Source organism: Cellulomonas composti (assembly GCF_007990245.1).
In the GTDB taxonomy this organism is placed as follows: domain Bacteria; phylum Actinomycetota; class Actinomycetes; order Actinomycetales; family Cellulomonadaceae; genus Cellulomonas; species Cellulomonas composti.
In genome coordinates this window covers 230110-343804 of sequence record NZ_BJWG01000001.1, presented here as the reverse complement: position 1 = coordinate 343804, position 113695 = coordinate 230110, and the positions used below count along the sequence as shown (strand labels likewise).

Below are 113695 nucleotides of genomic sequence, written 5' to 3'. Positions count from 1 at the left end.
GTGACGATCCCGTCCGGGTCGTCGTGCGTCTGTGGACGGGCGGGGTCAGCCCCGGGCGTCCGACGCCGCGCGCTGCACCTGCTCGAGCCACGACCGCCGCGCGTCGAGTGCGGCCTGCGCGTCGGCGACCTTGCGCTTGTCACCGGCCGCCTTCGCCTTGGCGAGGTCGGCCTCGAGCGCCACGATCGCCTGCTCGAGCTGCGCAGCGGCGCCCTCGGCACGCGCCCGCGTCTCCGGGTTCGACCGCGACCACTGCGACTGCTCCGCGTCACGAATCGCGGTCTCCACCACGCGCAGGCGGGCCTCGACGCGCTGGATGTCGCCCCGCGGCACCTTGCCCGCCGACTCCCAACGGTCCTGGATGCCACGGATCGCCTGCTTGGCAGCCGCGAGGTCGCGGATCGGGACCAGCGCCTCCGCCTCGACCAGCAGCGCTTCCTTGACCTGCAGGTTCGCGGAGAACTCGGCGTCGGTCGCCGCGTTCTGCGCGTCCCGGGCGGCAAAGAACGCGTCCTGGGCGGCACGGAACCGAGCCCACAGGGCGTCGTCGTCCGAGCGGCTCGCGCGGCCGGCCGACTTCCACTGCGTCATGAGGTCGCGGAAGGTACCGGCCGTCGCGCCCCAGTCGGTGCTGGACTGCAGGCGCTCCGCCTCGGCGACGAGCTTCTCCTTGACCACCTTGGCGTCCGCGTTGCGTGCCTCGAGCTCGGCGAAGAAGTGCCGTCGCTCACGGTCGAACGTCGTGCGAGCGTGGCTGAACCGCTTCCACAGCGACTCCTCGGTGGGGCGGTCCAGGCGCGGTCCGCTGCGCTGGGCCTCCTTCCACTCGTCGAGGAGGACCCGCAGCTGCTCGCCGGCGGGACGCCACTGGATACGGGACGGGTCCGTGCCGGCGATCCGCTCGGCCTGCTCGACGATCGCCGTGCGGGACTCGACCGCAGCCTGACGAGCAGCCTGACGGGCCGCCTCGGCCTGGGCGCGTCGCTCGGCGGCGACCTCGTGCAGCGCCTCGAGCCGGGCCCGCAGGCCGTCGAGGTCGCCGACGGCGGCCGGCTCCGCGAGCTCCTCGGTGAGGCGTGCGAGCGTCTGGTCGATCTCCTTGACGGCGAGGTCGGTCGCGCCGAGCCGGGCCTCGAAGACCGTGACCTTGGCCTGCAGGTCCAGGAACCGCCGCACGTAGAGCGCGAGCGCCTCCTCCGCGGTCGCACCCGGGTACTGTCCGACGACGCGGTCGCCCGCGGCCTCGCGCACATGCACGGTGCCGTCCTCGTCGACCGAACCGAACGTCGCGGCGAGCGCGGCCTCGGCGGCGTCGACAGGGGGCGCGGGTGCCGGTGCCGGTGCGGTCGGCGCGACAGGCCCGGCCGCCGGCGTGACAGGCGGTCGCGGGACGGGCCGCGGACCGATGCTCGCGGGCGACGGTCGCGGACCGGGTCGCGGCGCGGGCGTCGGCGCAACCTCCGCGGCGCTCTCGTCGTGACCGACCTCGGCGGGAGCGACGTCGGCAGGAGCGACGTCGGCAGGAGCCTCGTCGGCGGGAGCGGCCTCGGCAGGGGCCTCGTCGGCAGGAGCCTCGTCGGCGGGAGCCTCGTCGGCAGGAGCCTCGTCGGCAGGAGCGACGTCGGCAGGAGCCTCGTCGGCGGGAGCGGCCTCGGCAGAGGCCTCGTCGGCGGGAGCGGCGTCGGTCGTCGCCGTCTCGTCGGTGACGGTCCCTGCGACGTCGTCATCGGCGAGAGCCTCGTCGGCGGGCGTCTCGACGACCTGCTCCTCGACGACCTGCTCCTCGACGGCTGCCTCTTCGACGACCGGCTCGGGAGCAACGTCGTCGGCGACTGCGTCGTCCGCGGGCGTCTCGTCGGCGACTACCGCATCGGCGACTGCGTCGTCAGCGGGCGTCTCGTCCGCGGGCGTCTCGTCCGGAAGGGTCTCGTCGGAGGGCGTCTCGTCGGAGGGCGTCTCGTCGGCGACCGGCTCGGTGACATCCGCCTCGGTGACATCCGCCTCGGCGGCGGGGGTCGTCGCGTCGTCGAGCGGGGGAGTGTCGGTCGGCTCGGGAACCGCGGTGGGGTCCGGGGTCTGCGTCACTGGATCTTCACTCCCTCGATGATGACGTCGTTCACCGGGGCGCCATCACTGGCGCCGTCCACGGTGCCCGCGTCGGCGATGGTCGTCACCACGTCCAAGCCGGACGTGATGTGACCGAACACGGTGTAGCCGCCCGCCGAGTCCGACGGGATGGTGCTGTCCTCGTAGACGAGGAAGAACTGCGAGCCCATCGAGGCGCCGTCGTTGCCGACCCGGGCCATCGCGATGGTCCCGGCGGGGTAGACGTCGTCTGTCGGGGCGTTCTCGATCGGGCCCCACGAGTATCCCGGACCGCCGCCGCCGGTGCCCTCCGGGTCGCCGCACTGCAGCACGTAGATGCCGTCGGTGGTGAGCCGGTGGCACTTCGTGCCGTCGAAGAAGCCCTGCTGCGCGAGCGTGACGAAGTTCGCCACGGCCTGCGGCGCGGCGGCGCCGTCGAGCTCGATGCCGATGTCTCCGGAGTTGAGCGTCAGGTCGCCGGTCCACGTGCGGGCCTCGGCGACCGAGGGGTCCGGGGTCAGGGGATCGCGCGTCACCTCGGGCGTCGGCTCGGCCGTGACCGGCGCAGTGGCATCGACCACGGGCGTGCTGGTCGCACCGTCGCCGGCAGCCGTGTCGTCACCGGACGTCGCCGCGACGACCCCGACGACACCGATCACGGCGACGATCGCCACGACGATGATCGTCGCGATCACCTGACGCTGGTGCCGCCGCATGTCGGCCTTCGCCACGCGGACCTGACGCTTCTCGTAACGGCGGCGCTCGTACTCGCGCTCGCGCTTGCTGGACAACCCGACTCCTTGCCGACGCACCACTGTTTGCGCCCGTGTGCGGGAGGTCCGGTGGACCGGCCACCCTGCTCCTGCGCACGACGGGACCCCGGACAGTCTAGGCAGGCCAGCGAGGGTGCCGAACGCCCTGGCGCGCTCGGACGTCACAGTCAGGTCACGGAACCGCCCACCGGCGCCGGGCCGACCCGGCTACGGTGCCTCCCGTGGACGTGCTGACGGTGATCTCCCCGGTGTTCGGTGCGCGCTGCTCGGTGCTCGTGGCGGCCGACGGTTCGTGCGTCGTCGTGGACCCGGGTGCGCTCGTCGCACCGCACGTCGTCGCGCTCGTGCGAGAGCGCGCCCTGCGGCCGGTCGCTGTGCTGCTCACGCACGGGCACGTGGACCACTGCTGGGACGCGGCCGAGGTCGGCGGTGCGCTCGGGGTGCCCGTCCGGGTGCACGCGGCCGACGCCTACCGGCTGGCGGACCCGTTCGGCACGCTCGGTGCGCTCGGCGGGCGTCCGCACGACCCGGACGGGCCGCTCGCGCAGGCGCTGCGCGCCGCGGGCGCCGATCCGACGACCTACCGGGTGCCGACGGACGTCGAGACGTTCGGCTCGGTGGGCGGCGGGCGCGACGACGAGCTCGCGCCCGTCCCCGGGTGGGACCTGGTCGCGCGGCATGCGCCCGGCCATACGCAGGGGTCGACGCTCTACCTCGTCGGGCCGCTCGTGCTCACCGGCGACGTGCTGTTCGCGGGGACGATCGGACGGACGGACCTGCCCGGCGGCGACGGCGACGAGATGGCCCGCACGCTGCGCGAGGTCGTCGCCACGCTCGACCCTGCGCTCGTCGTCGTGCCCGGTCACGGTCCGACGAGCGACGTGGCGACGGAGCTGGCGACCAACCCCTACCTCGTCGGGCGCTGACCCACGCCGTCCACAGAGCCGACCCGAGCCCCCGACGGGCTCCGACCAGATGGCAGGATCACACCATGGCGCGACCGACACCTCTGTCCGGATTCCCCGAGTGGCTGCCCGAAGGCAGGATCGTCGAGCAGCACGTGCTCGACGTGCTGCGGCGGACGTTCGAGCTGCACGGCTTCGCGGGCATCGAGACGCGAGCGGTCGAGCCGCTCGACCAGCTGCTGCGCAAGGGCGAGACCTCCAAGGAGGTGTACGTCCTGCGCCGGCTGCAGGAGGACCCGGACGCGCCGGAGCGCGGCCAGGCCGGCGGCCAGCTCGGTCTGCACTTCGACCTCACTGTGCCGTTCGCGCGCTACGTGCTCGAGAACGCGGGGCACCTGGCCTTCCCGTTCCGCCGCTACCAGATCCAGAAGGTCTGGCGTGGTGAGCGGCCGCAGGACGGCCGGTTCCGGGAGTTCGTGCAGGCGGACATCGACGTGGTGGGCGCGGGCGAGCTGCCGTACCACGTCGAGGTCGAGCTGCCGCTGGTGATGGCGTCCGCGTTCGCGGCGCTGCGCGAGATCGGCCTGCCGCCGGTGCGCATCCTGGTGAACAATCGCAAGGTCGCCGAGGGCTTCTACCGCGGGCTCGGGCTCACCGACGTCGAGGCCGTGCTGCGCACGATCGACAAGCTCGACAAGATCGGCGGCGACTCTGTCGTCGGCCTCCTCGAGGAGGAGGCGGGCGCGACGCTCGACCAGGCCACCGCGTGCCTCGAGCTCGCGTCGATCAGCGGGTCCGACGAGGACGTGGTCGATCGCGTGCGTGTGCTCGCGACCGAGTACGGCGTGCAGCACGAGCTGCTCGACATCGGGCTCGCCGAGCTCGGGCAGCTCGTCCGGGCGGCGCAGGACCGCGCACCCGGCGTCGTCGTGGCCGACCTCAAGATCGCGCGCGGGCTCGACTACTACACGGGTTCGGTCTACGAGACCGTGCTCGTCGGCCACGAGCAGCTCGGGTCGATCTGCTCGGGCGGGCGTTACGACACGCTCGCGTCCGACGGCACGACGACCTATCCCGGGGTCGGGCTCTCGATCGGCGTCTCGCGGCTCGTCTCGCGACTGCTCGGCGCGGGGCTGGTCCGGGCGACGCGTTCGGTGCCGTCGGCCGTGCTCGTCGCGGTGTCCTCCGAGGAGGACCGCGAGCGGTCCGAGGCCGTCGCCGCGGGGCTGCGCGAGCGGGGGATCCCGGTCGAGGTCGCGCCGTCCGCCGCGAAGTTCGGCAAGCAGATCCGGCACGCCGACCGGCGGGGGATCCCGTTCGTCTGGTTCCCGGGTCCGGCCGACGCGGGCGGCCAGGCCGACGAGGTCAAGGACATCCGTTCGGGGGACCAGGTGCCCGCCGACGTGCGGACGTGGGCGCCGCCGGCCGACGACCTGTGGCCGCGGGTCGTCCCGGCGGGCTGATCCGTCGCGCGGGCTCGTCGGGCTTGCCGCAGTAGCGAACACGTGTTCGAATACCCGGGTGAGGTGGGACGGGCAGAGGATCGCGGACGACGACGGCGCGCTGCCGGGCCTGTCCCTCGGGAGCCCTGCGCTGGCCGGGCTCGTGCGCACGGTGCGTACGCCCGAGTTCGCGGGCGTGACGTTCCACGAGGTGCTCGCGCGGTCGGCGCTCTCGCACGTGCCGGCGGCGTCGCAGGTGCCGTTCCGCTGGACCGTGAACCCGATGCGCGGCTGCCTGCACCGATGCGTCTACTGCTTCGCCCGCGGCACCCACCGGTACCTCGACCTCGACGCCGGCCGTGACTTCGACACGCAGATCGTCGTCAAGACCAACGTCGCCGAGGTGCTGCGCGCCGAGGTGGAACGGCCCTCGTGGGTGCGCGAGCACGTGGCGCTCGGCACCAACACCGACCCGTACCAGCGGGCCGAGGGCCGCTACGCGCTGATGCCGGGCGTGATCGGCGCGCTGGCGTCGTCGGGGACGCCGTTGTCGGTGCTGACCAAGGGCACCCTGCTGCGCCGTGACCTGCCCGTGCTCGCCGCCGCCGCGGACGAGGTCCCGGTCTCGATCGGTGTCTCGATCGCCGTGCTCGACGACGACCTGCAGCAGCGGCTCGAGCCGGGGACACCCAGCGCCCGCGCTCGTCTCGAGCTCGTCCGGGCGGTGCGGGACGCCGGGCTGCCGGTGCACGTCATGGTCGCTCCTGTGCTGCCGTGGCTCACCGACTCGGTCGACCACCTCGACCGTCTGCTCGCCGCGTTGGCCGAGGCGGGTGCGCAGCGGGCGACCGTGCTCGCGCTGCACCTACGGCCGGGCGCGCGGGAGTGGTTCCTGGCGTGGCTCGAACGTGAGCGGCCGGACCTGCTCGCGGGCTACGGCCGGGTCTACGGCGGCGGCTCGTACCCGCACCGGCCCTACCGCGACTGGTTGACCGCGCGCGTGCGCCCGCTGCTCGCGCACCACGGCCTGGACGGGCGCCGTGCGCAACCCCGGTCCGACGACGTCGAGCGACGCTGGGCCCGGCGCCCCGGCGAGACCCCCGAACCCGCGGCCACCTTGCAACCGGGCCTGTTCTGACCACCCCGGCTTCTTTCCGCCGCGGCTTGCGACCACCGCGGCCGGATGCCGAGGAATGGGGTCGGGCCCGCGGCGCGGTCGCAACTATGATCGACGCGGTGCCCGTCCGGGCGCGACCCCGACTCGAAGGATCTTCCGTGCTGCGCACCCACACCGCCGGCTCGCTGCGGGCCGAGCACCTCGGCACCACCGTCACCCTCACGGGCTGGGTGGACCGCCGGCGCGATCACGGCGGGGTCGCGTTCGTCGACCTGCGGGACGCGTCGGGCATCGCCCAGGTCGTCGTGCGCGACGAGGCGGTCGCGCACGGCCTGCGCGCGGAGTACGTGCTGCAGGTGACGGGCGAGGTCGGTCGTCGGCCGGAGGGCAACGAGAACCCGAACCTCGCGACCGGTGAGATCGAGGTCGTCGCGACCGAGGTAGTGGTGCTCAACGAGTCGGCGCCGCTGCCGTTCCAGGTCTCCTCCGCGCTCGACGAGCAGGTCGGCGAGGAGGCACGCCTCAAGTACCGCTACCTCGACCTGCGCCGGCCCGCGCCCGCGCGTGCGATCCGGCTGCGTTCGCAGGTGAGCCAGGCTGCGCGTGCGGTCCTCGAGGCGAACGACTTCGTCGAGGTCGAGACGCCGACGCTGACGCGTTCCACCCCCGAGGGCGCGCGCGACTTCCTGGTGCCCGCGCGGCTGTCGCCCGGCAGCTGGTACGCGCTGCCGCAGTCGCCGCAGCTGTTCAAGCAGCTCCTCATGGTCGCGGGGCTCGAGCGGTACTACCAGATCGCCCGCTGCTACCGCGACGAGGACTTCCGCGCGGACCGGCAGCCCGAGTTCACGCAGCTCGACGTCGAGATGAGCTTCGTCGAGCAGGACGACGTCATCGCGCTCGCCGAGCAGGTGCTGGTCGCGCTGTGGCACCTGGTCGACGTCGAGATCCCGACGCCGATCCGGCGCATGACGTTCGCCGAGGCGATGGAGAAGTACGGCACCGACAAGCCGGACCTGCGGTTCGGTCTCGAGCTCGTCGACCTCACGACCTACTTCGCCGGCACGCCGTTCCGCGTGTTCCAGGCGCCGTACGTCGGCGCGGTGGTGCAGCCGGGCGGCGCCGCCACCCCGCGTCGCGGCTTCGACGCGTGGCAGGAGTGGGCCAAGCAGCGCGGCGCCAGGGGCCTCGCGTACGTCACGGTCGGCGAGGACGGCGAGCTCGCCGGGCCGGTCGCCAAGAACATCACCGACGACGAGCGCGCCGGGCTGGCCGCCGCGACCGGCGCGCAGCCGGGCGACGCGATCTTCTTCGCGGCGGGCCGCCAGAGCGAGGCGCGCGCACTGCTGGGTGCCGCACGACTGGAGATCGGTCGCCGCGGGGGTCTGATCGACGAGAGCACGTGGTCGTTCCTCTGGGTCGTCGACGCGCCGCTGTTCAAGCCCACGGGCGAGGACGACGACGTGGCGGTCGGCGGCGGTGCGTGGACGGCCGTGCACCACGCGTTCACGTCGCCGACGCCCGAGTGGATCGACCGCTTCGAGGAGTCGCCGGGCGAGGCGCTGGCCTACGCGTACGACATCGTCTGCAACGGCAACGAGATCGGTGGCGGCTCGATCCGTATCCACCGTCGCGACGTGCAGCAGCGCGTGTTCGAGGTCATGGGCATCGGACCCGACGAGGCGCAGGAGAAGTTCGGCTTCCTGCTCGACGCGTTCCAGTTCGGCGCGCCGCCGCACGGCGGGATCGCGTTCGGCTGGGACCGGATCGTCGCGCTGCTCACGGGTGCCGAGTCGATCCGCGAGGTCATCGCGTTCCCGAAGTCGGGCGGTGGCTACGACCCGCTGACCCAGGCGCCCGCGCCGATCACGCCGGAGCAGCGCCGGGAGGCGGGCGTCGACGCCAAGCCGAAGGAGTCGAAGCCGCAGGAGACGACGCCGCAGGAGACGCCCGCGCCGTGACGTCGGCGTTCGACCTGCTGCCGCCGCGGTGGCGCGCGGACCGCCTGCTGCGGTCCGAGGCCCGCGCCTGGCGGCCGATCGAGGTGCTCGGCGACGATCGCGGCGTGGTGCTGGTCGTCGATCGGTCGGACCGGCCGACCGTGGTCGGTCGCGGCGACCCGGCAGTGGTGCGTGCGCTCGTGGTGGACCTCGCGACGCGTCGCGCGGGTCAGCCGCACGGGTGGATGAGCGTCCCCCGCGGCAGCGATCCCGCACCTGCGGTGCTCGCGGCGCTGGGGCTCGCGCCGTTCTCGTCGTGGGACTGGTTCGCGACCGCCGCCGTTCCCGACGAGGGCGCGGGCGGCCGGTCCGTCGAGCAGCTCGACCCCGTCGCGGATGCCGAGGCGATCCGTGCGTGCCTGACCGCCGCGAACCCGACGTCCTCGGCGGACCCGGGCGGCGCGCACGAGCTGGCGTGGTTCGGCGTGCGCGAGGACGGGCAGCTGCTCGGGGTGATCGGTGCGAACGCACAGGGCGGTGAGCGCCCGCAGGACCGCTCGTGGCACCTGCACGGCCTCGCGGTGCGGGCGCCGGCGCGACGCCGGGGCTGGGGCGCCGCGCTGACGGTGGCGGCGACCCGGGCCGGGCTCGGCGCCGGCGCGTCGTGGGTGTCGCTCGGGATGTACGCGGACAACCACGACGCCCGCCGGATCTACGAGCGGCTCGGCTACCGGTGCGAGGCGCGGTTCGACTCGTACGGCCCGCAGGGCGCGGACCGGCCCCCGACCTGACGCCGGCTCACCAGCGCGACGGTGGCGGTTGGGTCGGGTCGCTCAGCCGCGTGTGCCGGGGGAGCTCGGGTCCGTGGATCGGAGGCAGCTCCGTCATCCTCGGGCGTGCGCGCAGCGCCCAGCGCCACGTCACGCGCGCGACCACCACCACCGCCGCGAGCAGGCACAGCTGGAACAGCACGCCGAGCACGCCACCCGGGCCGCCCGCGGTCGCGTACAGCACGCCCGCGGCACCGAGGACGACCGTCGCCGTCACGAGCACGGCGACGGTCAGCCGCACGATGTAGCGCGCATCGAAGCGCACGCCGACCGGGCGGTTCACCAGCGCCTCGGCGGTTCGTAGCCCTCGGTGCCGAGCGAGGTGTGCCGGCGCCCCGGCTCGTCCGGGATCTCGAACGGTTGCTGCGGCACGGCCTCGCGCACCCATCCCCAGGCGCGCCAGGTCGCGAAGCACAGGACGATCGTGAGGATCGAGCCGACGAACCACACGCCGGCGAGCGCGGTCTGCGCGCCGGCGAGGATCGCGAGCGTGCTCGCGAGGTTGAGCAGCGTGAACACCGTCAGCGCGACGGCGACCCAGCGCCGCACGCGCAGCGACGTGGTGCCAGGTTCCCCCTGGTGCATCGCACCACCCCACCACATCACGTGCGCCGACCGACACACCCGTTCGGGTGGCCGCGGGGGTGGTCCGTCACCACCGCCGTGGCGGCTCGGCGGCGTCGTCGAACGCGGGGTGCCGTCGCGCGGGCTCGTCGGCGCCGCCGGGCGGCTGCGGGAGGACGGCGCGGTCGTCCCGCAGCGCCCAGCGCCACAGAGCCGGGACGAACGCGACGTACGACGCCGGCTCGGCCGGGTGGAGCAGGGGCAGGAGCCAGCGGGGCGCGATCCAGATCAGGACGGCGACGCACGTGAGCGCCAGTGCCGCGAACGCGCCGGTGATCTCGACGAGCAGGAGCACGAGCCACGCGAAGCTCCCGAGCACCACCGCGCTGACGAGGGTGGCGACGACGATGCGCCGCGGACGCGTGAGGCGTGACGCCACAGTCGGTCTCCTCTCGGTCGGCGCGGGTGCGGATGCGCTCAGTGGGTGAGCTCGAGCCGGTCGTAGATGCGCCGCATCCACGCAGGCGCCCACCAGTTCAGGTCGTTCAGGACCGTCATCGTCGCGGGCACGAGCAGCAGCCGCACGATCGTCGCGTCGATGAGGACGGCCACCGCGAGCGCGAACCCGACCTCCTTGATGACGAGCAGCTCGCCCGCGACGAAGCCCGAGAACACGACGATGATGATCGCCGCGGCGGACGTGATGATCCGGCCCGAGCGCTGCAGGCCGAGCCGGACCGCCTCGTCGGTGGGGCGGCCCGCGTCGTGCAGCTCCTTGATGCGGGAGAGCAGGAAGACCTCGTAGTCCATGGCGAGACCGAACGCGAACGCGATGACCAGCGCGATCACGTAGGTCTCGATGCCGCCGGTCGACGTGAACCCGAGCAGGTCCTCGAGGTGGCCGTCCTGGAACACCCAGACCAGCACGCCGAGCGAGGCGGCGAGCGAGACGACGTTGGTGAGCAGCGCCTTGATCGGGATGACCACCGAGCCGGTCATGAGGAACAGCAGCGCGAACGTCGCGAGGCCGACGATCAGTGCCGCCCAGAGCGCGCCGTCCGCGAGCGCTGCGGTGAAGTCGATCTGCGCTGCGGCCTGACCGGTGACCCACGTCGGGAACCCGGGATCGAGCGCCCGGATCTCCTCGACGACGCCGCGCGCGACCTCGCCGCCCGGGTCGTCGGTGTCGGGTCGCACGCCGATGGTCACGTAGGAGCCGTCGGCCGCGGGCGGGTCGACCGACGCGACGTCGTCGAGGCTCTCGAGCTCGACCGCCCACGCCGTCGCCTCGTCGAGCGAGGTCTCGGCCACGATGACGACGGGCGCGGTCGTCGACAGCGGGTACTGGTCGGCCAGCAGGTCGACGAACTCGCGCTGTGCGCTGTCGGCGGGCAGCAGCTCGGTGCCGGAGATGCGCAGCTCGAGGTGCGCGAGCGGGATCGCCATGACACCGAGCACGGCGAGCGCGCCGCCCATGACCCACCAGGGGTGGCGCTGCACGCGTCCGGTGAGCTGCGAGAACCGGCCCTCCTCGGTGTCCACGTCGGCCGTGCGGGCCAGCACCCAGCGCAGACCGGGCACGCGCGAGAGCACCGACGGCTTCGCGAGCCGACGCCCGGCGAGCGTGAGCAGCGCGGGCACCAGGGTCAGCGCGGTCAGGACCGCGATGAGGATCACGGCGCACCCGGCGGCGCCGATCGCGCGCAGGATCTCGGGCGTGAAGACGAGCAGCGACGAGATCGAGATCGCGACGGTCACCGCGGAGAACGCCACCGTGCGCCCCGCGGTCGCCATGGTGCGCTCGACCGCGGTGAGCACCGCACCGTCGCCGCGTCGCCGTCGCGCGGAGCGCCCCTCGTCGTCGTCGACGAGCCGGTGCAGCTCCTCGCGGAACCTGGACACGATCAGCAGGCCGTAGTCGATCGACAGCCCGAGCCCGAGCACGGTCACGACGTTGACCACGGACGCGTCGATGTCCATCACGTACGACAGCCCGAGCACGGTGGCCAGGCCGGCGGCGATCGACGCGATCGCTCCGGCCATCGGCATCGCGGCGGCGAGGAAGCCGCCGAACACCAGGATCATGATGAGCAGGGCGATCGGCAGCGCGATCGCCTCGCCGGTCCGCAGGTCCTGTTCCACCTGCGAGGTGATCTCGCCGACGATCAGGGTCGGCCCGCCGATCAGCCCGGTCACGTCGGGGGCCGCGTCCGCCAGGTCGTCGGGGACCGTCGCCATGCGCGCCTCGACCGCGGCCAGCGCTTCGGAGCGCGCGTCGTCGGTGAGCCCGGGTTCGATCGTGACGACGACGAGGAAGCCGTCGCCGTCCGTCGCCACCAGGGGCGCCGCCGCAGGGTTCGCGGCCCCGTCCGGGAGCGCGAGCGGGTCGATCACCGACTCGACGTCGGGGATGGCGGCGAGGTCGCTGCGGGAGGGCGCGAACGCGAGGGCGACGTCCGGGTCGGACGGGTCGACCGAGCTGAGCGCGAGCGTGAGCGACGGCCCGGACTCGGAGCCGTCGGTGAGCAGCTCACGCCCGTGCGTGCTCTCCGAGCCGGGGACGCCGGGCTCGCCCGTGCTGAGCCGGTCGAACAGCGACTCACCGTGCACACCGAGCACCGCGAGCGCGTAGCCCGCGACGGTGAGCACGAGCCAGACGACGACGGTGGAGCGCGGGTGGTGCGCGACGATGCGACCGAGGCGGGCGAACACGAGCGTCATCGTCGCAGGTCGCGGCGCCCGCGCGCACACCTTCGACCGCCCGGGTGAACCAGGACGGCGCCGAGGGTGCCGGTGGCAGGCCGCCGGGGAGCCTCCGGGTCCCGTCGTCGGGCTCGCGGTGCGCGTCCGCGTCGGTGGCCGGACGTACTCTGCACGCCATGGACCTGTTCGACGTCGCGACCCAGGGGGAGCAGGGTCTGCCCGCCGCCGGTGCCGGCGCCCCGCTGGCCGTGCGGATGCGACCACGCACGCTCGACGAGGTGGCGGGTCAGGCGCACCTGCTCGTCGCGGGCTCGCCGCTGCGCCGGCTGGTCGAGCCCGCGGGGGAGGACGCGCGGCGCGCGGCGCCCACCTCGGTGGTGCTGTGGGGCCCGCCGGGTACGGGCAAGACGACCTTGGCCTACCTGGTCGCGTCGACCTCGGGGCGCCGGTTCGTCGAGCTGTCGGCCGTGACGGCGGGGGTCAAGGACGTGCGCGCGGTCGTCGACGCCGCGCGGCGCTCGCTCGCGACGGGCGGCGTCGAGACGGTGCTGTTCATCGACGAGGTGCACCGCTTCACCAAGGCGCAGCAGGACGCGCTGCTGCCGAGCGTCGAGAACCGGTGGGTGACGCTCGTCGCGGCGACCACCGAGAACCCGTCCTTCTCGGTCAACTCGCCGCTGCTGTCGCGTTCGCTGCTGCTCACGCTGCGGCCGCTGGAGACCGCCGAGGTGCGCGGGCTCGTCGAACGGGCGGTCGTCGACGAGCGCGGGCTCGGTGGAGCGGTCGAGCTCGCGGCGGACGCGCTGGACCACCTGCTGCGGCTCGCGGGCGGTGATGCGCGCAAGGCGCTCACGATCCTGGAGGCGGCGGCCGGTGCCGCACTCTCCGCGCATCCCGGTGCCGCCGGCCCGGTGCCGGTCGACCTCGCGACCGTCGAGCGCGCGATCGACGTGGCTGCGGTGCGCTACGACCGCGACGGGGACCAGCACTACGACGTGATCAGCGCGTTCATCAAGTCGGTCCGGGGCTCGGACGTGGATGCGGCGCTGCACTACCTGGCCCGCATGCTGGCGGCGGGGGAGGACCCGCGGTTCGTCGCGCGGCGCATCGTCATCTCGGCGGCGGAGGACGTCGGCATGGCGGACCCGAGCGCGTTGCAGACGGCCGTGGCCGCGGCGCAGGCCGTCCAGCTCATCGGCATGCCCGAGGCGCGCATCGTGCTCGCCGAGGCGGTCGTGCACCTGGCCACGGCGCCCAAGTCCAACGCGGCCTACCTGGGCATCGACCGTGCGCTGGCCGACGTGCGGGCCGGGCGCATCGGGACCGTCCCGGCCCACCTGCGCGACGCGCACTACCCGGGCGCCGAGCGGCTCGGGCACGGCCGGCAGTACGTCTACGCGCACGACGAGCCGCACGGGATCGCCGCCCAGCAGTACCTGCCCGACGAGCTCGCGGGCACGCACTACTACGAGCCGACGGACCGCGGGTTCGAGCGGCAGGTCACCGAGCGACTGACGCGCATCCGCGAGGTCCTCGAGGGGTGAGCTCGACCGGATTCGGTGATCCCCGCCCGGGCCGGTAAGGTAGGACGGTCGCGCGCGGTGTTCTGCGCCGTGCGCGCTCCTGGGGCCCTAGCCGGGCGTCCGACTCCGGTCCGACGCCGTGAATGGTCGGCCCCACGCCCTCCGGACGACCGTCCGCACGTGGGTGTGACGTCATCGACACGACAGGAAGTACCGCTGTGACCAGTGTGACCCGTTCGCGCCGCCAGGTTCGCCTGAGCCGCGCACTCGGCCTGGCCCTGACGCCCAAGGCCGTCAAGCACTTCGAGAAGCGCCCCTACCCGCCCGGCGAGCACGGCCGTGCGCGTCGTCGCACCGAGTCGGACTACGCGGTCCGGCTGCGCGAGAAGCAGCGTCTGCGCGCCCAGTACGCGCTGCGCGAGAAGCAGCTCGCCCGTGCGTACGAGGACGCCCGCAAGGCCCCGGGGCTGACCGGTGAGGCGCTCGTCGAGAACCTCGAGACCCGTCTGGACGCGCTCGTGCTGCGTTCGGGCTTCGCCCGCACGATCCTGCAGGCGCGCCAGGCGGTCACGCACCGCCACCTGCTCGTCGACGGCAAGATCGTGGACCGCCCGTCGTTCCGCGTGAAGCCGGGCCAGACCATCCAGGTGAAGCCGAAGAGCCAGGCGACGACGCCGTTCCAGGTCGCCGCCGCGGGCGCGCACCGCGACGTCCTGCCGGCCGTCCCGGGCTACCTCGACGTGCAGCTCGAGAAGCTGTCGTCGGTGCTCGTGCGCGCACCCAAGCGCGCCGAGATCCCGGTGACGTGCGAGGTCCAGCTGGTCGTCGAGTACTACGCCCGCTGACCTGACACACTCTGCCGCGGTCCCTGGACCGTGGCCCGGACGCCCCGCCCGCGCTCGTCGCCGGCGGGGCGTCCGTCGTCACGGGGATCGCCCGCGGCGAGGGCAGTAGGGTGAGCAGCGTTCGAGCGCGGAGCCGAGGAAGGGAGCGCCGGTGACGGTCTCAGATGTCGCGGGGCTGATCGCCGCACTGGCCTTCGTCCTGCTGGTGGGCTTCCTGGCCCTCCCGCTGGTCAAGCTGGGACGGGTGCTCGACAGCACGCGCGACTCGGTCAAGGAGCTCACGGACCACACGGTCCCGGTGCTCGACGAGACCGCGCAGCTCGTCGCGTCGTCGAACGCGCAGCTCGAGAACATCGACACGGTCACGACCGCGGCGGCCCAGGTCTCCGAGAACGTCTCGGCGCTCACTGCGCTGTTCTCCGCGACGGTGGGTGGCCCGATGGTCAAGGTCGCGGCGTTCTCCTACGGCGTGCGTCGCGCGCTCGGCGGCTTCGCCGAGGGTGTCGTGCGCAAGGGCCGCTGATGCGCCGCCTGTTCTGGATCGGCGTCGGCGTCGCCGTGACGGTCGTCGTGATCCGCAAGGGCCGCCAGATCGCCGAGGAGTACCTGCCCGCCGGGACCACGGACGTGGTCGACGGGGCGTCGCGCGTCACGCACGCCTTCACGTCCGCGCGGCGCGAGTTCCTCGCCGGCATGTCCGAGCGGGAGACCGAGCTGCGGGCGGCTCTCGTCGGGGACGTGGACGTCGAAGAGGTTCGCGCGAACCGCGAGCAGCACGTGGCGGACCTGCGCGACGGCCTGTCCCGAGCCCGCGCGCCACGCGTGCCGGCCGACTGGGCGGGCCCCCTGGAGGACCCCGACGACGACGGCGAGGCATCCTTCTTCTGACACCCACCGGGGAGTCGGACGAATCCTGTAGACCGGCGCGCGAGCGCCGTTGCACCGTAGAGCGGCGCGCGAGCGCCGCGGAACCACAGCCCGACCGGGCCCGTCACCACGAGGACATCATGCGTACCGCCGAGATCCGCCAGCGCTGGCTCGACTACTTCTCCGCGCGCGACCACGCCGTGGTGCCGTCTGCGCCGCTCATCTCGCCCGACCCGTCGACGCTGTTCGTCATCGCGGGCATGGTGCCGTTCATCCCGTACATGCTCGGTGAGCAGACTCCGCCGTGGCCGCGCGCGACGAGCGTCCAGAAGTGCGTGCGCACGCTCGACATCGACGAGGTCGGCAAGACGACCCGGCACGGCACGTTCTTCCAGATGAACGGCAACTTCTCGTTCGGTGACTACTTCAAGGAAGGTGCGATCACCTACGCGTGGGAGCTCGTCACGGGCAGCCAGGCGGACGGCGGCTACGGTTTCGACCCCGACTCGATCTGGGTGACGGTCTTCCACGACGACGACGAGGCGGCGGCGCTCTGGAAGCGGATCGCCGGCCTGCCCGACGAGCGCATCCAGCGCCGTGGCATGACCGACAACTTCTGGTCGACGGGTGCGCGTGGACCCGCGGGTCCGTGCTCGGAGATCTACGTCGACCGGGGCCCGCAGTACGGCGCACCGGGCGGACCGGTCGTCGACGAGGACCGCTACCTCGAGATCTGGAACCTCGTGTTCATGCAGTACGAGCGGGACAACGGCGGCACCAAGGAGTCGTTCCCGATCCTCGGCGAGCTCAAGCAGAAGAACATCGACACCGGCATGGGCCTCGAGCGCGTGGCGTACCTGCTGCAGGGCGTCGACAACCTGTACGAGATCGACGAGGTGCGCCCGGTGATCGACGGCGCGGTCGAGCTGTCCGGAAGGCGGTACGGCGCGGACCGGGACGACGACGTGCGCATGCGCGTCGTGGCGGACCACGTGCGCTCGGGCCTGATGCTCATGGGCGACGGCGTCACGCCGTCCAACGAGGGCCGGGGTTACGTGCTGCGCCGGCTGCTGCGCCGCTCGATCCGGGCGATGCGCCTGCTCGGCGTCGAGGACCTGTCGCTGCCCGTCCTGCTGCCGCTGAGCCGCGACGCGATGAGCGCGTCCTACCCCGAGCTCGCACGCGACTTCGAGCGGATCAGCCAGGTCGCGTACGCCGAGGAGGAGACGTTCCGGCGCACGCTCGCGGCCGGCACGACGATCCTCGACACCGCGGTCGCGGGCGCGAAGGCGGCGGGTGTCCCCGTGTCGTCGTCGGGCACGACCTCGGATCGGCCGGTGCTCTCGGGTGCGGACGCGTTCGCGCTGCACGACACGTACGGGTTCCCGATCGACCTGACGCTCGAGATGGCGGAGGAGCACGGCGTCGACGTGGACCGCGAGGCGTTCCGCGCGCTGATGGCCGAGCAGCGCTCGCGCGCCCGGGCGGACGCGCTCGCCAAGCGCGCGGGTCGCGCCGACGTCTCGGCGTACCAGGACCTGCACGCGACGCTCGCGGCCTCCAGCGCGAAGCCGGTCACGTTCGTCGGGTACACCGACGCGACCGCGCGCTCGACGGTCGTCGGGCTGCTCGTCGACGGCGTGCCCGCGCCCGCCGCGTCCGCGCCCGCGGACGTCGAGGTGGTGCTCGACGTCACCCCGTTCTACGCGGAGGCGGGCGGCCAGCAGGCCGACACGGGCACGATCGTGCTCGACAGCGGCGCACGCATCGAGGTCGACGACGTGCAGGCGCACGTCAAGGGGCTCTCGGTGCACCACGGCCGGCTGGTCGACGGCACGGTCGCGCTCGGCGACCCGGGAACCGCGTCGATCGACACCGCGCGCAGGCAGGCGATCGCGCGGGCGCACACGGCGACGCACCTCGTGCACAAGGCGCTGCACGAGTCGATCGGCGAGAGCGCGACTCAGGCCGGTTCGCTCAACGCGCCGAGCCGCCTGCGGTTCGACTTCCGCTCGCCGTCGGCCACGCCCGCGACGGTCGTCGCGGAGATCGAGGCGCGCGTCAACGAGCGTCTGCAGGACGACCTCGAGGTGACCGACTCGATCAAGCCGATCGACGAGGCGCGTGCGATGGGCGCGATGGCGCTGTTCGGCGAGAAGTACGGCAACGAGGTGCGCGTCGTGTCGATCGGCGGCGACTGGTCGCTCGAGCTGTGCGCGGGCACGCACGTGCGGCGCTCGGGTGAGCTGGGTCTGGTGACGCTGCTGTCCGAGTCGGCGATCGGTTCGGGCGTGCGGCGCGTCGACGCGCTCGTCGGCGCGGGTGCGTACGGGTACCAGGCCAAGGAGCGCGCGCTCGTCGGGCAGCTCTCGGGTCTGCTCGGGGCGCGACCCGACGAGCTCGCGGAGCGCGTGTCCGGCCTGATGACCAAGCTCAAGGAGTCGGAGAAGGAGCTCGCGGCGCTGCGTCAGGCGCAGGTGCTCGCGGCCGCCGGCACGCTCGCGGGCGGTGCGCAGGACGTGGCCGGCACGCGCGTCGTCACGTTCGACGCGGGGGAGCAGGCGCCCGACGACCTGCGCACCCTCGTGCTCGACGTGCGTTCGCGGCTCGGTGAGTCGGCGCCCGCGGTCGTCGCGGTCGGCGGTGTCGCCAAGGGTCGTCCGGTCGTCGTCGTCGCGACCAACGCCGCGGCACGCGCGGCGGGTCGCCAGGCGGGGGCGCTCGTGCGCACCGCGTCCCAGGTGCTGGGCGGCGGCGGTGGCGGCAAGGACGACCTGGCCCAGGGCGGCGGTACCGACGCGGCCCGCCTCGGCGAGGCGCTCGAGGCGATCGTCGCGGCGCTGCGCGCCTGATGCGCGCGGACTCGCACGACGAGGTCGTGCGCGGGGCGCGGCTCGCGGTCGACGTCGGAACCGTCCGGGTCGGGCTGGCCTCCAGCGACCCGGACGGCCTCGTCGCGACCCCGGTCGAGACTCTCGCGCGCGACACGTCGCGGACACGTCCTGGACAGATGCCCAGTGACATCGCCAGGATCGTGCACGAGGCGCGCGAGCGATGTGCGGAGTGTGTGTACGTCGGTCTACCGCGCCACCTCAGTGGGACGGAAGGCGCCTCTGCGCACGGTGTACGCGCGTACGCTGGCGTACTGGCGCACGCCGTCGCACCGATCCAGGTGCGTTTGGTCGATGAGCGGATGAGCACGGTGTCCGCACATCGAGCGCTCACGGAGTCCGGACGGTCCGGGCGCCGGCACCGGCAGGTGGTCGACCAGGCCGCCGCAGTGGTGATCCTGCAGTACGCGCTTGACGCGGAGCGGTCGTCGGGACGACGCCCAGGTGAACGGGTCGACGGCGACCCGTCCGCACGCTCCGGGTCCGCGCGCCAGGGGGCTGTGGGCGAGTCGGACGACAAGGACGAACGGACAGGTGAGTAGCAGCCAGACGCAGTGGCGTACCGGACGGACGGGAGAGGGCGAAGTGATGCCGACCGACGTCGACCCCGCCACCGCGCCGTCAGGTCGCGCCGCCGGCGTCGACCCGGCCGCCGCCGGGCGCTCCGCCTACCGCGCACGCGAGTCGCACGAGCGTCGGGAACGGCGGCGGCGCCTCGTGCTCGTCGTGCTCGTCGTCGTCGGGCTGTGTGCGGGGGCCGCCTACGTGATCGCATCGCTGCTGGGCGGGGACGAGGAGGCCGCCGTCCCGACGGTCGCCGAGACCGTCGTCACCGACTTCGCGGGCCCCGGGCACGGTGAGGTGCTCGTGACGGTGCGCGCGAAGGACTCCGCGCAGACGCTCGGCGATTCGCTCGTGACCGCGGGCGTCGTCGCAGATGCGGATGTCTTCGTCGACGCCTATGCGGCCGCCGGAGCGGTGGCCCAGCCCGGCACGTACCGGCTGCAGGCCGAGATGCCCGCGGCCGACGCCGCCGCCGCGCTGCTCGATCCCGCCAACCTCGCGTCGCTGCGTCTGACGATCCCCGCGGGGCTCACGGCGGTGCAGACGCTCGCCCGGATCAGCGAGAAGACCATGATCCCGCTCGCCGACCTGCAGGCGGCCGCCGCCGATCCGGAAGCGTTCGGGTTGCCGCACGAGGCCGAGGGGCACCTCGAGGGCTGGCTGTTCCCCGGCACCTACGACGTGCCGACGGATGCGACCGCTGCCCAGGTGCTCACTCTGATGACCGGCCGCACGGCGGACGCGCTGCGCGACGCCGGCGTCCCGGCGGACGAGTGGTCGTCGACCATCGTGCTCGCATCCCTGCTCGAGACCATCGCCGTCCCGGAGGACCAGCGCCCGATGGTGGCGCGCGTCCTGCTCAACCGGCTCGACAGGGAGCAGCCGTTGAGCGTCGAGGCCGCCGTCGCCTACGGGCTCGGCTCGAGCGAGCCGGTCACGACCGAGCAGACGATGGACCCGGACAACGCGTACAACACCTTCGTCCGGTTCGGCCTGCCGCCGACGGCGATCACCACGCCGTCGCAGTCCTCCATCGCCGCCGTCGCGAACCCCGCGGACGGCGACTGGGTGTGGTGGGTGACCGTGAACCCCGAGACCGGCGAGACCAAGTACGCCTCGACCTTCGACGAGTTCCAGACGTACGACGCCGAGCTGCGCGCCTGGCAGGCGGACAACGGACAGTGATGCGTATCCCTACCCGACGAACGGTGGCCGCGACGGCGCCGTCCCCCACGACGACTCGAGAGAGGCAGCCGTGAGCAACCAGACCGACTGGTGGGCACCAGAACGTAGCGACGTCCCGCAGGAGCCGGCACCGAGCCGTGCCCGCAGCTCGCGCGAGCGCGGCTCGGTCGCGCGGGAGAAGCGGCGTCGTCGACGCCGCTCGTTCTGGGTCGTGGCGATCCTGCTCGTCGTCGTGCTCGGCGCGGGTTACCTCGTCTTCTCGATGCTCCAGAACTGGAGCGGCGGCACCGCCTCGGCGTCGCCGACCGACTTCCCCGGCCCCGGGCACGGCAGCGTGACCGTCGTGGTCAACGAGGGTGACTCGGGAGCGGCGATCGGCGCGACGCTCGCCGACGCGGGTGTCGTCGCGTCCGCGGGCGTGTTCGCCGACGCGTACTCCGCCAACCCTGACGCGGTCGGGATCCAGCCGGGCACCTACCAGCTGCTGCTCGGGATGCCCGCGAGCGATGCGGTCCTGTCGCTGCTCAACCCCGCGAGCAAGATCGAGTCGAAGGTGACGATCGCCGAGGGCCTGACGGCCGCGCAGATCGTCGCGCGCGTCGCCGAGAAGACCGACATCCCCGAGGCCGACCTGCAGGCCGCGATCGACGCTCCCGACACGATCGGGCTGCCCGCCGAGGCCGGCGGCGAGGTCGAGGGGTGGCTGTTCCCCGCGACGTACTCCGTGCAGCCCGACGAGACCGCGGTGAGCCTGCTGTCACAGATGACCGCCAAGACCGTCCAGGTGCTCACGGAGAAGGGCGTCGCCCAGGACCAGTGGGAGACGGTCCTGAACAAGGCGTCGCTCATCGAGCGCGAGGCCAAGCTCGACGAGGACCGGCCGACGATGGCGCGCGCGATCGAGAACCGGCTGGCTGACAACTGGACCCTCGGGATCGACGCCGCGGTGCGCTACGGACTGGCACCGGGTGAGGAGCTCACGAAGGCCGCGCTGCAGGACGAGAGCAACCCGTTCAACCTGCGCGTGCACACCGGGCTGCCGCCCACACCCATCGCGTCGCCGGGTACCGCCTCGATCGACGCAGTGCTGCACCCCGCGGACGGCGACTGGATGTGGTGGTGCACGCCGAGCCCGGACAACGGCAAGACGGAGTTCCAGGTGACCGAGGACGAGTTCCTGGAGTGCAAGGCGCGCTACCAGGACTGGGCCGCGGAGAACGAGTGAGCGAACCGGTCGCGCACCGGGCGGCCGTGCTCGGCCACCCGATCGCGCACTCGTTGTCACCCGCGCTGCACCGCGCCGCCTACGCCGCGCTCGGCCTCGACGACTGGGCCTACGACGCGGTCGACGTCGCCGAGGACGGGCTGGCGTCGTTCGTCGCGACGCTCGGCCCGCAGTGGGCCGGGCTGAGCCTGACGATGCCGCTCAAGCACGCCGTGCTGCCGCTGCTCGACCACGTCGAGCCGCTCGCCGGCGTGGTCGGGGCGGTGAACACCGTCCTGCTGCAGTCCGCCGGTGCCGGACGCGTCCTGGTCGGCGCGAACACGGACGTGCACGGCCTGGTCGCCGCGCTGCGTGAGGGGCTGGGTACCGCCCCGGCGCGTTCGGCGGTCGTGCTCGGCGCCGGCGCGACCGCGTCGTCGACCCTGGCGGCGCTCGCCGAGCTGGGCTGCACCACGCCGGTCGTCCTGGTGCGCTCGGCGGGCCGTGCGGGCGGGTTGCTGCGGGCGGCTCATCGCATGGGCGTCACGGTCGAGCTGCGCCGGCTCGACGAGGCCGCGACGACGATCCCTCGCGCGGACGTCGTCGTGTCCACGCTCCCGCCGCACGCCGCCGACGAGCTGGCGCTGGCTCTCACGGCGCGACCCGCGGGCGTGCTGCTCGACGTCGCCTACGACCCGTGTCCCACCGCGCTGCAGGCGGCGTGGACCGCGCTGGGCGGCGTCGCCGTGGGCGGCGAGCGGATGCTGCTGCACCAGGCCGCGGAGCAGGTGCGCCTGATGACGGGTCGCCCGGCGCCGCTCGCCGCGATGGACGCCGCCCTCGCCGGCGTGCTCGGCTGAGCGGTCGTCTCTCACACGTTCACGACTGCGCGCCCGACGTCGCGGTGGCGACGGTGACCGTGACGTTCGTCGTGCGCTGCAGCGATGCTGTGCCCCGGGCGGGATTCGAACCCGCACTGGATCGGGTTTGAGCCGATTGCCTCTGCCGTTGGGCTACCGGGGCCAGGCGCCAGGATAGTGGCCGCACAGGGGTGGTGGCGCCCGGTCCGCGGGCCGTGTGCGGCCTCACACCGGCGTGGGCTGCGGACCGGGGGACCGTGCGCACTACGCTGTCCCCGTGACCAAGGACGCCACCCCCCAGTCGACCTCCGACGAGCTCGACCTCACCGCGGCCGCGCCGCCCGCACCCGTGGCGCCGCGCGCCGCGCGCCGCGCGGTGGTCGCCGAGGACGAAGCCCTCATCCGCATGGACGTCGTGGAGACGCTGCGCGACGCGGGGTTCGACGTCGTAGGCGAGGCCGGTGACGGCGAGCAGGCGGTCGCGCTCGCGACCGAGCTCAAGCCCGACGTCGTCGTGATGGACGTGAAGATGCCCGTCCTCGACGGTATCTCCGCCGCGGAGCGGATCGGCAAGGCGCACCTCGCGCCGGTCGTGCTGCTGACGGCGTTCTCGCAGACCGAGCTCGTCGAGCGCGCGCGTGACGCGGGCGCGATGGCCTACGTGGTCAAGCCGTTCAGCCCCGCGGACCTGCTGCCGGCCGTCGAGATCGCGATCTCCCGGTACGCGCAGATCAGCGCGCTCGAGTCCGAGGTCGCCGACATGGCCGAGCGGTTCGAGACCCGCAAGCGGGTCGACCGGGCCAAGGGCCTGCTGATGTCGAAGATGGGCCTCTCGGAGCCGGAGTCGTTCCGGTGGATCCAGAAGACGTCGATGGACCGTCGCCTCACGATGCGCGAGGTCGCCGACGCCGTGATCGAGCAGGTCGGCGGCGGTTCCTGACCGTTGTCCGGTTCGGCTCTCACGTCCGCGTGAGGTCGACGACGAGCGCGCGGTGGTCGCTCAGCCCGGTCGCGCGCGCCTGAGCGCCGTCGGCGCGCAGCGGCCCGTCGACGAGGACGTGGTCGACCTGGGCGTGGGGATCGTCGGCGGGGAACGTGCCGGCGGTCGCGGCGGCACTCCAGCCGGTGACGGACCGCGCGGTGGCCGGGCCGAGGTTCAGGTCACCGAGGACCACCAGCGGGCGGGGCAGTGCGGCGCACGCGTCCACCAGCGCGCGCAGCTGCGCGACGTTCTGGCCCCGCAGCGGCGTCAGGTGCGTCGCGACGACGGTGAGGTCGCCCGCGGGGGACGCGACGCGTGCGACGAGCGCGCAGCGCGGCCGGTCACGGCGCACGCGGGGGAGCAGGTGATCCGGCGATCGCACCCACGTCCGGCGGGGACCGCCGGGCAGCGCAATCGTCGTCCAGCTCGAGACCGGGTAGCGGCTCAGCAGGGCGATGCCGTGCGCGGGCGCGGCTGCGTCGTCGTCGGGACCGGCGTCCCGCCACCGGCCGGGGCGCCCGAGCATCACCGGCGCGAACCGCCAGTGCGGCAGGTCCGCGGCCTGGGCGGCGACTGCGGTCATGTCCACGCCGCCCGAGCGGACCTGCCTTCGGTCCACCTCCTGGAGCGCGAGGACGTCCGCCTGCAGGCTCGCGACGGCGAAGGGCCAGGCGTCCGGGTCCGGTCCCGGGTCACCCGGGTGGAGACCGTGCAGCGCGTTGAAGGTGACGAACCGCATCCGTCCACCCCCGTCGATCCAGCCTCGTGGGACGAGCCGTCCCGCCCTGCGGACACCGTTTCGGCGCCGGTTCGGCCACCTGCGAGTTCATCACAACTCGACAACGAAGTGGCGACGCACCTTGGCGGCTACATCCGGTTAACAAAACATGGTTACCGTCGCGTCACGTTGTCTGCTCGCCGGCGTCGTCGGCGAGCTGACGCAACCTTCACGGAGAGGTAGTACGCCATGGTTCGTAGGCACCACGCGGTTCGAGCCGCTGCGGTCGCGGCGGTCGTCGCGCTCGCACTCACGGCATGCTCGTCCGACGACACCCCCGGCGACGACGAGACCGCCACGTCCGGTTCCACCTCCGACACCGGGGGCAGCGGTGACCCCCTGATCCTCGGCACGCTGCTTCCCCAGACGGGTTCGCTCGCCTTCCTCGGCCCGCCCGAGATCGCGGGCGTCGACCTCGCCGTCAAGGAGATCAACGAGGCCGGTGGCGTGGGCGGTCAGGACGTCCAGGTGAACCACGCGGACTCGTCCGACGCGGACCACGCCGACGTCGCTCCGCAGTCGTGGACCGATCTCAAGAGCAAGAACGTCGCGGCCGTCATCGGCGCCGCGTCGTCCAGCGTGACGAAGCTCGTCATCGACGACATCACGAACTCGAAGGTCGTGATGTTCTCGCCCGCCAACACCGCCACCACGCTGTCCGGCTACAGCCCGTTCTACTTCCGGACCGCACCCCCGGACACCGTCCAGGGCAACGCGCTCGGCAACCTCATCATCAACGACGGTGTCGAGAACCTCGGCTTCCTCGTGTTCAACGAGGAGTACGGGACCTCGCTGCGTGACGTCGTCCAGGCGACGGTCGAGGGTGCCGGCGGCACCGTCACGTACGGCAAGACCGGCCAGGAGTTCGCGACCGACGGCCCGTACGGCGACGCCGTGACGGCCATCATGACGTCGAACAACGGCGGTGCTCCGGACGCGATCGCGCTGATCGCGTTCGAGCAGACGAAGTCGATCGTGCCGCTGCTGGTCGGGGCGGGCTTCAAGGGCCGCCTGTACATGGTCGACGGCAACGTCGCGGACTACTCGGCGGACTTCGACGCCGGCACGCTCGCGGCGTGGACGACGCAGGGCACCGTGCCCGGCGCCTTCCCGTCCGACGAGTTCCAGGCACGGATGAAGGAGGTCGACCCCGACCTCACCGACTTCTCCTACGGCCCGGAGTCGTACGACGCGGCGATTCTCATCGCGCTGGCGGCGGTCAAGGGTGGCGACACCGACGGCGAGACCGTCCAGGCGAACCTCGCGGCGGTCTCCGGTGCGGACGGTGGCGAGAAGTGCACCGGCTTCAAGGAGTGCGCCGACCTTCTCGCAGCAGGCGAGAACATCGACTACGAGGCCGTCTCGGGTGCTGGTCCGTTCAACGCGGACAACGACCCGTCGTCGGCGTTCATCGGCATCTTCTCGGCCGGTGACGACAACAAGTTCACGTGGGTGAAGGCGGTCGAGGGCGCGGTCGAGTGACCTGACCTGACCCGACATACGTCGGCCCCGGCGGTCCTGGTGACCGACCGGGGCCGACGTATGTGTCGACGAGAGGATCAGGCCTCGGGATGGGCCTTGTCGGCGGCCTCGACGTCGGTCGCCAGCGTGCCGAGGTAGAGCTCGATGACCTTGGGGTCGTTCATGAGCTCACGGCCCGGCCCGGAGTACGCGTTGCGCCCCTGGTCGAGCACGTATGCGCGGTTGCAGATCTGCAGGCAGCGACGTGCGTTCTGCTCGACGATGACGATCGAGACGCCCGCCTTGTTGATCTTGCGCGTGCGCAGGAAGGCCTCGTCCTGCCGTACGGGCGACAGCCCGGCCGACGGCTCGTCGAGCAGCAGCACGGACGGGTCCATCATGAGCGCGCGCGCCATCGCGACCATCTGACGCTCACCACCGGACAGCGAGCCGGCCCGCTGGCGCCGACGCTCCGCGAGCGCCGGGAAGATGTCGGTGACGAACTCGAACCGGCGCCCGAACTGCTTGGGGTCCTGGAAGATCCCCATCTGCAGGTTCTCCTCGATGGTCAGCGAGGGGAACACGTTGTTGGTCTGCGGCACGAAGCCGACCCCGCGCTTCACGAGACGGTCCGCGCGGTGGTTGGTGATGTCCTCTCCGCCGAGGGTCACGGTGCCGGAGCGCACGGGCACGAGGCCGAACAGGGCCTTGAGCAGCGTCGACTTGCCGGCGCCGTTCGGTCCGATGATGCCCACCAGTTCGCCGGGGTGCAGCACGAGGTTGCAGCCGCCGAGGATGTCGACGCCCGGTAGGTAGCCGGCGACGATGTCGGTCGCGGCGAGCAGCGGCTCGCCCTGCGGTGCGCCGCGGTGTGTCTCGGTCGCGTTCGTCGTGGTGGTCACTGCGTCGCCTCCTCGGCCTCGGCCTCGGCCTCGTACTGCTCGACCACGTCCTCCTCGAGGAGTGCGTCGTCCCCGAGGTCGGTGTCGTGGTGCGCGCCGAGGTACGCGTCGACGACCGCCTGGTCCTGCATGATCGTCGTCGGCGGCCCCTCGGCGACGATGCGGCCCTCGGACATCACGACGACCCAGTCGGAGATGTGCCGGACCATGTGCATGTCGTGCTCGACGAACAGCACGGTCATCCCCTCGTCGCGCAGGCCCTGGATGTGCCCGAGAAGCGACTGGGTCAGCGCGGGGTTCACGCCCGCCATGGGCTCGTCGAGCATCACCATCGTCGGGCGGGTCATGAGCGCGCGGGCCATCTCGAGGAGCTTGCGCTGACCGCCCGAGAGGCTGCCGGCGAAGTCCTGGCGCTTGGTGTCGAGCTTGAACCGGGCGAGCAGCTCGTCGGCCCGTACGGTCAGCTCCTCCTCCTGCCGGCGCCAGAGCCAGGGCAGGAGCGATGTGAAGACGTTCTCGCCCTTCTGGCCGGTCGCGCCGAGGCGCATGTTGTCGATCACCGTCATGCGCGACAGCGCCTTGGTGAGCTGGAACGTGCGGACCATGCCGAGCGAGGCCATGTACGCCGCGGACTTGCCCGACACCGACCTGTCCTCGAACGACCACGTGCCCGTGTCCGCCCGGTCGAAGCCGGTCAGCAGGTTGAACAGCGTCGTCTTGCCGGCGCCGTTGGGGCCGATGAGGGCCGTGATCGCGCCGCGCTGCACCTCGAGGTGCTCCACCTCGACGGCGTTGATGCCGCCGAACGTCCGGCTCACCTTGTCGGCCACGATGATCGGGTCGGGCTTGGCCGAACCCGGCTCGCGCGGTACGTCCGCGAGGGCCCGGGCGACGGCTGCGCGCGCGTCGCCCGGCGGGCGGGAGGTCTCAGCGGACATCGATCGCCAGCTCCTTCTTGTCGCCCAGGATGCCTTGTGGTCGGAAGATGACCAGCAGCATGAGGGTCATGCCGACGAGCATCCAGCTGAAGGACTCGGACTGCGTGGGGGTGATGAACCCGAGGTCCATGTCCCGCAGCACGCTCTTGACGAGCATGAACACGGTCCACAGCAGCACGGACCCGAGCACCGGACCGAAGACGGTCGCGGCGCCGCCGAGCAGCAGCACGGTCCAGATGTTGAACGTCATCGTGCGGCCCATGGCATCGGCCTGGATCGAGCTCGGCATCGTGTAGAAGATGCCCGCGATCGCACCGCCGATGCCGCCGAGGACGAGCGCCTGCATCTTGTACGAGTAGACGTTCTTGCCGAGGGCCCGAACGGCGTCCTCGTCCTCGCGGATGCCCTTGAGCACGCGACCCCACGGGCTGCGCATCCAGAGCCAGACGAGGAAGCAGCCGATCGCGACGGCCGACCACGCGCACACGCGCAGCCACCAGCTGCTCGAGAGGCAGTTGTCGTACTCCCACGGGCCGATGGCGGTGGTGCCCTGGGGGAACGGGCACAGCGCCTCGAAGGAGTCCTTGTACCCGTCGCCCTTCGTGAGCCCGGAGTTGCCGCCCGTGAGCCACGTCAGTGAGGTCGTGCGACTGACGAGTCTGACGATCTCGGCGGCCGCGATCGTCACGATCGACAGGTAGTCGCCGCGCAGCTTGAGCGTGGGGATGCCGAGCAGGACGCCGAACACGAGCGCCGAACCGATGGCCGCGAGGATCGAGGCCCAGAACGGCCAGCCCGCGATCGCGGAGATCCCGTAGGAGTACGCACCGAGCAGCACGAACCCGGCCTGGCCGAAGTTGAGGAGCCCGGTCATGCCGAAGTGGATGTTCAGCCCGATGGCGGCCAGCGCGTACGCGGCCGTGGCCGGGGCGAAGATCTCGCCGGCGGCGTTGGTGAGGATGCGGATCCAGTCCATGTCGTCCCCCTCAGCCGATCCGGTCCCGGCGGCCCAGGATGCCCTGCGGCCGGACGAGGAGCACGAGGATCAGGATGAACAGCGCCCCGGCGAACTTGACGTCCGACGGGATGACCAGGCTCGACATCTCGGCGACCACGCCGATGACCATCGAGCCGACGAGCGCGCCCCAGGCGGTGCCGAGACCGCCGAGCGTGACCGCGGCGAACATCAGGAGCAGGACGGTGCCGCCCATGTTCCAGTACGTGGCCTGGAAGTACAGACCCATGAACACGCCACCGAGGGCCGCCAGGCCGGCGGACCCCGTCCAGACGACCCGGATGATCCGCTCCACGCCGATACCGGACGCGGAGGCGAGCGCGGGGTTGTCGGAGACGGCGCGGGTGGCCCGCCCGGTCCGGGTGTAGATGAGGAACACCGAGACGCACGCGAGCACGACGATCGAGATGACAGCCGACACGATGCTCTCGCGCGAGAGCACCACCGGTCCGATCTGCACCGGGACGGGGTTGCTCGTCACGATCCTGAGGCGGCCTCCGCCGAAGAGGAACTGGAACAGGTACTGCAGCACCATGGACAGGCCGATCGTGACGATCATCTGCTGCGTGAGCCCGATGTGGTGCTTGCGCAGCTTGTGCCAGATGCCCCAGTCCTGCGCCCAGCCGCTCGCGGCGCCGACGAGCACGGCGAGCACCGTGGCGAGCCACAGCGGCTGCCCGAGCTGCTGGACGAACACGTAGGCGAGGATCGCGCCGAGCGTGACCTGCTCACCGTGGCTGAAGCTGCTGAGCCCGGTCGTGCCGTAGACGAGCGAGAGCCCGACCGACGCGAGCGCGAGCAGCAGGCCGAAGATCAGGCCGTTCGCGAACTGCTGCCACACGCGTGCGGCGGTGATGCCGGACCCTGAGTCGTCGTCGGGCGTCGTCGTGCCGGGTCCGGTCGTCGACCCCGAGGTCGAACCGTCCGTCGGGCTCGTCGTCGGACCTGCCGCGCCGGGTTCGCCGAGCGGGAACAAGGCCCCGAACTGCGCGTTCAGCGTGACGCTCACCGTGCGGGGGTTGGCCGCGGGGTTGCGCAGCGTCTCGCCCGGGGGCAGCGTCGTCGTGTCGAGCGTGATCGTGTAGTCGCCCGCCGCGGTGACCGCCGCCGACCACCTCCCGTCCGCGTCCGACGTCGCCTGCACGGTCTGTCCCTCGCCCTCGATCGTCAGCACCACACCGGCAGCGGGTTCGCCCGCCGCGGTCTTGATGGTGCCGCCGATGCACGCGGTGCTCGCGTCGACCTGGCACGGCGCCGTGGCGGCGTGTGCCGGCCCTGGCATGGCCAGGATCGCGAGCAGCGTGAGGATGGCCAGGGCCAGGCCGGCGACGAGCGGGCGCGTGGGCGCCGCTCGTCCGGTGTGGCCAGGTGCGCTCACCGAGGACCTCCGTCCGATGGTGCGGGGCTGGTGCGGGTGTGGTGCGGGGTGCTGCGGGGGTGCTGCGGGTGGTCGTGCGGTGTGCTGCGGTACGCCGTCGTACCGCGCAGTACGGTCCGGGGCTGGGCCGACACTAGGAAGTGATTGTGTCGGTATCGTTTCGCCGCGCACAGTCCCCGGACGCGTGTCGTCCGACTGGACGCATGATCAGGACTAGGCAGGGCCCCCGCGCTGGGCCATGATCGACCTCGGCGCCACCGTGGGCAGCGGTGTCGTCACCTCGTCCGGATCCCCCTCGTCCGCCGGAGGTTTCACCGTGCGACCCGGAGTTCAGGCCCGAGCTGCCCAGCCAGACGACATGGCGGCGCTCGTCGAGCTGTGCCTCGCGGCGCGCCAGGAGGCCTCGGTCGGCTCCCAGGTGTGCACCGACGATGCGGAGCGACTGCGACGTCAGCTCGGATCGCTCGTCGCAGACACCGGCATCGTGCTCGTCGGGTTCGTGGACGACCAGCCGGCAGGTTTCCTGCTCGCGCGCCTCGTCGGGCCCAGCCTGTTCACGGATGCGAGCGCGATCGTGATCGAGGCGCTCTACGTCGTCGGGAGCGCGCGCCGGCGAGGCCTGGGGCACGTGCTGCTCGGCCTGGCGGCGAACGAGGCCGAGGCGCGCGGTGCGTGCGAGCTGTTCTCCTCACCGCTGCCGGGTGCGCGCGGGATGCAGCGCTTCCTCGCGCGGCTCGGGTTCACGTCCGCGGCCACGCACCGCGTGGTGACGACGAGCGCGCTGCAGCGGCGGCTCGCGCACGATCTCGCGAGCTCGACCCCGGGCGCCCGCCGACCGGCACCGCGCGGTCTCGAGGACCTCATCGCGCGGCGACGTCATGCGCGCGAGTCGCGGCGTGTCCCCGAGGATCAGATCGCGTCGACCAGCATGCAGGTCAACCTCGCGGTGCACACGCGGCGTCCCTCGCCGTCCTCGACGATGATCTCGTAGCTCGCGAGGCTGCGCCCGAGGTGCAGCGCGGTCGCGGTGCCGGTGACGACGCCCGACCGTGCCGCGCGGTGGTGCGACGCGTTCAGCTCGATCCCGACGGCCAGCCGCCCGGGACCGGCGTGCGCGACCGCGGCGTACGAGCCGAGCGTCTCCGCGAGCGCGGCGCTGGCACCGCCGTGCAGGAGGCCGAACGGCTGCGTGTTGCCGGCGACGGGCATCGTTCCGACGGCGCGCGCCGGGCCGACCTCGACGATCTCGATGCCGAGGCGCTCGAGCAGCGTTCCGCGTGTGTCGAGCGGGTCGAGCGCACCGGGAGCCGCTGCGACCCCGGTGGGCGAGGAGCCGGGTGCAACGGCGTCGGATGCGGCGGGGGTCGGGTCGGGCGTCTGAGGCCGGTCGGCCGGTGTGTCGGACATGGCAGATAGGTTGGCACCCGTGAGCGACGCACAGCCAGCCCGACTCCTGCTCATCGACGGGCACTCGATGGCGTACCGCGCATTCTTCGCGCTGCCGGTGGACAAGTTCGCGACGTCGTCGGGCCAGCCGACGAATGCCGTGTTCGGGTTCACGTCGATGCTCGCGAACCTGCTGCGGGACGAGGAGCCGACGCACGTGGCCGTCGCGTTCGACCTCGGCCGGACCACGTTCCGCACCGAGCAGTACGAGGCCTACAAGGGCACCCGGAACGCGACGCCCGAACCGTTCCGGGGGCAGGTCGACGTCATCCGGCGTGTGCTCGAGCCGCTGCACATCCCGGTGCTCACCAAGGAGCAGTACGAGGCCGACGACATCCTCGCGACGCTCGCGAGCCGGGCGTCGGCCCAGGGCATGCAGGTGCTGATCTGCTCAGGCGACAGGGACGCGTTCCAGCTCGTCCGCCCCGACGTGACGGTGCTCTACCCCGTCAAGGGCGTCTCGGAGCTCGCGCGCATGACGCCCGAGGCGGTCGAGGCGAAGTACGGGGTGCCGCCCGAGCGCTACCCGGACCTCGCGGCGCTCGTCGGCGAGTCCTCCGACAACCTGCCGGGTGTCCCGGGGGTCGGGCCCAAGACGGCCGCGAAGTGGATCACGCAGTACGACGGCCTGGACGGCGTCGTGGCGGCCGCGGAGCAGATCCCCGGCAAGGCGGGGGAGTCGCTGCGGGAGAACCTCGCGCAGGTCCAGCTCAACCGACGACTGAACGCGCTGGTCGTCGACCTCGAGCTCCCGCTCGGCCCGGAGGACCTCGGGGTGCGGGCGTGGGACCGCGAGCAGCTGCACGCGATCCTCGACGAGCTCGAGTTCCGCACCCTGCGCGACCGGTTGTTCGCGATGCTGCCCGACGAGGGTGGCGCGTCGGCGGTCGCGGTCGCCGCGGCGGCGCTCGACGTCGTGCCGCTGTCCGAGGGCGGCCTCGCCGACTGGCTTGCGACGCACACGGCCGAGCTGCTCGGCGTGGACGTGCGCGGGTCCGGCGCACCGGCGGGAGGCGACGCCTGGGGCATCGCGCTCGCGACGTCGGGCGGGCAGGCGGTCGTGCTCGACCTCGCGGAGATCGGTCCGGCGGACGAGTCGGCGTTGGCGGCGTGGCTGGCCGACGAGGACGCGCGCAAGGCCGTGCACGGCGCCAAGGTCGCGGCGCATGCGCTCGCGGGGCGCGGGCTGCCGCTCGCGGGCGTCGCGATCGACACCGAGCTCGCGGCGTACCTCTGCCAGCCCGACCGGCGGGCCTACGACCTCGCGGACCTGGCGATCGGCTACCTGCATCGCGAGCTGGGCTCCGAGGATGCGCAGGCAGGGGCGCAGGGCGCCCTGGACCTCGAGCTCGACGGCACCGACGAGCAACGCCGAGCGGCCGTGCGCGCCGCGGCCGTCCTGGACCTGGCGGACGTGCTCGAGGCGGAGGTCGCGGACCGCGGCGGCTCACGGCTGCTGCTCGAGGTCGAGCAGCCGCTGCAGGCCGTGCTCGTGCGCATGGAGGCCGCCGGCATCGCGGTCGACCGCGGCTACCTCACGCAGCTCGAGCGCGAGTTCGACGCTCAGGTGTCGGCCGCTGCGGCCGAGGCGTACGCGGTGATCGGGCGCGAGGTGAACCTGGGCTCGCCGAAGCAGCTCCAGGAGGTGCTCTTCGACCAGCTCGGCATGCCGCACACCAAGAAGATCAAGACCGGCTACACGACGGACGCAGCCGCGCTGACGGACCTGTTCGCGCGCACCCAGCACCCGTTCCTCGAGCACCTGCTCGCGCATCGGGACGCGATCCGCCTGCGGCAGACGGTCGAGGGTCTGCAGCGGTCGGTCGCTCCGGCGGGCCGGATCCACACGACGTTCCAGCAGACCATCGCCGCGACGGGCCGGCTCTCGTCGGCGGACCCGAACCTGCAGAACATCCCGATCCGCACCGAGGCGGGCCGGCAGATCCGGCGCGCGTTCGTGGTCGGGGACGGGTACGAGACGCTGCTCACCGCCGACTACTCGCAGATCGAGATGCGGATCATGGCGCACCTGTCGGGTGACGCGGCGCTGATCGACGCGTTCCGCTCGGGCGAGGACCTGCACTCGTACGTCGGCTCGCGCGTGTTCGGGGTCCCGACCGACGAGGTGAGCGCGGCGCAGCGCTCCAAGATCAAGGCGATGTCCTACGGCCTGGCGTACGGTCTGTCGGCGTACGGACTCTCGCAGCAGCTCGGGATCGAGGTGTCCGAGGCGTCGGCGCTGATGTCGGACTACTTCTCCCGGTTCGGCGGCGTCCGCGACTACCTGACGGGCGTCGTCGACGAGGCGCGCGTGACCGGCTACACCGCGACCGTGCTCGACCGCCGCCGCTACCTGCCCGACCTGACGAGCGACAACCGCCAGCGGCGCGAGGCCGCCGAGCGGATGGCGCTCAACGCGCCGATCCAGGGCAGTGCGGCCGACCTCATCAAGCTCGCGATGCTGGGCGTCGACGCCCAGCTCGCGACGCGCGGGCTCGGCTCGCGCATGCTCCTGCAGGTGCACGACGAGCTGGTGCTCGAGGTCGCCGCCGGCGAGCGCGACGAGGTCGAGGCGCTCGTGCGCGAGCAGATGGCCGCGGCGGGGGAGCGGCTGCCGACCGGACCGCTCGACGTGCCGCTCGACGTCAGCGTCGGCGTCGGCGCGAGCTGGCACGAGGCGGGCCACTGACCCGCCCGGCCCGGGCGTCCCGCGCGGCTCAGCCCGCGGTGTCCTGCGGCCGGTGCGCGACGAAGATGGCGGTGCCCGGCAGCAGCGCGCCCCGAACGGGACCCCAGCCGCCCCACGTCCGGTCGTGCCCGGCCGGCCACGGGGGCTCGACGATGCGGTCGAGCACGAGCCCCGCACCCACGACGTCGGCGACGTGGTCGCCCACCGTGCGGTGGTACTCGGCGTACAGCACGCGTCCCGACGCCGCCAGCTCGACGTACGGCCGGCGGTCGAAGTAGGACCGGACCGCGGTCAGCCCGACCGGGTCGTCCGGGAATGCCCAGCGCACGGGGTGCGTGACCGCGAAGACCCACCGTCCGCCGGGCCGCAGCACGCGCGCGGCCTCCGCGTGCACCGCGGCGGCGTCCGGGACGAACGGCAGCGCTCCGAACGCGGTGAACACGACGTCGAACGAGGCCGGCGGCAGCGGCAGCGCCCGCGCATCGGCCACGAGGACCGGCACCTGCGTCCCCGCGGCCTCGTCGTACCCGCGGCCGGCCGCGAGCATCGCGTGCGAGACGTCGGTCGACAGGACGCGCGCGCCACGCGCCGCCAGCCAGCGCGAGCACTGTGCGGCGCCCGCGCCGATCTCGAGCACGTCCCGCCCGGCGACGTCGCCGAGCAGCGCGGCGTCGGCCTCGCGCAGGCCCTCGGGGCACCACACGAAGTCCGCGGGGCCGAGGAAGTCACCGTGCTCGGCGAGGTAGTCCTGCGCGTTGGCGTCCCACCAGCGCCGGCCGGCGCGAGCACCCTCGTCGGGCGGGACGTCGCGGAACGCGACCTCGGCGAGCTCGTCGTCGGACCCCGACCCGGACATCGACGTGGACATGGACATGGGCCCAGTCTGGACCGCCACCGTGGGACCTCGGGCACCTCTCGCGCGCCGAGCGCTCGCTAGGCTGACCGGGACGGGTCGCCCGACGGCGCGCGACGCTCATCCCCCCACACGAGAGAAGGAAGTGCAGCGTGCGAGTCGGACTGCTCACCGGTGGCGGCGACGTCCCCGGACTGAACGCCGCGATCCGCGCCGTGGTCAAGCACGGTGAGGGCCACTACGGTCACTCGATCATCGGGTTCCGCAACGGGTGGAAGGGTGTGGTCGACGGCCAGGCCGAGCCGCTCACGCGCCAGCACATCCGCAACATGCTGCCGGTCGGCGGCACGCTGCTCGGCACCGCCCGCTACCACCCGAGGGTCGAGGACGGCAGCATGGACGCCGTGCTGGCGACGCTCGAGGCGGAGCGCATCGAGGCGCTGATCTGCATCGGCGGCGACGGCACGCTGCACGCGGCGAGCAAGGTCGCCGAGGCGGGGGTCCGGATCGTGGCCATCCCGAAGACGATCGACAACGACGTCTGGGGCACGGACGCCTCGATCGGGTTCGACACCGCGGTGACCGTGGCGACCGAGGCGGTCGACCGGATCCACACCACGGCCGAGAGCCACAACCGCGTGATGATCGTGGAGGTGATGGGGCGTAGTGCGGGCTGGATCGCCGCGACCGCGGGCATCGCCGGCGGCGCCGAGATCGTGCTCGCACCCGAGCAGCCGTTCGACATCGTCAAGATCGCGAAGTTCCTCAAGCACCGCCACCGCGCTCACGCGAGCTTCTCGATCGTCGTCGTCGCGGAGGGTGCGGTGCCCGCGGAGGGCACCGAGATGAGCTACACGACCGCGTACGGGAAGTTCGGTGAGATCGTCGCCGGCTCGATCGCGGAGCGGCTCAAGTTCGAGATCGAGCAGCGCACCGGGTTCGACACGCGCGTGACCGTGCTCGGGCACGTGCAGCGCGGCGGGACGCCGACACCGACCGACAGGATCCTCGGCTCGCGCTTCGGCGTCGCGGCGATCGACGCGGTGACGCGCGGCGAGTCCAACGTGATGACGGCGCTGCGCGGGGACAAGGTCGAGCTCGTGCCGCTCCCGGAGATCGCCGGCAAGGTGCGGTACGTGCCCGACGAGCTGCTCGACGTGGCCCGCGCACTGGCCTGATCCCGCCGTCGGGCGCTTTGACCGGGTGGCGAGCGGTCGTTAAGGTGGACGGCGGTGCCGCGCGCCCAGATGTCGGCTGCCCTCGTGGCGGTCGGTGGCATCTGATCCTTCCTGACCGGACCGCGCACCATCCCTGTCCGAACTACTTCCTGTCCGCATCGGAGCCCATCCCTACATGAGCATCTCCACCCCCGCGAAGCCCGCAACCCCGCAGGTCGCGGTCAACGACATCGGCACGGCCGAAGACTTCCTCGCCGCGATCGACGCCACCATCAAGTACTTCAACGACGGCGACATCGTCGAGGGCACGGTCGTCAAGGTCGACCGTGACGAGGTCCTCCTCGACATCGGCTACAAGACCGAGGGCGTCATCCCCTCCCGCGAGCTGTCCATCAAGCACGACGTGGACCCCGGTGAGGTCGTCAAGGTCGGCGACGAGGTCGAGGCCCTGGTCCTCCAGAAGGAGGACAAGGAGGGTCGTCTGATCCTGTCCAAGAAGCGCGCACAGTACGAGCGCGCCTGGGGCACGATCGAGAAGATCAAGGAGGAGGACGGCGTCGTCACCGGCACCGTCATCGAGGTCGTCAAGGGCGGCCTCATCCTCGACATCGGCCTGCGCGGCTTCCTGCCCGCGTCGCTGGTGGAGATGCGTCGTGTCCGCGACCTCCAGCCGTACGTCGGCAAGGAGATCGAGGCGAAGATCATCGAGCTCGACAAGAACCGCAACAACGTGGTCCTGTCGCGCCGGGCCTGGCTGGAGCAGACGCAGTCGGAGGTCCGCTCGACCTTCCTGCAGACGCTCGCCAAGGGCCAGGTGCGCCCGGGTGTCGTCTCGTCGATCGTCAACTTCGGTGCGTTCGTCGACCTGGGTGGCGTGGACGGCCTCGTGCACGTCTCCGAGCTGTCCTGGAAGCACATCGACCACCCGTCCGAGGTCGTCGAGGTCGGCCAGGAGGTCACGGTCGAGGTGCTCGACGTCGACTTCGACCGTGAGCGCGTCTCGCTGTCGCTGAAGGCGACGCAGGAGGACCCGTGGCAGGCGTTCGCCCGGACGCACGCCATCGGCCAGGTCGTCCCCGGCAAGGTCACCAAGCTCGTCCCGTTCGGTGCGTTCGTGCGCGTCGAGGACGGCATCGAGGGTCTGGTCCACATCTCGGAGCTGGCCGTGCGCCACGTCGAGATCCCGGAGCAGGTCGTGCAGGTCGGCGACGACGTGTTCGTCAAGGTCATCGACATCGACCTGGAGCGCCGCCGCATCTCGCTGTCGCTCAAGCAGGCGAACGAGGGCTTCGACCCGGCTTCGGAGGACTTCGACCCCGCGCTGTACGGCATGGCGGCGGAGTACGACGAGGCGGGCAACTACAAGTACCCCGAGGGCTTCGACCCGGCGACCAACGAGTGGCTCGAGGGCTACGAGACCCAGCGCGAGGCGTGGGAGGCCCAGTACGCGGCCGCTCACGAGCGCTGGGAGGCGCACCGCAAGCAGGTCGCGGAGGCCGCCAAGGCCGACGCGGAGGCTGCGACGGTCGACTCCGGTACCGCCGGCGCCCCGGCGCCGTCGACCTACTCCTCGTCGACGGAGGAGGCCACGGGGACGCTTGCGTCCGACGAGGCGCTCGCCGCTCTGCGCGAGAAGCTCACGGGCAACTGACGCCCCGCGGGTCCGCCCGCGACGATCCGAACGGGCCGGTCACCTCACGGTGGCCGGCCCGTTCGGCGTTCCCGGCCGACGACGCGGCGTCGGCCCACGGGTCGCCGATGCCCGACTTCGTCGTTCGGGTCGATCCCGGCGCCGGTCCGGGGCAGGATGGCGGGATGCAGCGGATCGGGTTGACGGGCGGGATCGGCGCCGGCAAGTCCGTCGCGTCGCGGCGGTTGCACGAGCACGGTGCCGTCGTGATCGACCATGACGCGCTCGCGCGCGAGGCGGTCGCACCGGGTTCGGTCGGCCTCGGCGAGGTCGTCGAGGCGTTCGGCGTCGGGATGCTGGCCCCCGACGGGTCGCTCGACCGTGCGGCGCTCGCCGCCGTGGTGTTCGCCGACGACGGGCAGCGCGCGCGACTCGACGCGATCGTGCACCCCGTGGTCCGGCGGCTCGCCGCCGAACGGGAGGCCGCCGCCGGTGCCGCCGACCACGGCGCCGTCGTCGTGCACGACGTGCCCCTGCTCGTCGAGACCGGTCAGGCCGAGGACTTCCACCTCGTCGTCGTCGTCCATGCGCCCGCGCTGCTGCGGGTCGAACGGCTCGTCCGGCTGCGCGGGATGGACCGGACGGACGCGGAGGCCAGGGTCGCCGCGCAGGCGTCCGACGACGAGCGCCTCGAGGCGGCGGACGTCGTGCTGGACGGTACGGGCAGTGAGGCGAACCTCGTCGCACAGGTCGACGACCTGTGGGACCGCGTGGCGCACGAACGGGCCGACGAGGAGTCCGCGGAGCGCCGCTGAGCCCGCCACGGGCGCCGGCCGAGCCCCAGATCTGAACCCCACGTGGCCGCTGGACGGTCGGAGAGCGCTCCATCGCGGGACGAAGGTCTCTGTCGGCCTGTTGCAACCGGGGTGATTCGGGCATCGTGTGATCCGCGCCTCAGAGCATCCGGCCCGGATGCCGATGAGAGTGGAGCAACAACAGCCGCGACAACCCTGCGGCGACGACGAGGAGGAACCCATGGCCAAGCCCGCGCAGACCCGCGCGTCGGTGTCGGTCGGCTCGACCCTGACCGAGACGCGGATGCTCGAGCTCGCGGAGAAGTGCGCGGCGAGCGTCGACGACCCGAACTGCCGCGTGCGCGTCGAGTCGCGGACGCCGCATGCGGTGACGCTCTCGCTCCGGGACCACTTCGAGGGCGACGAGCTCATGAAGTTCGTGCTCGAGACCAACCGCGCCGTGGGTCGCACGACCGCACGCACCGCCATCACGGCGTTCAACGTCAAGGACGGCGGGGTCTCGATGCTGGTGCCCGCGGCCAAGCGCAAGATCCGCGGCTTCTCCGCCTACGAGGCGTACATGGACTGGTACGTCTCGGCCATCGTCGCGGAGGACCGCGGCGCGATCGTCACCCTGGTCAGCGGCAAGGAGTAGGGGCGTAGCGGGCGCCCGGGCGCCCGCGCCCGGGCAGCGTGTCGGTGGCTCGACGTACCGTGTGGGGATGCGTCCCGTCACCGAGTTGCAGCGCACGGTCTCCCCGTTCGAGGTCGTCTCCGACTTCACACCCTCGGGCGACCAGCCGGCGGCGATCGCCGCGCTGACCGCCCGCCTCAACGCGGGCGAGAAGGACGTCGTGCTCCTGGGTGCGACCGGGACGGGCAAGTCGGCGACGACGGCCTGGCTCATCGAGCAGGTCCAGCGGCCGACGCTCGTCATGGCACCGAACAAGACGCTGGCGGCCCAGCTCGCGACGGAGTTCCGCGAGCTGCTGCCGAACAACGCCGTCGAGTACTTCGTCTCGTACTACGACTACTACCAGCCTGAGGCGTACATCGCTCAGACGGACACCTACATCGAGAAGGACAGCTCGATCAACGAGGAGGTCGAGCGCCTGCGGCACTCGGCGACCTCGTCGCTCCTGACCCGGCGCGACGTCGTCGTGGTCGCGTCGGTCTCGTGCATCTACGGCCTGGGCACGCCCCAGGAGTACGTCGACCGGATGGTCACGCTCGAAGTGGGCCAGGAGATCGAGCGGGACCGGCTGCTGCGGCGCTTCGTGGAGATGCAGTACACGCGCAACGACGTCGCGTTCTCGCGCGGCACGTTCCGCGTGCGGGGGGACACGGTCGAGATCATCCCGATGTACGAGGAGCTCGCGATCCGGATCGAGTTCTTCGGCGACGAGATCGAGGCGATCGCGACGCTCCACCCGCTGACGGGTGACGTCGTCCGCTCGGAGCAGCAGATGATGATCTTCCCGGCGACGCACTACGTCGCCGGCCCCGAGCGCATGGAGCACGCGATCGGGGGGATCGAGGCCGAGCTCGAGGCGCGGCTGGCCGAGCTCGAGCGGCAGGGCAAGCTGCTCGAGGCGCAGCGCCTGCAGATGAGGACGACGTACGACATCGAGATGATGCGTCAGATCGGCTCGTGCTCGGGGATCGAGAACTACTCACGCCACATCGACGGACGCACGGCCGGCTCCGCGCCGAACACGCTGCTCGACTTCTTCCCCGAGGACTTCCTGCTGGTCATCGACGAGTCGCACGTGACCGTGCCGCAGATCGGTGCGATGTTCGAGGGGGACATGTCCCGCAAGCGGGCGCTCGTCGAGCACGGGTTCCGGCTGCCGAGCGCGGTCGACAACCGGCCGTTGCGGTGGGAGGAGTTCGTCGAGCGGATCGGCCAGACGGTCTACCTGTCGGCGACGCCCGGTGACTACGAGCTGTCCATCTCCGACGGTGTGGTCGAACAGATCATCCGCCCGACGGGTCTGGTCGACCCCGAGGTCGTCGTCAAGCCCACCAAGGGTCAGATCGACGACCTGCTCGGCGAGATCCGCGACCGGGTCGACCGCGACGAGCGCGTGCTCGTCACGACGCTGACCAAGAAGATGGCCGAGGACCTGACCGACTACTTCCTCGAGAAGGGGGTGCGGGTGCGCTACCTGCACTCCGAGGTGGACACGCTGCGCCGCGTCGAGCTCCTGCGCGAGCTGCGGCTCGGTGAGTACGACGTGCTCGTCGGCATCAACCTGCTGCGTGAGGGGCTGGACCTGCCCGAGGTCTCGCTCGTCGCGATCCTCGACGCCGACAAGGAGGGCTTCCTGCGGTCGGGCAAGTCGCTCATCCAGACGATCGGGCGTGCCGCGCGCAACGTCTCCGGCGAGGTCCACATGTACGCCGACAGGGTCACCGACGCGATGCGCCTCGCGATCGACGAGACGAACCGCCGCCGGGAGAAGCAGGTCGCGTACAACACCGCCAACGGCATCGACCCGCAGCCGCTGCGCAAGAAGATCGGCGACATCACCGACCTGCTCGCGCGCGAGGACGCGGACACGGCCGAGCTGCTCGGCGGCGGCGGTCGGCAGTCGAGCCGCGGCAAGGCGCCCGTGCCGGGCTTCGGGTCGAAGGGCGCACCGCGGGACGAGCGCACGCGTCTGGTCGGCGCGGCGGCGGGCGACCTGGCCGGGCTCATCCAGGAGCTCACCGACCAGATGCACGCGGCGGCGGGCGAGCTGCAGTTCGAGCTCGCCGCCCGGTTGCGCGACGAGATCTCCGGGCTCAAGAAGGAGCTCCGGCAGATGCACGCGGCGACCGCGTGAGCAGCCGGGCCGAGCCCAGCGCACGGCAGCCCCCACGCAGGTCCGCACGTAGGTCCGCACGCAGGTCCGCACTCCAGGAGGAACCGATGGCCGTGAAGCTCCAGGTAACGTTCGACGCCGCGCACCCGCCGACGCTGGGGCGGTTCTGGGCGGCCGCGCTGGGCTACGTCGAGGACTCACCCCCGCCGCCGTTCACGACGTGGGAGGAGGCGCTGGACGCGATGAACGTGCCGCTCGACCAGCGCGAGTCGGCGTATGCGGTCGTGGACCCGGACGGCGTCGGGCCGCGGCTGTGGTTTCAGCGGGTGCCCGAGGGCAAGACCGCCAAGAACCGCGTGCACCTGGACGTCGGCGTCGCGTCGCACCTGCCGCGCGAGGAACGCCCGGCCGCGGTCCGAGCACGAGTGGCCGAGCTCGAGGCGCTGGGCGCGACCCGGCTGTACGAGAAGGACGAGCTCGGCAGCTTCTGGGTGACCATGACGGACCCTGAGGGCAACGAGTTCTGTGTGCAGTGAGCCGCGGGCGCCCGTATGCTGTCCGCGGTTGTGAAGGGGAGTACCCCATAAGCGATCGCGTCGTCATCACGGTTCCCGTCCGCACGGGCCCCGGCGCGGTCGGCCTCCCGGTCTCGGCGGGTGGGGGAGACCTTCGGTACTGCACCGCACCCGTACCGGAGGAATGCCCATGGATGTCTCTGGCCTGGTCTGGGCCCTGACCGCGTTGGCGATCGTCGGGCTCCTCGTCTTCGACTTCTACGCGCACGTGCGCACGCCGCACGAGCCGACGTTTCGCGAGTCGGCGATCTGGTCGGCCGTCTACATCGGCCTCGCAGTCGTGTTCGGCGTCGGCTTGGGCGTGGTCGCCGGCTGGGGACCGGGAGCGGAGTACTTCGCGGGGTACGTGACCGAGAAGAGCCTGTCGGTCGACAACCTGTTCGTCTTCCTCGTGATCATGACGAAGTTCGCGGTGCCGCGGCCCTACCAGCAGAAGGTGCTGCTCGTCGGCGTGGCGATCGCGCTCGTGCTGCGGACGGTCTTCATCCTGGCCGGCGCGGCGGCGATCGAGCAGTTCTCGTGGGTGTTCTACCTGTTCGGCGCGTTCCTCGTGTACACGGCGATCAGCCTCGCGCGCGAGAAGCACGACAGCGACGTCGCAGAGGACGTGTCGCTGCAGCGCGACGGCTTCGCGGTGCGCATGCTCAAGCGCGTCGTCCCGACGACGGACGAGTACCACGGCGACCGGCTCACGGTGCGGATCGACGGCAAGCGGCTCGTCACGCCGATGCTCGTCGTGATGGTGGCCATCGGCTCGGCGGACCTGCTGTTCGCGTTCGACTCGATCCCCGCGATCTACGGACTGACCAGCGAGCCGTACATCGTGTTCACCGCGAACGCGTTCGCGCTGCTCGGCCTGCGCCAGCTCTACTTCCTCATCGGCGGGCTGCTCGAGCGGCTCGTCTACCTCTCGCAGGGCCTGGCGGTGATCCTCGCGTTCATCGGCGTGAAGCTGCTGCTGCACGCGCTGCACGTCAACGAGCTGCCGTTCATCAACGGCGGTGAGCCGGTCGAGTGGGCGCCGGAGATCCCGATCTGGCTGTCGCTGACCGTGATCCTCGGCACGCTGGCGGTCGCGACGGTCGCGAGCCTGATCGCGACCGGTCGCGCGGACGCTGCCACGACTGCGGACGCGACCGCGGACGGGCCGACGACGGAGCCCACCACGACGGAGCCCTCCACGACGGAGCCCACCACGCCGGACCCGGCGGACCTCCCGTGACCGTCGATCCTCTCGTCTGGGCCGTGACGCTCGGGATCGCGGCCGTCGTGCTCGTCGTGGACGTCGCGATCGTGGGTCGTCGCCCGCACGTCCCGACCACCGCGGAGTGCCTGCGCTACCTCGCGCTGTACATCGGGCTGGCGGTGCTGTTCGGCCTCGGCGTGTGGGCCGTGGCCGGTCCGCGGTACTCGGGCGAGTTCTTCGCGGGGTGGTTGACGGAGTACTCGCTGTCGGTCGACAACCTGTTCGTCTTCATGCTGATCATGTCGCGGTTCGCGGTGCCACGGGCGTACCAGCAGACCGCGCTGCTCGTCGGGATCGTGCTCGCGCTGGTGTTCCGCGGGATCTTCATCGTCGCGGGTGCGGCGGTCGTCGAGGCGTTCTCGTGGGTGTTCTACATCTTCGGTGCGTTCCTGGTCTGGACCGCGTGGAAGGTGGGACGCGGCGAGGGTGGCGAGGAGGACGAGGAGTACCACCCGCCGCTGCTGCTGCGCCTGGTCCAGCGCTGGCTGCCCTCGACGCCCGAGTACCACGGTGTGCGCCTGACGGTGAAGGAGAACGGCCGCCGGCTCGTCACGCCGATGCTCATCGTGCTGGTCGCGCTCGGCGCGACCGACGTCCTGTTCGCGTTCGACTCGATCCCCGCCATCTTCGGCCTGACGAGCGAGCCCTACCTCATCATCATGGCGAACATCTTCGCGTTGATGGGCCTGCGCCAGCTCTACTTCCTGCTGGGCGACCTGATGAGCCGGTTCGTCTACCTCAGCTACGGACTGGCGGTGCTGCTCGGGTTCATCGGGGTCAAGCTGATCCTCGAAGCCCTGCACACCAACGAGGTGCCGTTCATCAACGGCGGCGAACCCGTCCCGTGGGCGCCGGAGATCCCGGTGTGGCTCTCGCTCGTCGCGATCGTCGGGATCCTCGGCGTCACCGCGATCGCGAGCCTGATCGCGACGCGCAGTCGCGGCGGCGCGGACGTCCCGGACACGGCGGCCGACGAGAGTGCGACGGTGTCGACCGCCGACGAGGTACCGCCCCAGGTCTGAGCCGCAGCGTCACACCACTGCGCTGGGTCACACCACTGCGCTGGGTCACACCACTGCGCTGGGTCACACCACCGCGCTGGGTCACACCACCGCGAACGCGAGGTGGGCTACGCCTCGCTCCACGGGCCGAGGACGATCTCCCAGACGCGGACCTCGGTCTCGGCGACGAGACCCTCGCGCTGGAACGGGTCGGCATCGAGCATCTCCTTCACGTGCTCCTCGTCCCGCGCGCGCAGCACGATGAGCGCTCCGGCCGCGCCGGTGGAGAACGGCCCCGAGCCGAGCAGAGCACCGCCGTCGGCGAGCCCCGCGAGGTACGCCCGGTGCTCCGTGCGGAAGTGGTCGCGCGCGTCGGCGCGCAGGTCGTAGGTGTAGCGGACCGCGAAGTGAGGCATGTGGGCATCCTGCCGCACACGGGCCGACGTGCGCTCGTGCGGCACGGATGCAGGTGGCAAGGTGGCGGGATGGACCTGCGGCTGCACGACGGCGTCCCGATGCCCCGGCTCGGGTTCGGCGTGTACAAGGTCTCCGACGAGGATGCGGTGCCCGCCGTGTCGACGGCCCTCGCCGCGGGGTACCGGCTCGTCGACACCGCGAGGCTGTACGGCAACGAGCACGGCGTCGGCGCAGCCGTGCGGGCGAGCGGGCTCGCACGGGAGGACGTCTTCGTCACGACGAAGCTGTGGAACGACGCGCACGGCACGGGAGCGGCGCGTGCGGCGTTCGAGGCATCGGTCGAGCGGCTGGGGCTCGGCGCACCCGACCTGTACCTGATCCACTGGCCGTGCCCGTCGCGCGGGCTGTACGTCCAGACGTGGCGCGAGCTGCTGCGGCTGCGCGACGAGGGTCGGGTGCGCTCGGTCGGGGTGAGCAACTTCCAGATCGCGCACCTGGAGCAGATCCTCGACGACAGCGGTCAGGCTCCGACGGTGAACCAGGTCGAGCTGCATCCCTACCTGCAGCAGCGCGAGCTGCGGGCGTTCCACGCGGAGCACGGGATCGTGACGCAGGCCTGGTCCCCGCTCGGGCGCGGCACCGTGCTGCGCGACCCCGTGATCACCGCGATCGCAGCCCGGCACGGGGTCTCGTCCGCGCAGGTCGTGCTGCGCTGGCACCTCGACCTGGGGCACGGTGTGATCCCGAAGTCGGTGACGCCCGCCCGCATCCGGGAGAACCTGGACCTCGCCGACGTCGTGCTCGACGCCGACGACCACGCACGCATCGCCGGGCTGGACCGCGGGCAGCGCACCGGTTCCGACCCGGACGAGGTCGCCTGAGCGGCACCCGCCGCCCCGTTGCCCCGCTGCACGACGAGCACGACGAGCACGACGAGAACGGACGAGAGGACGGGCATGTCCCGACAGCTGCGCACGATCCTGACCGACGACCTGCTCACCGCGATCCACGACCGGGCCGCCGGGCACGACCGGGACAACACGTTCCCGCACGACGACCTGGCGGACCTGGTCGCGGCGGGCTATCTGCTCGCGTTCGTGCCGCGGCGGCTCGGCGGCGCGGGACTCACGCTCGAGGAGGTCTCGCGCGAGCAGACGCGCCTGGCGGCGGCCGCCCCGGCCACGGCTCTCGCCGTCAACATGCACCTGGTCGTCACGGGGTTGGCAGCGCAGCTCGTCGCAGGCGGGGACGAGTCGGTCGAGTTCGTGCTGCGGGACGCGGCCGCGGGCGAGGTCTTCGCGTTCGGCAACTCGGAGGCGGGCAACGACCTGGTGATGTTCGGCTCACGCACGCGGGCGCAGCCGCAGCCGGACGGCGGCTACCGCTTCCACGGCACCAAGATCTTCACGTCGCTGTCGCCGGTCTGGACGCGGCTGGCCACGTTCGGTCGCGACGACACCGATCCTGACGACCCGCGGCTGGTGCACGCGGTCGTCGGGCGGGACGGCGTCACGACGAAGGACGACTGGGACACCCTCGGCATGCGCGCGACCCAGTCCGCGACGACGGTGCTCGACGGCGCGTACGCACCCGCCGAGCACGTCTACCGGCGGCTGCCGCCCGGGCCGTCGGCCGACCCGTTCATCTTCGCGTTGTTCGCGGTGTTCGAGATCCTGCTCGGCGCGGTCTACGCGGGGATCGGGCGGCGGGCCGTGGAGCTGGCGGTCGCCAACGCGCGTCGTCGGACCTCGATGAAGAACGACGGACGTGCCTACGCGCAGGATCCCGACATCCGGTGGCGCATCGCTGATGCCGCGCTGCTGCAGGACGGCACCGAGCTGCAGGTGTTCGCGCTGGCGCGTGACGTCGACGAGCAGGCGGACCACGGCGCACGCTGGTTCGCGCAGCTCGTCGGGCTCAAGGTGCGTGCCACCGAGGCGGCGCGCCAGGTCGTCGAGCTCGCGCTGCGGGCCAGCGGCGGCGGCTCGTACTTCAGCGGCAACGAGCTCGGCCGGCTCTACCGGGACGTGCTCGCGGGCATCTTCCACCCGTCCGACGACGAGTCCGCGCACGCGACGGTCGCGACGTCCGTGCTCGGTCCGCCGGAGGCGTGACCGGTCGCCGACGAGCCCGCGCGCGGCGCGCTAGTCGTCGAAGAAGCAGAACGGGTGGCCCGCGGGATCGAGCAGGACGCGCACGTGCTCCTGCGGCTGGAAGTCCGCGAGGCGCGCGCCCGTGGCGAGCGCGTGCGCCACGCCCGCGCCCAGGTCGTCGACCCAGAAGTCGAGGTGGAGCTGCATCTGCTGGTGGTCGGCGGTGGCCGGCCACACGGGCGGCTCGTACGACGGGTCGGAGCTGAACGAGATGCCCGAGCCACCGCCCGGGGGCCGCAGGATCGCCCAGTCGCCCTCGTCGACGAGCAGGCGCCAGCCGAGCAGGCGGCGGTAGAAGTCCGCGAGCGCGCCCGCGTCCCGGCACTCCAGGACCGTGTTGGCGAGCATGACGTCGAAGCCCGCCGAGCGCGTGGTCACGGCCTCGGGCAGGGGCGTCGTCATCGTGCCGACCCCCGCAGCACGACGCGCCACGGCCGGACCCGGACGGTGAGCACACCTGCGACCACGGACTGGTCGTCGCGCGTCGCGAGGCGCTCGGCCTCGTCGAGCGTGTCGACCGCGAGGACCGTCAGGCCCGCGCCGGGCTCGTCGGCGAGCGGCCCTGCCGCGACGAGCTGGCCCGCCGCGAGCCGGCGCCGGAGGAAGGCGTAGTGCTCGGCGATGCCGGGATCGTCGGCCACCGCGGTGCCGGCGGGGACCGTCGGGCCTCGCGAGTGCTGCAGCGCGAACCAGACGGTCTCGGGCAGGTCGTCCTCGGGCATGTCGTCCTCGCTCTCGTCGTACCGGTCGGTCGTGGGACTCGTCGTTCTCTCGTCGGGGCTCGTCAGGTTCGAGGGTCGGCCGTCGTCAGACACTCCCGGGGCGGGCGGCGGCGCGGGCGCACGCCTCGGCGTGGCTGTGCACCGCGCGTGCGAGAGCCAGGTGGGAGAGCGCCTGCGGGAAGTTGCCGGCCATGCGGCCGCTGACCGGGTCGAGCTGCTCGGCGAGCAGTCCGACGTCGTTGCGTGCGGCGACGAGCCGGTCGAGGACCGCGGTGGCCTCGTCGAGCTGGTCGGTGCGTGCGAGCGCGTCGGCCAGCCAGAACGAGCAGGCCATGAACGCCTGTTCGTCGCCCGGGACACCGTCGTCGGTGTGCTCGACGTGGTAGCGCCACAGGAGCCCGGGGGCGACCTCCAGCTCCTGGCGCACGGCGGCTACGGTGGCGAGCACGCGCTCGTCGTCGGCCGGCAGGAAGCCCACCTGGACGAGCTGGAGCAGGGCCGCGTCGGTGTGCTGCGCGCCGTAGGACTGCACGAACGTGCCGCGCTCGTGGTTCCAGCCGTGCCGCAGGACGTCCGCGTGGATGGCGTCCCGTGCGGCGCGCCATCGCTCCACGGGACCTGGCAGGCCGTGCTCCTCGACCGCGCGCACCGCCCGGTCCACCGCCGCCCACGCCATGACCTTGGAGTGCACGAAGTGCCGCGGCTCGCCGCGGACCTCCCAGATGCCGCGGTCGGGGCTCTGCCAGCTGCGCAGCAGGTGGTCGACGAGATGGCGCTGCATCGACCACGCGGCGGGCGTGTCCGGGATGCCGGCGCGGCGCGCCTGGTCGAGCGCGCACATCACCTCGCCGAGCACGTCGTTCTGCACCTGGCCCACGGCCGCGTTGCCGATGCGGACCGGTCGCGCGCCGCCGTAGCCCGGAAGATGCGTGAGCTCACGCTCGGGAAGGTCACGCCCGCCGTCGACGCGGTACATGATCTGCAGGTCGGCTGGGTCGCCGGCCACGGCCCGCAGCAGCCAGTCGCGCCACCGGGTCGCCTCGTGGTGGTACCCGTGCTCGACGAGCGCCTCGAGCGTCATCGCGGCGTCCCGGAGCCAGCAGAAGCGGTAGTCCCAGTTGCGTCCGCCTCCGAAGTCCTCGGGCAGCGAGGTCGTGGGCGCGGCGACGATGCCGCCCGTCTCCTCGTCGGTGAGCAGGCGCAGCACCAGGAGCGAGCGGATCACGGCGTCGCGGTAGGGGCCCTCGTAGGCGCACGCGGCGGCCCACCGGCGCCAGCGGATCCTGGTCTGGTCGAGGCGGTCCGCGATCGTGAGGAGGGCCGGGACCTCGGCCCAGGACGGGACCCAGGTGAGCGCCAGCTCGACGGTCTCGCCGGCGCGGAGCGTGAAGCGGTCGGTGTGCCGATGGTCGTGCGCGCGGGGGAGTCGGTCGCCGCGCAGCACGAGCGAGTCGGGGCCCGCGATGGCGCGCACCGCCTGCCCGCCGGAGGGGTCGTCGATGCGCATCACCCACGGCTCGATCGCGCCGTAACCGAAGCGCACGATCCACTCGTGCCACACCTCGACGGTGCCGTCGGTGCAGGTCAGGCGGCGGATCAGATCGGCGCGGCCGTCGCCCAGCGGCATCGCCTCGGTCACCACCGCGGTCCCGGTGGGTGCGATGCAGGTCGTCTCGAGCACGAACGAGTCGTCGAGGTAGCGACGCTGCACCGTGTGCGCCGCGGGAACCGTCAGCACCCAGCGGCCGTGGTCCGCGTCGCCGAGCAGCGCCGCGAAGCAGGCGGCCGAGTCGAAGCCCGGCAGGCACAGCCAGTCGACCGAGCCTCGACGAGAGACGAGAGCTGCCGTTCGGCCGTCCCCGAGCACGGCGTACTCCGCGATCGGCACCGGGCTCGGGTCGGCCCCGGGGCCGAAGGTGGGGGACGGTTCGGGAGTCGCTGCGGGGGTCATCGCTTCCAGCATGGCCGTCCGCGGTGTGCCCGGCACGCCCAGAGCACGTGCGCCGACCTGCCGCGCTGCGCCGGCGACCCGCCCGTGTGTCGAACGAGTGTGCGAATGTCGGTGGTGGAACGTAGACTTCCCGGCGTGAACGACCGACTGGTGGTGCAGGGCGCCCGCGAGCACAACCTCCGCAACGTCGACCTCGACCTCCCGCGTGACAGGCTCATCGTCTTCACCGGGTTGTCCGGGTCCGGGAAGTCGTCCCTGGCGTTCGACACGATCTTCGCGGAGGGGCAGCGGCGGTACGTCGAGTCGCTGTCGGCGTACGCGCGTCAGTTCCTCGGGCAGATGGACAAGCCCGACGTCGACTTCATCGAGGGCCTGTCGCCCGCGGTCTCGATCGACCAGAAGTCGACCAACCGCAACCCGCGCTCGACGGTCGGCACGATCACCGAGGTCTACGACTACCTGCGCCTGCTGTACGCGCGCGCCGGCACGCAGCACTGCCCCGAGTGCGGCGAGCGCGTGACGGCGCAGACGCCCCAGCAGATCGTCGACCGCTTGCTCGAGCTGCCCGAGGGGACGCGTTACCAGGTCCTGGCGCCCGTCGTGCGGGGACGCAAGGGGGAGTACGCGGACCTGTTCGCCGAGCTGCAGGGCAAGGGCTTCGCGCGCGCCCGGGTCGACGGCGAGGTCGTCCAGCTCACGAGCCCGCCCACGCTCGAGAAGAAGCTCAAGCACGACATCGAGGTCGTCGTCGACCGGCTCGTTGCCCGCGAGGGCGTGCAGCGGCGGCTCACCGACTCGGTCGAGACCGCGCTCGGGCTGGCGGGCGGCCTGCTCGTCGTCGAGCTGGTCGACGCGGATGCCGACGACCCGGCCCGCGAACGCCGCTTCTCGGAGAACCGGGCGTGCCCGAACGACCACGTCCTGTCGCTCGACGAGATCGAGCCGCGCACGTTCTCGTTCAACGCGCCCTACGGCGCCTGCCCCGAGTGCACCGGCATCGGCTCGCGTCTCGAGGTGGACCCGGACCTGGTCATCCCCGACGAGGAGCTCTCGCTCGCGCAGGGCGCCGTCGCGCCGTGGACCCAGGTCGCGCTCGGGTACTTCGGGCGGGTGCTCGAGGCGCTGGCCGACGAGATGGGCTTCTCGATGGACGTCCCGTGGCGGGCTCTGCCGCAGCGGGCCAAGGACGCCGTCCTGCACGGGCGCAACCACGAGGTCCACGTCCGCTACAAGAACCGCTGGGGTCGCGAGCGTCAGTACTCCACGGGGTTCGAGGGCGTGATCACGTTCCTCGAGCGGCGCCACGGCGAGACGGACTCGGACTGGAGCAAGGAGAAGTACGAGGCCTACATGCGTGAGGTGCCGTGCCCGGTGTGCAAGGGCGCCCGCCTCAAGCCCGAGGTGCTCGCGGTGCTGGTCGGGGGACGGTCCATCGCGCAGGTCTGCGAGCTGCCCATCCGCGAGGCGCGCGACTTCCTCGACGGGCTGACGCTCGGCGAGCGCGAGCGCCAGATCGCCGTCCAGGTGCTCAAGGAGATCCAGGCGCGTCTCGGCTTCCTGCTCGACGTCGGGCTCGACTACCTCTCGTTGACCCGGCCCGCGGCGACGCTCTCGGGCGGTGAGGCGCAGCGCATCCGGCTCGCGACCCAGATCGGCTCGGGCCTGGTGGGTGTGCTCTACGTGCTCGACGAGCCGTCGATCGGCCTGCACCAGCGGGACAACCGCCGCCTGATCGACACGCTCACGCGGCTGCGGGACCTGGGCAACACGCTCATCGTCGTCGAGCACGACGAGGACACGATCCGCACGGCTGACTGGATCGTCGACATCGGACCCGGTGCAGGTGAGCACGGCGGCCGGGTGGTGCACTCGGGCGACCTGGCCGGGCTGCTGTCGTCGGCGGAGTCCGTCACCGGTGCCTACCTGTCCGGGCGACGGTCGATCCCGATGCCGGCGCAGCGGCGAGCGATCGACCCGAAGCGCCAGGTCACGGTCGTCGGGGCACGCGAGCACAACCTTCAGGGCATCGACGTGTCGTTCCCGCTGGGGACGTTCACCGCGGTGACCGGGGTCTCCGGCTCGGGCAAGTCGACGCTCGTCAACGCGATCCTCTACACGGTCCTGGCCAACGAGCTCAACGGCGCCCGGCAGGTCGCGGGCCGGCACACCCGGGTCACGGGCCTCGAGCATCTCGACAAGGTCGTGCACGTCGACCAGGGGCCGATCGGACGCACCCCGCGGTCCAACCCGGCGACGTACACCGGCGTCTGGGACCACGTGCGCAAGCTGTTCGCCGAGACCACCGAGGCGAAGGTGCGCGGCTACGCGCCCGGACGATTCTCGTTCAACGTCAAGGGCGGCCGCTGCGAGGCGTGCTCGGGCGACGGCACGATCAAGATCGAGATGAACTTCCTGCCCGACGTGTACGTCCCGTGCGAGGTGTGCCATGGCGCGCGGTACAACCGCGAGACGCTCGAGGTGCACTTCAAGGGCAAGACGGTGGCCGACGTGCTGGCGATGCCGATCGAGGAGGCCGCGGAGTTCTTCGCGGCGGTCCCCGCGATCAGCCGCCACCTGACCACGCTGGTCTCGGTCGGCCTCGGCTACGTCCGGCTCGGCCAGCCTGCTCCGACGCTCTCGGGCGGCGAGGCGCAGCGCGTCAAGCTCGCGGCCGAGCTGCAGCGGCGCTCGACGGGTCGCACGATCTACGTGCTCGACGAGCCGACCACGGGCCTGCACTTCGAGGACATCCGCAAGCTGCTCGGCGTGCTGCAGTCGCTGGTCGACAAGGGCAACACCGTGATCGTCATCGAGCACAACCTCGACGTGATCAAGAACGCCGACTGGGTGGTCGACATGGGGCCGGAGGGCGGTTCGGGCGGTGGCACGGTCATCGCCGAGGGCACGCCCGAGCAGGTCGCCGCGGTCGCGGAGAGCCACACCGGTCGGTTCCTGGCCGACGTGCTGCCCGTGGAAGCCGAGCGCGCGTCCGCCTGACCCGCGGCCGACGCCAGTGGCGGCTCAGGAGTGGCGGCTCAGGAATGGTGGCTCAGGCCGTGACGACGCGGTGCTCGAACGCGACCGGCACGGGCTCGTGGCGCACGGTGAAGTTCACCGACCGGGCGATGAAGCAGTGCTCGTGCGCGCGGTGGTGCAGGTCGGCCAGGACACCGTCGGTCACGGGGGAGCCGTCCGGTAGGTGGTGGCCCCGCAGGGTGACTCGTGGGTGCAGCACGACCTCGGTGAACTGGCCCTGCCCGGCCGACTCGATGCGCATGGTCCCGGCTGCGGCGTCGGCGTAGCCGACCACGACCACACCCGCCGCGGCCGCCAGATGCAGGAACCACAGCATGTGGCACTGTGCGAGCGCGCCGACCAGGAGGTCCTCGGGCGACCAGCGGTCGGGGTCGCCCCGGAACGCGGGATCGGACGTGCCCGGCAGCGACTGCTTGCGACCCGACGTCAGCTCATGGTCGCGGCCGTACGACGTGTACGTCGTCGTGCCGGCCGGGCCCGCACCCGTCCAGGTCAGATCCACCGAGTAGGAATGCAGCAGCTGCGCCATGCGCCCACGCTAGTCCCGGAGTGCGCCGTGCGCGCGCACCGTCGCTGCGTGCCGAACCGCGTCCGCGCACCTGCCGGCTTCGCGCACCTCGTGGCGACGAGGTGACGCAGGTGCCGCGGGCGGACGGGCCCTACGGCGCCGCCCGGACCCGACGGCGGTCCGGGCACCCGCGGGTCCGTGTCGGACCGGCGAACTACGCTCGGAGCATGGCCGATCCCGCCTCCTACCGTCCCGCGCCGGGGGAGATCCCTGACGCACCGGGCGTGTACCGGTTCCGGGACGAGCACGGGCGCGTGGTGTACGTCGGCAAGGCCAAGAGCCTGCGGTCGCGGCTCGCGAGCTACTTCCAGGACGTCCACGCGCTGCACCCGCGCACGCAGCGGATGGTGACCACGGCGGCGGCGGTGGAGTGGACGGTCGTCGGCACCGAGGTCGAGGCGCTCGCGCTCGAGTACTCGTGGATCAAGGAGTTCGACCCCCGGTTCAACGTGAAGTACCGCGACGACAAGTCGTACCCGTACCTCGCCGTGACGCTCGCCGAGGAGTACCCGCGGGTGCAGGTGATGCGCGGCGCCAAGCGCAAGGGAACCCGCTACTTCGGGCCCTACGGTCACGCCTGGGCGATCCGCGAGACGGTCGACCTGCTGCTGCGCGTCTTCCCGGTGCGGACCTGCTCGACGGGGGTGTTCAAGCGCGCCCGTCAGCAGGGGCGCCCGTGCCTGCTCGGCTACATCGACAAGTGCTCCGCTCCGTGCGTCGGGCTGATCTCGCCCGCGGACCATCACCGGCTCGCGGAGGACTTCTGCGACTTCATGAGCGGGGAGACCGCGCGGTTCGAGCGGCGGCTCACCCAGCGCATGAAGGATGCCGCGGCCGAGCTCGACTACGAGCAGGCCGCGCGACTGCGCGACGACATCGCGACGCTGCGCCGTGCGACGGAGCGCAACGCGCTCGTCCTGCGCGACGGCACGGACGCCGATCTGTTCGCCCTCGCGGGTGACGAGCTCGAGGCGGCCGTGCAGGTGTTCCACGTGCGCGACGGGAGGGTCCGCGGACAGCGGGGCTGGGTCGTCGAGAAGGTCGAGGACCTCGACGACGGCGAGCTCGTCGAGCACCTGCTGCAGCAGGTGTACGGCGAGGACGCGGAAGGCTCCTCCGTGCCCCGCGAGGTGCTGGTGCCGGTCGTGCCGCCCGACGTCGCGCGCGTCGAGGACTGGCTGTCCGGCCTGCGGGGCTCACGCGTCTCGGTCCGCGTGGCCCAGCGCGGTGACAAGCGTGAGCTCGCCGAGACGGTCCGCCGCAACGCCGAGCACGCGCTCGTGCTGCACCGCACGCGCCGAGCGGGGGACCTCACGACCCGCAGCCAGGCGCTGCGCGAGCTCCAGGAGGCGCTCGATCTGCCGTCGGCGCCGCTGCGCATCGAGTGCTACGACGTCTCGCACAACCAGGGCACCTACCAGTCCGCGTCGATGGTGGTGTTCGAGGACGGGCTCGCGCGCAAGCCCGAGTACCGGCTGTTCTCGATCCGCGGCCCGCACGGCGAAGGCGCTCGGGACGACACCGAGGCGATGTACGAGGTCATCGCACGACGTTTCCGGCGCTACCTGGCCGAGCGCAGCGACTCCGGCGAGCTCGAGCTCGGGACGGGCACCGACGACGACGAGGGACAGCCCGCCGGCGGTCCCGTCGGACCCGACCCGCGCGACGAGTCGGGCCGCCCTCGGCGCTTCGCGTACCCGCCGAACCTCGTCGTCGTGGACGGCGGGCCGCCCCAGGTGGCCGCCGCAGCCCGTGCGCTGGCCGACCTGGGCATCGACGACGTCGCGCTGTGCGGGCTCGCCAAGCGGCTCGAGGAGGTCTGGGTGCCGGGTGACGACTACCCGGTGATCCTGCAGCGCACCTCGGAGGGTCTGTACCTGCTGCAGCGGGTCCGCGACGAGGCCCACCGGTTCGCGATCGCGGGGCACCGCAAGCGCCGCAGCAAGGGCATGACGACCTCGGTGCTGGACGACGTGCCCGGGCTCGGACCGGCGCGTCAGAAGGCCCTGCTGCGGCAGTTCGGGTCCGTCAAGAGGCTGCGCGCGGCGACCGTCGACGAGATCGCGACGGTCCCCGGCATGGGCGCCGTGACCGCCGCCGCGGTGGTCGCCGCGCTGGCCGGCACGAACCCGGGCAGCTCGGACGGCGTCGCTGTCGGGGTGTCCCGTGCATCGGACGACGCGGCTGGCATGCTGGACGCATGAGCGACGAGCCCTCGCCGATCACGGTCCCGTCCGGCATCCCCGCGATCGACGCCGCCGCGGCGCACCCGCGACTCGACCCGCCCGAGGTGCTCATCATCACGGGCATGTCAGGTGCGGGCCGCACGCGTGCGGCCGCGGTGCTCGAGGACCTCGACTGGTACGTGGTCGACAACCTTCCGGCCCAGATGCTCACGCACCTCGTCGGGATGCTGACCACCGGCCCCCCGGAGACGCGGTCGCACCGTGTCGCGGCGGTGATCGACGTGCGCGGGCGCGGTTTCTTCAGCCAGCTCGCGCAGGTGCTCGGTGACCTGCGTGACGCGGGAGTGGCGCACCGCATCCTCTTCCTCGACGCATCCGACGAGGTGCTCGTCCGCCGCTACGAGCAGGTGCGCCGTCCGCACCCGCTGCAGGGCGACGGACGGATCCTGGACGGCATCGCCGAGGAGCGTGCCGTGCTGTCCGACATCCGCGAGCGGGCCGACACGGTGATCGACACCTCCGACCTCAACGTGCACGACCTGGCGCGCGAGGTGCGGGCGACCGTCACGGGTGACAGCACGGACGTGCTGCGGATCTCGGTCCTGTCGTTCGGGTTCAAGTACGGCATCCCGCTGGACGCCGACCACGTGGTCGACGTGCGGTTCCTGGCCAACCCGTACTGGATCACCGAGCTGCGGCACCTGACGGGCCGGGACCGGCCGGTGCGCGAGTACGTCCTCGGGCTGCCGGGGGCGGTCACGTTCGTCGACCGCTACGTCGCGGCGCTCGAGCCGGTGCTCGCCGGCTACCTCAACGAGGAGAAGCGCTACGTGACGATCGCGGTCGGCTGCACGGGCGGCAAGCACCGCTCGGTCGCGATCAGCGAGGCGATCGCCGCGCGGCTGCGGGGTGCCGGGCACCGCGTCTCGGTCGCCGCGCGCGACCTCGGCAAGGAATGAGGACGCCGACCCCGGCCCGGACCATCCCGCGCGGCCCCGCGGTCACGGCACTGGGCGGGGGACACGGGCTGGCGGCGACGTTGTCGGCCGTGCGTCTGATGACGGACCGCATCACGGCCGTCGTCACGGTGGCCGACGACGGTGGCTCGTCGGGTCGTCTGCGCGACGAGCTGGATGTGCTGCCGCCGGGTGACCTGCGGATGGCGCTGGCAGCGCTGTGCGACGACTCGGAGTGGGGTCGCACCTGGAGCGACGTGATGCAGCACCGGTTCGCGTCGCAGGGTTCGCTGGACGGTCACTCGGTCGGCAACCTGTTGATCGCGGCACTGTGGGAGCTGTTGGGGGACACGGTCGAGGGGCTCGACTGGGTGGGTCGACTGCTCGGCGCGCGCGGGCGCGTGCTGCCGATGACGGAGATCCCGCTGCTCATCGAGGCGCGGGTGAACCGGCCGGACGGCACCGTCGAGACGGTGCGCGGCCAGAGCGCGATCGCGCGCACACGCGACCCCATCGCCCACGTCCGGCTGGTCCCGCACGACCCGCCGGCGTGCGCGCAGGCGGTCGCGGCGATCGACGACGCGCAGTGGGTGATCCTCGGTCCGGGGTCCTGGTACACGTCGGTGATGCCGCACCTGCTGGTCCCGGGGCTGCGCGACGCGCTGCACCGGGCGGGCGGCCGGCTCGTCGTGAACCTCAACCTCTCGCCCGACGAGAAGGGCGAGACGACCGGGATGCACGCCGAGGACTACCTGGACGTGCTGCACGCGTACGCGCCCGAGCAGCGGGTGCACGCGGTGATCGCCGACCCGGCCGCGGTCGAGGACGTCGACCGGTTGCTCGACGCCTGCGCCGCCCGTGACGCGCGCCTGCTGCTGCGCCAGGTCAGCCGGGGCGACGGCACCCCGCGGCACGATCCGCTGCGACTCGCATCCGCGCTGCGGGACGTGATCGACGGTGTGGTCGGGGACGTGCACGACGACGAGGGCGACGACCGAGGCAACGACTGAGGCGACGACCGAGGCGACGACGACCGAGGTCGTGTCGTCCCGCCAGTCGGACGGAAGTCCGGGACGCCCACGCGGCGCGCGACTGGGTGGCAGGATGACGCCATGGCGTTGACGGCACAGGTGAAGGACGAGCTCGCCCGACTCCAGGTGGACAAGACCTCGTGCCGCAAGGCGGAGGTGGCGGCGACCCTCAGGTTCGCGGGCGGGCTGCACATCATCTCGGGGCGCATCGTCATCGAGGCCGAGCTCGACACGGCGATCGCCGCGCGCCGGCTGCGGCAGGCGATCTCGGAGGTCTACGGGCACGAGAGCGAGATCATCGTCGTCTCGGGCGGTGGGCTGCGGCGCAGCAGCCACTACGTCGTGCGCGTGGTCAGGGACGGCGAGTCCCTCGCGCGCCAGACCGGTCTGCTCGACAACCGCGGTCGGCCGGTGCGAGGACTGCCGCCGCAGGTCGTCGCGGGTGGCATCGGCGAGGCGGAGGCTGCCTGGCGCGGAGCGTTCCTCGCGCACGGCTCGCTCACGGAGCCGGGCCGGTCGTCGTCGCTCGAGATCACGTGCCCCGGTCCGGAGGCCGCGCTCGCGCTCGTCGGCGCAGCACGGCGGATGGGGATCGGCACCAAGGCACGCGAGGTGCGCGGCGTCGACCGGGTCGTGATCCGGGACGGCGACGCGATCGGTGCGATGCTCACCCGGCTGGGCGCGCACGACGCGACGCTGGTCTGGGAGGAACGCCGGGTGCGCCGCGAGGTGCGCGGCACCGCCAACCGGTTGGCGAACTTCGACGACGCGAACCTGCGGCGCTCGGCGCGCGCGGCGGTCGCGGCCGGTGCCCGCGTCGAGCGGGCGTTCGAGATCCTCGGCGAGGACCTGCCCGAGCACCTGCACGAGGCGGGCCGGCTGCGCCTCGACAACAAGGACGCGTCGCTCGAGGAGCTGGGCAAGCTCGCCGACCCGCCGCTGACCAAGGACGCGGTCGCGGGGCGCATCCGGCGCCTGCTCGCGACCGCCGACAAGCGCGCCGCCGAGCTGGGCATCCCGGACACCGAGGCAGGGCTCTCGCCCGACCTGCTCGACCTCTGACAGAAGCGGCGACAGGTCCGACGAGGGCGCATATCCCACCACGTGGACAGGCGTCCGATCCGGGACCTTCGCGACGTGCCCATTGCGGATACGGGTATAGGCTCGGGACATCCGATCGTCACACGAGCGTCACGTGCTGGGCATGAACCGGTATCGCGTCGGTCGAGGACGAGAGGCACGCACATCGGCGTGCGAGAACCCACCACCAATTGTGTGCGCCGACCCCGTCGGCGCTGCCGAGGAGGGCACGTGACCATCAAGGTCGGCATCAACGGCTTCGGCCGCATCGGTCGCAACTTCTACCGTGCGATCGTCGAGTCCGGCGCGGACATCGAGATCGTCGGGGTCAACGACCTGACGGACAACGCGACGCTCGCGCACCTGCTCAAGTACGACACGGTCCTTGGCCGCTTCCCGCTGAGCGTGTCGTACGACGACGACAACATCATCGTCGACGGCAAGCCGATCCGGGCTCTCGAGGAGCGCGACCCCGCCAAGCTGCCGTGGGCCGAGCTGGGTGCCGACATCGTCATCGAGTCGACGGGTTTCTTCACCGACGCGACGAAGGCGAAGGCGCACATCGAGGCCGGCGCCAAGAAGGTCATCATCTCCGCGCCCGCCAAGAACGAGGACGCGACGTTCGTCGTCGGCGTGAACCACCTCGACTACGACCCGGCGGCGCACCACATCATCTCGAACGCGTCCTGCACGACGAACTGCCTCGCGCCCATGGCGAAGGCGCTCAACGACGCGATCGGGATCGAGAAGGGTCTGATGACCACGATCCACGCGTACACGGGTGACCAGAACCTGCAGGACGGCCCGCACCGCGACCTCCGTCGTGCACGTGCCGCCGCGCAGAACATCGTCCCCACCTCGACCGGCGCGGCCAAGGCCGTGGCGCTCGTGCTCCCCGAGCTCAAGGGCAAGCTCGACGGCTTCGCGATGCGCGTGCCGACGATCACCGGCTCGGCCACGGACCTGACGTTCACCGCGTCGCGCGAGGTCACGGTCGACGAGGTCAACGCCGCCGTGAAGGCCGCCGCCGAGGGCCCGCTCAAGGGTGTCCTGGAGTACGTGACGGACGAGATCGTCTCGAGCGACATCATCACCAACCCGCACCAGAGCATCTTCGACTCGAAGCTGACGAAGGTCTCGGGCGACCTGGTCAAGGTCGTCTCCTGGTACGACAACGAGTGGGGCTACTCGAGCAGCCTCGTCAAGCTGACGGTCTTCGTCGGCGAGAAGCTCTGAGCCACACCGCTCAGCAGTAGGTGATGCGTCCGCGTGCGCTTCGGCCCCGGCCGTCGCGCACGCGGACGCACCCATGTCCGGCCCCCCAGTGAGGATGAGATGAAGACCATCGAGGACCTCGGCGACCTGCGCGGCAAGCGCGTGCTCGTCCGCTCCGACTTCAACGTGCCGCTCGACGGCACGACCATCACCGACGACGGCCGCATCCGTGCGGCGCTGCCCACGCTGCAGGCGCTGCTCGGCGCCGGCGCACGGGTTGTCGTCACCGCGCACCTCGGCCGTCCCAAGGGCGAGGGCTTCGAGGAGAAGTACTCGCTCGCCCCCGTCGCGGCGCGACTGTCCGAGCTGCTCGGCCAGCCGGTCGCGCTGGCCAAGGACCTCGTCGGCCCGTCGGCGCAGGAAACGGTCGCGGCGCTCGCCGACGGCGAGATCGCGCTGCTCGAGAACGTGCGGTTCGACGCACGCGAGACGAGCAAGGACGAGGCCCAGCGCTCGGCGTTGGCCGACGAGCTCGCGGCGCTGGCCGACGCCTACGTGTCGGACGGCTTCGGCGTCGTGCACCGCAAGCAGGCGTCGGTCTACGACGTCGCGCTCAAGCTGCCGCACGCCGTGGGCAAGCTCGTGCTCAACGAGGTCTCCTCCCTGCGCAAGGCGACCGACGACCCGGAGCGCCCGTACGTCGTGGTGCTCGGCGGCTCGAAGGTCTCCGACAAGCTCGGCGTCATCTCGAACCTGCTCGGGAAGGCGGACCGCCTGGTCATCGGCGGCGGCATGCTGTTCACGTTCCTCGCGGCGCAGGGGCACACGGTCGGCGCCTCGCTGCTCGAGGCCGACCAGATCGACACCGTGAAGGGCTACCTCGAGCAGGCGGCCGCGAGCGGCGTCGAGATCGTCCTGCCGGTCGACATCCGCGTGGGCGACACGTTCGCGGCGGACACCTCGGTCGCGGTCGTCGCGGCCGACTCGATCCCGGACGGCAAGATCGGTCTCGACATCGGCCCCGAGTCGGAGGCGCTGTTCGCCTCGAAGATCGCGGACGCCAAGACGGTCGTCTGGAACGGTCCCGCGGGCGTGTTCGAGTTCGAGGCCTTCGCGGGCGGCACCAAGGCCGTCGCGCAGGCGCTCATCGACGCCGGCGCGGCCGGCGGCTTCAGCATCGTCGGCGGTGGCGACTCCGCGGCCGCGGTGCGCATCCTCGGCTTCGACGAGGCCAAGTTCGGCCACATCTCCACCGGTGGCGGGGCCAGCCTCGAGTTCCTGGAGGGCAAGACCCTCCCCGGCATCGCGGTCCTGGAGGACTGATGGCACAGCGCACCCCGTTCATGGCGGGCAACTGGAAGATGAACCTGGACCACCACCAGGCGATCCAGACGGTCCAGAAGCTTGCATGGACCCTCAAGGACGCCAAGCACGACTACGGCACGGTCGAGGTCGCGGTGATCCCGCCCTTCACCGACCTGCGCAGCGTGCAGACGCTCGTCGACGCGGACAAGCTCGAGCTCGTGTACGGCGCGCAGGACGTCTCCGCGCACGCCTCGGGCGCGTACACGGGTGAGATCGCGCCGGCGTTCCTCGTCAAGCTCGGCGTGACCTACGCGGTGATCGGTCACTCCGAGCGTCGCGAGTACCACGCGGAGGACGACGCGCTCGTCAACGCCAAGGTCACCAACGCGCTCGGGGCCGGCCTCAAGCCGATCCTGTGCGTCGGCGAGGTGCTCGAGGTCCGCAAGGCCGGCAACCACGTCCCGCACACGCTCGCGCAGCTCGACGGCGGCCTGGCAGGACTCACGGCGGAGCAGGTCCGCGAGGTCGTCGTGGCGTACGAGCCCGTCTGGGCCATCGGCACGGGCGAGACCGCGACGCCGGAGGACGCGCAGGAGCTCTGCTCGGCCATCCGCGTGCGGATCGCGGAGCTGTACGACCAGGACACGGCCGACGCGGTCCGCGTGCTCTACGGCGGTTCGGTGAAGTCGTCGAACGTCGCCTCGATCATGGCCAAGCCGGACGTCGACGGGGCCCTCGTCGGCGGCGCGAGCCTCGACCCCGAGGAGTTCGCGAAGATCGTGCGCTACCAGTCCCACGCGGTCGGTCTCTGACCGCACGCAGCACGCTCCGTGGCGGGCACCGGGCCGATCGGTCCGCGCCCGCCACGGCGCTCCGGGTGGCGATGTGGCCTCGCACGCTGGTCGTCGCCTACCCTGGACCCCGGCCCCCGCGTCGAAGCCGGGTCCGGTCCGCATGCAGACCCCGCAGTCCAGTGAGGAACGACACCCACGTGACCGTCTTGAAGATCTCGATGCAGGTGCTGCTGGTGGCCACCAGCCTGTTGCTCGTCCCGCTGGTCCTGCTGCACAAGGGCAAGGGCGGCGGCCTGTCGGACATGTTCGGCGGCGGCATCACCTCCGGCGCCGGCTCGTCCGGCGTCGCCGAGCGCAACCTCAACCGGATCACGATCGGGGTGGCCCTCGTCTGGACCATGACGATCGTGGTCCTGGGGCTCGTCGAAGCCCAGGACGCCTGAGGCTCCGGAGATGGCGAGCGGGAGTGCGATCCGGGGTTCGCGCGTCGGCGCGGGCCCGATGGGCGAGGCCGAGCGGGGCGACAGCGCGCCGCGCGTGTGGATCTCGTACTGGTGCGCGAACGGCCACGAGACGCGGCCGAGCTTCGCGGAGGAGGTCGCGCAGGAGGCGCCCGTGACGTGGGACTGCCCGCGTTGCGGCTTCCCGGCCGGGCAGGACCAGGAGAACCCTCCGGCACCGGTGCGCAACGAGCCGTACAAGACGCACCTCGCGTACGTGAAGGAGCGACGGTCCGACGAGGACGGCGCGGCGATCCTCGACGAGGCGCTGGCCGCACTGCGGGCCCGCCGCGGCGGCAGCTGAGCCCACCCGTACGGCAGCGCGTCAGGGCAGGACGCGCAGCAGCGCGAAGCCGTCGTGGCCCTTGACGCCGACGGTCTGGATCACGGTCGGGTCGAGGCGCGGGTGCTCCGCGAGCAGGTCCACCATCCGGCGCACACCCTGGACGCGGCCGTCCGGGTGCGAAGGGTCGACCACGGCGCCCTGCCGGACGACGTTGTCGACGATGATCGCCGTACCGGGCCGTGACAGCTCGAGCGAGAGCTCGAGGTAGCGCGCGAGCGCCTCCTTGTCCGCATCGACGAAGACGAGGTCGAATGGTTCGGTGCCGTCCGCGACCATGCGCTCGAGGCTGTGGACCGCAGGGCCGACGACGATGTCCACGAGCGACCCGACACCCGCCTGAGCCAACGACGAGCGTGCGACGCGGGCGTGCGCGGGGTCCAGCTCGAGCGTGACGAGCGTGCCGTCGGGCGGCAGTGCGCGTGCGAGCCACAGCGTGCTGTAGCCGCCGAGCGTGCCGATCTCGAGGATCCGCCGGGCGCCGACGAGCGCGGCGATCAGGTGCAGCAGCTTGCCCTGGTTCGCGGCCACCGCGATGTCCGGCAGACCGGCCTGGTGGGCGGCGTCGCGCACCGCCACGAGGTGGGGGTCCTCGGGTGCCAGGACGGCGAAGTAGTCGTCCACCTGGGCCCACAGGTCGAGCGCGTCGATGTCCACCGCGGTGTCCTTCCGTGTCGGGTTCGTCGGCCCGTCCGGCGGTCGTCAGGCTGGGGGAGCCGACTCCGGGAGGTCGAGGGCCCCGGTAGCGGCGACGTCGAGCAGCCAGAGCGTGCGCGTGGTGCCGAGGGCGCCCGCGGCGGGCGTGACCTCCACGGGCGCGGAGGCGAGCGCCGAGGCGACCGCGGCGGCCTTCTCGGCGCCGGCGGCGACGACCCAGACCTCGCGGGCTCGTCGGATCGCCTCGAAGGTCAACGAGACGCGCTCCGGCGGCGGCTTGGGGGAGCCGTGCACCCCGACCGTGGACGCGTCGGCGACCGTGAGCGCCGGGTGCCCGGGGAACAGCGAGGCGACGTGGCCGTCGGGCCCCATGCCCAGCAGGAGCACGTCGAACGCGGGCACCGACGATCCGGAGCCCTCGGGCGTGGCGAAGGCCGCCAGCTCCGCGGCGTAGGCGGCGGCGGACGCCTCGGGCGTCGGGGTGGCCTCGCTCGGTGGCGCCATGGGGTGAAGGTGGGCCGCGGGCAGCTCGTCGCCGAGCGCGTCCAGGAGCGCAGCACGGGCCTGGGTCTCGTTGCGGTCGGCGTGGCCGTCCGGGAGGAACCGCTCGTCGCCCCACCAGACGTGCACGCCGGACCAGTCGACAGCCGCGCGCACGGGAGACTGCGCGACGTGCTCGAGCACCTTGATGCCCACCGTGCCGCCGGTCAGGACCAGGTGCACGGGGGAGCGGTGGCACTGCGCATCGACGAGCGCCGTGAGCAGGCGGGCGGCCGTGGCAGCCGCGAGCACCTCGGCGTCCGGGTGGACGACGACGTCGCGCGGCGCGGTCATGCCTCGAGCCTCGCGAGGCCCTTCGTCAGCACCTCGCCGTAGACCTCGTCGGGATCGAGCCGACGCAGCTCCTCGGCGAGGCACTCGCGCAGGTGCCGGATCGGCAGCGCGATCCGGTGCTCGGGCTGGCCAGGCTGGTGCAGCGCGGCGGTCTTGCCGTCGGGCCGGTCGAGGATGATGTCGCCGCTCGCGCGTTCGAGCTTGACCTGCACGATCGCCGGCGCGCCGGGGATGCGCTCGATGTCGACGGGGCAGCGCAGCGCGTGCGCGAGCCACGCGGCGACCATGTCGACCGACGTGTGGTTGCTCTCGCCGGCGATCGACGCGCGGCGCACGGGCTCGTACGGCGGCTGGTCGAGCGTCGCGGCGATGAGTCCGCGCCATAGCGTGGCCCGGGTCCAGGACAGGTCCGTGTCGCCCTCGACGTAGTTCTCCGCGAGTCGACGCAGCGTCGGACGGGGGTTGGTGCAGCGCGACGTGTCGGTGATCCGGCGCTGCGCCATCTTGCCCAGCGGGTCCTCGGACGGCGCGGCCGGCGGCTGGTACGGCCACCAGGCGACGATCGGCGCGTCGGGCAGCAGCAGCGGCATGACGAGCGTGTCGAGGTGGTCGGCCAGCTCGGCGGCCGGGCGCAGGATGATGACCTCGGATGCGCCGGCGTCCCCGCCGAGGCGGATCTGCGCGTCGAGCTGGGTGCCCTCGGTGCCCGAGGCGATGAGGATGATCCGGCACGGGTGCTCGTGGCTGGCCGCGTTGGCCGCCGAGATCGCGTGCTCGGGGTCGTGCGCGCCGACGTGGACGAGCAGCGTGAGGACGCGCCCGAGGGCGACGGCGCCGCCCTCGTCGCGCTCGGACAGGAGCCGCTTGGCGACGTCGCGCGTCGTCGTGTCCGGCATGTCGATGATCACGGGAGCCTCCAGGCGCGCCCGTCGCGCGCCATCATCTCGTCGGCGGTGCGCGGACCCCACGTGCCCGCGCGGTAGTCGTCGGGCTTGCCGTGGTTGGCCCAGTAGTTGATCACCGGGTCGAGGATCTTCCAGGACAGCTCGACCTCGGTGTTCTGCGGGAACAGCGGCGGATCGCCGAGCAGGACGTCGAGGATGAGCCGCTCGTAGGCCTCGGGGGAGGCCTCCGTGAACGCGTGCCCGTAGCCGAAGTCCATCGTGACGTCGCGGACCTCCATCTGCGTGCCCGGCACCTTGGCGCCGAACCGCAGCGTGACACCCTCGTCGGGCTGCACGCGGATGACCAGCGCGTTCTTGCCGAGCTCCTCGGTGGCGGTCGACTCGAAGGGCAGGTGCGGCGCGCGCTTGAAGACGACGGCGATCTCGGTGACGCGCTTGGCCAGCCGCTTGCCGCTGCGCAGGTAGAACGGCACGCCGGCCCAGCGCCGTGTGTCGATGTCGACCCGGATCGCGGCGAACGTCTCGGTCGTCGAGTGCGGGTTGAAGCCCTCCTCCTCGAGGAAGCCGACGACGCTCTCGCCGCCCTGCCACCCGGCGGTGTACTGGCCGCGCGCGGTATGGCGGCCGATGTCGCGCGGCACGCGCACTGCCGAGAGCACCTTCTCCTTCTCGGCGCGCAGCGACTGCGCGTCGAACGAGACGGGCTCCTCCATCGCGGTGAGGGCGAGGAGCTGGAGCAGGTGGTTCTGGATGACGTCACGCGCCGCGCCGATGCCGTCGTAGTAGCTGGCCCGGCCGCCGATGCCGATGTCCTCGGCCATCGTGATCTGCACGTGGTCGACGTGGTTGGCGTTCCAGATCGGCTCGAAGAGCTGGTTGGCGAACCGCAGCGCGAGCAGGTTCTGCACCGTCTCCTTGCCGAGGTAGTGGTCGATGCGGAAGATGTCGTCGGGCCGGAAGACGCTCGACACGATGTTCTGGAGCTCGCGGGCGCTCGCCAGGTCGTGACCGAACGGCTTCTCGATGACGACGCGGCGCCAGGCGTCGCCGGACGGCTGCGAGAGCCCGGAGCGGGACAGCTGCTCGCACACGACCGGGAACGACGACGGCGGCACCGAGAGGTAGAACGCGTGGTTCCCGCCCGTGCCGCGGGACCTGTCGAGGTCCTCGACCGTGGTGCGCAGGCGGTCGAAGGCGTCGTCGTCGTCGAACGTGCCCTGCACGAAGCGGATGCCCTCGGACATCTGCCGCCAGGTCGCCTCGCGGAACGGCGTGCGCGCGTGGTCTCGGACCGCGTCGTGCACGATCTGGGCGAAGTCCTCGGTCTCCCAGTCGCGCCGCGCGAAGCCGGTCAGCGCGAAGCCGGGCGGCAGCAGGCCGCGATTGGTCAGGTCGTAGACCGCGGGCATGAGCTTCTTGCGCGCGAGGTCCCCGGTCACACCGAAGATCACCAGGCCGCACGGGCCGGCGATCCGTGGCAGCCGACGGTCACGGGGGTCACGCAGCGGGTTGACGCCGGGTGCGACCTTCGCCCGGCTCACCGGGCGTCCGCCAGGCGGTTCGCCGCGACCTGCAGACCCTCGGACACCTTCGCCAGCAGCTGCTCCCAGCTCGCGATGAACTTGTCGACGCCCTCGACCTCGAGCTTCGTGGTCACCTCGTCGAGATCGACGCCGACCGCGGCGAGGCCTTCGATCACCGCGACGGCCGCGTCCTGCGTCCCCGTGACGGTGTCCGCACCGCTGCCGCCATGGTCCTCGACAGCCTTCAGGGTCGCCTCGGGCATGGTGTTCACGACGCCGTCGACGACGAGCTCGTCGACGTACAGCGTGTCGGGGTAGGCCGGATCCTTGACTCCGGTCGAGGCCCACAGCGGTCGCTGCGGGTGCGCGCCGGCGGCCGCGAGAGCCTGCCAGCGGCGCGCGGCGACGACCTCGAGGTAGGCGCCGTACGCGATGCGCGCGTTCGCGATCGCCGCGGTGCCGCGCAGCGCGGCGGCCTCCGGGGTGCCGAGCTCGTCGAGCGCCGGGTCGATCGCGGTGTCCACGCGCGAGACGAAGAACGAGGCGACCGACGCGATGCGGTCCAGGTCGTGGCCGGCCACGCGGGCCTGCTCGAGCCCGGCCTGGAATGCGTCGAGCACCGCGAGGTAGCGCTCGAGCGAGAAGATCAGCGTGACGTTGACACTGATGCCCTCGGCGAGAACGGCGGTGATCGCGGGCAGGCCCTCGACGGTCGCCGGGATCTTGATGAAGACGTTCGGCCGGTCGACGGCCGCCCACAGCGCCTTGGCCGAGGCGACCGTCCCGTCCGTGTCACGCGCGAGGCGCGGGTCGACCTCGATCGAGACCCGACCGTCCTGCCCCGACGTGCGGTCGTAGACCGGTCGCAGCACGTCGGCTGCGGCCCGGACGTCGTCGGTCGTGATCGTGAAGACCGCGTCGTCGACGCTCGCGCCCGACGCGGCGAGCACGCGCAGCGCGTCGTCGTACGCGTCGCCGTGCGAGATGGCGTTGGCGAAGATCGTCGGGTTCGTGGTCACGCCCACGACGCCGCGTTCGACGAGCTCGGCCAGGTTGCCGCTGCGCAGGCGCTCGCGCGAGAGGTCGTCGAGCCAGACGGCGACCCCCGCCTCCGAGAGCCGGGCGAGGGGTCCGCTCGGTGCCATGGTCGTTCCTTCCCTCGTGGTGCGGCCGCGCGCCGACCAGGGCGCGCGACTGCCTCGTCGTCCATCCTCATGCCCCCGACCGCGTGGCGCCCGCTGGAGCGGCGCCACGCGACCTGGGGTCAGGCCTGCTGGTCGCCCGTGCCGGGGGCGGTCGGGACGACCCCCGCGGTCGACGGGGCGTCGTCGCCGCGCACGGCCGCGAGCGACTCGTGCGCCGCCGCGACCACGGCTTCGGCGGTGATGCCGAACTCGCGGTAGAGCGTCTCGGCGTCGGCCGAGGCACCGAAGTGCTCGAGCGAGACGCTGCGGCCGGCGTCGCCGACGATCCGGTGCCAGGACAGCGCGATACCGGCCTCGACCGAGACGCGCGCGCGCACCGCCGCCGGGAGCACCGACTCGCGGTAGGCGGCGTCCTGCGCGGCGAACCACTCGAGCGAGGGAGCCGACACGACGCGGGTCGCGATGCCCGCGGCCTCGAGCGTCTCGCGCGCCTGCACCGCGAGCTGCACCTCCGAGCCCGTGCCGATCAGGATCACGTCGGGCGCGCCGGTGCTCGCCTCGAGCAGCACGTACGCGCCCTTGGCGACACCGTCGGCGGGTGCGAAGCCGTCCTCACCGCGGGGGAACGTCGGGACGTTCTGGCGCGTGAGGATCAGGCCCACGGGGCCGTCGCGGTGCTCGAGCGTCGCCTTCCATGCCTGCGCGGTCTCGTTGGCGTCGGCGGGGCGCACGATCGTCAGGCCCGGGATCGCGCGCAGCGCGGTCAGGTGCTCGACGGGCTGGTGCGTCGGGCCGTCCTCACCGAGACCGATCGAGTCGTGCGTCCAGACGTAGATCGACGGGACGCCCATGAGCGAGGCGAGACGCACGGAGCCGCGCATGTAGTCCGCGAACTGCAGGAACGTGCCGCCGTACGCCCGGGTCAGGCCGTGCAGCGTGATCCCCGACAGGATCGCGCCCATCCCGTGCTCACGGATGCCGAAGTGCAGCGTGCGGCCACCCTCGTCGCCCGCGAACTCGTGCGTCGAGCGGTGCGCCGGCAGGAACGACGGCTGACCCTTCATCGTCGTGTTGTTGGAGCCCGCCAGGTCCGCGGAGCCGCCCCACAGCTCGGGCAGCTCGTCGGCGATGGCGGAGAGCACCTCGCCCGAGGCGGCGCGCGTCGCGACCGACTTGCCGGCGGGGAACACGGGAAGCGCCTGCTCCCAGTCGGCCGGCAGCTCGTGCGCGACGAGGCGCTCGAGCAGGGCGAGCCGGTCGGGGTTCGCGGCGGCCCACGCGTCGAACGCCTTCTGCCACGTGGCGCGTGCGCCGGCCGCACGGGCCGCGAGCGAGCGCGTGTGCGCGATGACCTCGGGAGCGACCTCGAAGGTCTTGTCCGGGTCGAACCCGACGAGCTCCTTGAGGCCGCGGATCGCGTCGGTGCCCAGCTTCGAGCCGTGCGACGAGTGGTCGTCGGTCTTGCCGGGCGTGGGCCAGGCGATCAGCGTGCGCAAGCCGATGAAGGACGGCTTGTCGGTGACGGCCTTGGCGGCCTCGATCGCCGCGGCGAGCGCGTCGACGTCCTCGCGGTACTCGCCCCCGGCGGTCCAGTCGACGAACTGCACGTGCCAGCCGTACGCCTCGTACCGCGCGAGCACGTCCTCGGTGAACGCGATCTGGGTGTCGCCCTCGATCGAGATGTGGTTGTCGTCCCACAGCACGATCAGGCCGCCGAGCTCCTGCGTCCCGGCGATGGACGACGCCTCGCTCGTGACGCCCTCCTGCAGGTCGCCGTCCGACGCGATGACGTACGTGAAGTGGTCGAACGGGCTCGTGCCGGGTGCCGCCTCGGGGTCGAGCAGGTGCCGCTCGCGCCGCTGCGCCATCGCGAACCCGACGGCCGACGCGAGTCCCTGGCCCAGGGGACCGGTCGTGATCTCGACACCCGTCGTGTGCTTGTACTCGGGGTGACCGGGGGTCTTGGAGCCCCACGTCCGCAGCGCCTGCAGGTCGTCGAGCTCGAGCCCGAAACCAGCCAGGTACAGCTGGATGTACTGCGTGAGGCAGGAGTGGCCCGCCGACAGCACGAAGCGGTCGCGGCCGAGCCACGCCGGATCCGTCGGGTCGTGCCGCATCACGTTCTGGTAGAGGAGGTAGGCGGCGGGGGCGAGGCTGATCGCCGTGCCCGGGTGCCCGTTGCCGACCTTCTCCACGGCGTCCGCGGCCAGGACGCGCACCGTGTCGACGGCGCGCACGTCCAGGTCGGTCCAACCGACCGAGTCCGCCAGGGGAGCCTTCGCGTTCACCAGACCTCATTCCCACCCGATGGCAGTCGGGTGATGTCGCTGAGAGTGTCGGGCGCCCGTCGCAGGGCGCCGGCCGGAGCGGCCGGGGACGTGCCAGGAAGGCTCGTGCGGTGGCCGGTCCGTGCCGCTCGAGCCTATAGCGGACCGGGTGGGACGGTGTCACGCCGACCATCGCTCGGCCACCCTCACGTCCGCGGCGCGTCCGTCGTGAGCCGGGCGCAACATCCCCGACGCGTGAGCGACCGAACTCACAGGCCTGCCGGGCCCCGCGCGCAGGCCTTTCGTCCCGCCCAGGTCGTAGCATGGCTGCGCACGAACCTGTCCCATCGACCTCCCACAGGCCCCACAGTCCCGAGCACCGAACGGAACCCCCAGCGCGTGCGCCTCTCCAACCCCCCGTCCGTCGACGACGCCGGCGTCCCGGACGCTCCCGGACCCTTGGGGGCGGGAGCGTCGACCGAGGGCTCGGCCCACGGATCGGCTCATGGGTCGGCTGCGGACGAGGTGGCGGGCGCGGCGCGGCGGAGCCTGTGGGGCCGGGCCTGGGACCGCATCAGCCCGTTCGTGGTTCTGACCAAGCCGCGCGTGATCGAGCTGCTGCTCGTCACGACGATCCCGACGATGATCCTCGCCGCGGACGGCTGGCCGAGCCCGGGGCTGGTGCTCGCGACGCTCGTCGGAGGCGCGGCCGCGGCCGGCTCGGCGAACACGCTGAACTGCTACATCGACCGGGACATCGACAAGGTGATGAACCGGACCCGCCGCCGCCCGACGGTCACGGGTGCGGTGAGCCCCGGTGCGGCGCTCACGTCGGGCCTCGTGCTCGGCGTTGCGAGCCTGCTGTGGCTCGGCCTCCTCGTGAACTGGGTCTCGGCGCTGCTCGCGGCGGGGGCGATCCTCATCTACGTCGTCGGCTACACGATGATCCTCAAGCGGCGCACGCCGCAGAACATCGTGTGGGGCGGCGCCGCGGGCTGCATGCCGGTGCTGATCGGGTGGTCGGCGGTCACGGGCGACGTCGGCTGGCCGGCCGTGCTGCTGTTCGGCGTGATCTTCTTCTGGACGCCGCCGCACTACTGGCCGCTGTCGATGAAGTTCCGCAGCGACTACGCGGCCGCCGGCGTGCCGATGCTCCCCGTCGTCGCGAAGGACACCAAGGTCGCACGCGAGATGATCGCCTACACGTTGGCGATGATCGCCTGCTCGCTCCTGCTGATCCCGGCCGCCGGGATGACGTGGGTGTACGCAGTGGTCGCGAGCGCGCTGGGCGGCTGGTTCCTGTGGGCGTGCATCTCGCTGCTGCGCCGTGCGGAGGACCCGGCCCGCGGCAAGCTACGGGCCATGAACGTCTTCCACGCGTCCATCACGTACCTCACGCTGCTGTCGGTCGCCATCTCGGTCGACGTCTTCCTGCCGTTCTGAGCGGGGTCCGTCCGTGTCCGTCGAGGCGCCCGCCGAGGCGCTGAGCCGCTGCCTGCAGACCTATCTCGCGCACCTGGCAGTCGAGCGCGGGCTCTCGACGAACACGGTTGCCGCCTACCGCCGCGACCTCGGGCGGTACGTCGTCTTCCTCGTCGGACGCGGTCGCCGTGTCCCCGCGGACGTCGTGGAGGCCGACGTCGAGGACTTCCTGCTCGCGCTGCGCACCGGCTCGGACGGGCGCGCGGTGCTGTCCGCGTCGTCGGCGGCCCGTGCCGTGGTCGCGGTGCGCGGCTGGCACCGGTTCTGGGTGCTGGACGGCGTGACGTCCGACGACACCGCCCGCGCGGTGCGCCCACCGGCCCAGCCGAAGCGACTGCCCAAGGCGATCTCGGTCGACCAGGTCACACGCCTCATCGACGCCGCCGGCCTGGGAGAGGGCCCGGTGCCGCTGCGCGACCGCGCCCTGCTCGAGGTCCTGTACGCGACCGGTGCGCGGATCAGCGAGACCGTGGGCCTGGACGTCGACGACGTCGACCGCAACCCCGACCGTGCCGCCGTCCGGCTGCTCGGCAAGGGCGGCAAGCGGCGCATCGTGCCGCTCGGGTCGTTCGCGCTCGAGGCGCTCGAGGCGTACCTCGTGCGTGGCCGGCCCGCGCTGGCCGCGGGGGGCCGGGGCACGCCCGCGGTCTTCCTCAACGCCCGGGGCGCACGGCTGAGCAGGCAGAGCGCGTGGGCGGTGCTGCGCACGGCCGCCGCGCGGGCGGGCCTGGGCGACGTCGAGCACGTCTCGCCGCACACGTTGCGGCACTCGTTCGCGACGCACCTGCTCTCCGGCGGCGCCGACGTGCGGGTGGTGCAGGAGCTGCTCGGCCACGCCTCGGTCGCCACGACGCAGGTCTACACGCTCGTCACGCCCGACGCGCTGCGCGAGGTGTACCGCACGTCCCACCCCCGCGCGATCTGATGCCCGCGGGCTCGTCGGCAGGCGCCGGCGCGAACCCGACGAGGTCGCGTGCGCGCCGCCGGACCGCGACGGCGCGGCTCCGGTAGGTTGTGCGACGTGGTGAGCGCGACGCAGCAACAGGACGCCGTCGGTCGTCCCCTGGTGGACTTCCCGGTGCCGGCCCCGTTGGGATCGCACGGGCCGGCGCGCGTGATCGCGATGTGCAACCAGAAGGGTGGCGTCGGCAAGACGACGACCACCATCAACCTGGCCGCCGCGCTCGCCGAGTACGGCCGACGCGTCCTCGTCGTCGACTTCGACCCGCAGGGCGCCGCGTCGGTGGGGTTCGGGGTGAGCCCGCACGAGCTCGACCAGACGGTCTACAACCTGCTCATGGAGCGCGATGCGCGGCTCGAGGACGTCGTGCGCACGACCGCGATCCCCGGGCTCGACCTACTCCCGGCCAACATCGACCTGTCGGCGGCCGAGGTGCAGCTCGTGGGCGAGGTGGCCCGCGAGTCGGTGCTCTCGCGGGTGCTGCGCCCGGCGCTCGACGACTACGACGTGGTCCTCGTGGACTGCCAGCCGTCGCTGGGCCTGCTCACCGTCAACGCGCTCACGGCCGCGCACGGCGTACTGATCCCGCTCGAGTGCGAGTTCTTCGCGCTGCGCGGCGTCGCACTGCTCATCGAGACGATCGAGAAGGTGCGCGACCGGCTGAACCCGCGCCTCGAGGTCGACGGCATCCTCGCCACGATGTACGACTCGCGCACGCTGCACGCCCGCGAGGTCGTCGCGCGCGTGCACGAGGCGTTCGGCGACCAGCTCCTGCAGACGGTCATCAACCGGACCGTGAAGTTCCCGGACGCGACCGTCGCGGCCGAGCCGATCACCACCTACGCACCCACGCACCCGGGTGCGGAGGCCTACCGGCAGCTCGCGCGCGAGCTCGTCGCCCGTGGCGACGCCGCCTGACCCGGGCGTCGCGGCAGAGCTCGCCGACGGATCGGCCGCGCCCGCGGGCACGGCCGGGTTCGAGGTCCACCTCGACAACTTCAGCGGACCGTTCGACCTGCTGCTGGGCCTGATCGCGAAGCACAAGCTCGACATCACCGAGGTCGCGCTCGCGCGCGTGACGGACGAGTTCATCGGCTACATCCGGGCGGCCGAGGCGGACTGGGACCTCAACCGGGCCTCGGAGTTCCTCGTCGTGGCCGCCACGTTGCTCGACCTCAAGGCCGCCCGCCTGCTGCCGTCCGCGGACGTCGAGGACGCCGAGGACCTCGAGCTGCTCGAGGCGCGCGACCTGCTGTTCGCCCGGCTCCTGCAGTACCGCGCGTACAAGCAGGTCGCCGCTCACCTGGCGCAACGGTTCGCCACCGAGGGTCGGCGCTTCCCCCGGCAGGTGGCGCTCGAGCCGCACCTGGCGGCGTTGCTGCCGGAGCTGGTCTGGCAGATCGGGCCGGCCGAGCTCGCGGTGCTCGCCGCGCGCGCGACCGCCCCGAAGCCGCCGCCCCCCGGGGTCGACATCAGCCACCTGCACGCCCCGCGCGTGAGCGTGCGCGAGCAGGCGGCGGTGCTCGTCGACCGGCTGCGGCACCACGGCACGACGACGTTCCGCGCGCTGGTCGCGGACGCCGACGGGACCGTCGTGGTCGTCGCCCGGTTCCTCGCGCTGCTCGAGCTGTTCCGCGAGGGAGCCGTCGGGTTCGAGCAGGTCACGCCGCTGGGGGAGCTGTCCGTGCGGTGGACCGGGACGGCCGAGGGCGACATCGCGGTCTCCGACGACTTCGACCAGCTCGACACGACGCAAGGATCCGAGGGCGCACCCGACGCGCCGTCCGACGACGAGCCTGACCTGACGTCCGGGACGACGTCCGATGCGGTGGCCCCGCCCCCGACTGCCGAGGAGGACCAGTGAGCGACCAGATGGCACCCGACCTGCCGCCGTCCGACGAGATCCTTCCCGACGAGGATGCGCGCGCGGCCGGGCCCGAAGACGCAGTGCCCGGAGATGCAGTGCCCGACGAGCTCGCGTTCGACGTCGAGGACCTGCCCGGCGGCGCGCTGGCCGCGCTCGAGGCGGTGCTGATGGTCGTCGACGAGCCCATCTCGGCCGTGCGGCTGGCGACGACGCTCGCGCTGCCGACGACGCGTGTCGAGGAGCTGCTCGAGGAGCTGGCGGCCGACTACCGCGGCGAACGCGGCGGCCGACCACGGGGCTTCGAGCTGCGACGCGCGGGTGAGGGCTGGCGCGTGTACTCGGCACCGCCGTACGCGGACGTCGTCGGACGGTTCGTGCTGGACGGCCAGAGCGCACGCCTGACGCAGGCCGCACTCGAGACGCTCGCCGTGATCGCCTACCGCCAACCGGTGACGCGCGGCCAGGTCTCGGCGGTGCGCGGCGTCAACGTCGACTCGGTGGTGCGGACGCTCGGCGCGCGCGGGCTCGTCGCCGACATGGGCACGGATCCGGTCACGGGCGCGGTGCTGTACGGGACCACGGGATACTTCTTGGAGAGGCTGGGGCTCTCGGGTCTGGACGACCTGCCCCCGCTCGCGCCCTACCTGCCTGATGTCGAGGCACTGGACGGCGTGGACGACGAGATCGGAGACGGGTCATGAGCGACCAGCAGCGCGGCGCATCGGGCGGTTCCAGGGGCAGTTCCAGGGGTGGCTCCAGGGATGGTGCGCGCGGCGGCGGGTCCGCGGGGGGCCGTCCGCAGGGCGGCGGTTCGCGGGGCGCGTCGTCGGGCGCGCGGTCCTCGTCGGGCAGGCCCACGGGCGGACGGCCGACGGGCGGCAGGCCCACGGACGGCAGGCCTACGGACGGCAAGAGCGCCGGCGGCAAGCCTGCGACCGGGAGGGCTGCCGGCGGCAGGCCCGCATCCGACAAGTCCGCATCGGGCAAGTCCGCATCCGGCAAGTCCGCTACGGGCAGGTCGGGCGGCGGCAAGCCCACCGGTGGTTCGTGGTCGACCGGCAAGCCCGGGGGCAAGGCCCCGGCGCGCCGTGCTGCGGGTCCGAGCCGACCCGTGCAGCAGCGTTCGCCGAAGCGACCGGCGCCGCTCGTCGAGGTCGACGTGCACGATCCGGACGGTGTGCGCCTGCAGAAGGTCCTCGCGGCCGCGGGCATCGGATCGCGCCGTGCGTGCGAGGACCTCATCGCGAACGGTCGGGTCGAGGTCGACGGGCAGGTCGTCACGGAGCTCGGCGTGCGGGTGGACCCCAAGCGCCAGCCCATCCACGTCGACGGCATGCGCGTGCAGCTCGACGAGTCGATGGTGACGATCGCCCTGAACAAGCCCAAGGGCGTCGTCTCGACGATGCACGACCCCGAGGGTCGACCGTCGATCGGGCAGTACGTGGCAAACCGCGAGGAACGGCTGTTCCACGTCGGTCGGCTCGATGCGGACACCGAGGGTCTGATCCTCCTGACGAACGACGGCGAGCTGGCCAACCGGCTCTCGCACCCGTCGCACGGCGTCGCCAAGACCTACCTGGCCGAGGTCGAGGGCAAGGTCACCGCGGCGACGGCCGCGAAGCTCAGGCGCGGTGTCGAGCTCGAGGACGGGCCCGTGGCGATCGACACGGTGACCGTGGTGCAGGCGCTCTCGCACCTCAGCCTCGTCGAGCTCACGCTGCACGAGGGCCGCAACCGTGTGGTGCGGCGGGTGTTCGAGGAGGTCGGCCACCCGGTCACCAAGCTCGTGCGCACGCGCATCGGCCCGATCCGGCTGGGCGACCTCAAGCAGGGTCGCACGCGGGTGCTCTCGAAGACGGAGGTCGGCTCGCTGATGACCCAGGTGGGGATGTGAACGCAGCGACACGCGGGCCCGTTCTCGTCGTGGGCACGGGGTTGCTGGGCACGTCCGTCGGGCTGCGTCTGACGGCGCTGGGCGTCGACGTCCGGCTGCAGGACCCGTCGCGTACGGCGGTGGCGCTCGCGCGGGACGTGGGTGCGGGCCGCCCGACCGCGCCCGACGACGACGAGCCCGCGCTGGTCGTCGTCGCCGCACCGCCCGACGTCACGGCGGACGCGGTCGCCGCGCAGCTCGGCGCCCACCCGCACGCGGTCGTCACGGACGTCGCATCGGTCAAGGGCCACGTGCTCGCCCAGCTGGAAGCGGCGGGCGCCGACCTGAGCCGCTACGTCGGCTCGCACCCGATGGCGGGGCGCGAGCGTTCGGGCCCGTCCGCGGCGGTTCCTGACCTGTTCCTCGGGCGGCCGTGGGTGATCGCCCCCTCGCCCGTGACGACGTTCGACGCGCAGCTCGCGGTCCGTGAGCTCGCGGTCGACCTGGGTTCGGTTCCGGTCGTGATGGCGGCGGACGCGCACGACGCCGCGGTGGCCGCGGTGTCGCACGTGCCGCAGGTCGTCGCGTCGCTCGTCGCCGCACGTCTCGTCGCTCTGTCCGACGACGCGCTCGGGCTGGCCGGTCAGGGCCTGCGGGACGTGACCCGGATCGCGGCGTCCGACCCCGGGCTGTGGACGTCGATCCTTGCGGCCAACTCGGCCGCGGTCGCCCCGGTCCTGGCGGCGTTGCGCGACGACCTGGACGGCGTGCTCGCGGCCCTCGCGGTCGCCGACGAGGCCACGGGACCGGAGTCGGTGCGCACCGGCACGCTGCTGTCGATCGCCGACCTGGTCGCGCGCGGCAACGACGGCGTCGCGCGCATCCCGGGCAAGCACGGCGGCGCGCAGCGGCAGTACGCCGAGGTCACGGTGCTCGTGCCCGACGAGCCGGGCGAGCTCGCTCACCTGCTGCAGGACGTCGGCGACGTCGGCGTGAACCTCGAGGACCTGCGCATCGAGCACGCGGCGGGTCGCCCCGTCGGGCTGGCCGCGATCTCGGTGCTGCCGAGCAGCGTCGAGCATCTCGAGGCGGAGCTGTCGGAGCGGGGCTGGAGGGTCGTGCGGTGAGCGGGCTGGTGGTGGCGATCGACGGACCGTCGGGTTCGGGCAAGTCGAGCGTGGCGCGCGGGGTCGCGGTCGCGCTGGGGCTCGCGTACCTCGACACGGGTGCGATGTACCGCGCGGCGACGCTGTGGTGCCTGACCCAGGGCACGCCGCTGACCGATCGTCACGCGGTCGCCGAGCAGGTCCGGGCGCTGCCGCTCGAGATCGACCTGGACCCGGCCGCGCCGGCCGTGCGCGTCGCCGGCGAGGACGTGTCGGTGGCCATCCGGGCGACCGAGATCTCGTCGGCCGTGAGCGCGGTCGCGACGAACCTCGAGGCGCGTGCGGAGCTCGGTCGGCGGCAGCGGACCGTGATCGAGGACGAGAGCACCGGCGGCTGGTCGGGCGGGCGCGGGGTGGTCGCGGAGGGGCGTGACATCACGACGGCGATCGCGCCCGACGCGGACGTGCGCGTGCTGCTCACGGCCTCGGAGGCCGCCCGGCTCTCGCGGCGCGCCAAGGAGCTGCACGGCAGCGACGACGAGGCCGCGGTGGCGGCGACCCGCGACCAGGTGGTGCGCCGCGACGCCGACGACGCGACGGTCGTCGAGTTCCAGGTCGCTGCCGACGGCGTCGTCACGGTCGACTCGTCGGACCTGAACCTGGAGCAGACCGTGGCGGCCGTGCTCGACGTCGTGGCCCAGGTGGCTCCCCGGTGACCGACGTCCCGTCGCCCCGGGGTCCGCGCTGGTGGCGCTGGCTCGGGGTGCTGCTCGCGCGGGTCGTGTGGGGGACCCGCGTGTCCGGCCGCGACAACGTGCCTCGTAGCGGTCCCGTCCTGCTGGCGGCCAACCACACAGGCGTGATCGACGGACCGATCCTCGTCGGTGCCGCGCCCCGGCCCACGCACGTCCTCGTCAAGGAGGAGATGTTCCACGGTCCGCTCGGGCTGCTGCTGCGCTCGGCGGGCCAGATCCCGGTGGACCGCGAGGGCGGGCGGGGTGCGCTGACCGCGGCGCTCGGTGTGCTGCGCCGCGGCGGCGTCGTCGGGATCTTCCCCGAGGGGAACCGGGGCAAGGGCGATGCCTCGGGCGCACGCGCCGGGATCGCCTGGCTCGCGCTCAACGGTCACGCGCCGGTCGTGCCCGTCGCGGTCCTGGGCACCCGCCGCACGGGCGAGTCGGTCGGGCACGTGCCGGGCGCCCGTCGTCGGCTCGCGGTGGTGTTCGGCCCGCCGGTGAGCATCGAGCGACGACCGGGCGCGACGGGTCGTGAGGCGCTCGCCGAGGCGAACGAGCGGATCCGTGAGGCACTGGCCGCGACCGTCGCGGACGCCGTGGCGACGACCGGTCTCGCGCTGCCGGCCGACGACCCGAACCGGACCGTCGACGCCTGACCGGGCGCCCGCGGAGCGTTGCGGCGTCCGACGCGCTCGTCGTCGGGGACAATGGCCACATGAGTGAGACCGAAGCCGAGTTCGTGCTGCCCGAGAGCGACGAGGCGATCATCCTGCCCGACGAGGCGGACGACGCCGACCGTGAACGGGCGCTGCGCGCCGGTCTCGCCGACTACGACCTGGGCGACGAGGACCTCGCACTGCTCGAGGGCGACCTCGACGACAAGGACTTCGACGGCTCGGGTCGCGCGCTGCCCGTGCTCGCGGTCGTCGGGCGGCCGAACGTCGGCAAGTCGACCCTCGTCAACCGGATCCTCGGCCGCCGCGAGGCCGTCGTCGAGGACAAGCCCGGCGTCACGCGCGACCGCGTGAGCTATCCCGCGGAGTGGGCGGGGCGGCGCTTCACGCTCGTGGACACCGGCGGCTGGGAGGTCGACGTCGCGGGGATCGACGCGCGCGTCGCCGAGCAGGCGGAGGTGGCGATCGCACTGGCCGACGCGGTCGTGTTCGTCGTGGACGCGACCGTTGGCTCGACCGACACCGACGAGCAGGTGGTCCGGCTGCTGCGCCGCTCGGGCAAGCCCGTCGTGCTGTGCGCCAACAAGGTCGACGGACCGGCGGGGGAGGCCGACGCCGCGACGCTGTGGGGCCTCGGTCTCGGTGAGCCGTACCCGGTCTCGGCGCTGCACGGCCGCGGCACGGGAGACCTGCTCGACGCGGTGCTCGACGCCCTGCCCGAGGTCTCGGCGCACGGAGTCGTGCTGCCCGACGGCCCGCGCCGCGTCGCGCTCGTCGGACGGCCGAACGTGGGGAAGTCCTCGCTGCTCAACAAGGTGCTCGGCACCGAGCGCGTGGTCGTCGACTCCGTCGCGGGCACGACCCGCGACCCCGTCGACGAGCTCGTCGAGCTCAAGGGCATCCCGTGGGTGTTCGTCGACACCGCGGGCATCCGCCGGCGCGTGCACCAGACCTCCGGCGCGGACTTCTACGCGAGCCTGCGCACGCAGGCCGCGATCGAGAAGGCCGAGGTCGCGGTCGTCTTGCTCGACGCGTCGACCGAGCTCACCGAGCAGGACATCCGCGTGGTGCAGCAGGTGATCGACGCGGGCCGCGCGGTCGTGATCGCCTACAACAAGTGGGACCTCATGGACGAGGACCGCCGCCCGTACCTCGAGCGCGAGATCGAGCAGGAGCTCGTCCAGGTGCGCTGGGCGCCTCGCGTCAACATCTCCGCGAAGACCGGCTGGCACGCCGACCGGCTCGTGCCCGCGCTCGAGCGCTCGCTCGCGTCGTGGGACACGCGCATCCCGACCGGCCGTCTCAACGCGTTCCTCGGCGCGCTCGTCGCGGCGCACCCGCACCCCCTGCGCGGCGGCAAGCAGCCGCGCATCCTGTTCGCGACCCAGGCGTCCACCCGGCCGCCGCGGTTCGTGCTGTTCACCACCGGCTTCCTCGACCCGGGCTACCGCCGGTACATCGAGCGTCGCCTGCGCGAGACGTTCGGCTTCGAGGGCTCGCCCATCTCGATCGGCGTGCGGGTCCGGGAGAAGCGCAAGCGGTGACCGGCCCGTGGGGCACGAATGGTCCGGCGCAGCGTGCGCCGAACCCCGTGCGCCGCGCGCTGCTGCGGCTCGGCCTGCCGCGCGCCCCTGCGGGCGGTCGGCACCTCATGGCGTTCCTCGTCGTGGCGGTGCTCACGGTCCTCGTGACGCGCGGCGCGCTGGCCGCGTCCGGCTACCCGCAGGTCGGCGGGTCCGGCCTGCACCTGTCGCACGCGCTGTGGGGTGGCCTCCTCATGGCCGTCGCGTTCGTGCTCATGCTCTCCTTCGCAGGTCCGGTGGTGCGGCCACTCGGCGCGCTCGTCGGCGGCGTGGGGTTCGGTCTGTTCGTCGACGAGATCGGCAAGCTCGTCACGTCGGACTACGACTACTTCTACGCGCCGACCGCGGCGCTCGTGTACATCGTGGTCGTCGGCCTGGCGCTGCTCGCGGAGGCACTCGATGCCCGCAGCCGCCCGGTCCCGGCCGAGCAGCTCGCCGGTGCGACCGACCGTGCCGTGGCGGGCCTCGCGGGCGGCCTGACCTCGCGCGGGCGCCGGCACGCCGACGAGCAGGCCGACCGTGGGCGCGGCGCCCCGGGGTACGACGAGGTCGTCGCGCTCGTCGCCGCGGTCCCCGACGGCGGCGGCGGGCTGCCCGACCCCGTCGCGTGGGTGTCCGACCACGTCGTGCGCACCACGCGGCGGCTGGTGCGCGAACGGTGGGTACCGACCGTGGCGGTGGTCGTCCTCGTCGTCGCGGCCGCCCTGGCCGTCTGGCGCGGTCTCGCCGCCGACGCCGACGCGCCCCGGTGGGCCGTCGTGATGCTCGTCGCCGGCGGTGCGCTGACCGTCGTCGGCTGTGTCGTCGGCCTCGTCGTCGCGCAGGCCGACCGGGAGCGCGGGTTCACCTGGTTCCGGCGGGCGACCCTCGTGAGCCTGCTGGTCACACAGGTCGGCCTGTTCCGTCTCGACGAGTGGGCCGCCGCCGGGGGACTGGTCCTCGACCTCGTCGTGCTTGGCCTGGTCGCCGCGGAGCTGGACGTCCTGCGCAGGTCACCCGCGCGGGTGGGGTAGGCTTTCCGCGGTCCTTGCGGGGACCATCGGGCTGTGGCGCAGCTTGGTAGCGCACTTGACTGGGGGTCAAGGGGTCGCAGGTTCAAATCCTGTCAGCCCGACCGATGTACGCAGGTCAGAGGCCGTTTCCGTTCCGCGGGAACGGCCTCTTCTGTGTCGAAGGAGCAGCCGGCCGCGGTCGTGAGACCCGGCGGCTCGTCGGCCGGTGGATCGACCCGGCTGTGCCCGGGATCGACGACACCGCCCGGCGGCCCCGTCGTGTCGCAATGCTAGCCTCGACCGGATCGTGCGACAGGACGAGGAGGTGGGACCCGTGAACGGATCGACGTGGGCGCTCCTCGTTGGGGCCACGGTCGGGCGGTAGGTCGTCCGGGAGCGCCGTCCAGCGCACTCCTGAGAGGCACGACCATGCACTTCAGCTCCGAGACGCGACGCGACGACGGCGTCGTCGAGCGCGACTTCACCATCGGTGAGATCCCCGGTGTCCTGTGGACGCCCGAGGCCGCACCCACCCCCGTCCCGCTCGTCCTGCTCGGCCACCCCGGCGGGCTGAGGACGATGCGTCCACGGCTTGCCGCCCGGGCCCGGAGCGCCACGCGCGACGGTCTCGCTGCAGCGACCATCGAACTGCCCGGCAGTGGCGAGCGACCCCGGGGGGCGAAGGTCGATGCGGTGCGGGCAGAGCTGCGCCAGGCGCTGCAGACCGGCGAGCCGGTCACGCCCGAGATCGTCGACCGGCTCGTCCTGCCTCTCGTCGAGCAGGCCGTCCCGGAGTGGCAGACGTGCCTCGACGCTCTCCTCGAGCTGCCGGAGATCGGCGGTCCGGTCGGCCTCTCGGGAGGGGTCATCTCCATCGGCGTCCGGCTGGCGGTGGTCGAGCCGCGCATCGCGGCGGCGGTGCTGTTCGCCGGGAGCTTCGTGCCGCGCGTCGTGCTCGAGGAGGCTCGTCGGGTCACGGTGCCCGTGCACGTCCTGCTGCAGTGGGACGACGAGGGCAACGACCGCCAGGTGGCCCTGGACCTGTTCGACGCCCTCGGCTCCCCGGAGAAGAGCCTGTACGCCAACCTGGGCGGGCACACAGGCGTCCCGGCGTTCGCGGGCGAGGAGGCGGCGCGGTTCCTCGCCCGGCACCTGCGGTAGCAGCTGTCCGACGAGTGTCGGTGCCCTGACCTACGCTTCGACCGGTGAGCGACGTGGAGCATGGTGACGAGCATGGTGGCCAGGGCGAGGCGCCGCCGCTCGTCGTGGCGGATGCGGCGGCGTGGCGGGCCTGGCTCGACGAGCACGAGGGCGCGTCCGACGGGGTGTGGCTCGTGCTGGCCAAGAAGGGGACCGTCGAGCCGACCTCGCTGACGTACGACCAGGCGCTCGAGGAGGCGCTGTGCAGCGGCTGGATCGACGGGCAGCGGCGCTCGCTCGACGTAGCCACGTTCCGGCAGCGGTACACGCCGCGACGGCGCAGGTCGATCTGGTCGCAGCGGAACGTCGCGCTGGTCGCGCGGCTCGTCGACGAGGGGCGGATGCGGCCGCGGGGCGCGACCGAGGTCGAGCAGGCCCGCGCGGACGGCCGGTGGGACCGGGCGTACGCGGGGTCGGCGAGCGCCACGGTGCCGGCGGACCTCGAGGCCGCTCTCGCGGCCGACCCGGTGGCGCGCGTCGCGTTCGACGCGCTGGACAGCCGCAACCGGTTCGCGGTGCTGCACCGCGTGACGACCGCGCCGAGCCCGACGAGCCGAGCGGGCAAGATCGACCGACTCGTGGCCATGCTCGCGCGCGGCGAGGTGCCCTATCCGCCCACCTGAGGCGGCACCGCCGCTCAGGTGCGGACGTGGGTGTGCTGCTCGACGCCGGCCTCGTTGAAGATGCTGAGGATCTGGGCCGGCCGCGACCCTGCCGCCGACATCGCGTGCGGGATCCGGGTGTCGAAGTCCGCGGCCTCGCCGCGGGTGAGGACCAGGTCCTGGTCGCCGAGGCGCAGGCGCAGCCGGCCGGCGAGCACGTACAGCCACTCGTAGCCGTCGTGCGTCTTGAGCGACGGCGGCACGTCGACGGGTGCGTGGGTCGCCTTGAAGGTCTGGATCGGCGCGCCCTCGGGTGTGAGCGGCACGATCTCGAGGCCGTCGCGGCGCACGACGGGGCGACGTACGCGCGGGTCCTGCACCGGCGGGCGCACGAGGTCGTCGATGCGCAGGCGCAGCTCGCGCGTGAGCGGGATGAGCAGCTCGAGCGTCGCCTGCCGCTTGCCCTGCTCGAGGCGCGAGAGCGTGCTCGGCGACATCCCCGCCCGCCTGGCGAGCTCGTCGAGCGTCCAGCCGTTGGCGCGACGGGCGACACGTAGCCGGGCGCCGACCTGGTCCAGCCCGTCTGGCACGGGTGGTCTCCTCACCTCTCGATCTTGCCGATTCGGCAAGATGGTTTGCGTCGGGTCCATCATGCGCCCGACGCTGGCCGCATGGAGGACGAGACCTGGGACGTCGTGGTGGTCGGTGGGGGAGCAGCGGGCCTGAGCGCCGCGCTCATGCTGGGACGGGCGCGGCGCCGCGTGCTGGTGCTGGACGCGGGTAGCCCGCGCAACAGGTTCGCCGCGCACATGCACGGCGTGCTGGGCCACGACGGGCTGGACCCGCTCGAGCTGCTGGCGCGCGGGCGGGCCGAGGTCGCGGCCTACGGCGTCGAGGTGCGGCCCGGCACGGTCGATCACGTCACGCAGGACGAGGACGGCGTCACCGTCGAGGCGGGCGAAGACCGGCACCGCGCCCGGGCGCTGGTCGTCGCGACAGGGGCGCGCGACGAGCTGCCCGACGTCCCCGGCCTCCCGGAGCACTGGGGCACGGGTGTCCTGCACTGCCCCTACTGCCACGGCTGGGAGGTCCGCGACCAGCGGCTTGCGGTGATCGTCTCCGCGCCCGGTGCGACGCACCAGGCCGAGCTCGTGCGGCAGTGGAGCGACCGGCTGACGGTCGTGGTCACACCCGGTGTGACGATCGACGACGACGTGCGCCGTCGGCTGCTGGCGCGGGGCGCCGACGTGGTGGACAGCCCCGTCGTCGAGGTGGCCGCGGTCCACGACGAGGTGCGCGGCGCCCGGATCGACGCGTTGGTGACGCAGGACGGCAAGCGCCGGCCGGTCGACGCGGTGTTCGCCGCGACCGCGCCGCGACCCGTCGACGGCTTCCTCGACGGCCTGCGACTCGCGCGCAGCGTCGGACCGACGGGGGACGTCCTCGACGTCGACGCCAACGGGCGAACGAGCAGCCCGCGGGTGTGGGCGGTCGGGAACGTCGTCGAGCCCCACGCGCCCGTGCCCGTCGCCGCTGCGGCCGGCACACGAGCCGGAGCACAGGTGAACGGCGTCCTTGTCGAGCAGGACGCCGCGGCGGCGCTCTCCGCGCACGATCCGACCAGACACGCCTGGCCGGACGCGGCGCCCGCAAGCTTCTGGGAGGAGCGCTACGCGGGCTCCGAGCGCATCTGGTCCGGGCGGCCGAACGCCGCGCTGGTCGCTGTGGCGGCGACGCTGACGCCGGGTCGCTCGCTCGACCTGGGTTGCGGCGAGGGCGCGGACGTCGTCTGGCTCGCGCAGCAGGGCTGGCGGGCGGCGGGTGTCGACATCTCGCCGACCGCGGTGGACCGCGGCCGGCAGGCGGCCCGCGCCCTGGGAGTTCCGGACGACCGCATCGAGTGGACGGTGGCGGACCTGTCGGCGTGGCACGACGAGGGCGCGTACGACCTGGTCAGCGCCAGCTTCCTGCACTCGCCGGTCACGCTCGACCGGACCACCCTGCTGCGGCGGGCGGCCGCACGCGTGGCGCCGGGAGGACGGCTGCTCGTCGTGTCGCATGCCGCCGCGCCGCCGTGGGCGGGCGCGGACGCGCACGAGCACCACTTCCTCACGCCCGACGAGGAGGTGGCGGAGCTGGCGCTGGACGCCGACCGCTGGGAGGTCGAGCTCGCCGAGGTGCGTGCGCGGCGGGCGGTCGGCCCGGACGGCCGCGAGGCCGAGCTCGACGACGGCGTGCTCGTGCTGCGCCGACGCTGACGCGACGTGCGTCTCAGCCGGTCCGGAGGGTGCCGGCGCGCGACCGCAGGCGCCACCAGGCGAGGGTCGCGCCGCCCATCAGGAGTGGTCCGGCGAGCGTGACGACGCGCCACACGATGGTCGCGGCGACGATCGAGGACTCGTGCTCCACGCCTGCGACGGCCGTCCAGGTGCCGACGAGGACCGCGTCGAGCACCCCGAGCCCGAACAGCGGCATGAGCGTGAGCGGGTAGGCGAGGAAGAACGCGGTCAGGACGTCGAGCACCGTCAGCTCGGCCGTACCGACGCCCACGGCCCGCAGCGAGACCAGCAGCACGAGCGCGTCGACGACGATCATCGACACGAGCGCCAGCAGCGCGGGGGCGAGCCCGCGGCGCAGGCTGTCGGCCGTCTGCGCGCGCAGCCGCACGGTTGCCTGCGCCCACTGCTCGGGGTCGACCGACGAGCGTACGGATCGGACGGCCCGCCCGGCCGTCCGGCCGATCCGGGCCGCGAGCTCGTCGCTGCGCAGGAGCAGGAGCAGCAGCACGAGCATCGTCGTGGCGATCGCGCCGCAGCACAGCGCGACGACCCACTGCCGGTGCTCGACTCCCTCGACGGCGAGCAGCGCGATCCCGACGACCGGCGCGAAGAACCGCGCCGCGTAGAAGGTGAGCATGTTCAGCGTGACCCCGGCCATCCCGAGCACGGGGTCCACGCCCCAGCTCCTGAACTGGGCGACGCGGATGGCGATGTCGCCGGGCGGCGGGGCGAACGTGCCGACGACGTTGGCGGCGAGGTCGTTCTCGAGCGAGCGGGCCAGTCGCAGTCCGGGGACGTAGAGGGCGAGCGGCACGGCGTTGAGCACCTGGCGGGCCAGCAGCAGCGCGAGCAGCGGGACCAGCATCCACCAGTGCAGCAGCGCGAACGCGTCGGCGACGGCGGACCAGTCGAACCGGCCGACGATCCGGACGACCGCGAACCAGGCGAACACCACGACGGCGATCCACAGCGCCGCCTTCAGCAGACGGCGGCGCACGCTCCGAGGCGCAAGGACGGCCGGGTCGACACGGTCGCCCGCGGTCACCGGGGTGAGGTCGGCGGGGCGGGACCGGCTCACGGAGCCCACAACAGCGGGATGAGGCCGACGGCCACGACGAACCAGGCCGCGGTCGTCACGAGGCCCAGCTTCCAGTAGTCGCCGAAGCGGTAGCCCGCCGGGCCCATGACGATCATGTTCGCCGGCGTCGCGATGGGCGTGAGGAACGAGGCGGCGCCCGCGACCGCGACGAGCATGAGCACGGGTGCGACCGCGACACCCGAGTCGTGCGCCGCGGCGATGGCGATCGGGGTCACGACCAGCACGGTCGCGGTGTTGCTGACGACCTGGCCGAGCGCCACCGTCAGCACGAACAGCGCCGCGAGCAGCAACCGCGGCCCGCCGCCGTCGACGAGCGCGACGAGGTGGCCGGCCACCAGGTCGGCCGCGCCGGAGGTGCTGATCGCGACCGAGAGCGGGATCAGCCCGCCGATGAGCACGACGGTCTGCCAGGAGACCGCGCGGTAGACCTGCAGCGGGGTCAGGACGCCGAGCAGGACCATCGCGGTCGCACCCACCAGGCCCGCTATCGCCGGTGTCGTCACCCCGGTCGCGAGCAGCACGACGACGAGCGCCAGCGCGGCCAGCGCGCGCCACGCGGGCGGGCCGAGCGGGATGTTCTGCTGACGGACGAGCTGGGGATCGGCGACGACGAGCACGGTGTCGTCCTGGGCCAGGTCCGCGACGGCCGGCCAGGGGCCGTGCAGCAGGAGCATGTCGCCCTCCGCGACCCGCGTGGGCCTGGGTCCACGATCGCGGCCCAGGCGGTGCACCGCGAGCACGGTCAGCCCGGACCGCACCTGGCCGGGGAAGACCCGCTGGCCGACGAGCGCCGAGCGCGGTGGGACGACGACCTCCGCGACGCCGGCCTCGCGCCCCAGCAGCGCCTCGCGCGTGCGGCGTGTCAACGGGGTCGTGACGATCTCGAGCGCGCACGCGTCCGCGAACCCCGCGACCTGCGCCGGCGTGCCGGTCACGACAAGGACGTCATGGGCCAGCACGGCGTCGCCGACGTCGCCGGGATCCCCGTCGGCATGCTGCACCCCGACGAGCGTGAGCCCCTCCGGCAGCACGAGCTCCGGAACCGGTACGCCCTGCAGACCCGATCCCGGTGCGACCCGCAGCCGCGTGAACCCCACGTCCAGGCGGTAGTGCTCGAGCACGGTCTCCAGGTGGTCGGACACGTCGAGCACGGAGCCCTGCGGTGCGCGGTGGGGGAGGAGTCGCTCGCCGAACAGGACCGCGATCGCCACGGTCACCAGCAGCAGCGGCAGGCCCATGAGCGCGAACTCGAAGAACCCGAAGGGTGCACCGGTCTCGTGGCGAAGCGCGTCGGAGACGATCACGTTCACGGGGCTGCCGGACAGCAGCAGCAGCGCGCCGGTGCTCGCCGCGAAGGCCAGCGGCAGGAGCAGGCGCGACGGCGCGAGGCCCGCGCGGCGGGCCGCCAGCACGACGACCGGCAGCAGCGCCGCTGCCGATCCGTTGGGCGTGACGAGCGCGGCGAGCACGGCGGACAGCATCATCACCGCGAACACGATGCGCGCCCGGTCGGTGCCCGCACGTCGCACGAGCTCGCGCCCCGCCCATGCCGTCACGCCGGACGCCTCGAGCCCGCCCGCGATCACGAACAGGCACGCGATGAACACGACGACCGGGTCGCCGAAGCCTGCGACGGCCGCGCCGGCGTCGAGCACGCCCGTGACATACAGCGCGAGCGCACAGCCGATCGCGACGACCTCGACCGGAAGACGGTTCCAGACGAACAGCGCGACGGTCACAGCCAGCACGACGAGGCTCGTCGTGGCGTCGTCCACGTACCCTCCGCAGGTTGTGGGGGCGGTGGTCGGTCACCGACGCCCTCGGACTGTCCTCCGGCAGTCTGCCTCTCCCTCGCACTCGGCGTCGACGACACGCCGGTCGACCCTCACCTGCGAAAGAACGTCCATACCGGCTCGTATCGCTCTAGGGTGCGACACATGGATGCTCCGCTGCTCGACGACGCCGGCATCGCTGCCGAGGCCGCACGTCTGACACCCGGACTCGTGGACGACGTCGTCCGACTGTCCCGCATCCCGTCGGTCGCGACCGACGGCTTCCCGGTCGGTCCGCTGCACGAGGCCCACGACGTGGCCGTGGACATGCTCCGTGCCGCCGGGGTGCAGGAGATCAGCCAGATCATGCTCGACGGCATGACGACCCCGACGATCGTCGCGGACGTGGCCGGACCGCCCGGCGCCCCCACGGTGCTGGTCTACACGCACTACGACGTGGTCCCCGCAGGCGACGACGCGCTGTGGTCCTCGCCGCCGTTCGAGCCGGTGGTGGTCGACGGCACGGTCGTCGGCCGCGGCACCGCGGACTCCAAGGCGAACATCGCCGCGATCGCCGGAGCGATCCGGGTCTGGGGTGCCAGGCCGCCCGTGACGCTGCGGATCATCCTGGAAGGGCACGAGGAGTTCGGCAGCTCGTACGAGCTGCACCCGTTGACGTCGCCGGACACGTACCGCGCCGACGCGATGGTCATCGCCGACGTCGGCAACGTCCGGCCCGGTCAGCCGACCCTCACGATCGGGCTGCGCGGTTCGGTCTCCGTGACGGTCGAGGCGCACACGCTGGGCACCGACAAGCACTCCGGGCAGTTCGGCGGCGCCGCACCGGATGCCCGCACCGCACTGATCCGCGCCCTGGCGACGCTGCACGACGATGCGGGCGACGTCGTCGTGCCGGGCCTGCTGCGCGAGCCCTGGACGGGCGCGAGCTACACGCAGGACGAGTTCCGCGACCTCGCCGACGTGCTGCCGGGCGTGCCGCTCGTCGGCACCGGAGACCTGGGCTCGCGGATCTGGTCCGGCCCCGCGATCACGGTGATCGGCTTCGACGCACCCCCGACGACGGCGCCGCTCAACGCGGTCGCCTCGAGCGCACGGGCCGTGCTCAACCTGCGCGTCCACCCTGGTCAGAAGGCCGCCGAGGCCGGTGAGGCGCTCGGGGCGCACCTGCGCGCCCAGCGGCCCTTCGGCATCCCGCTCGAGGTCACGGTCGGCGAGGCCGGTGACGGCTTCCTCGCGAAGACCGGCGGTCCGGCGTGGCACGCCGCCGAACGTGCGCTGAGCATCGCGTGGGACGGCGCACCGGTCGACACGCTCGCGATGGGCGGTTCGATCCCCATCGTCATGGCGTTCGACGAGGCGGTGCCTCAGGCCGAGAAGCTGCTGTTCGGCGCGACCGACGGCTACTGCAACATCCACGCACCCAACGAACGGCTTCTGATCGACGAGCTCACGCGCACGGTCGTCGCGATGGCGATCTTCTGGCGTGAGGTCGCGACCGCGCTCGACACGACGGACGAAGAGGCGTGATGAGCACGACGACCGAGCAGCAGGCACCGACTGAGCCGAAGCGTCGCCGCGGCTTCAGCTTCCCGTCCGCCGTCACCACCCTGGGGATCGTCACGGTCCTGGTGTGGATCGCGGCGATCTTCATCCCGTCCGGCCGCTACACGCACGACGACCAGGGTGCGCCGATCCCCGGATCCTTCGAGAACATCCCGTCGCCGCTCGACGCGTGGGGCCGGGTCCAGGAGCTGATCCTGTCGCCCGTGAACGGGCTGTACGGCATCGTCGACGGCGACACGGGCTTCGTGAACACCGAGAACGTCGGCTGGATGTTCGGGTCGATCGGCGTCGTGATGTTCATCATGGCGCTCGGCGCGTTCATCTCGGTGAGCTTCTCGACGCGCAGCCTCGAGGTCGCGGTCTCGCGGCTCGGCGACAGGCTGCAGTCGCGGGGGTGGCTGCTGATCGTCGTGATCATGGTGCTGTTCTCGCTGCTCGGCTCGACGATGGGCTTCTCGGTCGAGACCTTCGGGTTCTACCCGCTGCTGATCCCGCTGTTCCTGGCCCTGGGTTACGACCGGATGGTCACGGCAGCGACGATCATCCTCGGTGCGCTGACCGGTTCGATGGCCTCGACGGTGAACCCGTTCTCGATCGGTGTCGCCTCGGGTGAGGCGGGCGTGTCGATCGGCGACGGGATCGTGCTGCGGGTCGTGCTCTGGGTCGTGCTGACGACGATGGCGGTGCTGTTCGTGCTGCGTTACGCGGCCAAGGTCCGCCGTGACGCGTCCGCGTCTGTCGTCGGGTTCGTGGAGCCCGACGAGGGCGAGGACGCCGACGCGCCGCCCCCGGTGGCCCCGGGCACCAAGCTGACCCGCACGCAGGTCTGGGTGCTGGTCATCACGGCGTTCACGTTCGCGCTCATGGTGTTCTCGGTCGTGCCGTGGTCGAGCATCTTCGGCGGCGCGAGCGTCGACCCCGAGGACGCCCTGCTGCACGCCGCGAGCGTCGAGCCGTACTGGTTCGAGCTCGGTTGGTGGTTCCCGCAGCTGACGATGCTGTTCATCGTCGCGGCCCTGGTCGTCGGCGTCGTCGCGAGGATGGGCGAGGGCAAGATCGTCTCGCTCATCGGGCGCGGCGCCGCGGACATGATCGGCCCCGCGATCGTCATCCTGCTGGCCCGCGGCGTGTCGGTGATCATGACGAACACCGACACGATCGACACGGTGCTGCACGCGATGGAGAACATCGTCAGCGGTGCGTCGGCCGCGATGTTCGCGATGCTCGTCACGATCGTGAACATCCCGCTCGCGTTCCTCATCCCGTCGTCGTCCGGGCACGCGACGCTCGCGATGCCGCTGCTCGCGCCCCTCGGGAACTTCGCCGGGGTGAGCCCGTCGCTCGTCATCACCGCGTTCCAGATGGGTCACGGCTGGATGCTGCTGTTCGCGCCGACCAACGCGGTCGTGGTCGGTGGTCTGGCGATCGCGCGCGTCGGGTACGACAAGTACCTCAAGTTCATCTGGCCGCTGCTGGCCGCGAACCTGGTCGTCGTGCTGGTGATCGTCGGAGTCGCGGCCGCCGCAGGCTAGGCGCGCCGTGCGTCAGTGGACGAGCTTGAGCCCGACGACGCAGCCGACGATCCCGAGCAGCAGGAGCACCCGGACCACGGAGACCGGTTCGGCACCCGTGAGCATCGCGTAGGCGACCGTGAGGACCGCACCGATGCCCACCCACACGGCGTAGGCGGTGCCGACGGGCAGCGTGCGCATCGCGTAGCCGAGGCCGATCATGCTCGCGGTGAGCGAGACGAGGAACACGATCGACGGCACCAGGCGGTGCAGGCCCTCGGAGCGGCTGAGCGCCGTGGCCCAGACGGACTCGAGGACACCGGACAGGATGAGGACGATCCACGGCATGACGACTCCCTGACGGCCGTCTTGTCGCTGTCCGGGTACGGCACCCTCGTCCGGGAACCCGTGGGGGCTCTGCCGACCATGGTCTCACACGCCGCCGGCCCCGGCACCTGACGGGACGGACGAAGGCCCCGCGCGGACGGTCACCGCGTCGGGGCCCTCGTCGACGCCCACGGCGTCGCTCCTGGTCAGGCTCTGGTGGTCAGGCTCTGCACGCCAGGCTCTGCACGTCAGGTGGTCAGGACAGGCCGTCCTTGACGTCCTTCGCGGCGTCCTTCACCTTCTCGCCGGCCTTCTCGAAGCCGGCCTTGGCCTGGTCGACCTTGCCCTCGGCCTCGAGGCCGTGGTCGCCGGTCGCCTTGCCGATGCCCTCCTTGGCCTTGCCCTTGAGGTCCTCGGCCTCGTGCTCGATCTTGTCGCCGATGCCCATGGCATCCCCTCTCGTCGGCGCCCGGTCGGGCGCGCTGACCCATGCGGCCGCCAAGCCTTGGTCAAGGTGGCGTCCGGGTCGATTCATGACTTCATCGGACTTCTCGACGGTAACCCCGTGCCACGCGGGTCGCACCCGGGGGAGTGCCGGTCAGCGGTCGAGCGTCGCGCGACCCGTCACGGAGATCGTCACGGCGGCGGCGTCGCCGAGCAGCGCACGGGCCGCCGCCGGGAGCGGCACGCGTACCGTCCAGGAACCCGGGTGCGGGTCCTCGTCGACGAGCGGGGCGTCGCGTTCGGGGTCCGGCACCCAGTCCCGGATCGCCCCGCCGAGCGTCGAGCCCCACACACCCCAGGTGGCCGGGGCCGCGCCGGGCTGCAGGCGGATGTCGACGACGAGCACGTCCGCCCAGTCCTCCGTCTGCTCCAGGTGGTCGAGGAAGGACATCAGCCCGCCCTTGGTGCGCAGCGAGAGCAGCCGCAGCCGCAGGACGTGCCGCATCGTCTCCATCTTCGCGCCCGTGCGCGGGTCCGGGGGGCGGGTCGCGGCCGACGAGAGGTAGGTGCGCACGAGCGGGACCGGCGTCGCGGCGTCGTCCTCGCGAGCCGGTCGCTCGATCTGGATCGGGCACAGGTGGGCCGTGCTCTGCTCGTGCAGGACGACCGGCAGCCCCCGGATCGACATCGCCGCCTCGAGCTGCCACGTCGTCTCGTCGGCGGGGGAGCCGGGCAGGCGCAGGTCGGTGAGGTCCGCGCGCACCTCGAGGTCCCCGAACAGGAACCGGCGCAGGTTCTGGTAGCCCTCCTCGGAGTTGACGATGCCGAACCGGCCCGAGTGGCTGCGGTGCACGAATGCGCGGGGCGTGTCCTTCACGTACGCGTTGTCGATCTGGACCAGGCCGTCGCTGCGGGGCCCGACCGCTCGCGCCGACAAGCCGTGCGCGACCGTGTAGTCGGTCGCGTTCGTCCCGACGAGGCAGAACAACCGCTCGTGCGGGAACGAACCCTCCGGGATCACGGTGGCGTCGAACGGTGCGGCGCGCGGCGGCGCGGGCAGCCGCTGCGGCGTGAGGAACTCCTCCATGCGCTCGGGGCCGAAGATGTCCGCCCCGTTGAGGCCGGTCGCGTCGCGCAACCGCTCGAGCAGCCCGAACCCGATCGCGAACTCGATCCCGCCGTGCGGCGTGGCGTAGGTGAACACGCGGTCGACGAGGTCCGTCGCGGCGTCGCGCGTGCCGCCGAGCTCGTCGTCGTCGGGCACGAAGCGCTGCAGCATGCTGCGCACGACGAGACCGCCCATCGAGTGCGCGACGAGGAACACCCGCGGCGCCCCGGTCTGGCGCCGCACCAGCTTGACGAGCTCGAACAGGCTCTGGGCGGCGGCCTCCAGGCTGAACGTGTTCGGGTCCTTGGTGAGCTTCGGTGCGTAGATGTCGTAGAACCGGTGCACCCAGATCGTCGCGGCCGGCACCGACCCCGGCTCCTGGTCACGCAGGTACGCCTGCTGGTCACCCCGGACGAGGAGCTCGTAGTCGTGGTCGATCATGAGCCGCAGCAGCGGGCTCTCGAACTGGTGGAAGCTCGGCCGGTCGGCACCGTCGACCCGCACCTGCACCGAACCCTCGTTGAAGCCGTAGAACGGGTCGTCGACGGCGGTGTCGATGCCCGACGGTCCACCCGCGTAGCCGCGCACGTACACGACCGGCAGCCGGCCGTCCCCGGGGTACGTCATCGTCCCTCTCCTCCTTGCGGCGGCACCGGCGGCTGGGCGCGACGGCACTCACCTCTCAGGATGACGGGACGAACCGGGGGATACCAGGGTGAAGCAGGCAGTTCGGGCGCTCGGACCTCGGGGCCTCGGCGGGACGCGTGAGCCGGGTCAGCGACCGACCGTGTGCACCGCGCCGCCCGTGATGCGCACGAGCTCGTCGAACGTCGTCGGGAAGACTGTGTGCGGGGTGCCGCCCGCGGCCCACACGGTCGAGTAGTCGGCGAGCGCCTCGTCGACGACCGTCTCGAGCGGGCGCGGGTGGCCCACGGGTGCGACGCCGCCGATCGCCTGGCCCGTGGCGGCACGCACCTGCTCGGGAGTCGCGCGCTCGATCGAGGACCGGCCGAGCTGCCGCGCGAGCATCGTCGTCTCGACGCGGTGCCGCCCGCTCGTGAGCACCAGGAGCGCGGCGCCGTCGGACCAGAACACGAGCGAGTTCGCAATCTGGCCGATCTCGCAGCCCAGGGCGGATGCGGCCTCGGCCGCCGTCCGTGCGGAGTCGGGCAGCTCGACGACCTCGCCACGCACGCCGGCGTCGACGAGCGCCTGTGCGACGAGCCGGGCGCGGGGCGGCAGGGGGACGATCGACACGCGCGACATCATGCCCGAACCGGGTACCGCGCGTAGCGTCGCGTTCATGTGTCGCAACATCACGACGCTGCGCGGTCTGGAGCCGCCCGCGTCCGCCGAGGAGATCGAGGCCGCCGCACGCCAGTACGTGCGCAAGGTGACGGGGGTGACGTCGGTGTCCGACGCGACCCGTGAGGCGTTCGAACGCGCCGTCGCGGCGGTCGCCGCGGTCACGACGACCGTGCTCGACGAGCTGCCCGCACGGCGCAACCCGCCGGCGACCGTGCCGCCGCTGCGTCGGCCCGACGTGCAGGAGCGGATCGCGGCCAGGATGGCTGCGCGCGAGGAGCACGAGCGCGCGCACGAGCTGGGCCTGGCCCACACGCACGACGAGGACGGCGCGATGCTCGCGGCCCCCTGATCAGCCCTGATCGGCCCTGATCGGCCCCCGTCAGGAGGCGGGTGCGTCCGTCGTGGTCAGCGGCCACGGCACCAGGCGGGGGATCTGCGGCGGGGCGACCGCGGCCAGCGCGAGGAAGCGGGCCTCGGCGCGGTGCAGGCGGATGTGCTCGTCGAGCGACCACGTCGGGCCGTTGGTGAGCTGCATGCCGCACGCGCACCCGATGGTCACCCGACCGTCGGGCAGGGACTCGACGAGCCCGACGGTGGTGTGCTCGGTCGCGGCCTGGACCTTCGCGGCGCGCATGAGCGCGCTGACGGGCTCCGTGGCCGGTTCGTCGTGCATGAGGACGGAGGCTACGCGCTCCGGACCGCTCAGCGCTGCGCCGACACGGCGTCGTCGGACAGGTCGAGCTCCATCGCCTCGTCCCACTCGCCGCCCCCGAGGCTCGGCATCATCTGGCGCAGCACGGGTCGCCAGTCGTCGACCTTGCCCGGGAAGCAGCGCTCCAGCAGGTCGACCATCGTGGCGACCGCCGTGGACGCGCCGGGGGAGGCGCCCAGCAGTCCCGCGATCGAGCCGTCCGCCGCGCTGACCAGCTCGGTGCCGAACTCGAGGACGCCGCCGCCCGGTCCGCGCTTGATGACCTGGACGCGCTGTCCGGCCGTGATGAGCTCCCAGTCGGCGGGACGCGCGGTGGGCACGAACTGGCGCAGCGCCCGGAACCGGCCCTCGCTGGAGGTCGTGACCTCGCGGATCAGGTAGGTGAGCAGGTCGAGGTTGCGCAGCCCGACGGCCGCCATCGGGACGAGGTTGCCGGGACGCACCGAGCGGACCAGGTCGAGCCACGAGCCGTGCTTGAGGAACTTCATGCTCCACCCGGCGTACGGGCCGAACATGAGCGCGGTGCCGCCGTCGACCACGCGCGTGTCGAGGTGCGGGACCGACATCGGTGGGGCGCCGATCTCGGCCCGCCCGTAGACCTTCGCGTGGTGTGCGGCCACGACGTCCGGGTTCGTCGTGCGCAGGAACTGCCCGCTGATCGGGAAGCCGCCGTAGCCCTTGGCCTCGGGGATCCCCGACTTCTGCAGCAGCCGCAGCGCACCGCCGCCCGCGCCGATGAAGACGAAGCGCGCGTGCACCGTGCGGGAGCGCGAACGGCCGTTCCAGCGGCGGTCGCGCACCGTGACGCGCCAGCCACCCCGGCGATCGCGACGCAGCCGGGTGACCTCCGACTCGAGGTGCAGGTCGGCGCCGCGCGCGACGACCGCGTCGACCATGGCGTGGGTCAGAGCACCGAAGTCGACGTCGGTCCCGGCGGCCGAGCGGGTCGCCGCGACGGGCTCGGCCGGGTCGCGGTCGGCGACGAGCAACGGCGCCCAGCGCGCGATCTCGTCGGGGTCCGTCGACAGCTCGAGGTCCGAGAACAGGGGGTGGGCGCGCAGCGCGTCGAACCGGCGGCGCAGGTGGTCGACGCCGTCTGCGCCGCGCACGAAGGTCATGTGCGGGGTCGTGGAGACGCTGGTCGAGCCGCCGGGCAGCCGGTCGTGGCCCGCGAGGTAGTCCCACAGCTCTCGCGAGAGCTCGTACTGCTCGTTGATCGTGACGGCCTTGGAGATGTCGATCGAGCCGTCCTCGCGCTGCGGCGTGTAGTTCAGCTCGCACAGCGCGGCGTGGCCGGTGCCCGCGTTGTTCCAGGCGTTCGAGCTCTCCTGCGCGAGCCCGTCGCGCCGTTCGTGGATCTCGATCGTCCACGTCGGCTCGAGGGTCGACAGGAGCGCTGCGAGCGTGGCGCTCATGATCCCGCCGCCGATGAGGACGACGTCGACGGTGGGCTCGCGATCAGTGGTCGGCACGCGCTCGATCGTAAGTTGACGTCGAGATACTCGACCACGACGAATCTGTGACGTTCGTCTCGCGGACAGGGGTGCATCCGGCGGCCGGGGAGGGTAGAACGGGCATCATGAGCCACGACCGCGACCTCGTCTCCGACCCCGCTGCGGAGCACATCGCACCGCCGTCGGAGACCGAGGCGGCACTGGCCGCAGCCGATGCGCGGTCCGGGGGCGACCCGACCCGCGCACCGCGTTCGTTGACGTCCGCCGAGCTCGTCGCGGACGACGAGGCGATCTCGTCCAACGACGAGTGGGACGACCCCGCCCGGCTCTGAACGCGGGACGCGAGCACCGCGTGGCTCACTCGAGCGACAGGCCGCCGGCTTCGATCCGACGGAGCAGCGCGTGCCCGTCGGCTCCCTGGAGCACGGGCACACCCGCGGAGGTCCGCGACCCTGACGGCCCGCCGCCCGGTGCGGCGGCGATCAGACCCCGTGCGAGCACGTGCTCGGTGAACGTGAGCTGGCGGACGAGGATCCCCGCGACCCGGTCCGGCCGCGCACCGGCCGCCGCGGCGTAGATCCGGGGGTCCTGCTGCCCGTCGTCCCCGACGAGCACCCAGCGCACGTCGGGCAGCTCGTGCATGAGGCGTTTGAGCTGCGTGATCTTGTGCCGCGGACCACTGCGGAACCAGCCTGTGTTGGTCGGGCCCCAGTCGGTGAGCAGCAACGGACCGGACGGGAAACCGTTGCGGTGCAGGAACCGGCCGATCGCCGGTGCGGCGTTCCACGCACCCGTCGAGAGGTAGACGACGGGCGCGCCCGGGTGCTCGTCGAGCAGCGCGGCGTACAGGTCCCTCATGCCGGGGACGGGCTCGCGCGCGTGCTCGTGCCGCACGAGGATGTTCCACGCGGCGACCACGGGCCGGGGCAGGCGGGTCACCATCACGGTGTCGTCGATGTCGCTGACCAGCCCCCAGCGTGCGTCCGGGTGCGTTACGTGCACCGGTGCGCAGGCCCGCACGACGCCCTCGGCGCTGTCCTCGAGCACGACGATCTCGACGTCGTGCCACCCCGGCGGCAGGTCCGAACGCAGCCGGATGTCGAGGTACCCGCCGCGGTCGGTGTGCACGTGGTGCTCGATCGTGCCGACCCGCACGAGCAGCGGCACACCCGCGACCTGTGCGGTCGCGTACGAGCGCCAGCCGCGCAGTGTCGGCGCGCGCGTCGAACCCGCCTGCTCGGCGCCGCCGGCGCCGGGCAGGTCGTCGGTACGCACGCCAGGAGCCGCGAGCATCGTGCGCGCGAGGACGCGGACCCAGCCGACGGCGCCGTAGCCCGCGTACGGCTCGACGCGCACGCTCCAGCCGCGTCGCCGCAGCAGGCGCGCGAGCCCTCGGTCGAAACGGTCCTCGAGGCGCGCCGCGACGTGCAGGCGCTCGAACGCGCCCGGGTGCGCGGATCCCGGGCGGGGTACGCCCGGACGTGCGGTGCGCAGGCCGGGTCCGGCGGCACCGACGGGCAGGGGGACCGGGCCGTGCGCCGGCCCGTTCTCGTCCGCCATGCCCGTCCGTGCCGCCCGGTCGGGGTCGCTCAGGAGGCCTTGGCGGCCCGAGCGGCCGACTTCTCGGTCTGGGAGCCTGCGGTCGACAGCGCGCCGCCGGCCGACTCGAGGTGGGCGCGCACGAACCAGTGGAACAGCTCGAGCTCGTGCAGGTGGCCGACCAGGAGGTCGTTCGTGACGTCGTCGAGCTCCTCGGTGTCGGTCGCGGCCTGCCGGTGCGCGGTGATCACGCCGACGTACACCTTGTCGAGCGCGCCGAGGTGCTCGGCGGTCGAGGCGCGGCCGAGCGAGTAGTCGTCCCAGGTGCGGTTCTTGACGAGCGCGCCGGGCGTGCCGATCGGGGCGCCACCGAGCGTCGCGATGCGCTCGGCGATCGCGTCGACCATGAGCCGCACCGCGTCGACCTGAGGGTCGAGCATCTCGTGCACCGCGATGAAGTGCGGACCGACCACGTTCCAGTGGATGTGCTTGAGCGTCAGGGCCAGGTCGTTCAGCGAGTCCAGGCGGGTCTGCAGGATCGCCGCCACCTGCGCACCCTCCTTCGGGGTGAGGGAGGGGACGGTGTACTGCGGGAGGTCCGGTGCCATGGGTGGTGCGCTCCTTCGGTGGTGGACGGCTCGGTGGGGTGCTCGGCGAGATGGCGGGCGTGCTCCCGCCACGACGTCCACGCTACTCATCGGCGCACCGACCGGCAGCGCGGCGCCGTCCGAACGGGCAGGTCAGGTTGCGCCCGTGGCGAACGGGTCGCCACGTTCGACGAGTCGGCGCGCGACCTCGTCGGGAGAGAGCTGCTGCAGGCCGGGGCCGATCTCGTCCCACCACCGCGGCGCGGCCACACGCGGCAGCTCGCGTCCGCGCAGCGAGTAGGGCGTGATCGTGGTCTTCGCGAGGTGGTTCTGCGACCAGTCGAGCAGCACCTTGCCGCTGCGCAGGTCCTTGCGCATGACCGCCACGACGAGCCGCGGGTGGTCCGCCGCGAGGGACCGCGCGAGCGTGCGTGCGTACTCGCGCACGTCGCCGACACGGTCACGGACCCCGCGCCCGGCCGGCAGTGGCGCGTACAGCTGCAGGCCCTTCGAGCCGGAGGTCACGGGCACGACCTCGTCGAACCCGTCGGTGCGCAGCCGGTCGGCCACCAGGTGTGCGACGGCCGCGCACTCGTCGAGGCCCGCGGGCGGTCCGGGGTCCAGGTCCACGACGAGCCGGTCGGGGGGCCGGACCTTGCCCCGTCGACCGACCGTCCACTGCGGGGTGTGCAGCTCGAGCGCCCCCGCGTTCGCGGCCCAGACCAGGGCCGCGAGGTCGTCGAGGAACGGCAGGTCGAGCCGCGTGCCGGCCTCCTCGTCGGGTGAGGCCGGCAGGTCGAGGTGCCGCACCCAGGACGGCGCGCCGCGCGGGACGTTCTTCTCGAAGAACTGCTCGCCCGCGACGCCGTCCGGCCACCGGATGCGGGTCACCGGACGCTCGTGGAGCTGGGCCAGCAGAGCGGACGAGACCCGCACGAGGTAGTCGATCACCTCGGCCTTGGTGGTGCCGGTCGTCGGGTACATGACCTTGTCGAGGTGGGACACGCGCACCTGGCGACCACCCACGTCGACCACCTGGCGCTCGGGCGTCACGGCGTCTCCCAGTCGTCGGGGTCGACGTCGAGGCGAGCGCCCCGTACGACGGGTTGGCGCAGCCGGCCGGCGGGGGAGCGCGTCAGGTAGCGCACGTCCACGACGAGCCGGGGTTCGCACCAGCGGGCTCCAGCCGCGTCTGCTGCCGGGACCGGCTCGTCGAACGGCGACGTCGCACGCGCATCGGAGTCGAGCTCGGCGCGGATCGCCTTCGCGGCCGCCGTCGTCAGACCGCTGCCGGCGCGGCCGAGGTAACGCAGCGCGCCGGACTCGTCGGGCGCTCCCAGCAGCAGCGCGCCGAGCCGCCCGGACCCGGTGGACTCGCTCCGCCAGCCTCCGACGAGGGCCGCCCGGGTGCGCCGGTGCGCGGCCTTGACCCAGTCGTCGCGCCGGCCCGAGCGGTACGCCGAGGCGCGTCGCTTCGCGACGACACCCTCCAGCCCGTGCTCGAGCGTCACCGCCCAGAGCTCGGCGCCGTCGTCGTAGACGGGCGAGAGCTGTACCGACGGAGGCAGGTCGAGGGCGGCGAGCACGCCACGTCGCTCGTCGTAGGTGTCAGCGGTACGGTCCACGCCCTCGCTCCGCAGGACGTCGAAGACGAGGTAGGTGACGGGGACCCGGCGCACGAGCGCGGCCACGCGCTGCCGGTCGCGCACGTGCATGCGCTCAGCGATCGCGGCGAACGACGGCACGCCGTCGGCGAGCGCGACGATCTCACCGTCGAGGATCGTGTCGGCCAGGTCAGCGAGCGGCGCGAGCTCGGGGTAGCCCGCGGCGACGTCACGCCCGTTCCGGCTCCACAGCCGCAGGCGTCCGTCGGTGGTGTCCGCGAGCGCACGCACGCCGTCCCACTTCACCTCGAAGGCCCAGCCGCTCCCGCGTGGCGGCACGCCGGAGGCCGCCGGGGTGGCGAGCATGGGGTCCACGGGTCCATCCTGCCCAGGACGGGGTCGCACCACGAGGCCGGACGAGACACGCGCGGGCGCGCCCGGCGGGACGGAGGCAGCCATGCGGGCGATCTGGAAGGGCGCGGTCGCGTTCGGCCTGGTGAACGTGCCCGTGCGGCTGTACTCGGCGACGGGCGAGCACGAGGTCACGCTGCACCAGGTGCACGCCGCCGACGGCGGCCGCATCCGGTACCGCAAGGTGTGCAGCATCGACGGCGAACCCGTCTCGATGGACGAGATCGCCAAGGGCTACGAGACCGCGGACGGCGAGCTCGTCGTGCTCACGGACGACGACTTCTCCCGGCTGCCGCTGCGCTCGGAGCGCGAGATCGAGGTCATCGAGTTCGTCCCGGCGGACCAGGTCGATCCGATCCTGCTCGGCAGGACGTACTACCTGGAGCCCGACAAGACGGCCGCCAAACCGTACGCGCTGCTGCGCGAGGCGCTCGAGCAGGCCGACCGGATGGCCGTCGTGCGCGTCGCGCTGCGGCAGCGCGAGTCGATGGCCGTGCTGCGCGTACGCGGCAAGGTGATCTGCCTGCAGACGCTGCTATGGCCCGACGAGGTGCGTGAGGCCGACTTCCCGATCCTCGACGCCGAGATCGACGTCAAGCCGGCCGAGCTCGCGATGGCCAGCTCGCTCGTGGAGTCGCTCGCGGCGCAGTTCGACTCGTCACAGTTCTCGGACCGCTACGAGAGCGCGCTGACCGAGCTCATCGAGGCCAAGGTGAACGCGGGGGACACGCGTGCGCTGCCGCAACCGGGTGGCGACGAGCCGGCCGAGAGCGGCGCCCAGGTGGTCGACCTGCTCGCCGCGCTGCAACGCTCGGTCGAGAAGGCCCGTTCGGCGCGCGGCGAGGCCGCGCCCGAGGAGGCGGACGCCGAGGGCGCCTCGTCCGGTTCGTCGGGCGGGACCAAGAAGAAGGCGCGGACGACGAAGGACGGGTCTGACGAACCGCGCAAGACGAAGAGCAAGTCGAAGGCCCAGGCGTCGTGACCGACGCGGCCGCGCGCCGCGACGAGGCGGTCGCGGCGCTGCGGCGCGTGGCGTTCCTGCTCGAGCGTGCGCAGGCGTCCTCGTACCGCAGCGAGGCGTTCCGCACGGCCGCGGGGGTCGTCGAGCAGCAGCCGCCCGACCGGCTCGCCGCGCTCGTGCAGGCCGGCGCGGTCAGCGAGCTGACGTCGGTCGGCGCTCGGACCGCGGGCGTCGTCGAGAACGTCTGGCGGGGCCGGGACGTGCCGTACCTGCGCGAGCTGGAGGAGGCGCTGGCCGCGACGCTCGCGACCGAACGTGCGGCCGCCCCCGCCGGGTCCGACGAGCTGCGCGCAGCCCTGCGCGGCGACCTGCACGCCCACAGCGAGGCCTCCGACGGCGCCACGTCGATCCAGGAGATGGTCCTGGCGGCGCTCGAGCTCGGTCACGAGTACCAGGCGATCACCGACCACTCGCCGCGACTGACGGTCGCGAACGGGCTCTCGGCCGCCCGCCTGCGCGGGCAGGTCGAGCACGTGCGCGCGCTGAACCGGGCGGTCGCGCCGTTCGTCGTGCTGACGGGGATCGAGGTCGACGTGCTCGACGACGGCTCGCTCGACCAGGACCCCGCGCTGCTGGCCGAGCTCGACGTCGTCGTCGCCTCCGTGCACTCCAAGCTGCGGATGGACCCGGCCGCGATGACGCGCCGCATGCTGCGGGCGGTGCGCGATCCGCACACCGACGTGCTCGGCCACTGCACGGGCCGACGACTGCTCGGCAAGCAACGGCCTCGGAGCGAGTTCGACGCGCGGGCGGTCTTCGAGGCGTGCGCCGAGCACGGCGTCGCTGTCGAGATCAACTGCCGCCCGGACCGACTCGACCCGCCGCACGACCTGCTCGCCATCGCGGCGGAGGTGGGGTGCGACTTCGCGATCGACACCGACGCGCACGCACCGGGGCAGCTCGACTGGCAGGCCGTCGGCTGCGCCCGGGCGGCGCAGCACGGGATCACGGCCGGGCGCGTCATCACGACGTGGCCGGTCGAGCGCCTCCTCGCGCGCACCCGCACCTGACTACACTTGCGAACGACTCTCAGCAAGCGGGCGGACGGAGGTGTGATGACGGTTCGACAGACGCGGCAGCGCACCGAGATCCTCGACCTGCTCGCGGACCTGGACGAGTTCCACAGCGCACAGCAGCTCCACGAGCTGCTGCGCACGCGCGGCTCGGGCGTCGGGCTTGCGACCGTGTACCGGGCCGTCCAGTCGCTCGCCGAGGGCGGTGAGGTCGACGTGCTGCGCACGGGCGACGGCGAGGCCGTCTACCGGCGCTGCGCGCAGCGCACGCACCATCACCACCTGGTGTGCCGCTCGTGCGGGCGCACGGTCGAGATCGACGCGGGCGAGGCCGAGGCGTGGGTGGGCCGGGTCGCGCAGACCTACGGCTTCGTCGACGTCGACCACACCATCGAGTTCGTCGGGACGTGCGTGAGCTGCCGGGCGGCGGCGACCGCCACCGACACGCCGGACCACAGCACCTGACCCTCCCCGCGCCTGACCTCTCCGCGCCTGACCTCCCCGCGCGGCGGTCCCGTCAGGTGCGCGCCCGGCGCGCGATGACGAGCGCGAGCACCCACCAGCACGCGACGAGCACGACGAGCGCCGTCGCCCCCACGACCACGCCTGCCGGCCGGGACACGACGACGTCGAAGATCAGCGCGGAGCTCCCGGCCAGCACCAGGCCCAGCACGAACAGGCCGACACGCGCCAGCACGTTGCCGCTCTCGACGAGCTGGGCCTTCATCCGTCGGCGGAACAGCACCCGGTGCAGGCTCACGGGCGCGACGATCAGCGTGGTGGCGAGCACCGCGAGCACGACGAGCGCGAGGTAGAGCCCGCGCTGGTAGCCGTCCAGGTCACCGAACCGCTGCTGGAACGGGATGGTGAGGAGGAACCCCGTGAGGATCTGCGCGCCGGTCTGCGTCACGCGCAGCTCCTGCATCAGCTCGTCCCAGTTGCGGTCCATGCGTTCGGTGAAGGTCTCGGTCCGCCCGTCGATCGGGTCGACGTCCTGGTCCACGGCACCCTCCTGCGTCGTCGGGCCGATCATGACCCACGGCGGCCCGGTCCGCCGAACAAGGCCCGCGGGCGCGTCGCCGGAACCCCCACGCGCGGGGCAGACTGGGCCCGTGAACCCGCTGCACGACGCGTCCCGCCGCGACTTCGGCTCCGACAACTACGCCGGCATCCATCCGCTGGTGCTCGCCGCGCTCGGCGCCGCGAACGGCGGCCACCAGACCAGCTACGGCGAGGACGTGTACACCGCGCGCCTGCAGGAGGTGGTGCGCGAGCAGTTCGGCGAGCGCGCGGTGGCCTACCCCGTGTTCAACGGCACGGGCGCGAACGTGCTGAGCCTGCAGGCGGTGCTACCGCCGTGGGGTGCGGTGATCTGCTCGACCGACGCGCACATCCACACCGACGAGAACGGCGCACCCGAACGGGTCGCCGGGATCAAGCTGCTCCCCGTCCCGACGCCCGACGGCCGGCTCACGCCCGAGCTCGTCGACCGCGAGGCGTACGGGTTCGGCGACGAGCACCACGCCCAGCCCGGGGTCGTGAGCCTGACGGAGTCGACCGAGGTCGGCACGCTCTACACGCCCGACGAGATCCGCGCGCTCGCCGAGCACGCGCACGGGCTCGGGATGCGCGTGCACGTCGACGGTGCGCGGCTCTCGAACGCTGCCGCGAGCCTGGGCCTGCCGCTGCGGGCGCTGACCACCGACGTCGGGGTGGACGTGCTCTCGCTCGGCGGGACCAAGAACGGGCTGGCGTTCGGCGAGGCTGTCGTCGTGCTGGACCCCGACGCGGCGGTCGGACTGAAGTACCTGCGCAAGATGGACATGCAGCTCGCCTCGAAGATGCGCTTCGTGTCCGCGCAGCTCGTCGCGCTGTTCGAGGGTGATCTGTGGCTGTCGTCGGCCACGCACGCCAACGCGATGGCGACCCGCCTCGGGGTGGGTCTGCGCGGCCTGGGGGTCGAGCTGCTGCACCCGGTGCAGGCGAACGGCGTGTTCGCGCGCCTGACGCCCGCGGTCGCCGACCGGCTGCGCGAGCGCTGGCGGTTCTACGACTGGGGGCACGGCACCGTCCGCCTGATGTGCGCGTTCGACACCACCGAGCAGGACGTCGACGACTTCGTCGCTGCGACGGGCGAGCTTCTCGGGGGCTGACGACGAACCGCCCCGCCGTCGCGCCGCCGCGCGTGGGCGCGGGCGGGCTCCGGTCGGGGCGGTTCTGTGCGACGTGCGCGTCGCGGGACGGTCAGCGGCGGTGCGGCGCCGGGGCGTACGTGCCGCGGCTCGCGCCGTGACCCGGGCGCGGACCCTGGTCCAGGCGGATGTGCAGGGGTCGACCGGCCACGCGCGTCCGTGAGAGCCGCTCGATGGCCGCCGGGGTCAGGCCGCCCGGGATGTCGACGAGCGAGAAGCTCCCGAAGATGTCGATCTTGCCGACGTCCTTGCCGGTGAGGCCGCCCTCGCCGGTCAGTGCGCCGACCAGCGCGCCGGGCTGCACACCGTCGCGGTGACCGACGGCCACGCGCCAGCGCGGCGGACCGCCCGCGATGTGCGTGTTGGTCCGACGACGTTCACGCGGCTGGTCGTCGTCCTCGCGGTGCCGCGTGCGCTCGGCGGGCAGGTGGGCGCGCGCGAGCGCGTCGTCGAGGTCGTCGCCGGTGCGCGGCTCGGGCCCCTCGTCGCCGACCGCGAGCGCGAGAAGCGCCAGGAGCAAGTCGTCGGAACCCTGGTCAGGGTGCTCGGCGAGGTACGCGTCCAGTGCGCCGCGGTAGACGTCGAGGCGGCCCTTGGCGGCCCGCTCCGGCACCCGCGCGAGCAGCGTGCGTACCCGGTGCGCGCTGACCTGCGCGGGGCTGGGGATCTCGACCTGCACGAGCTGCGTGCGGATGGTGCGCTCGATCTGGCGCAGCCGCGGCTGCTCGGCGGGCGTGACGAACGTGAGCGCGATGCCCTCACGCCCGGCCCGGCCGGTGCGGCCGACACGGTGCACGTACGTCTCGGGCTCGCGCGGCACGTCGACGTTCACGACGAGCCCGATGCGGTCGACGTCGAGCCCACGGGCCGCGACGTCGGTCGCGACCAGCACGTCGAGCGCACCCGAGCGCAGGCGCTCGACGATCTTCTCCCGCTCGCCCTGAGCGACGTCGCCGGAGATGTAGGCGGCGGAGACGCCCTTCTCGACGAGCGCGCTGCCGAGCTCCTCGGCCGCGCCGCGGGTCCGCACGAACACGATCGCGGCATCCGCCTCGGTCACCGCGAGGACGCGCGCGAGCGCACCGGCCTTGTGCCGGTGGGGGACCACGGAGTAGGTCTGGCGGACCGTCGTGACGGTGGACGACTGGCGCGCGACGGTCACCTCGACCGGGTTGACCAGGTGCTGCTCGGCCACCCGGCGGATCGCGGGCGGCATCGTCGCGGAGAACAGCGCGACCTGACGGCTCGACGGGACCCGCTCGAGGACCTTGTCGACCTCCTCGGCGAAGCCCATGCGCAGCATCTCGTCGGCCTCGTCGAGCACCAGGAAGCGAACCTGGTCGAGCTTGAGCGTGCCGCGCTCGAGGTGGTCGATCACGCGGCCGGGCGTGCCGACGACGACCTGCGCACCGCGCGCCAGGGCGCGCTGCTGGGGCAGGTAGGGCGCGCCGCCGTACACGGCGAGCACGTCGAGCCCGGGCAGGTGGGTCGCGAACGAGGAGATCGCGTCGGCGACCTGCATCGCGAGCTCACGCGTCGGGGCCAGGACGATCGCCTGCACGGCGCCGATCGCCGGGTCGACGGCCGCGAGCAGCGGCAGACCGAATGCGGCGGTCTTGCCGGTGCCGGTCTGCGCCACGCCGACGAGGTCGCGACCCGCGAGGAGCACGGGGACGGCCTGCGACTGGATCTGGGAGGGGATGGTGAAGCCGAGGTCCGCGATCGCGCTGCTGAGCGCGGCGGGGAGGTTCAGGTCGTCGAACGACCCGACCTTGTCGGGAGCGGGCGTGCTGGAAGAGCTCATGGCAGGGGGACCTGTCTGAAGTCGGGTGGGAGCCCTGAACCGGCACCGGGACGGCACGCGGCAGGTCGCACCCCGACACCACGGTGGCCTCAGCCACCCAGTCGACCAGTTCCATTGGCGCGCCGCTGCACCGGCTCCTGGCCGGCGCCCGGGCGCCCACAGGGGACGCGACGAACTCCACTATCGCCGGTGATCTTACCGGCCGAGGCGGTGGATCGGGGTGCGTGCGGCGCGATCGTCGCGGTGACGTCGCGCACACGCGGTTCGGCCGCGGGTCAGACGAGGCCGCGCCGCGATCCCTCGATCGCCGGGCACGCGTCCATCACGACGTCCAGGCCCGCCGCCTGCGCGCGCTGCGCCGCGGCCTCGTCGACGACGTCGAGCTGCAGCCAGACCGCGCGGGCACCGATCGCGATCGCCTGGTCGACGACGTCGCCGGCGAGGCGCGCGTTGACGAACACGTCGACCACGTCCACGGGCCCGACGACGTCGGCGAGGGTCGCGACGCCCGGCTCGCCGTGCACCGTCGGCGCCGCGGGGTGCACGGGCACGATCTGCTTGCCGATGCGCTGCAGGTACGCGGCGACGCCGTACGCGGCGCGCGCGGAGTTCGTCGAGAGCCCTACGACGGCCCAGCGCCCTGGTTCCCGCAGCAGCCGGTCGATCACGTCGGGGTCGTTGGAGTGCACAGGGCCACCATGCCACGGCGCATAGGATCGGGCCGTCGCGATCGCTCGCGACCATGCAGGCGAGAGTCGGGCTCGGGTCAGGTGCGAGGCGGGGTGACGGTGACGGAGCAGGCTCAGGACGACGCGGTCAGCACCCGGATCCTGACCGTGCCCAACCTGATCTCGTTCGCGCGGCTCGCGATGGTGCCGGTGTTCGGGGTGCTGATCGCCACAGGCCGCGACGGCTGGGCGGTGGTCGTGCTCGCCCTCTCCGGAGCGAGCGACTGGCTGGACGGCGTGCTCGCGCGGCGGCTGCACCAGGTCTCGCGGCTCGGGCAGCTGCTCGACCCGGCGGCCGACCGCCTGTTCATCCTCGTCACGCTCGTCGGCCTCGCGTGGCGCGGGGTCGTGCCGTGGTGGTTGCTCGTCGTGATCCTCGCGCGTGACGTGGTGCTCGGACTCATGCTGATCGTGCTGCGCCGCGCGGGCTATCCGCCCCCGCAGGTGCACCTGGCCGGCAAGGCCGGCACGTTCATGCTGCTGTACGCGTTCCCGCTGCTGCTGCTCGGCGGATGGGACTCGTGGGTCGGCACGCTGGCGCAGATCGCCGGCTGGGCGTTCGCGCTCTGGGGCGTCGGGCTGTACTGGTTCTCGGGCGTGCTCTACCTGCGGCAGGCGGCGGGCCTGCTGCGCCGGCGCGAGGGGGAGCCGGCGTGACCCAGCGGCACGGTCAGACGGGACCCCCGCGGCCGCCCGACGCCTCGATGACGCTGCTCACCGAGTTCTACCGCCGCCCGCTCGACCCGGGCTACGCCGAGGCGGCCCGCCGCCGGGCCGCGGGGCAGGCTCCTCGCCGCACGCCCGCCGGCGTCGTCGCGACCGCCGTCGTGGCTCTCGCACTCGGACTGGTCGTCGCGGCCGCGACGCTCGCGCTGCGGCAGCCTGCGGGCGCGGCGCAGCACGCGCGCGACGTGCTCGAGTCCTCGATCGAGCAACGCACCGCCGAGGTCGCCGACCTGCAGGGCCAGGCCGACGACCTGAGCGCGCACGTCGCCGCGCTCCAGCAGGCGCTCGTCGGGCCGGGGGAGTCGGCGCTGCAGGACCAGCTCGCCGCCGGTGCGGTCGAGGCCGGCTCGGTCGACGTCACCGGCAAGGGCCTGCGTGTCGTTCTGACCGACGCCCCACCCGACGCCGACGGCGAGGTCGACGAGGACTCCCGGGTCCAGGACATCGACCTGCAGGTGCTCGTCAACGGCCTGTGGGCGGCCGGTGCCGAGGCGATCGCGATCAACGACCAGCGACTGACGGCCACGACCGCGATCCGCGCGGCGGGCAGCGCCGTGCTCGTCGACCTCGTCCCGCTGTCGAGCCCGTACGAGGTCGACGTCATCGGCGACCCCGTGACCATGCAGACCGACCTCGCGCGTTCGACCGCGGGACAGCACCTCGCGACCCTGCGCAGCACGTTCGGCATCGGCGTCGACATCTCGTCGGAGGGATCGCTCGTGCTGCCGGGTGCCGGTGCGGTGGTCCTGCACCACGCGACCGTGCCCGACGACGCGCTGCCCGACGCCCTGCGGGAACCGGCCGCCTCGCCCACCCCGGACACCACCCTGGACACCCCCGCGAGTCCCACCGGTGCCGATCCCACCGCCACGGGTGCGACAATCGCGGCGGACCATGCCGGAGGGGGATTGTCGTGATCGCGGTCATCGGGCTCGTCGTCGGGGTCGTCGCGGGCCTCGTGCTGCAGCCGACGGTGCCGGCCGAGCTGCAGCCCTACCTGCCCATCGCGGTCGTCGCGGCGCTCGACGCCATCTTCGGCGGCGTGCGCGCGATGCTGGACGGCATCTTCGACGACCGGGTGTTCCTCATCTCGTTCCTCTCGAACGTGATCGTCGCCGCGCTCATCGTCTTCCTGGGCGACCAGCTCGGGGTCGGCACCCAGCTGTCGACCGCCGTCGTCGTCGTGCTCGGGATCCGCATCTTCTCGAACGCCGCGTCCATCCGGCGGCACCTGTTCAAGGCATGACCCGATGACCGAATCCGACGACCGCGCCCCGGAGGACCTCGACGAGCTCGAGTCGCAGCAGCATGCGCCGGATGCGATCGGGCACGACGAGGCAGACGTCGATGCGGCCGGGCCCGAGCTCGTCGAGCCCGAGGTCGTCGAACCTGAGGTCGAAGCCGAAGTCGTCGAACCCGAAGTCGTCGAACCCGAGGTCGCAGAGCCCGAGGTCGTAGAGCCCGAGAACACGGGCTCTCCCGGGCCCGAGGCCGGCGGTGCGGTGATCGCGGGGCGCGACGACGGGTGGGTGGTTCTCGGACGTGCCCTGCGGCCGAGAGCGACGCGCGCCCAGCTCCTGGCGGGTCTGCTGTGCGCGGCGCTCGGGTTCGCGGTCGTCGTGCAGGTCCGTCAGACCGACGAGTCGACGCTGTCCTCGCTGCGCCAGGAGGACCTCGTGCGCATCCTGGACGAGACGACCGAGCGCGGCGACGCGCTGCGCGAGGAGATCACGGACCTGCGAGGCGAGCTCGACGAGCTGGTGTCCGGCTCGGACCGGCAGCAGGCCGCGCTCGACGCGCTGCGGCGCAGTGCCGTGACCCAGGGCATCCTGTCCGGGCGGTTGCCTGCCGAGGGGCCGGGCGTGCGGGTCGACGTCGTGGACCCCGACGGCGGCCTCGAGCCGATCACGATGCTCAACCTGCTCGAGGAGCTGCGCAACGCCGGCGCCGAGGCGATCCAGCTCGGCGACCAGCGGGTCACGGCGAGCTCGGCGTTCACCGGGTCGCGCGGACACCTCCAGCTCGACGGGCAGGAGCTGTCCTCGCCGTACACCTGGTACGCGATCGGGGACTCGCAGACGCTGTCGATCGCGCTGCAGATCCCCGGCGGCGCACTCGCGACGGTCCGCGGCGACGGCGCGACGGGTGCCGTGACGGCGCTCGACAAGGTCGAGATCACCGCAGTGCGCGACCTGCCGGACCCGCAGTACGCGTCCGCCGTCACGCCGTCGGGCGAGTGAACCGGACGTTTCACCCACTCGGTCCACCGCGTGCGGCGACTTCGCCCGCGGCACGCGCAGGCTGGGGTGTGCGCGGGCCGTAGGTCCGCATAGGGTGGGCAGAACGGCACGCGCGGGCGCGCCGGGGACCTTGTGCAGGAGGGGCGATGACGAGCGACGACGAGGCCGCCTACAGCCCTGGCCCCGAGACGACCATCAACTTCGGCCAGCTCGCCCCGGTGGAGATCGAGTCCGGCGCCCCCGTCGGCCTGACGCCCGACGAGTCGGCGGCCGTGCACGCTCTTCCGCCCACGTCCGCGCTGCTCGTGATGCAGCGCGGTCCGTCGGCCGGTGCGCGTTTCCTGCTCGACGCCGACCGTACGGTCGCGGGCCGTTCGACGCGCGCGGACATCTTCCTCGACGACGTCACGGTCTCCCGCAAGCACGCCGAGTTCGTGCGCGAGGGGACGCAGTTCGTCGTGCGGGACATCGGCTCGCTGAACGGGACCTACGTCAACCGCGCGCGCATCGACCAGATCGTGCTGCGCTCGGGCGACGAGGTGCAGATCGGGAAGTACCGGCTGACCTTCCACCCGAGCCCGCACCGCGAGCCGGCCGAATGACGGGGACGACCCTCCCGGTCGACCGCAGGGGAACGGCATGAGCGCTCGTGACCTTCGGGCCGCCTCGGAACTGCCCGACGAGCCGGAGGAGGCTGCTGCCGTCCCCGGCGGTGCCGTCGAGCCTTGGCCGCGGGGGATCTCGCGGCGCGCGAGCATGCGCATCTCCGACGTGCTCGGCACGCTGCAGCTCGAGTTCCCGGCGGTGACGCCCTCCAAGCTGCGCTTCCTCGAGGAGCAGGGCCTGGTCGGGCCGGTGCGCACGCCGGCCGGTTACCGGCAGTACTCACCGGCGGACGTCGAGCGGCTGCGCTTCGTGCTGCGCCTGCAACGCGACCGCTACATGCCGCTCAAGGTGATCGGAGAACGCCTCGCGGCGCTCGACGCGGGGGAGGAGGACGAGCCCGCTTCCAAGGCGCGGCTGGTCGCCTCGGGCGGCGAGGTGCACCGTACGCAGGAGCGGCTCTCGGCGGACGCGCTCGCGCGCGAGGCGGGCGTCGAGCCCGAGCTGGTGGACCGGCTCGTCGAGGCCGGGGTGCTTGCGCCGCGGCCGGGCGGGTCGTTCGACCCGTGGGCGCGCGAGGTCGTCGCGGCCGCCGGGGCGCTGGCGGAGCACGGCATCGACGTGCGTCACCTGCGCCAGTTCCGTACGGCCGCCGAGCGGCAGGTGGACCTCGTCGAGCAGGTGGTCGCCCCGCTGCGCGGCCAGCGCAGCGCGTCGTCGCGTGCGCACGCCGCGACGCTGGCGGCCGAGGTCGGGGAGCTGTGCGCCCGGATGCACACCGCGCTCGTGCGGGCCGCGGTCGCCGACGTCGCTCCCTAGCGCGGACCCAGGCTCGGATGCGTAGCGTGGACCTGTGACCGACGAGCGGCTCGTGCAGGTGGAGGTCCTCGGCGTGCGCCAGCACCAGGCCTCCGACGAGATCGTCGTGCTCCTGCTCGATGCGATCAGCGAGCTCGTGGTGCCGATCCTCATCGGGCCGGTCGAGGCCGGCGCGATCGTCGCGGCTCAGGAGGGAGTGGTCCCGCCGCGACCGATGACGCACGACTTGCTCTGCGAGGTCATCCGAGCCGAGGGCGACACGTTGCGTCGCGTCGTGATCACGAGCCTCGAGGACGGCGTGTTCCATGCCGAGCTGGAGCTCGGCAACGGCGCGCACGTCGACTCCCGCGCGTCGGACGCGATCGCGGTCGCGCTACGACTGGGGGCGCCTGTCCTGTGCTCCGCCGAGGTCGTCGCGGACGCCGGTGTGCAGGTCGAGCCCGTGATCGTCGAGGAACCTGAGGAGATGGACGTCGAGGCGTTCCGCGAGTTCCTGGACCAGGTGCAGCCCGAGGACTTCGAGACCGAGCCTCCCGCCGCCGGCGATGCCGCGGGCGAGGGCGACGAGGACGAACCTTCACCCTGAGGTCGAACCTCAGACTCGCCGGGTGCGACACGCCCGCAGCGTCGTTGCGCTGGGTGCCCGGCACGCCTAGCGTGGCAGCAGACGACGGCGCGACGGTGTTCAACCGGTTCCGCGGCCGGAACGCGACCTGTGGAGGACCCCGTGGCCAACGAGAGCGCCGAGAACGCTACCGGCATCCCGCAGCGCGCTCAGGGCCTCCTCTTCGACGACGACCTGCCCGACCTTGACGTCACGACCGGCTACCGCGGTCCCACCGCGTGCCGGGCCGCCGGCATCACCTACCGCCAGCTCGACTACTGGGCCCGCACGGGTCTGGTGGAGCCGACGGTGCGCCCCGCGACGGGCTCCGGCACGCAGCGGTTGTACTCGTTCCGCGACATCCTGGTGCTCAAGGTCGTCAAGCGGCTGCTCGACACGGGCGTCTCGCTGCAGCAGATCCGCACGGCCGTCAGCCACCTGCGCGAGCGGGGGGTCGACGACCTGGCACAGATCACGCTGATGTCCGACGGCGCCTCGGTCTACGAGTGCACGTCCGCCGACGAGGTCATCGACCTCGTGCAGGGCGGTCAGGGCGTCTTCGGCATCGCGGTCGGCCGGGTCTGGCGTGAGGTCGAGGGCACACTCGCCGAGCTGCCCACGGAGCGTGCCGACGAGGGTGCCGAGGCGCCCGCGGTCGCGAACGACGCACAGGACGAGCTGGCGCTGCGGCGTCGCGCCCGCACCGCAGGCTGACCTTCAGCTCGGGCGGCCGGTCGTCGGGTCAGCGCCGGGGCGCGCGCAGCGCCCGGTCCAGCAGCTGGTCGAAGGTGCGCGAGAGCTCTGCCGCCGCGGCACCCGGCCATGCGTGCACCGGTTGGGCCGCGCCCTGCGCCTGCTGCAACGCGGCGCGCTCGGGCACGAACGGGGACAGGACCAGCGGCCCGTAGAGGTTCTGCAGCTCCTCGAGCCGGTACGCCTGCTCGAGCGAGCGCGCCCGCACCCGGTTGATCGCGATGCCGAGCGGCTGCAGCGACACGGCCGGGCCACGGCGCAGCTCGTCGATCGTGCGCATCGCGCGGCCGACGGCCATCACGGCGAACAGCCCGGGCTCGGTCACGACCATCGCGCGGTCGCACGCCGTCAGGCCCGTCCGGGTCAGACCACCGAGCGAGGGCGGGCAGTCGACCAGCACGAGGTCGTAGGCCTGCACCCACGACAACGCGAACCGCAGGCGGTCGACGTCATGGTCGTCGAGTCGGTCGTGCAGGGCGCTGCGCTCGGAGCCGGCGAGCACGTCCAGGCCCTCGTCGGCCCACGAGCTGGGCACGGTCGCCGCACGCACGCTCGCCTCGCCCGGCTCATCGAGCACGCCGGCGACGTCACCGGCGATCGGTCGCACGCCGAGCGCCATCGTCGCGTCACCCTGCGGGTCGAGGTCGACGACGAGCGTGCGGACACCACGCTCCAGCGCCGCCGACGCGAGGCCGAGCGTCACCGAGGTCTTGCCGACCCCGCCTTTGAGGCTGCACACACCGAGCACGAGCACGCGGCCACCGTACCGGCTCGGACGGCCCGGCGAGGCATCGCGCCAGGTCGACGGCACCGAGTCCGT

At 72.7% G+C, this 113695-nt stretch carries 109 protein-coding genes, 2 tRNA genes and 1 riboswitch; of the genes, 69 read left to right on the top strand and 42 right to left on the bottom strand.

Going from position 1 to position 113695, the window contains the following annotated elements:
• Positions 1-45: 45 nt before the first annotated feature.
• Both CCO02nite_RS01585 and CCO02nite_RS01580 read right to left on the bottom strand, forming a co-directional pair.
• Positions 46-2085, bottom strand: coding sequence for a DUF349 domain-containing protein (locus CCO02nite_RS01585; protein ID WP_146841269.1), 2040 nt, complete (start codon positions 2083-2085; stop codon positions 46-48).
• Complete coding sequence (locus CCO02nite_RS01580) at positions 2082-2876, bottom strand: peptidylprolyl isomerase (protein WP_246117260.1); 795 nt, start codon at positions 2874-2876, stop codon at positions 2082-2084. Before CCO02nite_RS01580 ends, CCO02nite_RS01585 begins: the two co-directional genes overlap by 4 nt.
• A 203-nt stretch (positions 2877-3079) precedes the next feature.
• On the opposite strand from CCO02nite_RS01580, the gene CCO02nite_RS01575 reads away from it, so the two are divergent.
• From CCO02nite_RS01575 to CCO02nite_RS01555, 5 genes are all read left to right on the top strand, one after another.
• The gene (locus tag CCO02nite_RS01575) at positions 3080-3784 is read left to right on the top strand and encodes an MBL fold metallo-hydrolase (RefSeq protein WP_146841268.1); all 705 of its coding nucleotides are present in this window, start codon (positions 3080-3082) and stop codon (positions 3782-3784) included.
• A gap of 65 nt (positions 3785-3849) precedes the next feature.
• Positions 3850-5226: a histidine--tRNA ligase gene (gene hisS / locus CCO02nite_RS01570; protein WP_146841267.1), complete on the top strand. Its 1377-nt coding sequence runs from the start codon at positions 3850-3852 to the stop codon at positions 5224-5226.
• A gap of 58 nt (positions 5227-5284) precedes the next feature.
• Positions 5285-6343, top strand: coding sequence for an Rv2578c family radical SAM protein (locus CCO02nite_RS01565; protein WP_146841266.1), 1059 nt, complete (start codon positions 5285-5287; stop codon positions 6341-6343).
• Positions 6344-6480: 137 nt separating this feature from the next.
• Positions 6481-8280 carry an aspartate--tRNA ligase gene (aspS, locus tag CCO02nite_RS01560; RefSeq protein ID WP_146841265.1) on the top strand — a complete coding sequence of 600 codons (1800 nt, stop codon included), beginning with the start codon at positions 6481-6483 and terminating at the stop codon, positions 8278-8280.
• Positions 8277-9050: a GNAT family N-acetyltransferase gene (locus CCO02nite_RS01555; protein WP_146841264.1), complete on the top strand. Its 774-nt coding sequence runs from the start codon at positions 8277-8279 to the stop codon at positions 9048-9050. The genes aspS and CCO02nite_RS01555 overlap by 4 nt, the downstream gene beginning before the upstream one ends.
• 7 nt (positions 9051-9057) lie before the next feature.
• Here CCO02nite_RS01555 and CCO02nite_RS01550 read toward each other — a convergent pair whose 3' ends face one another.
• From CCO02nite_RS01550 to CCO02nite_RS01535, 4 genes are all read right to left on the bottom strand, one after another.
• Positions 9058-9372, bottom strand: coding sequence for a hypothetical protein (locus CCO02nite_RS01550; protein ID WP_146841263.1), 315 nt, complete (start codon positions 9370-9372; stop codon positions 9058-9060).
• Entirely contained in the window at positions 9369-9674 is a 306-nt protein-coding gene (locus CCO02nite_RS01545; protein WP_146841262.1) for a hypothetical protein, read from the bottom strand. The genes CCO02nite_RS01550 and CCO02nite_RS01545 overlap by 4 nt, the downstream gene beginning before the upstream one ends.
• A 67-nt stretch (positions 9675-9741) precedes the next feature.
• Positions 9742-10092, bottom strand: a complete 351-nt coding sequence (locus tag CCO02nite_RS01540; RefSeq protein WP_146841261.1) for a hypothetical protein — start codon at positions 10090-10092, stop codon at positions 9742-9744.
• Positions 10093-10130: 38 nt separating this feature from the next.
• On the bottom strand, positions 10131-12374 hold the full coding sequence (locus tag CCO02nite_RS01535; RefSeq protein ID WP_146841260.1) for an MMPL family transporter: 2244 nt from the start codon (positions 12372-12374) through the stop codon (positions 10131-10133).
• A 158-nt stretch (positions 12375-12532) separates the two neighbouring features.
• Here CCO02nite_RS01535 and CCO02nite_RS01530 point away from each other — a divergent pair, with 158 nt between their 5' ends.
• The 9 genes from CCO02nite_RS01530 to CCO02nite_RS01490 all read left to right on the top strand — a co-directional run bounded on the left by CCO02nite_RS01530 (position 12533) and on the right by CCO02nite_RS01490 (position 22295).
• Complete coding sequence (locus tag CCO02nite_RS01530; RefSeq protein ID WP_146841259.1) at positions 12533-13900, top strand: replication-associated recombination protein A; 1368 nt, start codon at positions 12533-12535, stop codon at positions 13898-13900.
• 197 nt (positions 13901-14097) lie between these two features.
• A complete protein-coding gene (rpsD, locus tag CCO02nite_RS01525) occupies positions 14098-14724 on the top strand; it encodes a 30S ribosomal protein S4 (RefSeq protein ID WP_146841258.1) in 627 nt (208 codons plus the stop codon).
• A gap of 151 nt (positions 14725-14875) precedes the next feature.
• Positions 14876-15247: a DUF948 domain-containing protein gene (locus CCO02nite_RS01520; protein WP_146841257.1), complete on the top strand. Its 372-nt coding sequence runs from the start codon at positions 14876-14878 to the stop codon at positions 15245-15247.
• Positions 15247-15612, top strand: coding sequence for a hypothetical protein (locus tag CCO02nite_RS01515; RefSeq protein ID WP_146841256.1), 366 nt, complete (start codon positions 15247-15249; stop codon positions 15610-15612). Before CCO02nite_RS01520 ends, CCO02nite_RS01515 begins: the two co-directional genes overlap by 1 nt.
• Positions 15613-15731: 119 nt before the next feature.
• Positions 15732-18443, top strand: a complete 2712-nt coding sequence (gene alaS, locus CCO02nite_RS01510) for an alanine--tRNA ligase (RefSeq protein ID WP_146841255.1) — start codon at positions 15732-15734, stop codon at positions 18441-18443.
• Positions 18443-19024, top strand: a complete 582-nt coding sequence (gene ruvX / locus CCO02nite_RS01505) for a Holliday junction resolvase RuvX (RefSeq protein ID WP_146841254.1) — start codon at positions 18443-18445, stop codon at positions 19022-19024. The genes alaS and ruvX overlap by 1 nt, the downstream gene beginning before the upstream one ends.
• 46 nt (positions 19025-19070) lie before the next feature.
• Entirely contained in the window at positions 19071-20231 is a 1161-nt protein-coding gene (gene mltG, locus CCO02nite_RS01500; protein WP_146841253.1) for an endolytic transglycosylase MltG, read from the top strand.
• 70 nt (positions 20232-20301) lie between these two features.
• Positions 20302-21456 (top strand): endolytic transglycosylase MltG, encoded by a 1155-nt coding sequence (gene mltG / locus CCO02nite_RS01495; RefSeq protein ID WP_146841252.1) that lies wholly within the window; start codon positions 20302-20304, stop codon positions 21454-21456.
• Complete coding sequence (locus CCO02nite_RS01490; protein ID WP_146841251.1) at positions 21453-22295, top strand: shikimate dehydrogenase; 843 nt, start codon at positions 21453-21455, stop codon at positions 22293-22295. Before mltG (CCO02nite_RS01495) ends, CCO02nite_RS01490 begins: the two co-directional genes overlap by 4 nt.
• 90 nt (positions 22296-22385) lie before the next feature.
• Here CCO02nite_RS01490 and CCO02nite_RS01485 read toward each other — a convergent pair.
• Positions 22386-22458 (bottom strand) — tRNA-Leu (locus tag CCO02nite_RS01485).
• 114 nt (positions 22459-22572) lie between these two features.
• Here CCO02nite_RS01485 and CCO02nite_RS01480 point away from each other — a divergent pair.
• The gene (locus tag CCO02nite_RS01480) at positions 22573-23235 is read left to right on the top strand and encodes an ANTAR domain-containing response regulator (protein ID WP_146841250.1); all 663 of its coding nucleotides are present in this window, start codon (positions 22573-22575) and stop codon (positions 23233-23235) included.
• Between the two features lie 19 nt (positions 23236-23254).
• Here CCO02nite_RS01480 and CCO02nite_RS01475 read toward each other — a convergent pair whose 3' ends face one another.
• On the bottom strand, positions 23255-24016 hold the full coding sequence (locus CCO02nite_RS01475) for an endonuclease/exonuclease/phosphatase family protein (protein ID WP_146841249.1): 762 nt from the start codon (positions 24014-24016) through the stop codon (positions 23255-23257).
• A 228-nt stretch (positions 24017-24244) separates the two neighbouring features.
• Between CCO02nite_RS01475 and CCO02nite_RS01470 the strand changes: the two genes are divergently transcribed.
• Positions 24245-25537 carry an ABC transporter substrate-binding protein gene (locus CCO02nite_RS01470; protein WP_146841248.1) on the top strand — a complete coding sequence of 431 codons (1293 nt, stop codon included), beginning with the start codon at positions 24245-24247 and terminating at the stop codon, positions 25535-25537.
• A gap of 77 nt (positions 25538-25614) precedes the next feature.
• Here the strand turns inward: CCO02nite_RS01470 and CCO02nite_RS01465 are convergent, their stop codons facing one another.
• Genes CCO02nite_RS01465 through CCO02nite_RS01450 form a run of 4 tightly spaced genes read right to left on the bottom strand, consistent with a single transcriptional unit; the run spans position 25615 to position 29749 of the window.
• Positions 25615-26418 carry an ABC transporter ATP-binding protein gene (locus CCO02nite_RS01465; RefSeq protein WP_146841247.1) on the bottom strand — a complete coding sequence of 268 codons (804 nt, stop codon included), beginning with the start codon at positions 26416-26418 and terminating at the stop codon, positions 25615-25617.
• The gene (locus CCO02nite_RS01460) at positions 26415-27356 is read right to left on the bottom strand and encodes an ABC transporter ATP-binding protein (protein ID WP_146841246.1); all 942 of its coding nucleotides are present in this window, start codon (positions 27354-27356) and stop codon (positions 26415-26417) included. The genes CCO02nite_RS01465 and CCO02nite_RS01460 overlap by 4 nt, the downstream gene beginning before the upstream one ends.
• Complete coding sequence (locus CCO02nite_RS01455; RefSeq protein ID WP_146841245.1) at positions 27346-28332, bottom strand: branched-chain amino acid ABC transporter permease; 987 nt, start codon at positions 28330-28332, stop codon at positions 27346-27348. Before CCO02nite_RS01455 ends, CCO02nite_RS01460 begins: the two co-directional genes overlap by 11 nt.
• A 10-nt stretch (positions 28333-28342) precedes the next feature.
• Positions 28343-29749: a branched-chain amino acid ABC transporter permease gene (locus CCO02nite_RS01450; RefSeq protein WP_246117259.1), complete on the bottom strand. Its 1407-nt coding sequence runs from the start codon at positions 29747-29749 to the stop codon at positions 28343-28345.
• Positions 29750-30107: 358 nt separating this feature from the next.
• On the opposite strand from CCO02nite_RS01450, the gene CCO02nite_RS01445 reads away from it, so the two are divergent.
• Positions 30108-30740, top strand: coding sequence for a GNAT family N-acetyltransferase (locus CCO02nite_RS01445; RefSeq protein WP_146841244.1), 633 nt, complete (start codon positions 30108-30110; stop codon positions 30738-30740).
• Here the strand turns inward: CCO02nite_RS01445 and CCO02nite_RS01440 are convergent.
• A complete protein-coding gene (locus CCO02nite_RS01440) occupies positions 30659-31156 on the bottom strand; it encodes a PaaI family thioesterase (protein ID WP_146841243.1) in 498 nt (165 codons plus the stop codon). The two genes, CCO02nite_RS01445 and CCO02nite_RS01440, sit on opposite strands and share 82 nt — an antisense overlap.
• On the opposite strand from CCO02nite_RS01440, the gene polA reads away from it, so the two are divergent.
• A complete protein-coding gene (gene polA, locus CCO02nite_RS01435; RefSeq protein WP_146841242.1) occupies positions 31155-33884 on the top strand; it encodes a DNA polymerase I in 2730 nt (909 codons plus the stop codon). The genes CCO02nite_RS01440 and polA overlap by 2 nt on opposite strands.
• Before the next feature lie 28 nt (positions 33885-33912).
• On the opposite strand, the gene CCO02nite_RS01430 is transcribed toward polA, so the two are convergent.
• The gene (locus CCO02nite_RS01430; RefSeq protein ID WP_146841241.1) at positions 33913-34758 is read right to left on the bottom strand and encodes a class I SAM-dependent methyltransferase; all 846 of its coding nucleotides are present in this window, start codon (positions 34756-34758) and stop codon (positions 33913-33915) included.
• Positions 34759-34889: 131 nt separating this feature from the next.
• On the opposite strand from CCO02nite_RS01430, the gene CCO02nite_RS01425 reads away from it, so the two are divergent.
• The 8 genes from CCO02nite_RS01425 (at position 34890) to CCO02nite_RS01390 (ending at position 43989) form a co-directional block, all read left to right on the top strand.
• Positions 34890-35915, top strand: a complete 1026-nt coding sequence (locus tag CCO02nite_RS01425; protein WP_146841240.1) for a 6-phosphofructokinase — start codon at positions 34890-34892, stop codon at positions 35913-35915.
• Between the two features lie 175 nt (positions 35916-36090).
• The gene (gene rpsA, locus CCO02nite_RS01420; protein WP_146841239.1) at positions 36091-37566 is read left to right on the top strand and encodes a 30S ribosomal protein S1; all 1476 of its coding nucleotides are present in this window, start codon (positions 36091-36093) and stop codon (positions 37564-37566) included.
• A 164-nt stretch (positions 37567-37730) separates the two neighbouring features.
• Positions 37731-38360: a dephospho-CoA kinase gene (coaE, locus tag CCO02nite_RS01415; protein ID WP_146841238.1), complete on the top strand. Its 630-nt coding sequence runs from the start codon at positions 37731-37733 to the stop codon at positions 38358-38360.
• 220 nt (positions 38361-38580) lie between these two features.
• Positions 38581-38994, top strand: a complete 414-nt coding sequence (locus tag CCO02nite_RS01410; protein WP_146841237.1) for a hypothetical protein — start codon at positions 38581-38583, stop codon at positions 38992-38994.
• Positions 38995-39061: 67 nt separating this feature from the next.
• Entirely contained in the window at positions 39062-41167 is a 2106-nt protein-coding gene (uvrB, locus tag CCO02nite_RS01405; protein ID WP_146841236.1) for an excinuclease ABC subunit UvrB, read from the top strand.
• Positions 41168-41253: 86 nt separating this feature from the next.
• Entirely contained in the window at positions 41254-41682 is a 429-nt protein-coding gene (locus tag CCO02nite_RS01400; protein WP_146841235.1) for a VOC family protein, read from the top strand.
• A gap of 169 nt (positions 41683-41851) precedes the next feature.
• Positions 41852-42943 (top strand): TerC family protein, encoded by a 1092-nt coding sequence (locus tag CCO02nite_RS01395; protein WP_246117258.1) that lies wholly within the window; start codon positions 41852-41854, stop codon positions 42941-42943.
• Positions 42940-43989, top strand: coding sequence for a TerC/Alx family metal homeostasis membrane protein (locus CCO02nite_RS01390; RefSeq protein WP_146841234.1), 1050 nt, complete (start codon positions 42940-42942; stop codon positions 43987-43989). Before CCO02nite_RS01395 ends, CCO02nite_RS01390 begins: the two co-directional genes overlap by 4 nt.
• Before the next feature lie 107 nt (positions 43990-44096).
• On the opposite strand, the gene CCO02nite_RS01385 is transcribed toward CCO02nite_RS01390, so the two are convergent.
• On the bottom strand, positions 44097-44384 hold the full coding sequence (locus tag CCO02nite_RS01385; RefSeq protein ID WP_146841232.1) for a YciI family protein: 288 nt from the start codon (positions 44382-44384) through the stop codon (positions 44097-44099).
• A gap of 69 nt (positions 44385-44453) precedes the next feature.
• Here CCO02nite_RS01385 and CCO02nite_RS01380 point away from each other — a divergent pair, with 69 nt between their 5' ends.
• The gene (locus CCO02nite_RS01380) at positions 44454-45266 is read left to right on the top strand and encodes an aldo/keto reductase (RefSeq protein WP_146841230.1); all 813 of its coding nucleotides are present in this window, start codon (positions 44454-44456) and stop codon (positions 45264-45266) included.
• Positions 45267-45341: 75 nt separating this feature from the next.
• Positions 45342-46499 (top strand): acyl-CoA dehydrogenase family protein, encoded by a 1158-nt coding sequence (locus tag CCO02nite_RS01375; protein ID WP_146841229.1) that lies wholly within the window; start codon positions 45342-45344, stop codon positions 46497-46499.
• 30 nt (positions 46500-46529) lie between these two features.
• On the opposite strand, the gene CCO02nite_RS01370 is transcribed toward CCO02nite_RS01375, so the two are convergent.
• The 3 genes from CCO02nite_RS01370 to CCO02nite_RS01360 form a co-directional block, all read right to left on the bottom strand.
• Positions 46530-46940, bottom strand: a complete 411-nt coding sequence (locus CCO02nite_RS01370; protein ID WP_186812539.1) for a VOC family protein — start codon at positions 46938-46940, stop codon at positions 46530-46532.
• Positions 46937-47260, bottom strand: a complete 324-nt coding sequence (locus tag CCO02nite_RS01365) for a YciI family protein (RefSeq protein ID WP_146841227.1) — start codon at positions 47258-47260, stop codon at positions 46937-46939. Before CCO02nite_RS01365 ends, CCO02nite_RS01370 begins: the two co-directional genes overlap by 4 nt.
• 85 nt (positions 47261-47345) lie before the next feature.
• Complete coding sequence (locus CCO02nite_RS01360; RefSeq protein WP_146841225.1) at positions 47346-49211, bottom strand: glycoside hydrolase family 15 protein; 1866 nt, start codon at positions 49209-49211, stop codon at positions 47346-47348.
• A 105-nt stretch (positions 49212-49316) separates the two neighbouring features.
• Here CCO02nite_RS01360 and uvrA point away from each other — a divergent pair, with 105 nt between their 5' ends.
• Entirely contained in the window at positions 49317-52208 is a 2892-nt protein-coding gene (gene uvrA, locus CCO02nite_RS01355) for an excinuclease ABC subunit UvrA (RefSeq protein WP_371862463.1), read from the top strand.
• Positions 52209-52260: 52 nt separating this feature from the next.
• Here uvrA and CCO02nite_RS01350 read toward each other — a convergent pair whose 3' ends face one another.
• A complete protein-coding gene (locus CCO02nite_RS01350) occupies positions 52261-52776 on the bottom strand; it encodes an OsmC family protein (RefSeq protein ID WP_146841221.1) in 516 nt (171 codons plus the stop codon).
• A 206-nt stretch (positions 52777-52982) separates the two neighbouring features.
• Between CCO02nite_RS01350 and uvrC the strand changes: the two genes are divergently transcribed.
• The 9 genes from uvrC (at position 52983) to CCO02nite_RS01305 (ending at position 62186) form a co-directional block, all read left to right on the top strand.
• Positions 52983-55019, top strand: a complete 2037-nt coding sequence (gene uvrC, locus CCO02nite_RS01345) for an excinuclease ABC subunit UvrC (RefSeq protein ID WP_146841219.1) — start codon at positions 52983-52985, stop codon at positions 55017-55019.
• The gene (rapZ, locus tag CCO02nite_RS01340; RefSeq protein ID WP_146841217.1) at positions 55016-55960 is read left to right on the top strand and encodes an RNase adapter RapZ; all 945 of its coding nucleotides are present in this window, start codon (positions 55016-55018) and stop codon (positions 55958-55960) included. Before uvrC ends, rapZ begins: the two co-directional genes overlap by 4 nt.
• On the top strand, positions 55957-56967 hold the full coding sequence (locus CCO02nite_RS01335; RefSeq protein ID WP_146841215.1) for a gluconeogenesis factor YvcK family protein: 1011 nt from the start codon (positions 55957-55959) through the stop codon (positions 56965-56967). The genes rapZ and CCO02nite_RS01335 overlap by 4 nt, the downstream gene beginning before the upstream one ends.
• Before the next feature lie 102 nt (positions 56968-57069).
• A complete protein-coding gene (gene whiA, locus CCO02nite_RS01330; RefSeq protein WP_146841213.1) occupies positions 57070-58050 on the top strand; it encodes a DNA-binding protein WhiA in 981 nt (326 codons plus the stop codon).
• A 249-nt stretch (positions 58051-58299) separates the two neighbouring features.
• Entirely contained in the window at positions 58300-59304 is a 1005-nt protein-coding gene (gene gap, locus CCO02nite_RS01325) for a type I glyceraldehyde-3-phosphate dehydrogenase (RefSeq protein ID WP_146841211.1), read from the top strand.
• Between the two features lie 99 nt (positions 59305-59403).
• A complete protein-coding gene (locus CCO02nite_RS01320) occupies positions 59404-60606 on the top strand; it encodes a phosphoglycerate kinase (protein WP_146841209.1) in 1203 nt (400 codons plus the stop codon).
• Positions 60606-61400 (top strand): triose-phosphate isomerase, encoded by a 795-nt coding sequence (gene tpiA, locus CCO02nite_RS01315; RefSeq protein ID WP_146841208.1) that lies wholly within the window; start codon positions 60606-60608, stop codon positions 61398-61400. Before CCO02nite_RS01320 ends, tpiA begins: the two co-directional genes overlap by 1 nt.
• 179 nt (positions 61401-61579) lie before the next feature.
• Positions 61580-61825: a preprotein translocase subunit SecG gene (gene secG, locus CCO02nite_RS01310; RefSeq protein WP_146841206.1), complete on the top strand. Its 246-nt coding sequence runs from the start codon at positions 61580-61582 to the stop codon at positions 61823-61825.
• Positions 61826-61835: 10 nt separating this feature from the next.
• Positions 61836-62186 (top strand): RNA polymerase-binding protein RbpA, encoded by a 351-nt coding sequence (locus CCO02nite_RS01305; RefSeq protein ID WP_146841204.1) that lies wholly within the window; start codon positions 61836-61838, stop codon positions 62184-62186.
• Positions 62187-62207: 21 nt separating this feature from the next.
• On the opposite strand, the gene CCO02nite_RS01300 is transcribed toward CCO02nite_RS01305, so the two are convergent.
• The 6 genes from CCO02nite_RS01300 to tkt form a co-directional block, all read right to left on the bottom strand.
• Entirely contained in the window at positions 62208-62882 is a 675-nt protein-coding gene (locus tag CCO02nite_RS01300; protein ID WP_307724022.1) for an O-methyltransferase, read from the bottom strand.
• A 45-nt stretch (positions 62883-62927) separates the two neighbouring features.
• On the bottom strand, positions 62928-63716 hold the full coding sequence (gene pgl / locus CCO02nite_RS01295; protein ID WP_146841202.1) for a 6-phosphogluconolactonase: 789 nt from the start codon (positions 63714-63716) through the stop codon (positions 62928-62930).
• Positions 63713-64624 (bottom strand): glucose-6-phosphate dehydrogenase assembly protein OpcA, encoded by a 912-nt coding sequence (locus tag CCO02nite_RS01290; protein ID WP_146841200.1) that lies wholly within the window; start codon positions 64622-64624, stop codon positions 63713-63715. The genes pgl and CCO02nite_RS01290 overlap by 4 nt, the downstream gene beginning before the upstream one ends.
• Entirely contained in the window at positions 64621-66162 is a 1542-nt protein-coding gene (zwf, locus tag CCO02nite_RS01285; RefSeq protein WP_146841198.1) for a glucose-6-phosphate dehydrogenase, read from the bottom strand. Before zwf ends, CCO02nite_RS01290 begins: the two co-directional genes overlap by 4 nt.
• The gene (gene tal, locus CCO02nite_RS01280; protein WP_146841196.1) at positions 66159-67289 is read right to left on the bottom strand and encodes a transaldolase; all 1131 of its coding nucleotides are present in this window, start codon (positions 67287-67289) and stop codon (positions 66159-66161) included. The genes zwf and tal overlap by 4 nt, the downstream gene beginning before the upstream one ends.
• 119 nt (positions 67290-67408) lie before the next feature.
• The gene (gene tkt, locus CCO02nite_RS01275) at positions 67409-69577 is read right to left on the bottom strand and encodes a transketolase (RefSeq protein WP_146841195.1); all 2169 of its coding nucleotides are present in this window, start codon (positions 69575-69577) and stop codon (positions 67409-67411) included.
• Positions 69578-70141: 564 nt separating this feature from the next.
• Here tkt and CCO02nite_RS01270 point away from each other — a divergent pair.
• The 14 genes from CCO02nite_RS01270 to CCO02nite_RS01200 all read left to right on the top strand — a co-directional run bounded on the left by CCO02nite_RS01270 (position 70142) and on the right by CCO02nite_RS01200 (position 82654).
• Positions 70142-70999 carry a heme o synthase gene (locus tag CCO02nite_RS01270; RefSeq protein WP_371862461.1) on the top strand — a complete coding sequence of 286 codons (858 nt, stop codon included), beginning with the start codon at positions 70142-70144 and terminating at the stop codon, positions 70997-70999.
• Positions 71000-71012: 13 nt separating this feature from the next.
• Positions 71013-71963, top strand: coding sequence for a site-specific tyrosine recombinase XerD (locus CCO02nite_RS01265; RefSeq protein WP_146841191.1), 951 nt, complete (start codon positions 71013-71015; stop codon positions 71961-71963).
• Between the two features lie 99 nt (positions 71964-72062).
• Entirely contained in the window at positions 72063-72917 is an 855-nt protein-coding gene (locus CCO02nite_RS01260; RefSeq protein ID WP_371862460.1) for a ParA family protein, read from the top strand.
• On the top strand, positions 72901-73863 hold the full coding sequence (locus CCO02nite_RS01255; RefSeq protein ID WP_222593107.1) for a segregation and condensation protein A: 963 nt from the start codon (positions 72901-72903) through the stop codon (positions 73861-73863). Before CCO02nite_RS01260 ends, CCO02nite_RS01255 begins: the two co-directional genes overlap by 17 nt.
• Positions 73860-74567, top strand: a complete 708-nt coding sequence (gene scpB / locus CCO02nite_RS01250; RefSeq protein WP_246117257.1) for an SMC-Scp complex subunit ScpB — start codon at positions 73860-73862, stop codon at positions 74565-74567. The genes CCO02nite_RS01255 and scpB overlap by 4 nt, the downstream gene beginning before the upstream one ends.
• Before the next feature lie 410 nt (positions 74568-74977).
• The gene (locus CCO02nite_RS01245; protein ID WP_307724021.1) at positions 74978-75760 is read left to right on the top strand and encodes a pseudouridine synthase; all 783 of its coding nucleotides are present in this window, start codon (positions 74978-74980) and stop codon (positions 75758-75760) included.
• Positions 75757-76866: a prephenate dehydrogenase gene (locus tag CCO02nite_RS01240; RefSeq protein ID WP_146841184.1), complete on the top strand. Its 1110-nt coding sequence runs from the start codon at positions 75757-75759 to the stop codon at positions 76864-76866. Before CCO02nite_RS01245 ends, CCO02nite_RS01240 begins: the two co-directional genes overlap by 4 nt.
• Positions 76863-77561, top strand: coding sequence for a (d)CMP kinase (gene cmk, locus CCO02nite_RS01235; RefSeq protein ID WP_146841182.1), 699 nt, complete (start codon positions 76863-76865; stop codon positions 77559-77561). The genes CCO02nite_RS01240 and cmk overlap by 4 nt, the downstream gene beginning before the upstream one ends.
• Positions 77558-78238, top strand: a complete 681-nt coding sequence (locus CCO02nite_RS01230) for a lysophospholipid acyltransferase family protein (RefSeq protein WP_146841180.1) — start codon at positions 77558-77560, stop codon at positions 78236-78238. The genes cmk and CCO02nite_RS01230 overlap by 4 nt, the downstream gene beginning before the upstream one ends.
• 59 nt (positions 78239-78297) lie before the next feature.
• On the top strand, positions 78298-79800 hold the full coding sequence (gene der / locus CCO02nite_RS01225; protein WP_146841178.1) for a ribosome biogenesis GTPase Der: 1503 nt from the start codon (positions 78298-78300) through the stop codon (positions 79798-79800).
• Positions 79797-80852: a hypothetical protein gene (locus CCO02nite_RS01220; RefSeq protein ID WP_246117256.1), complete on the top strand. Its 1056-nt coding sequence runs from the start codon at positions 79797-79799 to the stop codon at positions 80850-80852. Before der ends, CCO02nite_RS01220 begins: the two co-directional genes overlap by 4 nt.
• Before the next feature lie 27 nt (positions 80853-80879).
• Positions 80880-80953 (top strand) — tRNA-Pro (locus CCO02nite_RS01215).
• Between the two features lie 307 nt (positions 80954-81260).
• Complete coding sequence (locus CCO02nite_RS01205) at positions 81261-81992, top strand: dienelactone hydrolase family protein (RefSeq protein WP_146841175.1); 732 nt, start codon at positions 81261-81263, stop codon at positions 81990-81992.
• 44 nt (positions 81993-82036) lie between these two features.
• Positions 82037-82654, top strand: coding sequence for a YdeI/OmpD-associated family protein (locus tag CCO02nite_RS01200; RefSeq protein ID WP_146841173.1), 618 nt, complete (start codon positions 82037-82039; stop codon positions 82652-82654).
• Between the two features lie 14 nt (positions 82655-82668).
• Here the strand turns inward: CCO02nite_RS01200 and CCO02nite_RS01195 are convergent, their stop codons facing one another.
• Positions 82669-83223 carry a helix-turn-helix domain-containing protein gene (locus CCO02nite_RS01195; protein WP_146841172.1) on the bottom strand — a complete coding sequence of 185 codons (555 nt, stop codon included), beginning with the start codon at positions 83221-83223 and terminating at the stop codon, positions 82669-82671.
• An 81-nt stretch (positions 83224-83304) separates the two neighbouring features.
• Between CCO02nite_RS01195 and CCO02nite_RS01190 the strand changes: the two genes are divergently transcribed.
• Positions 83305-84891, top strand: coding sequence for a bifunctional NAD(P)/FAD-dependent oxidoreductase/class I SAM-dependent methyltransferase (locus CCO02nite_RS01190; protein ID WP_146841171.1), 1587 nt, complete (start codon positions 83305-83307; stop codon positions 84889-84891).
• A 13-nt stretch (positions 84892-84904) separates the two neighbouring features.
• Here the strand turns inward: CCO02nite_RS01190 and CCO02nite_RS01185 are convergent, their stop codons facing one another.
• Together CCO02nite_RS01185 and CCO02nite_RS01180 are read right to left on the bottom strand one after the other, a co-directional pair.
• Entirely contained in the window at positions 84905-85990 is a 1086-nt protein-coding gene (locus CCO02nite_RS01185) for a lysylphosphatidylglycerol synthase domain-containing protein (RefSeq protein WP_186812538.1), read from the bottom strand.
• On the bottom strand, positions 85987-87786 hold the full coding sequence (locus tag CCO02nite_RS01180; RefSeq protein WP_146841169.1) for an SLC13 family permease: 1800 nt from the start codon (positions 87784-87786) through the stop codon (positions 85987-85989). The genes CCO02nite_RS01185 and CCO02nite_RS01180 overlap by 4 nt, the downstream gene beginning before the upstream one ends.
• A 162-nt stretch (positions 87787-87948) precedes the next feature.
• On the opposite strand from CCO02nite_RS01180, the gene CCO02nite_RS01175 reads away from it, so the two are divergent.
• Both CCO02nite_RS01175 and CCO02nite_RS01170 read left to right on the top strand, forming a co-directional pair.
• Entirely contained in the window at positions 87949-89331 is a 1383-nt protein-coding gene (locus CCO02nite_RS01175; protein WP_146841167.1) for a M20/M25/M40 family metallo-hydrolase, read from the top strand.
• Positions 89331-90899, top strand: coding sequence for a YfcC family protein (locus tag CCO02nite_RS01170; protein ID WP_146841166.1), 1569 nt, complete (start codon positions 89331-89333; stop codon positions 90897-90899). The genes CCO02nite_RS01175 and CCO02nite_RS01170 overlap by 1 nt, the downstream gene beginning before the upstream one ends.
• 12 nt (positions 90900-90911) lie before the next feature.
• On the opposite strand, the gene CCO02nite_RS01165 is transcribed toward CCO02nite_RS01170, so the two are convergent.
• From CCO02nite_RS01165 to CCO02nite_RS01150, 4 genes are all read right to left on the bottom strand, one after another.
• Positions 90912-91226, bottom strand: coding sequence for a DMT family transporter (locus CCO02nite_RS01165; RefSeq protein WP_146841164.1), 315 nt, complete (start codon positions 91224-91226; stop codon positions 90912-90914).
• 11 nt (positions 91227-91237) lie between these two features.
• A riboswitch (guanidine-III (ykkC-III) riboswitch) is annotated at positions 91238-91299 on the bottom strand.
• Positions 91300-91461: 162 nt separating this feature from the next.
• Positions 91462-91653, bottom strand: coding sequence for a CsbD family protein (locus CCO02nite_RS01160; protein ID WP_146841163.1), 192 nt, complete (start codon positions 91651-91653; stop codon positions 91462-91464).
• A 150-nt stretch (positions 91654-91803) separates the two neighbouring features.
• The gene (locus tag CCO02nite_RS01155; RefSeq protein ID WP_146841161.1) at positions 91804-93384 is read right to left on the bottom strand and encodes an esterase/lipase family protein; all 1581 of its coding nucleotides are present in this window, start codon (positions 93382-93384) and stop codon (positions 91804-91806) included.
• A 147-nt stretch (positions 93385-93531) separates the two neighbouring features.
• Positions 93532-94023: a YbaK/EbsC family protein gene (locus CCO02nite_RS01150; RefSeq protein WP_146841461.1), complete on the bottom strand. Its 492-nt coding sequence runs from the start codon at positions 94021-94023 to the stop codon at positions 93532-93534.
• A gap of 37 nt (positions 94024-94060) precedes the next feature.
• Between CCO02nite_RS01150 and CCO02nite_RS01145 the strand changes: the two genes are divergently transcribed.
• A complete protein-coding gene (locus CCO02nite_RS01145; RefSeq protein WP_146841159.1) occupies positions 94061-94414 on the top strand; it encodes a DUF2277 domain-containing protein in 354 nt (117 codons plus the stop codon).
• Positions 94415-94444: 30 nt separating this feature from the next.
• Here the strand turns inward: CCO02nite_RS01145 and CCO02nite_RS01140 are convergent, their stop codons facing one another.
• Both CCO02nite_RS01140 and mqo read right to left on the bottom strand, forming a co-directional pair.
• A complete protein-coding gene (locus CCO02nite_RS01140) occupies positions 94445-94738 on the bottom strand; it encodes a hypothetical protein (protein ID WP_146841158.1) in 294 nt (97 codons plus the stop codon).
• 29 nt (positions 94739-94767) lie between these two features.
• Positions 94768-96249, bottom strand: coding sequence for a malate dehydrogenase (quinone) (gene mqo / locus CCO02nite_RS01135; RefSeq protein WP_281284548.1), 1482 nt, complete (start codon positions 96247-96249; stop codon positions 94768-94770).
• A gap of 107 nt (positions 96250-96356) precedes the next feature.
• Here mqo and CCO02nite_RS01130 point away from each other — a divergent pair, with 107 nt between their 5' ends.
• Positions 96357-96563: a hypothetical protein gene (locus CCO02nite_RS01130; RefSeq protein ID WP_146841155.1), complete on the top strand. Its 207-nt coding sequence runs from the start codon at positions 96357-96359 to the stop codon at positions 96561-96563.
• Between the two features lie 25 nt (positions 96564-96588).
• Here CCO02nite_RS01130 and CCO02nite_RS01125 read toward each other — a convergent pair whose 3' ends face one another.
• The 4 genes from CCO02nite_RS01125 to ligD (CCO02nite_RS01110) form a co-directional block, all read right to left on the bottom strand.
• Positions 96589-97791: an App1 family protein phosphatidate phosphatase gene (locus CCO02nite_RS01125; protein ID WP_146841153.1), complete on the bottom strand. Its 1203-nt coding sequence runs from the start codon at positions 97789-97791 to the stop codon at positions 96589-96591.
• Between the two features lie 29 nt (positions 97792-97820).
• Positions 97821-98378, bottom strand: coding sequence for a Dps family protein (locus tag CCO02nite_RS01120; protein ID WP_146841151.1), 558 nt, complete (start codon positions 98376-98378; stop codon positions 97821-97823).
• Positions 98379-98510: 132 nt separating this feature from the next.
• Complete coding sequence (gene ligD, locus CCO02nite_RS01115; RefSeq protein WP_146841149.1) at positions 98511-99410, bottom strand: non-homologous end-joining DNA ligase; 900 nt, start codon at positions 99408-99410, stop codon at positions 98511-98513.
• A complete protein-coding gene (gene ligD, locus CCO02nite_RS01110; RefSeq protein ID WP_246117291.1) occupies positions 99407-100327 on the bottom strand; it encodes a non-homologous end-joining DNA ligase in 921 nt (306 codons plus the stop codon). Before ligD (CCO02nite_RS01110) ends, ligD (CCO02nite_RS01115) begins: the two co-directional genes overlap by 4 nt.
• A 91-nt stretch (positions 100328-100418) precedes the next feature.
• Here ligD (CCO02nite_RS01110) and ku point away from each other — a divergent pair, with 91 nt between their 5' ends.
• Genes ku through CCO02nite_RS01095 form a run of 3 tightly spaced genes read left to right on the top strand, consistent with a single transcriptional unit; the run spans position 100419 to position 102871 of the window.
• On the top strand, positions 100419-101354 hold the full coding sequence (gene ku / locus CCO02nite_RS01105; protein ID WP_146841146.1) for a non-homologous end joining protein Ku: 936 nt from the start codon (positions 100419-100421) through the stop codon (positions 101352-101354).
• Complete coding sequence (locus tag CCO02nite_RS01100) at positions 101351-102403, top strand: PHP domain-containing protein (RefSeq protein WP_146841144.1); 1053 nt, start codon at positions 101351-101353, stop codon at positions 102401-102403. Before ku ends, CCO02nite_RS01100 begins: the two co-directional genes overlap by 4 nt.
• A gap of 45 nt (positions 102404-102448) precedes the next feature.
• The gene (locus CCO02nite_RS01095; RefSeq protein ID WP_146841142.1) at positions 102449-102871 is read left to right on the top strand and encodes a Fur family transcriptional regulator; all 423 of its coding nucleotides are present in this window, start codon (positions 102449-102451) and stop codon (positions 102869-102871) included.
• A 52-nt stretch (positions 102872-102923) separates the two neighbouring features.
• On the opposite strand, the gene CCO02nite_RS01090 is transcribed toward CCO02nite_RS01095, so the two are convergent.
• The gene (locus CCO02nite_RS01090; RefSeq protein ID WP_281284547.1) at positions 102924-103409 is read right to left on the bottom strand and encodes a DUF6328 family protein; all 486 of its coding nucleotides are present in this window, start codon (positions 103407-103409) and stop codon (positions 102924-102926) included.
• Between the two features lie 109 nt (positions 103410-103518).
• Here CCO02nite_RS01090 and CCO02nite_RS01085 point away from each other — a divergent pair, with 109 nt between their 5' ends.
• Entirely contained in the window at positions 103519-104559 is a 1041-nt protein-coding gene (locus CCO02nite_RS01085) for a threonine aldolase family protein (protein ID WP_246117254.1), read from the top strand.
• Positions 104560-104650: 91 nt separating this feature from the next.
• On the opposite strand, the gene CCO02nite_RS01080 is transcribed toward CCO02nite_RS01085, so the two are convergent.
• Together CCO02nite_RS01080 and CCO02nite_RS01075 are read right to left on the bottom strand one after the other, a co-directional pair.
• The gene (locus tag CCO02nite_RS01080; RefSeq protein ID WP_146841139.1) at positions 104651-106402 is read right to left on the bottom strand and encodes a DEAD/DEAH box helicase; all 1752 of its coding nucleotides are present in this window, start codon (positions 106400-106402) and stop codon (positions 104651-104653) included.
• Between the two features lie 275 nt (positions 106403-106677).
• A complete protein-coding gene (locus tag CCO02nite_RS01075) occupies positions 106678-107091 on the bottom strand; it encodes a CoA-binding protein (protein WP_146841137.1) in 414 nt (137 codons plus the stop codon).
• Between the two features lie 99 nt (positions 107092-107190).
• On the opposite strand from CCO02nite_RS01075, the gene clsA reads away from it, so the two are divergent.
• The 8 genes from clsA to CCO02nite_RS01035 all read left to right on the top strand — a co-directional run bounded on the left by clsA (position 107191) and on the right by CCO02nite_RS01035 (position 112836).
• Positions 107191-107787: a cardiolipin synthase ClsA gene (clsA, locus tag CCO02nite_RS01070; RefSeq protein WP_246117253.1), complete on the top strand. Its 597-nt coding sequence runs from the start codon at positions 107191-107193 to the stop codon at positions 107785-107787.
• The gene (locus CCO02nite_RS01065; protein ID WP_246117252.1) at positions 107784-108773 is read left to right on the top strand and encodes a DUF881 domain-containing protein; all 990 of its coding nucleotides are present in this window, start codon (positions 107784-107786) and stop codon (positions 108771-108773) included. The genes clsA and CCO02nite_RS01065 overlap by 4 nt, the downstream gene beginning before the upstream one ends.
• Positions 108770-109102 carry a small basic family protein gene (locus CCO02nite_RS01060; RefSeq protein ID WP_146841133.1) on the top strand — a complete coding sequence of 111 codons (333 nt, stop codon included), beginning with the start codon at positions 108770-108772 and terminating at the stop codon, positions 109100-109102. The genes CCO02nite_RS01065 and CCO02nite_RS01060 overlap by 4 nt, the downstream gene beginning before the upstream one ends.
• A gap of 4 nt (positions 109103-109106) precedes the next feature.
• Complete coding sequence (locus CCO02nite_RS01055; protein WP_146841132.1) at positions 109107-110096, top strand: DUF881 domain-containing protein; 990 nt, start codon at positions 109107-109109, stop codon at positions 110094-110096.
• Between the two features lie 146 nt (positions 110097-110242).
• Positions 110243-110698, top strand: a complete 456-nt coding sequence (locus tag CCO02nite_RS01050) for an FHA domain-containing protein (RefSeq protein ID WP_146841130.1) — start codon at positions 110243-110245, stop codon at positions 110696-110698.
• A gap of 37 nt (positions 110699-110735) precedes the next feature.
• A complete protein-coding gene (ftsR, locus tag CCO02nite_RS01045; protein ID WP_146841129.1) occupies positions 110736-111518 on the top strand; it encodes a transcriptional regulator FtsR in 783 nt (260 codons plus the stop codon).
• A 34-nt stretch (positions 111519-111552) separates the two neighbouring features.
• Positions 111553-112104: a bifunctional nuclease family protein gene (locus CCO02nite_RS01040; RefSeq protein ID WP_246117251.1), complete on the top strand. Its 552-nt coding sequence runs from the start codon at positions 111553-111555 to the stop codon at positions 112102-112104.
• A gap of 141 nt (positions 112105-112245) precedes the next feature.
• The gene (locus CCO02nite_RS01035) at positions 112246-112836 is read left to right on the top strand and encodes a MerR family transcriptional regulator (protein ID WP_146841127.1); all 591 of its coding nucleotides are present in this window, start codon (positions 112246-112248) and stop codon (positions 112834-112836) included.
• A gap of 28 nt (positions 112837-112864) precedes the next feature.
• Here CCO02nite_RS01035 and CCO02nite_RS01030 read toward each other — a convergent pair whose 3' ends face one another.
• Positions 112865-113629, bottom strand: coding sequence for a ParA family protein (locus CCO02nite_RS01030; RefSeq protein WP_146841125.1), 765 nt, complete (start codon positions 113627-113629; stop codon positions 112865-112867).
• Between the last annotated feature and the right edge of the window lie 66 nt (positions 113630-113695).

Excerpts from the sequence above, each read along its gene's own strand:
- hisS (WP_146841267.1), top strand. The coding sequence starts at position 3,850 with ATGGCGCGACCGACACCTCTGTCCGGATTCCCCGAGTGGCTGCCCGAA.
- CCO02nite_RS01545 (WP_146841262.1), bottom strand. The coding sequence starts at position 9,674 with ATGCACCAGGGGGAACCTGGCACCACGTCGCTGCGCGTGCGGCGCTGG.
- CCO02nite_RS01535 (WP_146841260.1), bottom strand. The coding sequence starts at position 12,374 with ATGACGCTCGTGTTCGCCCGCCTCGGTCGCATCGTCGCGCACCACCCG.
- CCO02nite_RS01530 (WP_146841259.1), top strand. The coding sequence starts at position 12,533 with ATGGACCTGTTCGACGTCGCGACCCAGGGGGAGCAGGGTCTGCCCGCC.
- CCO02nite_RS01515 (WP_146841256.1), top strand. The coding sequence starts at position 15,247 with ATGCGCCGCCTGTTCTGGATCGGCGTCGGCGTCGCCGTGACGGTCGTC.
- alaS (WP_146841255.1), top strand. The coding sequence starts at position 15,732 with ATGCGTACCGCCGAGATCCGCCAGCGCTGGCTCGACTACTTCTCCGCG.
- ruvX (WP_146841254.1), top strand. The coding sequence starts at position 18,443 with ATGCGCGCGGACTCGCACGACGAGGTCGTGCGCGGGGCGCGGCTCGCG.
- mltG (WP_146841253.1), top strand. The coding sequence starts at position 19,071 with ATGCCGACCGACGTCGACCCCGCCACCGCGCCGTCAGGTCGCGCCGCC.
- CCO02nite_RS01475 (WP_146841249.1), bottom strand. The coding sequence starts at position 24,016 with ATGCGGTTCGTCACCTTCAACGCGCTGCACGGTCTCCACCCGGGTGAC.
- CCO02nite_RS01470 (WP_146841248.1), top strand. The coding sequence starts at position 24,245 with ATGGTTCGTAGGCACCACGCGGTTCGAGCCGCTGCGGTCGCGGCGGTC.
- CCO02nite_RS01460 (WP_146841246.1), bottom strand. The coding sequence starts at position 27,356 with ATGTCCGCTGAGACCTCCCGCCCGCCGGGCGACGCGCGCGCAGCCGTC.
- CCO02nite_RS01455 (WP_146841245.1), bottom strand. The coding sequence starts at position 28,332 with ATGGACTGGATCCGCATCCTCACCAACGCCGCCGGCGAGATCTTCGCC.
- CCO02nite_RS01445 (WP_146841244.1), top strand. The coding sequence starts at position 30,108 with ATGGCGGCGCTCGTCGAGCTGTGCCTCGCGGCGCGCCAGGAGGCCTCG.
- polA (WP_146841242.1), top strand. The coding sequence starts at position 31,155 with ATGGCAGATAGGTTGGCACCCGTGAGCGACGCACAGCCAGCCCGACTC.
- CCO02nite_RS01440 (WP_146841243.1), bottom strand. The coding sequence starts at position 31,156 with ATGTCCGACACACCGGCCGACCGGCCTCAGACGCCCGACCCGACCCCC.
- CCO02nite_RS01430 (WP_146841241.1), bottom strand. The coding sequence starts at position 34,758 with ATGTCCATGTCCACGTCGATGTCCGGGTCGGGGTCCGACGACGAGCTC.
- rpsA (WP_146841239.1), top strand. The coding sequence starts at position 36,091 with ATGAGCATCTCCACCCCCGCGAAGCCCGCAACCCCGCAGGTCGCGGTC.
- coaE (WP_146841238.1), top strand. The coding sequence starts at position 37,731 with ATGCAGCGGATCGGGTTGACGGGCGGGATCGGCGCCGGCAAGTCCGTC.
- CCO02nite_RS01410 (WP_146841237.1), top strand. The coding sequence starts at position 38,581 with ATGGCCAAGCCCGCGCAGACCCGCGCGTCGGTGTCGGTCGGCTCGACC.
- uvrB (WP_146841236.1), top strand. The coding sequence starts at position 39,062 with ATGCGTCCCGTCACCGAGTTGCAGCGCACGGTCTCCCCGTTCGAGGTC.
- CCO02nite_RS01400 (WP_146841235.1), top strand. The coding sequence starts at position 41,254 with ATGGCCGTGAAGCTCCAGGTAACGTTCGACGCCGCGCACCCGCCGACG.
- CCO02nite_RS01395 (WP_246117258.1), top strand. The coding sequence starts at position 41,852 with ATGGATGTCTCTGGCCTGGTCTGGGCCCTGACCGCGTTGGCGATCGTC.
- CCO02nite_RS01385 (WP_146841232.1), bottom strand. The coding sequence starts at position 44,384 with ATGCCTCACTTCGCGGTCCGCTACACCTACGACCTGCGCGCCGACGCG.
- CCO02nite_RS01380 (WP_146841230.1), top strand. The coding sequence starts at position 44,454 with ATGGACCTGCGGCTGCACGACGGCGTCCCGATGCCCCGGCTCGGGTTC.
- CCO02nite_RS01375 (WP_146841229.1), top strand. The coding sequence starts at position 45,342 with ATGTCCCGACAGCTGCGCACGATCCTGACCGACGACCTGCTCACCGCG.
- CCO02nite_RS01370 (WP_186812539.1), bottom strand. The coding sequence starts at position 46,940 with ATGACGACGCCCCTGCCCGAGGCCGTGACCACGCGCTCGGCGGGCTTC.
- CCO02nite_RS01365 (WP_146841227.1), bottom strand. The coding sequence starts at position 47,260 with ATGCCCGAGGACGACCTGCCCGAGACCGTCTGGTTCGCGCTGCAGCAC.
- CCO02nite_RS01360 (WP_146841225.1), bottom strand. The coding sequence starts at position 49,211 with ATGACCCCCGCAGCGACTCCCGAACCGTCCCCCACCTTCGGCCCCGGG.
- uvrA (WP_371862463.1), top strand. The coding sequence starts at position 49,317 with ATGTCGGTGGTGGAACGTAGACTTCCCGGCGTGAACGACCGACTGGTG.
- CCO02nite_RS01350 (WP_146841221.1), bottom strand. The coding sequence starts at position 52,776 with ATGGCGCAGCTGCTGCATTCCTACTCGGTGGATCTGACCTGGACGGGT.
- uvrC (WP_146841219.1), top strand. The coding sequence starts at position 52,983 with ATGGCCGATCCCGCCTCCTACCGTCCCGCGCCGGGGGAGATCCCTGAC.
- rapZ (WP_146841217.1), top strand. The coding sequence starts at position 55,016 with ATGAGCGACGAGCCCTCGCCGATCACGGTCCCGTCCGGCATCCCCGCG.
- CCO02nite_RS01335 (WP_146841215.1), top strand. The coding sequence starts at position 55,957 with ATGAGGACGCCGACCCCGGCCCGGACCATCCCGCGCGGCCCCGCGGTC.
- whiA (WP_146841213.1), top strand. The coding sequence starts at position 57,070 with ATGGCGTTGACGGCACAGGTGAAGGACGAGCTCGCCCGACTCCAGGTG.
- CCO02nite_RS01320 (WP_146841209.1), top strand. The coding sequence starts at position 59,404 with ATGAAGACCATCGAGGACCTCGGCGACCTGCGCGGCAAGCGCGTGCTC.
- tpiA (WP_146841208.1), top strand. The coding sequence starts at position 60,606 with ATGGCACAGCGCACCCCGTTCATGGCGGGCAACTGGAAGATGAACCTG.
- CCO02nite_RS01305 (WP_146841204.1), top strand. The coding sequence starts at position 61,836 with ATGGCGAGCGGGAGTGCGATCCGGGGTTCGCGCGTCGGCGCGGGCCCG.
- pgl (WP_146841202.1), bottom strand. The coding sequence starts at position 63,716 with ATGACCGCGCCGCGCGACGTCGTCGTCCACCCGGACGCCGAGGTGCTC.
- tal (WP_146841196.1), bottom strand. The coding sequence starts at position 67,289 with ATGGCACCGAGCGGACCCCTCGCCCGGCTCTCGGAGGCGGGGGTCGCC.
- der (WP_146841178.1), top strand. The coding sequence starts at position 78,298 with ATGAGTGAGACCGAAGCCGAGTTCGTGCTGCCCGAGAGCGACGAGGCG.
- CCO02nite_RS01205 (WP_146841175.1), top strand. The coding sequence starts at position 81,261 with ATGCACTTCAGCTCCGAGACGCGACGCGACGACGGCGTCGTCGAGCGC.
- CCO02nite_RS01190 (WP_146841171.1), top strand. The coding sequence starts at position 83,305 with ATGGAGGACGAGACCTGGGACGTCGTGGTGGTCGGTGGGGGAGCAGCG.
- CCO02nite_RS01175 (WP_146841167.1), top strand. The coding sequence starts at position 87,949 with ATGGATGCTCCGCTGCTCGACGACGCCGGCATCGCTGCCGAGGCCGCA.
- CCO02nite_RS01170 (WP_146841166.1), top strand. The coding sequence starts at position 89,331 with ATGAGCACGACGACCGAGCAGCAGGCACCGACTGAGCCGAAGCGTCGC.
- CCO02nite_RS01165 (WP_146841164.1), bottom strand. The coding sequence starts at position 91,226 with ATGCCGTGGATCGTCCTCATCCTGTCCGGTGTCCTCGAGTCCGTCTGG.
- CCO02nite_RS01160 (WP_146841163.1), bottom strand. The coding sequence starts at position 91,653 with ATGGGCATCGGCGACAAGATCGAGCACGAGGCCGAGGACCTCAAGGGC.
- CCO02nite_RS01155 (WP_146841161.1), bottom strand. The coding sequence starts at position 93,384 with ATGACGTACCCCGGGGACGGCCGGCTGCCGGTCGTGTACGTGCGCGGC.
- CCO02nite_RS01150 (WP_146841461.1), bottom strand. The coding sequence starts at position 94,023 with ATGTCGCGCGTGTCGATCGTCCCCCTGCCGCCCCGCGCCCGGCTCGTC.
- CCO02nite_RS01145 (WP_146841159.1), top strand. The coding sequence starts at position 94,061 with ATGTGTCGCAACATCACGACGCTGCGCGGTCTGGAGCCGCCCGCGTCC.
- CCO02nite_RS01140 (WP_146841158.1), bottom strand. The coding sequence starts at position 94,738 with ATGCACGACGAACCGGCCACGGAGCCCGTCAGCGCGCTCATGCGCGCC.
- CCO02nite_RS01130 (WP_146841155.1), top strand. The coding sequence starts at position 96,357 with ATGAGCCACGACCGCGACCTCGTCTCCGACCCCGCTGCGGAGCACATC.
- CCO02nite_RS01125 (WP_146841153.1), bottom strand. The coding sequence starts at position 97,791 with ATGGCGGACGAGAACGGGCCGGCGCACGGCCCGGTCCCCCTGCCCGTC.
- CCO02nite_RS01120 (WP_146841151.1), bottom strand. The coding sequence starts at position 98,378 with ATGGCACCGGACCTCCCGCAGTACACCGTCCCCTCCCTCACCCCGAAG.
- ligD (WP_246117291.1), bottom strand. The coding sequence starts at position 100,327 with ATGCTCGCCACCCCGGCGGCCTCCGGCGTGCCGCCACGCGGGAGCGGC.
- ku (WP_146841146.1), top strand. The coding sequence starts at position 100,419 with ATGCGGGCGATCTGGAAGGGCGCGGTCGCGTTCGGCCTGGTGAACGTG.
- CCO02nite_RS01095 (WP_146841142.1), top strand. The coding sequence starts at position 102,449 with ATGACGGTTCGACAGACGCGGCAGCGCACCGAGATCCTCGACCTGCTC.
- CCO02nite_RS01080 (WP_146841139.1), bottom strand. The coding sequence starts at position 106,402 with ATGAGCTCTTCCAGCACGCCCGCTCCCGACAAGGTCGGGTCGTTCGAC.
- CCO02nite_RS01055 (WP_146841132.1), top strand. The coding sequence starts at position 109,107 with ATGACCGAATCCGACGACCGCGCCCCGGAGGACCTCGACGAGCTCGAG.
- CCO02nite_RS01050 (WP_146841130.1), top strand. The coding sequence starts at position 110,243 with ATGACGAGCGACGACGAGGCCGCCTACAGCCCTGGCCCCGAGACGACC.
- ftsR (WP_146841129.1), top strand. The coding sequence starts at position 110,736 with ATGAGCGCTCGTGACCTTCGGGCCGCCTCGGAACTGCCCGACGAGCCG.